Annotated in this window: 109 protein-coding genes, 3 tRNA genes, 5 pseudogenes and 1 other annotated feature (2 of these 118 cut by a window edge); of the genes and pseudogenes, 55 read left to right on the plus strand and 62 right to left on the minus strand. The window is 56.1% G+C overall.

What is annotated here, in order from left to right; genetic code table 11:
- Together kefC and kefF are read right to left on the minus strand one after the other, a co-directional pair.
- Positions 1-579, minus strand: partial view of a glutathione-regulated potassium-efflux system protein KefC gene (gene kefC, locus ACOTX1_RS09825; protein WP_003856433.1) — the start only. Its footprint begins 1287 nt before the window's first position; 579 of the gene's 1866 nt are visible here — the first part of the coding sequence; it begins with the start codon at positions 577-579; the stop codon falls past the left edge of the window.
- Positions 572-1102 carry a glutathione-regulated potassium-efflux system oxidoreductase KefF gene (gene kefF / locus ACOTX1_RS09830; RefSeq protein ID WP_023315373.1) on the minus strand — a complete coding sequence of 177 codons (531 nt, stop codon included), beginning with the start codon at positions 1100-1102 and terminating at the stop codon, positions 572-574. The genes kefC and kefF overlap by 8 nt, the downstream gene beginning before the upstream one ends.
- Before the next feature lie 374 nt (positions 1103-1476).
- On the opposite strand from kefF, the gene ACOTX1_RS09835 reads away from it, so the two are divergent.
- Entirely contained in the window at positions 1477-4470 is a 2994-nt protein-coding gene (locus ACOTX1_RS09835; protein ID WP_421766822.1) for an autotransporter outer membrane beta-barrel domain-containing protein, read from the plus strand.
- 48 nt (positions 4471-4518) lie between these two features.
- On the opposite strand, the gene ACOTX1_RS09840 is transcribed toward ACOTX1_RS09835, so the two are convergent.
- The 10 genes and pseudogenes from ACOTX1_RS09840 to ACOTX1_RS09885 form a co-directional block, all read right to left on the minus strand.
- On the minus strand, positions 4519-4752 hold the full coding sequence (locus tag ACOTX1_RS09840; RefSeq protein ID WP_003856439.1) for a YgdI/YgdR family lipoprotein: 234 nt from the start codon (positions 4750-4752) through the stop codon (positions 4519-4521).
- Between the two features lie 140 nt (positions 4753-4892).
- Positions 4893-8117 (minus strand): carbamoyl-phosphate synthase large subunit, encoded by a 3225-nt coding sequence (carB, locus tag ACOTX1_RS09845; protein ID WP_023315370.1) that lies wholly within the window; start codon positions 8115-8117, stop codon positions 4893-4895.
- 18 nt (positions 8118-8135) lie between these two features.
- Complete coding sequence (gene carA / locus ACOTX1_RS09850) at positions 8136-9284, minus strand: glutamine-hydrolyzing carbamoyl-phosphate synthase small subunit (protein ID WP_023315369.1); 1149 nt, start codon at positions 9282-9284, stop codon at positions 8136-8138.
- 454 nt (positions 9285-9738) lie between these two features.
- Positions 9739-10560, minus strand: coding sequence for a 4-hydroxy-tetrahydrodipicolinate reductase (gene dapB / locus ACOTX1_RS09855; protein WP_023315368.1), 822 nt, complete (start codon positions 10558-10560; stop codon positions 9739-9741).
- 205 nt (positions 10561-10765) lie between these two features.
- Positions 10766-11716: a 4-hydroxy-3-methylbut-2-enyl diphosphate reductase gene (gene ispH, locus ACOTX1_RS09860; protein ID WP_003856448.1), complete on the minus strand. Its 951-nt coding sequence runs from the start codon at positions 11714-11716 to the stop codon at positions 10766-10768.
- 1 nt (position 11717) lies between these two features.
- The gene (gene fkpB, locus ACOTX1_RS09865) at positions 11718-12167 is read right to left on the minus strand and encodes an FKBP-type peptidyl-prolyl cis-trans isomerase (protein WP_003856450.1); all 450 of its coding nucleotides are present in this window, start codon (positions 12165-12167) and stop codon (positions 11718-11720) included.
- Between the two features lie 116 nt (positions 12168-12283).
- The gene (gene lspA, locus ACOTX1_RS09870; protein WP_003856452.1) at positions 12284-12784 is read right to left on the minus strand and encodes a signal peptidase II; all 501 of its coding nucleotides are present in this window, start codon (positions 12782-12784) and stop codon (positions 12284-12286) included.
- Positions 12784-15600, minus strand: coding sequence for an isoleucine--tRNA ligase (gene ileS / locus ACOTX1_RS09875; RefSeq protein ID WP_023315367.1), 2817 nt, complete (start codon positions 15598-15600; stop codon positions 12784-12786). Before ileS ends, lspA begins: the two co-directional genes overlap by 1 nt.
- 45 nt (positions 15601-15645) lie before the next feature.
- Complete coding sequence (gene ribF, locus ACOTX1_RS09880; protein WP_003856456.1) at positions 15646-16572, minus strand: bifunctional riboflavin kinase/FAD synthetase; 927 nt, start codon at positions 16570-16572, stop codon at positions 15646-15648.
- A 7-nt stretch (positions 16573-16579) separates the two neighbouring features.
- Positions 16580-16785 (minus strand): annotated as a pseudogene (locus ACOTX1_RS09885) (DUF2575 domain-containing protein); the annotation flags it as partial.
- 115 nt (positions 16786-16900) lie between these two features.
- Here ACOTX1_RS09885 and rpsT point away from each other — a divergent pair.
- A complete protein-coding gene (gene rpsT / locus ACOTX1_RS09890) occupies positions 16901-17164 on the plus strand; it encodes a 30S ribosomal protein S20 (RefSeq protein WP_003856458.1) in 264 nt (87 codons plus the stop codon).
- 58 nt (positions 17165-17222) lie between these two features.
- Here the strand turns inward: rpsT and nhaR are convergent, their stop codons facing one another.
- The 4 genes from nhaR to dnaK form a co-directional block, all read right to left on the minus strand.
- Positions 17223-18122: a transcriptional activator NhaR gene (gene nhaR / locus ACOTX1_RS09895; RefSeq protein ID WP_003856462.1), complete on the minus strand. Its 900-nt coding sequence runs from the start codon at positions 18120-18122 to the stop codon at positions 17223-17225.
- Positions 18123-18180: 58 nt separating this feature from the next.
- Positions 18181-19356 carry a Na+/H+ antiporter NhaA gene (gene nhaA / locus ACOTX1_RS09900; RefSeq protein WP_023315366.1) on the minus strand — a complete coding sequence of 392 codons (1176 nt, stop codon included), beginning with the start codon at positions 19354-19356 and terminating at the stop codon, positions 18181-18183.
- A gap of 173 nt (positions 19357-19529) precedes the next feature.
- Positions 19530-20675, minus strand: coding sequence for a molecular chaperone DnaJ (dnaJ, locus tag ACOTX1_RS09905; protein ID WP_008502040.1), 1146 nt, complete (start codon positions 20673-20675; stop codon positions 19530-19532).
- 87 nt (positions 20676-20762) lie between these two features.
- Entirely contained in the window at positions 20763-22676 is a 1914-nt protein-coding gene (dnaK, locus tag ACOTX1_RS09910) for a molecular chaperone DnaK (RefSeq protein WP_003856470.1), read from the minus strand.
- A gap of 295 nt (positions 22677-22971) precedes the next feature.
- On the opposite strand from dnaK, the gene satP reads away from it, so the two are divergent.
- A complete protein-coding gene (gene satP / locus ACOTX1_RS09915; protein WP_023315365.1) occupies positions 22972-23538 on the plus strand; it encodes an acetate uptake transporter in 567 nt (188 codons plus the stop codon).
- Here satP and ACOTX1_RS09920 read toward each other — a convergent pair.
- The 3 genes from ACOTX1_RS09920 to tal all read right to left on the minus strand — a co-directional run bounded on the left by ACOTX1_RS09920 (position 23515) and on the right by tal (position 26611).
- Positions 23515-24837, minus strand: coding sequence for an MFS transporter (locus tag ACOTX1_RS09920; protein ID WP_421766823.1), 1323 nt, complete (start codon positions 24835-24837; stop codon positions 23515-23517). The two genes, satP and ACOTX1_RS09920, sit on opposite strands and share 24 nt — an antisense overlap.
- A gap of 122 nt (positions 24838-24959) precedes the next feature.
- Entirely contained in the window at positions 24960-25547 is a 588-nt protein-coding gene (gene mog, locus ACOTX1_RS09925) for a molybdopterin adenylyltransferase (RefSeq protein ID WP_003856479.1), read from the minus strand.
- Positions 25548-25657: 110 nt separating this feature from the next.
- The gene (gene tal / locus ACOTX1_RS09930; protein ID WP_003856481.1) at positions 25658-26611 is read right to left on the minus strand and encodes a transaldolase; all 954 of its coding nucleotides are present in this window, start codon (positions 26609-26611) and stop codon (positions 25658-25660) included.
- 262 nt (positions 26612-26873) lie between these two features.
- Between tal and ACOTX1_RS09935 the strand changes: the two genes are divergently transcribed.
- Together ACOTX1_RS09935 and yaaA are read left to right on the plus strand one after the other, a co-directional pair.
- Complete coding sequence (locus ACOTX1_RS09935) at positions 26874-28307, plus strand: alanine/glycine:cation symporter family protein (protein ID WP_023315364.1); 1434 nt, start codon at positions 26874-26876, stop codon at positions 28305-28307.
- Positions 28308-28373: 66 nt separating this feature from the next.
- Complete coding sequence (gene yaaA / locus ACOTX1_RS09940) at positions 28374-29147, plus strand: peroxide stress protein YaaA (protein ID WP_022650381.1); 774 nt, start codon at positions 28374-28376, stop codon at positions 29145-29147.
- Positions 29148-29178: 31 nt separating this feature from the next.
- Here the strand turns inward: yaaA and ACOTX1_RS09945 are convergent, their stop codons facing one another.
- The 7 genes from ACOTX1_RS09945 to yjjY form a co-directional block, all read right to left on the minus strand.
- Positions 29179-29466, minus strand: a complete 288-nt coding sequence (locus ACOTX1_RS09945; protein ID WP_003856489.1) for a DUF2502 domain-containing protein — start codon at positions 29464-29466, stop codon at positions 29179-29181.
- Between the two features lie 246 nt (positions 29467-29712).
- A complete protein-coding gene (thrC, locus tag ACOTX1_RS09950; RefSeq protein WP_003856490.1) occupies positions 29713-30999 on the minus strand; it encodes a threonine synthase in 1287 nt (428 codons plus the stop codon).
- A 3-nt stretch (positions 31000-31002) separates the two neighbouring features.
- The gene (gene thrB, locus ACOTX1_RS09955) at positions 31003-31932 is read right to left on the minus strand and encodes a homoserine kinase (RefSeq protein WP_003856492.1); all 930 of its coding nucleotides are present in this window, start codon (positions 31930-31932) and stop codon (positions 31003-31005) included.
- A 1-nt stretch (position 31933) separates the two neighbouring features.
- Positions 31934-34396, minus strand: coding sequence for a bifunctional aspartate kinase/homoserine dehydrogenase I (gene thrA, locus ACOTX1_RS09960; protein WP_003856494.1), 2463 nt, complete (start codon positions 34394-34396; stop codon positions 31934-31936).
- 24 nt (positions 34397-34420) lie between these two features.
- Positions 34421-34538: a sequence feature (Thr leader region), on the minus strand.
- Positions 34477-34545, minus strand: coding sequence for a thr operon leader peptide (gene thrL / locus ACOTX1_RS09965; protein ID WP_015572623.1), 69 nt, complete (start codon positions 34543-34545; stop codon positions 34477-34479). Its footprint overlaps the feature before it by 62 nt.
- Positions 34546-34756: 211 nt before the next feature.
- Positions 34757-35443, minus strand: coding sequence for a tRNA/rRNA methyltransferase (locus tag ACOTX1_RS09970; RefSeq protein ID WP_003856496.1), 687 nt, complete (start codon positions 35441-35443; stop codon positions 34757-34759).
- Positions 35444-35842: 399 nt separating this feature from the next.
- Positions 35843-35983: a protein YjjY gene (gene yjjY / locus ACOTX1_RS09975; protein WP_001541509.1), complete on the minus strand. Its 141-nt coding sequence runs from the start codon at positions 35981-35983 to the stop codon at positions 35843-35845.
- A 95-nt stretch (positions 35984-36078) separates the two neighbouring features.
- On the opposite strand from yjjY, the gene arcA reads away from it, so the two are divergent.
- Positions 36079-36795, plus strand: a complete 717-nt coding sequence (gene arcA / locus ACOTX1_RS09980; protein WP_003856501.1) for a two-component system response regulator ArcA — start codon at positions 36079-36081, stop codon at positions 36793-36795.
- 49 nt (positions 36796-36844) lie between these two features.
- Here arcA and creA read toward each other — a convergent pair whose 3' ends face one another.
- Positions 36845-37315 (minus strand): protein CreA, encoded by a 471-nt coding sequence (creA, locus tag ACOTX1_RS09985; protein WP_003856503.1) that lies wholly within the window; start codon positions 37313-37315, stop codon positions 36845-36847.
- A gap of 215 nt (positions 37316-37530) precedes the next feature.
- On the opposite strand from creA, the gene robA reads away from it, so the two are divergent.
- Positions 37531-38400: an MDR efflux pump AcrAB transcriptional activator RobA gene (robA, locus tag ACOTX1_RS09990; RefSeq protein ID WP_003856504.1), complete on the plus strand. Its 870-nt coding sequence runs from the start codon at positions 37531-37533 to the stop codon at positions 38398-38400.
- Here the strand turns inward: robA and gpmB are convergent.
- Positions 38397-39044, minus strand: coding sequence for a 2,3-diphosphoglycerate-dependent phosphoglycerate mutase GpmB (gene gpmB, locus ACOTX1_RS09995; protein WP_006810187.1), 648 nt, complete (start codon positions 39042-39044; stop codon positions 38397-38399). The genes robA and gpmB overlap by 4 nt on opposite strands.
- Before the next feature lie 48 nt (positions 39045-39092).
- Between gpmB and yjjX the strand changes: the two genes are divergently transcribed.
- Positions 39093-39608, plus strand: a complete 516-nt coding sequence (gene yjjX / locus ACOTX1_RS10000; RefSeq protein ID WP_023315362.1) for an inosine/xanthosine triphosphatase — start codon at positions 39093-39095, stop codon at positions 39606-39608.
- A 27-nt stretch (positions 39609-39635) separates the two neighbouring features.
- Here the strand turns inward: yjjX and trpR are convergent, their stop codons facing one another.
- Both trpR and sltY read right to left on the minus strand, forming a co-directional pair.
- Positions 39636-39965: a trp operon repressor gene (gene trpR, locus ACOTX1_RS10005; RefSeq protein ID WP_023315361.1), complete on the minus strand. Its 330-nt coding sequence runs from the start codon at positions 39963-39965 to the stop codon at positions 39636-39638.
- 55 nt (positions 39966-40020) lie between these two features.
- Entirely contained in the window at positions 40021-41958 is a 1938-nt protein-coding gene (sltY, locus tag ACOTX1_RS10010; RefSeq protein WP_023315360.1) for a murein transglycosylase, read from the minus strand.
- A gap of 226 nt (positions 41959-42184) precedes the next feature.
- Here sltY and ettA point away from each other — a divergent pair, with 226 nt between their 5' ends.
- Positions 42185-43852 (plus strand): energy-dependent translational throttle protein EttA, encoded by a 1668-nt coding sequence (gene ettA / locus ACOTX1_RS10015; RefSeq protein WP_003856515.1) that lies wholly within the window; start codon positions 42185-42187, stop codon positions 43850-43852.
- A gap of 91 nt (positions 43853-43943) precedes the next feature.
- Here the strand turns inward: ettA and ACOTX1_RS10020 are convergent, their stop codons facing one another.
- Positions 43944-44843, minus strand: coding sequence for a LysR family transcriptional regulator (locus tag ACOTX1_RS10020; RefSeq protein WP_022650376.1), 900 nt, complete (start codon positions 44841-44843; stop codon positions 43944-43946).
- 108 nt (positions 44844-44951) lie between these two features.
- On the opposite strand from ACOTX1_RS10020, the gene ACOTX1_RS10025 reads away from it, so the two are divergent.
- Positions 44952-45953, plus strand: a complete 1002-nt coding sequence (locus ACOTX1_RS10025; RefSeq protein WP_022650375.1) for a zinc-binding alcohol dehydrogenase family protein — start codon at positions 44952-44954, stop codon at positions 45951-45953.
- A 97-nt stretch (positions 45954-46050) separates the two neighbouring features.
- Here the strand turns inward: ACOTX1_RS10025 and nadR are convergent, their stop codons facing one another.
- From nadR to serB, 3 genes are read right to left on the minus strand one after another with little or no spacing between them, the layout of a single operon-like run.
- Positions 46051-47283, minus strand: a complete 1233-nt coding sequence (gene nadR, locus ACOTX1_RS10030) for a multifunctional transcriptional regulator/nicotinamide-nucleotide adenylyltransferase/ribosylnicotinamide kinase NadR (protein WP_003856522.1) — start codon at positions 47281-47283, stop codon at positions 46051-46053.
- A gap of 35 nt (positions 47284-47318) precedes the next feature.
- On the minus strand, positions 47319-48704 hold the full coding sequence (radA, locus tag ACOTX1_RS10035; RefSeq protein WP_003856523.1) for a DNA repair protein RadA: 1386 nt from the start codon (positions 48702-48704) through the stop codon (positions 47319-47321).
- Between the two features lie 11 nt (positions 48705-48715).
- A complete protein-coding gene (serB, locus tag ACOTX1_RS10040; RefSeq protein WP_023315359.1) occupies positions 48716-49684 on the minus strand; it encodes a phosphoserine phosphatase in 969 nt (322 codons plus the stop codon).
- A gap of 117 nt (positions 49685-49801) precedes the next feature.
- Between serB and ACOTX1_RS10045 the strand changes: the two genes are divergently transcribed.
- The 7 genes and pseudogenes from ACOTX1_RS10045 to ACOTX1_RS10075 all read left to right on the plus strand — a co-directional run.
- Positions 49802-50446 (plus strand): YtjB family periplasmic protein, encoded by a 645-nt coding sequence (locus ACOTX1_RS10045; RefSeq protein WP_003856526.1) that lies wholly within the window; start codon positions 49802-49804, stop codon positions 50444-50446.
- A gap of 39 nt (positions 50447-50485) precedes the next feature.
- On the plus strand, positions 50486-51502 hold the full coding sequence (lplA, locus tag ACOTX1_RS10050; protein WP_023315358.1) for a lipoate--protein ligase LplA: 1017 nt from the start codon (positions 50486-50488) through the stop codon (positions 51500-51502).
- Positions 51503-51740: 238 nt separating this feature from the next.
- A pseudogene (locus ACOTX1_RS10055) lies at positions 51741-52427 on the plus strand (DUF1120 domain-containing protein).
- Positions 52428-52484: 57 nt separating this feature from the next.
- Complete coding sequence (locus ACOTX1_RS10060; RefSeq protein ID WP_023315355.1) at positions 52485-53174, plus strand: DUF1120 domain-containing protein; 690 nt, start codon at positions 52485-52487, stop codon at positions 53172-53174.
- A 77-nt stretch (positions 53175-53251) separates the two neighbouring features.
- Positions 53252-53485, plus strand: a complete 234-nt coding sequence (locus tag ACOTX1_RS10065; RefSeq protein ID WP_023315354.1) for a hypothetical protein — start codon at positions 53252-53254, stop codon at positions 53483-53485.
- A gap of 59 nt (positions 53486-53544) precedes the next feature.
- A pseudogene (locus ACOTX1_RS10070) lies at positions 53545-53883 on the plus strand (FimD/PapC C-terminal domain-containing protein); the annotation flags it as partial.
- A gap of 86 nt (positions 53884-53969) precedes the next feature.
- A pseudogene (locus ACOTX1_RS10075) lies at positions 53970-54068 on the plus strand (hypothetical protein); the annotation flags it as partial.
- Between the two features lie 40 nt (positions 54069-54108).
- Here the strand turns inward: ACOTX1_RS10075 and deoD are convergent.
- The 4 genes from deoD to deoC all read right to left on the minus strand — a co-directional run bounded on the left by deoD (position 54109) and on the right by deoC (position 58432).
- Positions 54109-54828: a purine-nucleoside phosphorylase gene (gene deoD, locus ACOTX1_RS10080; RefSeq protein ID WP_003856538.1), complete on the minus strand. Its 720-nt coding sequence runs from the start codon at positions 54826-54828 to the stop codon at positions 54109-54111.
- 125 nt (positions 54829-54953) lie between these two features.
- The gene (gene deoB / locus ACOTX1_RS10085) at positions 54954-56177 is read right to left on the minus strand and encodes a phosphopentomutase (protein WP_003856540.1); all 1224 of its coding nucleotides are present in this window, start codon (positions 56175-56177) and stop codon (positions 54954-54956) included.
- 53 nt (positions 56178-56230) lie between these two features.
- Positions 56231-57553, minus strand: coding sequence for a thymidine phosphorylase (deoA, locus tag ACOTX1_RS10090; RefSeq protein ID WP_023315352.1), 1323 nt, complete (start codon positions 57551-57553; stop codon positions 56231-56233).
- A gap of 99 nt (positions 57554-57652) precedes the next feature.
- Positions 57653-58432 carry a deoxyribose-phosphate aldolase gene (deoC, locus tag ACOTX1_RS10095; RefSeq protein ID WP_003856543.1) on the minus strand — a complete coding sequence of 260 codons (780 nt, stop codon included), beginning with the start codon at positions 58430-58432 and terminating at the stop codon, positions 57653-57655.
- A 262-nt stretch (positions 58433-58694) separates the two neighbouring features.
- On the opposite strand from deoC, the gene ACOTX1_RS10100 reads away from it, so the two are divergent.
- Together ACOTX1_RS10100 and ACOTX1_RS10105 are read left to right on the plus strand one after the other, a co-directional pair.
- The gene (locus ACOTX1_RS10100; RefSeq protein ID WP_023315351.1) at positions 58695-60230 is read left to right on the plus strand and encodes a YjjI family glycine radical enzyme; all 1536 of its coding nucleotides are present in this window, start codon (positions 58695-58697) and stop codon (positions 60228-60230) included.
- The gene (locus ACOTX1_RS10105) at positions 60205-61065 is read left to right on the plus strand and encodes a YjjW family glycine radical enzyme activase (RefSeq protein WP_023315350.1); all 861 of its coding nucleotides are present in this window, start codon (positions 60205-60207) and stop codon (positions 61063-61065) included. The genes ACOTX1_RS10100 and ACOTX1_RS10105 overlap by 26 nt, the downstream gene beginning before the upstream one ends.
- Here ACOTX1_RS10105 and ACOTX1_RS10110 read toward each other — a convergent pair.
- The 8 genes from ACOTX1_RS10110 to ACOTX1_RS10145 all read right to left on the minus strand — a co-directional run bounded on the left by ACOTX1_RS10110 (position 61060) and on the right by ACOTX1_RS10145 (position 67426).
- A complete protein-coding gene (locus ACOTX1_RS10110; protein WP_003856548.1) occupies positions 61060-61842 on the minus strand; it encodes a metal-dependent hydrolase in 783 nt (260 codons plus the stop codon). The two genes, ACOTX1_RS10105 and ACOTX1_RS10110, sit on opposite strands and share 6 nt — an antisense overlap.
- Positions 61839-62891 carry a patatin-like phospholipase family protein gene (locus ACOTX1_RS10115; RefSeq protein WP_003856550.1) on the minus strand — a complete coding sequence of 351 codons (1053 nt, stop codon included), beginning with the start codon at positions 62889-62891 and terminating at the stop codon, positions 61839-61841. Before ACOTX1_RS10115 ends, ACOTX1_RS10110 begins: the two co-directional genes overlap by 4 nt.
- 122 nt (positions 62892-63013) lie before the next feature.
- Entirely contained in the window at positions 63014-63175 is a 162-nt protein-coding gene (locus tag ACOTX1_RS10120) for a DUF1328 domain-containing protein (protein WP_003856556.1), read from the minus strand.
- A gap of 124 nt (positions 63176-63299) precedes the next feature.
- Entirely contained in the window at positions 63300-63917 is a 618-nt protein-coding gene (gene osmY / locus ACOTX1_RS10125; protein WP_003856559.1) for a molecular chaperone OsmY, read from the minus strand.
- A gap of 304 nt (positions 63918-64221) precedes the next feature.
- Positions 64222-65811 (minus strand): peptide chain release factor 3, encoded by a 1590-nt coding sequence (prfC, locus tag ACOTX1_RS10130; protein ID WP_003856562.1) that lies wholly within the window; start codon positions 65809-65811, stop codon positions 64222-64224.
- A gap of 92 nt (positions 65812-65903) precedes the next feature.
- A complete protein-coding gene (gene yjjG, locus ACOTX1_RS10135) occupies positions 65904-66581 on the minus strand; it encodes a pyrimidine 5'-nucleotidase (protein ID WP_003856564.1) in 678 nt (225 codons plus the stop codon).
- A gap of 19 nt (positions 66582-66600) precedes the next feature.
- Positions 66601-67044, minus strand: a complete 444-nt coding sequence (rimI, locus tag ACOTX1_RS10140) for a ribosomal protein S18-alanine N-acetyltransferase (protein WP_003856565.1) — start codon at positions 67042-67044, stop codon at positions 66601-66603.
- Positions 67013-67426, minus strand: a complete 414-nt coding sequence (locus ACOTX1_RS10145) for a DNA polymerase III subunit psi (RefSeq protein WP_003856566.1) — start codon at positions 67424-67426, stop codon at positions 67013-67015. The genes rimI and ACOTX1_RS10145 overlap by 32 nt, the downstream gene beginning before the upstream one ends.
- Positions 67427-67528: 102 nt before the next feature.
- Between ACOTX1_RS10145 and rsmC the strand changes: the two genes are divergently transcribed.
- From rsmC to ACOTX1_RS10165, 4 genes are all read left to right on the plus strand, one after another.
- Positions 67529-68557 carry a 16S rRNA (guanine(1207)-N(2))-methyltransferase RsmC gene (rsmC, locus tag ACOTX1_RS10150; protein WP_023315349.1) on the plus strand — a complete coding sequence of 343 codons (1029 nt, stop codon included), beginning with the start codon at positions 67529-67531 and terminating at the stop codon, positions 68555-68557.
- 145 nt (positions 68558-68702) lie between these two features.
- Positions 68703-68789: transfer RNA gene (locus tag ACOTX1_RS10155), tRNA-Leu, on the plus strand.
- A gap of 28 nt (positions 68790-68817) precedes the next feature.
- Positions 68818-68903: transfer RNA gene (locus ACOTX1_RS10160), tRNA-Leu, on the plus strand.
- Positions 68904-68935: 32 nt separating this feature from the next.
- Positions 68936-69022: transfer RNA gene (locus ACOTX1_RS10165), tRNA-Leu, on the plus strand.
- Positions 69023-69064: 42 nt separating this feature from the next.
- Here ACOTX1_RS10165 and ACOTX1_RS10170 read toward each other — a convergent pair.
- Positions 69065-69334: a DUF1435 domain-containing protein gene (locus ACOTX1_RS10170; RefSeq protein ID WP_032628028.1), complete on the minus strand. Its 270-nt coding sequence runs from the start codon at positions 69332-69334 to the stop codon at positions 69065-69067.
- Positions 69335-69550: 216 nt separating this feature from the next.
- On the opposite strand from ACOTX1_RS10170, the gene ACOTX1_RS10175 reads away from it, so the two are divergent.
- Positions 69551-70615: a GGDEF domain-containing protein gene (locus ACOTX1_RS10175; RefSeq protein WP_003856569.1), complete on the plus strand. Its 1065-nt coding sequence runs from the start codon at positions 69551-69553 to the stop codon at positions 70613-70615.
- Between the two features lie 95 nt (positions 70616-70710).
- Positions 70711-71499, plus strand: coding sequence for a siderophore-iron reductase FhuF (gene fhuF / locus ACOTX1_RS10180; protein ID WP_003856570.1), 789 nt, complete (start codon positions 70711-70713; stop codon positions 71497-71499).
- 77 nt (positions 71500-71576) lie between these two features.
- Here the strand turns inward: fhuF and ACOTX1_RS10185 are convergent, their stop codons facing one another.
- A complete protein-coding gene (locus tag ACOTX1_RS10185) occupies positions 71577-72923 on the minus strand; it encodes a PTS sugar transporter subunit IIC (RefSeq protein ID WP_023315348.1) in 1347 nt (448 codons plus the stop codon).
- 328 nt (positions 72924-73251) lie between these two features.
- On the opposite strand from ACOTX1_RS10185, the gene ACOTX1_RS10190 reads away from it, so the two are divergent.
- Positions 73252-73710: a YbaK/EbsC family protein gene (locus ACOTX1_RS10190; RefSeq protein WP_003856572.1), complete on the plus strand. Its 459-nt coding sequence runs from the start codon at positions 73252-73254 to the stop codon at positions 73708-73710.
- A gap of 37 nt (positions 73711-73747) precedes the next feature.
- Here the strand turns inward: ACOTX1_RS10190 and bglJ are convergent, their stop codons facing one another.
- Together bglJ and ACOTX1_RS10200 are read right to left on the minus strand one after the other, a co-directional pair.
- A complete protein-coding gene (gene bglJ / locus ACOTX1_RS10195) occupies positions 73748-74380 on the minus strand; it encodes a DNA-binding transcriptional activator BglJ (protein ID WP_003856573.1) in 633 nt (210 codons plus the stop codon).
- Entirely contained in the window at positions 74377-75114 is a 738-nt protein-coding gene (locus ACOTX1_RS10200) for a helix-turn-helix transcriptional regulator (RefSeq protein ID WP_003856574.1), read from the minus strand. The genes bglJ and ACOTX1_RS10200 overlap by 4 nt, the downstream gene beginning before the upstream one ends.
- 390 nt (positions 75115-75504) lie before the next feature.
- Between ACOTX1_RS10200 and ACOTX1_RS10205 the strand changes: the two genes are divergently transcribed.
- From ACOTX1_RS10205 to ACOTX1_RS10245, 9 genes and pseudogenes are all read left to right on the plus strand, one after another.
- Positions 75505-76281, plus strand: coding sequence for a threonine/serine ThrE exporter family protein (locus tag ACOTX1_RS10205; RefSeq protein WP_023315347.1), 777 nt, complete (start codon positions 75505-75507; stop codon positions 76279-76281).
- Complete coding sequence (locus ACOTX1_RS10210; RefSeq protein ID WP_003856576.1) at positions 76272-76745, plus strand: threonine/serine exporter; 474 nt, start codon at positions 76272-76274, stop codon at positions 76743-76745. Before ACOTX1_RS10205 ends, ACOTX1_RS10210 begins: the two co-directional genes overlap by 10 nt.
- Positions 76746-76789: 44 nt before the next feature.
- Positions 76790-77242: a MarR family winged helix-turn-helix transcriptional regulator gene (locus tag ACOTX1_RS10215; RefSeq protein WP_032608457.1), complete on the plus strand. Its 453-nt coding sequence runs from the start codon at positions 76790-76792 to the stop codon at positions 77240-77242.
- Between the two features lie 83 nt (positions 77243-77325).
- On the plus strand, positions 77326-77754 hold the full coding sequence (locus ACOTX1_RS10220) for an organic hydroperoxide resistance protein (RefSeq protein WP_003856578.1): 429 nt from the start codon (positions 77326-77328) through the stop codon (positions 77752-77754).
- Positions 77755-77878: 124 nt separating this feature from the next.
- Positions 77879-78424 (plus strand): primosomal protein DnaT, encoded by a 546-nt coding sequence (dnaT, locus tag ACOTX1_RS10225; RefSeq protein ID WP_003856579.1) that lies wholly within the window; start codon positions 77879-77881, stop codon positions 78422-78424.
- On the plus strand, positions 78421-79158 hold the full coding sequence (gene dnaC, locus ACOTX1_RS10230; RefSeq protein WP_003856580.1) for a DNA replication protein DnaC: 738 nt from the start codon (positions 78421-78423) through the stop codon (positions 79156-79158). Before dnaT ends, dnaC begins: the two co-directional genes overlap by 4 nt.
- 84 nt (positions 79159-79242) lie before the next feature.
- Positions 79243-79725 carry a DUF2501 domain-containing protein gene (locus ACOTX1_RS10235; protein WP_023315346.1) on the plus strand — a complete coding sequence of 161 codons (483 nt, stop codon included), beginning with the start codon at positions 79243-79245 and terminating at the stop codon, positions 79723-79725.
- 271 nt (positions 79726-79996) lie between these two features.
- Positions 79997-82288, plus strand: a complete 2292-nt coding sequence (opgB, locus tag ACOTX1_RS10240) for a phosphatidylglycerol--membrane-oligosaccharide glycerophosphotransferase (RefSeq protein ID WP_023315345.1) — start codon at positions 79997-79999, stop codon at positions 82286-82288.
- Positions 82288-82796 (plus strand): annotated as a pseudogene (locus ACOTX1_RS10245) (GNAT family N-acetyltransferase). Before opgB ends, ACOTX1_RS10245 begins: the two are co-directional and overlap by 1 nt.
- A 92-nt stretch (positions 82797-82888) precedes the next feature.
- On the opposite strand, the gene tsr reads toward ACOTX1_RS10245, so the two are convergent.
- Together tsr and hpaR are read right to left on the minus strand one after the other, a co-directional pair.
- Positions 82889-84553, minus strand: coding sequence for a methyl-accepting chemotaxis protein (tsr, locus tag ACOTX1_RS10250; protein ID WP_003856589.1), 1665 nt, complete (start codon positions 84551-84553; stop codon positions 82889-82891).
- A gap of 83 nt (positions 84554-84636) precedes the next feature.
- The gene (gene hpaR / locus ACOTX1_RS10255; protein WP_023315342.1) at positions 84637-85077 is read right to left on the minus strand and encodes a homoprotocatechuate degradation operon regulator HpaR; all 441 of its coding nucleotides are present in this window, start codon (positions 85075-85077) and stop codon (positions 84637-84639) included.
- Between the two features lie 268 nt (positions 85078-85345).
- Between hpaR and hpaG the strand changes: the two genes are divergently transcribed.
- The 14 genes from hpaG to yjiA all read left to right on the plus strand — a co-directional run bounded on the left by hpaG (position 85346) and on the right by yjiA (position 99550).
- The gene (hpaG, locus tag ACOTX1_RS10260; RefSeq protein WP_023315341.1) at positions 85346-86623 is read left to right on the plus strand and encodes a 4-hydroxyphenylacetate degradation bifunctional isomerase/decarboxylase; all 1278 of its coding nucleotides are present in this window, start codon (positions 85346-85348) and stop codon (positions 86621-86623) included.
- A complete protein-coding gene (gene hpaE, locus ACOTX1_RS10265; RefSeq protein ID WP_023315340.1) occupies positions 86620-88086 on the plus strand; it encodes a 5-carboxymethyl-2-hydroxymuconate semialdehyde dehydrogenase in 1467 nt (488 codons plus the stop codon). Before hpaG ends, hpaE begins: the two co-directional genes overlap by 4 nt.
- Before the next feature lie 2 nt (positions 88087-88088).
- Positions 88089-88940, plus strand: a complete 852-nt coding sequence (gene hpaD, locus ACOTX1_RS10270) for a 3,4-dihydroxyphenylacetate 2,3-dioxygenase (protein WP_003856598.1) — start codon at positions 88089-88091, stop codon at positions 88938-88940.
- 9 nt (positions 88941-88949) lie between these two features.
- Positions 88950-89330 carry a 5-carboxymethyl-2-hydroxymuconate Delta-isomerase gene (locus ACOTX1_RS10275; RefSeq protein WP_003856599.1) on the plus strand — a complete coding sequence of 127 codons (381 nt, stop codon included), beginning with the start codon at positions 88950-88952 and terminating at the stop codon, positions 89328-89330.
- A 65-nt stretch (positions 89331-89395) separates the two neighbouring features.
- Positions 89396-90199: a 2-oxo-hept-4-ene-1,7-dioate hydratase gene (gene hpaH, locus ACOTX1_RS10280; RefSeq protein WP_003856601.1), complete on the plus strand. Its 804-nt coding sequence runs from the start codon at positions 89396-89398 to the stop codon at positions 90197-90199.
- A gap of 10 nt (positions 90200-90209) precedes the next feature.
- Positions 90210-91004 (plus strand): 4-hydroxy-2-oxoheptanedioate aldolase, encoded by a 795-nt coding sequence (hpaI, locus tag ACOTX1_RS10285; RefSeq protein ID WP_023315339.1) that lies wholly within the window; start codon positions 90210-90212, stop codon positions 91002-91004.
- 21 nt (positions 91005-91025) lie between these two features.
- Positions 91026-92369, plus strand: a complete 1344-nt coding sequence (hpaX, locus tag ACOTX1_RS10290; protein WP_003856603.1) for a 4-hydroxyphenylacetate permease — start codon at positions 91026-91028, stop codon at positions 92367-92369.
- A 9-nt stretch (positions 92370-92378) separates the two neighbouring features.
- Positions 92379-93305, plus strand: coding sequence for a 4-hydroxyphenylacetate catabolism regulatory protein HpaA (gene hpaA / locus ACOTX1_RS10295; protein WP_263522038.1), 927 nt, complete (start codon positions 92379-92381; stop codon positions 93303-93305).
- Positions 93306-93476: 171 nt separating this feature from the next.
- The gene (hpaB, locus tag ACOTX1_RS10300; protein WP_023315337.1) at positions 93477-95039 is read left to right on the plus strand and encodes a 4-hydroxyphenylacetate 3-monooxygenase, oxygenase component; all 1563 of its coding nucleotides are present in this window, start codon (positions 93477-93479) and stop codon (positions 95037-95039) included.
- 17 nt (positions 95040-95056) lie between these two features.
- Complete coding sequence (locus ACOTX1_RS10305; protein WP_003856606.1) at positions 95057-95566, plus strand: 4-hydroxyphenylacetate 3-monooxygenase reductase subunit; 510 nt, start codon at positions 95057-95059, stop codon at positions 95564-95566.
- A 120-nt stretch (positions 95567-95686) separates the two neighbouring features.
- A complete protein-coding gene (locus ACOTX1_RS10310; RefSeq protein ID WP_023315336.1) occupies positions 95687-95944 on the plus strand; it encodes an HTH domain-containing protein in 258 nt (85 codons plus the stop codon).
- 219 nt (positions 95945-96163) lie between these two features.
- Positions 96164-98317, plus strand: coding sequence for a carbon starvation CstA family protein (locus ACOTX1_RS10315; RefSeq protein ID WP_023315335.1), 2154 nt, complete (start codon positions 96164-96166; stop codon positions 98315-98317).
- A 65-nt stretch (positions 98318-98382) separates the two neighbouring features.
- Complete coding sequence (locus ACOTX1_RS10320) at positions 98383-98586, plus strand: YbdD/YjiX family protein (protein WP_003856610.1); 204 nt, start codon at positions 98383-98385, stop codon at positions 98584-98586.
- Between the two features lie 10 nt (positions 98587-98596).
- Positions 98597-99550: a GTPase gene (gene yjiA / locus ACOTX1_RS10325; RefSeq protein ID WP_003856612.1), complete on the plus strand. Its 954-nt coding sequence runs from the start codon at positions 98597-98599 to the stop codon at positions 99548-99550.
- 56 nt (positions 99551-99606) lie between these two features.
- Here yjiA and ACOTX1_RS10330 read toward each other — a convergent pair whose 3' ends face one another.
- Positions 99607-100965: an esterase-like activity of phytase family protein gene (locus ACOTX1_RS10330; protein ID WP_023315334.1), complete on the minus strand. Its 1359-nt coding sequence runs from the start codon at positions 100963-100965 to the stop codon at positions 99607-99609.
- A 411-nt stretch (positions 100966-101376) separates the two neighbouring features.
- Between ACOTX1_RS10330 and ACOTX1_RS10335 the strand changes: the two genes are divergently transcribed.
- Positions 101377-101922, plus strand: a complete 546-nt coding sequence (locus ACOTX1_RS10335) for a YfaZ family outer membrane protein (RefSeq protein ID WP_003856615.1) — start codon at positions 101377-101379, stop codon at positions 101920-101922.
- Between the two features lie 52 nt (positions 101923-101974).
- Here ACOTX1_RS10335 and ACOTX1_RS10340 read toward each other — a convergent pair whose 3' ends face one another.
- Positions 101975-103345, minus strand: a complete 1371-nt coding sequence (locus ACOTX1_RS10340; protein WP_023315333.1) for an NAD-dependent succinate-semialdehyde dehydrogenase — start codon at positions 103343-103345, stop codon at positions 101975-101977.
- A 150-nt stretch (positions 103346-103495) separates the two neighbouring features.
- Between ACOTX1_RS10340 and ACOTX1_RS10345 the strand changes: the two genes are divergently transcribed.
- From ACOTX1_RS10345 to ACOTX1_RS10355, 3 genes are read left to right on the plus strand one after another with little or no spacing between them, the layout of a single operon-like run.
- Positions 103496-104239 (plus strand): AraC family transcriptional regulator, encoded by a 744-nt coding sequence (locus tag ACOTX1_RS10345; RefSeq protein ID WP_023315332.1) that lies wholly within the window; start codon positions 103496-103498, stop codon positions 104237-104239.
- 48 nt (positions 104240-104287) lie between these two features.
- Positions 104288-104941, plus strand: a complete 654-nt coding sequence (locus ACOTX1_RS10350; protein ID WP_023315331.1) for a LysE family translocator — start codon at positions 104288-104290, stop codon at positions 104939-104941.
- A 3-nt stretch (positions 104942-104944) separates the two neighbouring features.
- A complete protein-coding gene (locus ACOTX1_RS10355) occupies positions 104945-106216 on the plus strand; it encodes a DUF445 domain-containing protein (protein ID WP_023315330.1) in 1272 nt (423 codons plus the stop codon).
- Here the strand turns inward: ACOTX1_RS10355 and ACOTX1_RS10360 are convergent.
- From ACOTX1_RS10360 to ACOTX1_RS10390, 7 genes are all read right to left on the minus strand, one after another.
- Positions 106213-107289, minus strand: coding sequence for a DUF2955 domain-containing protein (locus ACOTX1_RS10360; RefSeq protein ID WP_023315329.1), 1077 nt, complete (start codon positions 107287-107289; stop codon positions 106213-106215). The two genes, ACOTX1_RS10355 and ACOTX1_RS10360, sit on opposite strands and share 4 nt — an antisense overlap.
- Positions 107279-108346, minus strand: coding sequence for an HlyD family secretion protein (locus ACOTX1_RS10365; RefSeq protein WP_086527941.1), 1068 nt, complete (start codon positions 108344-108346; stop codon positions 107279-107281). Before ACOTX1_RS10365 ends, ACOTX1_RS10360 begins: the two co-directional genes overlap by 11 nt.
- Positions 108343-108813: a MarR family winged helix-turn-helix transcriptional regulator gene (locus ACOTX1_RS10370; protein WP_003863089.1), complete on the minus strand. Its 471-nt coding sequence runs from the start codon at positions 108811-108813 to the stop codon at positions 108343-108345. The genes ACOTX1_RS10365 and ACOTX1_RS10370 overlap by 4 nt, the downstream gene beginning before the upstream one ends.
- A gap of 149 nt (positions 108814-108962) precedes the next feature.
- Positions 108963-109658, minus strand: a complete 696-nt coding sequence (locus tag ACOTX1_RS10375) for an ArsR/SmtB family transcription factor (protein WP_032608444.1) — start codon at positions 109656-109658, stop codon at positions 108963-108965.
- Positions 109633-110028 carry an amino acid-binding ACT protein gene (locus tag ACOTX1_RS10380; RefSeq protein ID WP_022650340.1) on the minus strand — a complete coding sequence of 132 codons (396 nt, stop codon included), beginning with the start codon at positions 110026-110028 and terminating at the stop codon, positions 109633-109635. Before ACOTX1_RS10380 ends, ACOTX1_RS10375 begins: the two co-directional genes overlap by 26 nt.
- A complete protein-coding gene (locus ACOTX1_RS10385; RefSeq protein ID WP_023315328.1) occupies positions 110021-110344 on the minus strand; it encodes an antibiotic biosynthesis monooxygenase family protein in 324 nt (107 codons plus the stop codon). The genes ACOTX1_RS10380 and ACOTX1_RS10385 overlap by 8 nt, the downstream gene beginning before the upstream one ends.
- Positions 110345-110419: 75 nt before the next feature.
- A complete protein-coding gene (locus tag ACOTX1_RS10390; RefSeq protein WP_023315327.1) occupies positions 110420-111835 on the minus strand; it encodes an aldehyde dehydrogenase family protein in 1416 nt (471 codons plus the stop codon).
- A gap of 100 nt (positions 111836-111935) precedes the next feature.
- Here ACOTX1_RS10390 and ACOTX1_RS10395 point away from each other — a divergent pair, with 100 nt between their 5' ends.
- Positions 111936-112838 (plus strand): LysR family transcriptional regulator, encoded by a 903-nt coding sequence (locus ACOTX1_RS10395; protein WP_023315326.1) that lies wholly within the window; start codon positions 111936-111938, stop codon positions 112836-112838.
- On the opposite strand, the gene ACOTX1_RS10400 is transcribed toward ACOTX1_RS10395, so the two are convergent.
- Positions 112825-113304 (minus strand): carboxymuconolactone decarboxylase family protein, encoded by a 480-nt coding sequence (locus ACOTX1_RS10400; RefSeq protein WP_003863077.1) that lies wholly within the window; start codon positions 113302-113304, stop codon positions 112825-112827. The genes ACOTX1_RS10395 and ACOTX1_RS10400 overlap by 14 nt on opposite strands.
- 102 nt (positions 113305-113406) lie before the next feature.
- Here ACOTX1_RS10400 and ACOTX1_RS10405 point away from each other — a divergent pair, with 102 nt between their 5' ends.
- On the plus strand, positions 113407-113742 hold the 5' portion of the coding sequence (locus tag ACOTX1_RS10405) for a PLP-dependent aminotransferase family protein (protein ID WP_023315325.1). It continues 1053 nt past the right edge of the window; 336 of the gene's 1389 nt are visible here — the first part of the coding sequence; it begins with the start codon at positions 113407-113409; its stop codon lies off the right edge, out of view.

Here is a 113742-nt window from a genome sequence, read left to right on the forward strand (position 1 = left end):
CGCCAGCGCACCAACAACCTTCAGCGCTGATAAGGCAAATGCCCCCAGCGTCGTTGATGCGCCGCTGGTTGCCAGCAGCGGGATCATCGCCACCAGCGGGATGGCGGCAATATCCTGGAACAACAGTACGGAGAAGGTGCTGCGCCCCATTTGCGACACCGTCAGGTTACGCTCGTTCATAGCCTGCATGGCAATAGCCGTCGAGGAGAGCGCCAGCGTCATGCCGATCAACTCCGCGACTTTCCACTCCATCCCGAGCAGAATGCAGAACCCGCCCAACAGCAGACCGCAGGCCAGCATTTGCAGAGCGCCTCCGCCAAACACCGAGGCGCGCAGTTTCCACAGCCGCTGCGGATCCAGCTCCAGGCCAATCACGAACAGCATAAGCACCACGCCGATCTCCGCAAAATGCAGGATCGACTCGGCATCCGTCACCAGCCGAAAGCCCCAGGGGCCAATTACACACCCGGCAATCAGATAGCCGAGCACCGAGCCCAGCCCCAGACGAACCGCCACGGGCACAATTAATGCCGCCGCGCCAAGATAAATCAGCGCCTGTATCAGCGTATGGCTATCCATTGTGCGTCTCCTGCCACTCAAGTAAGCGTTGTTTGTAGTGACGAGCCTGCGCCTGCAAGGTTTCATCGTCGCAGACAAAGGTACAGTACATCGCAAAAGGCGGAAGCCAGTTCAGACCGCAGTAAAGGGCAGTAGCCTGGAGCGGCTGCGCCAGCACGTCAAATCCGGGGAAGGCGCCAATCTCAAAATGGCTTTCCCCCCCGCCGGTGGTAACAGCCCACATCAGGCTTTTGCCATGAAGCGCGTTGCCGTTGTGTCCGTATGCCCAACCGTGGGAGAAAACTTTGTCGATCCACAATTTCAGCAGCGGAGGGGTGCTATACCACTGCATCGGATGCTGCCAGACGATCAGATCGGCACGAGAGAGCGCCTCCTGTTCGGCGGCGACATCGATATTAAAATCAGGATAGAGTTGATAGAGGGAACGTATCTCTACGTTTTCGAGCGTCCTTGCCTGCTCAAGCATCCGCTTATTCGCATGCGAATGCTGCGGATAGGGGTGCGCATAAATTATCAGAACCATGAATATGCCTGTCTTCTGCTTTTCTTGTAGCAATGAGTGTAGACAGTTCCCCCCCCAACTGAAAGAGGCTAACGACCGCTTCAAAGTAAATCGCAAGGATTGGCAGCCTTTGTCGCCATACAAACGCGACTGACGCGAAAGAAGGAGCACCACGCTAGCGACGAATTAACCCTGCAAAATGATTATGCAGACTCATATTTTTAACGAATATTTTTAGATTATCTTAAGTCATATTTTAATAAATCAACCTGTACATAACTCATTGAAAAAATAATAATTTTATGCTTTTTTGTTTTGAGCTCAACCTTAAAGATAGTCAATATACGTTTGACACACGTTATCTGATGTTCCTTCTCACTCAAATGGATGTGTACATGAGCAAAAAACTCTTCAAATTAAATAATACAACCAAAACTCTAGGGAAGATATTTCCTGCTTTGTTGATATGCATCCCCGCGGTTGCATTTTCTGCAATCATTGATCAATCAACCTCTGTCCCTCAAGATTTTTCAGCCGATGCTGAATATGTTATTAATAAAGACGTGACGATATCCTCCGCGGGTAGTGAAGCGGCGGTGTCTGTCACTGGGTTTACTACCACTACTACCACTAATTATGGCAATATTTCTGGCACGGGAAATGGCCTGGATATTAATACTGGTGAACAGCGCATTTTAATTAATAATGACATCGGTGCAACCATTTCCTCCACCACCGCGAATGCTGTTAATATTCAGTCAATGCTCGGTGATTTTAATAACAGTGGAAATATTATCGGTGCGGAAAATGGCATGTTTGTCGGCGAAAACTCTTCCGCAGTAAACATTATCAATACCAGCACCGGAATGATAAAAGGAAAAACGGGTCTAAGTACTCGGTATGGTATTGGCATTAATAACAGTGGCGCAATTATCGGTACAAATGGTGATGCTATTACGGCAACTAATGGCAACACCAAGCTTACTAACAATGCCCTTGTGCAGGGAACCGAGAACGGTATCAATGTAAAAGATACTGCAAAATTGGATATCAAGAATAGCGGAACGATTAGTGGTAATACAGCCGCTATAATGTTTGCCAGCAATAAAAATAACACGCTGGTGCTTGATACGGGTTCCGTCCTTGTCGGTGACGTTATTTCCACCAATTCCACGGGAAACAACCTCACTCTGATCGGCACCGGTACAGAAGACAGCAATTTTGTGGGTCTGAATGAAGGGGACGGTTTTGCCAGCGTCACAATGAACGGCGAAAACTGGGCGCTGTCGGGCGATATTGACATTATTGGCTCTGGCGACTCCTTGATGATAGACAAGGGCGCGTTAACCCTGGCGGGCGAAGTATCCAACACCGGTAATACGCGGGTGGCCAAAGACGCCTCGCTGCAACTGGGCGATGGCGAAAAAACTGCGACGCTCAGCGGTGGGATCACCAACAACGGTACCGTCATTTTCAATCAGGGTAGCGATTTCACTTTCGCCACCGACATGACCGGTAGCGGTAACGTCGAAAAAGTAGACTCCAACACCCTGACCCTGACGGGCAAAAATAGCTACACAGGGGATACGGTTCTGCACGGCGGCACCACGCTGGTCTCCACCGGCGCAACGCTCGGCGTCAAGGGCAGTAACGCCACTGTTACCGTTGAAAATGGCGCGACCTTTGCCACCGCAGGCGAAGTGAACAACAACATCGCGGTTCTTAGCGGCGGTACGCTGGCGGCATGGAATGCCGTCCAGGGTAACTCCACGCTCAGCGCTTCCGGCGTCGATACCATCAACGGCAACGTGACTAATGGTGGTACGCTGTTACTCAGTGCGGCTGATAATAGCGTCGGCAATAATTTTACGATTAATGGCGACTACACCGGCTCTGACGGTAGCCAGATTGTGATGAACAGCACCCTGGGTGAAGATAATTCACCAACTGACCACCTCACTATTACGGGCAGCAGCTTCGGTCAGTCCGGCGTCAGCATTACCAACATTGGCGGCGCAGGCGCGCAAACCATTAACGGTATGGAAATTGTCAGCATCGGCGGCAGTTCCGAAGCCCAACTGACGCTGGCAAAACCGGTCGTCGCAGGCGCCTGGGAATATAACCTCTACCAGCACAGTGACGGCAACTGGTATCTGGAATCAAAGGCGACGCCTTCTGATGATCCTTCTGACGACACCGATGACAGTGGAAATACCGATGATGGCGGCAACACCGATAACGGCGGCAACACCGATAACGGCGGTAACACCGACAACGGCGGTAACACCGACAACGGCGGTAACACTGACAACGGCGGCAACACCGATAACGGCGGTAACACTGACAACGGCGGCAACACCGACAACGGCGGTAACACCGACAACGGCGGTAACACTGACAACGGCGGCAACACCGACAACGGCGGTAGCACTGACAACGGCGGTAACAATGCGCCGGAAGTCATGGCGCCTGAAGTGGGTGCTTACTTAGGCAACTACCTTGCCGCACAGGGCATGTTCCTGCATAAACGTGACGATCGCGACCAGATCACCTTCCGCAATGAAGACGACCTGAACACCTGGATGTACGTTAAGGGTCGCTATCACGAGAACGATGCGGGTGGCGATAAAGTCAGCTATGACACCACCACGACCGTACTACAAGTCGGCAGCGATTTCATGAGCAAACCAATGGATAACGGTATCCTGCGTGCTGGCGGGATGTTCGGTGCAGGCCAGGCGAAGACCCACTCTGATGCGAAGCACAACGTGCGTGACGCTCAGGGTAAGGTTGATGGTTTCAATGTTGGGCTTTACGCCACCTGGCAGGAAGATCAGAAATTACGTCTGGGCAGCTACGTTGATACCTGGGCCGCATACAGCTGGTACAACAACAAAGTCACCAGCAACCGCAACGACGAAGACTACGATAGCGAAGGTTTCGCCGCGTCTGTTGAAGTCGGCCACGCGTGGGTTATCCAGTCAGAAAATGAACGTACCTGGAAGATCGAGCCGCAGGCGCAGGTGATATACAGCTATCTCGATCAGGAAAATCATACCGATCGCGACGGCGTACGCGTCACTACCCTGGACAACGACAGCGTCTTTGGTCGTCTCGGCGTTAAAGCAAGCTACTTCCAGCAGAAGGACGTCAAGGCCTGGCAGCCGTACGTCGCGGTTAACTGGTTGAAAGGTGCTGGTCAAAACGATCTGGCATTCAACAACGAGACCGTCAGCAACGATACGCCGGAAGATCGTGGTCAGTTAGAGCTGGGCGTAACCGGCAACCTGAACGAAACCACGACAATCTCCCTGCGAGCCAGCAGCGAATGGGGTGAAAACAGCTATGCCGCATACGGCGGTCATATTTTGCTAAACCATCGCTGGTAATCGATCATTCTGAAGCAAAAAAGCAGTGGCATGTGCCACTGCTTTTTTTTAGTTATCCAGCTCACCCATTGATTTAACCTGGTCACGGTTAATCTGTTCAGTTTGACCGGTTTCGGCGTTTTTGTACGATACCAGACCGGTATCGTCATCCACCTGCGGTTTCCCGTCAGTAACAATCGTTTTGCCATCGGTGGTTTTTACGGCCTGATTGGACGAACAGCCCGCCACGGTGAACATTGCGGTGGCAGCCAGAACGGAAGCGATCAGTAATTTATTTTGCATGGTGTATTCCCCTGCTCTCAGTTGAATTTTCGTTATCGACCTAACCATTTTAGGCTAACTGACTGAAAGCGGATGAAAAAGCAGAAGGTTCTTAAGATGGGAAAATTGCCCGGTAACCGAACGGTACCGGGCAAGGGGGGTTACTTGCTAATCTGCGCGTGCATTTCCTGCACCGAAATCACCTTCTCGGTGGCATCCGCATTCAGCGCCATCGCTGTTGCGAAACCGCCGTTCAGGGTGGTGTCGTAGTGCACTTTGTATTGCAGCGCGCTGCGGCGAATCAGCTTGGAGTCTTCAATCGCCTGGCGTCCTGCGGTGGTGTTGATGATGTAGGTATATTCGCCATTCTTGATACGATCCTGAATGTGCGGACGACCTTCATGCACTTTGTTCACCAGACGCGGGTTGATACCCGCTTCACCCAACACAATCGCCGTACCGTGAGTGGCGTCCAGCTCGAAGCCCTGTTTCAGCAGCTTGGCGGCCAGGTCAACCACGCGCTCTTTATCGCCTTCGCGAACGGAGAGCAGCGCACGGCCAGATTTTCTCATGGTGGAGCTACTGCCCAGCTGCGCTTTCGCAAACGCTTCTGCGAAGGTGCGGCCCACGCCCATTACTTCCCCGGTAGAGCGCATCTCTGGCCCTAACAGCGGGTCAACGCCCGGGAATTTGTTGAACGGCAGCACTACCTCTTTCACCGAGTAGTACGGCGGGATGATTTCTTTCGTGACGCCCTGCTGAGCCAGCGTCTGGCCAGCCATCACGCGCGCCGCCACTTTCGCCAGCGGAATACCGGTCGCTTTAGAGACAAACGGTACGGTACGCGCCGCACGCGGGTTGACTTCAATCAGATAGACTTCGTTGTCTTTTACCGCGAACTGAACGTTCATCAGGCCGCGAACCTGAAGCTCGAAGGCCAGCTTCTGCACCTGCTGGCGCATCACGTCCTGAATCTCCTGGCTCAGGGTGTACGCTGGCAGAGAACAGGCGGAGTCACCCGAGTGCACGCCCGCCTGCTCGATGTGCTCCATGATGCCGCCAATCAGCACCATTTCGCCGTCGCAGATGGCATCCACGTCGACTTCAACCGCGTCGTCGAGGAAGCGGTCGAGCAGCACTGGCGCATCGTTGGAAACGCTCACCGCCGTCTGGAAGTAGCGACGCAGGTCCGCTTCGTCGTAGACGATTTCCATCGCGCGGCCGCCCAGTACGTAGGATGGACGCACCACCAGCGGGTAGCCGATCTCTTTCGCTTTCTCAACGGCCATTTCAATCGCGGTCACGGTGGCGTTCGCCGGCTGTTTCAGCTTGAGACGGTCAACCGCCTGCTGGAAACGCTCGCGGTCTTCCGCACGGTCAATCGCATCCGGGCTGGTGCCGATAACCGGTACACCTGCAGCTTCCAGCGCGCGCGCCAGCTTCAGCGGAGTCTGGCCGCCGTACTGCACGATCACGCCTTTTGGCTTCTCGATGCGCACGATTTCCAGCACATCTTCCAGCGTCACCGGCTCGAAGTAGAGGCGGTCAGAGGTGTCGTAGTCGGTGGAGACGGTTTCCGGGTTACAGTTGACCATGATGGTCTCGTAACCGTCTTCACGCAGCGCCAGCGAGGCGTGTACGCAGCAGTAGTCGAACTCGATGCCCTGGCCGATACGGTTTGGACCGCCGCCCAGCACCATAATCTTGTCGCGGTCAACTGACGGATTCGCTTCGCACTCGTCTTCATAGGTGGAGTACATGTACGCGGTGTCGGTAGAAAACTCTGCCGCACAGGTGTCGACGCGCTTGTAAACCGGGTGCAGGTCATACTGGTCGCGCAGCTTGCGGATCTCCGCTTCGCGCACGCCCGCCAGCTTAGCCAGACGCGCGTCGGCGAAGCCTTTACGCTTCAGCATGCGCAGGAAGTCTGCGTCCAGGCCGTTGATGCCCAGCTCAGCCACTTTCTCTTCCAGACGCACCAGCTCTTCAATCTGTACCAGGAACCAGCGGTCGATGTTGGTCAGGTTGAACACGCCGTCGACGGACAGGCCGGCACGGAAGGCGTCGGCGATGTACCAGATGCGCTCCGCACCCGCGTCTTTCAGCTCGCGGCGGATTTTGGTCAGCGCTTCAGGGTCGTCCAGGCTCACTTTCGGGTCAAAGCCGGTCGCGCCCACTTCGAGGCCGCGCAGCGCTTTCTGCAGGGATTCCTGCTGCGTGCGGCCAATCGCCATCACTTCACCGACGGATTTCATCTGGGTGGTCAGGCGGTCGTTGGCGCCGGCAAATTTCTCGAAGTTGAAGCGTGGAATTTTAGTCACAACGTAGTCGATGGACGGCTCGAAGGACGCAGGGGTGCGGCCACCGGTGATGTCGTTCATCAGCTCGTCGAGGGTATAACCCACCGCCAGTTTCGCCGCCACTTTCGCAATCGGGAAGCCGGTCGCTTTAGAGGCCAGCGCGGAGGAACGGGACACGCGCGGGTTCATTTCGATAACAATCAGACGGCCGGTTTTCGGATTCACGGAGAACTGCACGTTAGAACCGCCGGTTTCCACGCCGATTTCACGCAGTACCGCCATCGAGGCGTTACGCATGATTTGGTACTCTTTGTCGGTCAGCGTCTGAGCTGGCGCAACGGTGATAGAGTCGCCGGTGTGGATCCCCATCGCGTCGAAGTTTTCGATGGAGCAGACGATGATGCAGTTGTCGTTTTTATCACGCACCACTTCCATCTCGTACTCTTTCCAGCCAATCAGCGATTCATCAATCAGCAGCTCTTTGGTTGGGGAGAGATCCAGGCCGCGCTCACAAATCTCTTCAAACTCTTCGCGGTTGTAGGCAATGCCGCCGCCGGTGCCGCCCATGGTGAACGATGGACGGATGATGCACGGATAGCCCACTTCAGCCGCAACGGCCAGCGCTTCTTCCATATTGTGCGCGATACCGGAACGCGCGGTATCAAGGCCAATTTTTTTCATTGCCACGTCGAAGCGGCGACGGTCTTCTGCTTTATCAATCGCGTCGGCGGTCGCACCGATCATGGTCACGCCGAACTCTTCCAGCACGCCCTGACGCTCCAGCTCCAGCGCACAGTTCAGCGCCGTCTGGCCGCCCATGGTCGGCAGCACCGCGTCCGGACGCTCTTTCTCGATAATTTTGCGTACCACTTCCCAGTGAATTGGCTCGATGTAGGTCGCATCCGCCATTTCCGGGTCGGTCATGATGGTGGCCGGGTTAGAGTTCACCAGAATGACGCGGTAACCCTCTTCACGCAGGGCTTTACACGCCTGCGCGCCAGAGTAGTCAAATTCACAGGCCTGGCCGATGACAATCGGGCCAGCGCCAAGGATCAGGATGCTTTTTATGTCTGTACGTTTTGGCATGGTCTTCTCAGCTCCTGATTATTTAGCGATCTTACGGTATTGCTCAATAAGTTCGATGAAGTGATCGAACAGCGGCGCGGCGTCGTGCGGGCCCGGGCTCGCTTCCGGGTGGCCCTGGAAGCTGAACGCTGGCTTATCGGTACGATGGATACCCTGCAAGGTACCATCGAACAGCGACTTATGGGTCACGCGCAGGTTAGCCGGCATCGTCGCTTCATCGACGGCGAAGCCGTGGTTTTGTGCGGTGATCATCACCGTGTTGTTATCGATATCTTTCACCGGGTGGTTACCACCGTGGTGGCCGAACTTCATCTTGACGGTGTTCGCACCGCTCGCCAGCGCCAGCAGCTGATGGCCGAGGCAGATGCCGAATACCGGGATATCGGTTTCCAGGAAGGACTTGATGGCAGCGATGGCATAATCGCACGGCGCCGGGTCGCCAGGGCCGTTAGAGAGGAAGATGCCGTCCGGGTTCATCTTCAGAACATCTTCCGCAGACGTTTGTGCCGGGACGACCGTCAGGCGGCAGCCACGGTCAACCAGCATACGCAGGATGTTGCGCTTGGCGCCAAAATCGTAGGCCACCACGTGGAACGGCAGCTCGCTTTCCGGTTTCGCTTCCGGCAGGTCGCCTTCCAGCGTCCAGCTACCCTGCGTCCAGCTGTAGGCTTCCGCCGTGGTCACTTCTTTCGCCAGGTCCATACCGTTCAGACCCGGGAAGGCTTTCGCTTTTTCCAGCGCCAGCGTCGCATCGAGGTTATCCCCTGCGATGATACAACCGTTTTGTGCGCCCTTCTCGCGCAGCAGACGCGTCAGCTTACGGGTATCGATATCGGCAATCGCCACAATGTTATGGCGCTTCAGGTAAGAAGAGAGGTCTTCGGTGTTGCGGAAGTTGCTGGCAATCAGCGGCAGGTCGCGAATGACCAGGCCTTGCGCATGTACCTGAGAGGATTCTTCGTCAGCCGCATTGGTGCCGACATTGCCGATATGAGGATAAGTAAGAGTAACGATTTGGCGAGAATAGGAAGGATCAGTGAGGATTTCTTGATAACCGGTCATTGAAGTATTGAAAACGACTTCCCCAACCGCCGAACCCGTTGCCCCTATGGCCCGACCGATAAACTGGGTTCCGTCTTCCAGAACCAATAGCGCTGACTTAATCAAAACACCCTCCAGAGAATATTCACTCACTTTATTTGCATATTAATTCATAACCATGTCATGGATCAATGCAAATGTGTTGCCAGCGGATTTTTGGCAAACGGCGGCATTCTGGGGATTTGCCATGTAAAAGTCAACTTAAAACGGGAGTTTTGTTTATTCTTTTGCAAGCCTGGCATCTGGAATGGGATTTAATGGGCAAAAAGATCAGGTAAATCATTCCGGAAAACGCTTGCGCGGCAGGTTTGTTAGAATTTTAGGGAGGTGGATGACAAAAAGTGGACCATATGGTCAAAATTTACATATATTTCACAGAAAAATGGCATATCAATAAGCTTTATACCGCCTAAGCGTTATTTTTAATCTAAAACGGATAAAATAAGAGGGCAATAAATTATTGCCCCATGCAATCAAGTAATTACGACTGCAATAACCACATCACGATGGGTAATATCGCTTACAAATTATTGAGATCAAGCACATCTCGCATATCAAAAAGACCCTTTTCCTTCGCGTTAATCCACAAAGCGGCGCGAACTGCACCATTCGCAAACGTCATGCGGCTTGACGCTTTGTGGGTAATCTCAACACGTTCGCCAATATCGGCGAACATCGCCGTATGTTCACCGACGATATCGCCTGCACGAACGGTTGCGAAACCAATTGTCCCGGGCACGCGTTCGCCGGTATGTCCTTCACGGGTATAGACCGCGCACTCTTTTAAATCTTTATCAAGTGCATGAGCAATCGCTTCGCCCATCGCCAGCGCCGTGCCTGATGGAGCATCAACTTTATAGCGGTGGTGTGCTTCAACAATCTCAATGTCGGTATAATTGCCCATTACCTTCGCTGCCTTTTCCAGCAGTTTCAGCATGACGTTAACGCCGACGCTAAAGTTCGCAGCGAAGACAATCGCAATGTCGGTGGCTGCGTCCTGAATGGCCTGTTTACCGGCATCATCGAAACCAGTGGTACCAATCACCATCCCTTTACCGTGCTGACGGCAAAACGCCAGATGAGCCAGCGTGCCTTCCGGACGGGTAAAGTCGATGAACACATCAAAGTCTTCTTTCACTGCCTCAAGGCTGCTCTGTACGGTTACGCCTGTCTTGCCCGCGCCCGCCAGTTCGCCTGCATCGGCTCCCAGCAGGGATGAACCCTCACGCTCCAGCGCCGCGCCGAGTGCCACGCCATCCATCTGTAGTGCCGCCTGAATCAGCTGGCGACCCATACGTCCACCCGCGCCCGCAATAGCAACGCGGATCTGTGCATCATGCATAGTTATTCTCTTACGTTAAAATGATGTAAACCGTTTTCAGATTAACCAGCCTTGGCAAAGCCTGCCAACTGAAAACACCGATAATTAGAATTTAACGTGAAACCGACTTAAATATCAGTAAAAGACATGATTTTGTCGTCACGATAAAGTTTGGGGCAAAAAAAAGGCCAGCACAGGAGGTGCTGGCCTTTCATCAGATAAAGAACTATTCCACTTCTCGCGCGTCAATACGCAACTCTTTCGGCACTTCAAAGACAATGTTCTCTTCGCGGCCTTCCAGCGGCACCGCTTCGCCACCGCCCAGCTCTTGCAAGCGGGCAATGACGTTCTGCACCAGAATATCCGGCGCTGAAGCGCCTGCGGTAACACCGACGCAGACCGCGTTTTTCACCCACGCTTCCTGAATGTCCGTTGCGTCGTCGATTAAAAACGCCGCTTTCCCCATACGCTGCGCCAGTTCGGCCAGACGGTTAGAGTTAGAGGAGTTTTTCGAGCCGACCACCAGCACCACGTCCGCCTGTTCAGCCAGCGCGCGCACGGCTTCCTGACGGTTGGTGGTTGCGTAGCAGATATCATCTTTGCGCGGCCCGACGATTTTCGGGAAGCGCTGGCGCAGGGCGTCAATCACGTCTGAGGTGTCGTCCACGGAAAGCGTCGTCTGGGTCATGAACGACAGTCGGGCTTCGTTTTTCACATTCAGCGTAAAGACGTCTTCCGGTGACTCAACCAGATACATGCCCCCTTCCGGGTTGCTGTACTGGCCCATGGTGCCTTCCACTTCCGGGTGACCGGCGTGACCAATCAGAATTGACTCTTCACCTCGACGGCTGGCGCGCGCCACTTCCATATGCACCTTAGTCACTAACGGACAGGTGGCATCGAATACGGTCAGATCGCGGTTTTTCGCCTCGTTGCGTACCGCCTGCGAGACGCCGTGCGCGGAGAAGATGAGAATTGCGCCGTCCGGCACTTCGCTAATCTGCTCGATAAAAATCGCACCGCGCTCGCGCAGGCTGTCGACCACGTAGCGGTTGTGCACCACTTCGTGACGCACGTAAATCGGCGCGCCGTAAATCTCCAGCGCGTTTTCAACAATGCTGATAGCGCGGTCTACACCGGCGCAAAAACCGCGCGGGTTAGCCAACAGGATCTGCATTTCAGGCCTCCAGTGCCGGATCGATCTCCAGCACTTCTACATCAAAATGGACAGTGCGCCCGGCAAGCGGATGGTTGAAGTCAACGGTAATCGAGTCGCCGTTGATTTCGCGGATCACGCCAGGCATTTCGCTGCCGTCCATAGCGGTAAAGAGCATAATTGCCCCGATCTCCGGTTCACCCGCGTCCATAAACTCACGACGGGAGAAGTACTGGATCAGATCCGGGCTTGGCACGCCAAACGCGGCATCCGGCTCCAGCGAAAAGGCTTTTTTCTCACCCTCTTTCAGACCGAGAAGCTGCTGCTCAAGACCTTCAGACAGGGAGGTATCGCCAAGACGAAACAGGGCTGGTTTGCCGTTGTTGCGGGTGGATTCGGCCGTAGAGCCGTCATCCAGCTTCAGCGTAAAGTGAACGAGAACCGCGCTGTTGCTCTGTACGGATTTAGACATGCAAATTGCTCGCTTGTTTTGGGTCACCTGTTGCCCGGTGGCGCTACGCTTACCGGGCCTACGGGGGCCACAAATTCTGTAGGCCGGGATCGCTACGCGTCACCCGGCTGGTTTTGTTACGCCTGCTCTTTCGCTGCCGGTTTAGGCAAGAAGCCTTCCAGCACGATTAACGCCGCACCAACGCATATTGCGCTATCGGCGAGGTTAAAGGTCGCGAAGTGCCAGTCGCCGACGTAGAAGTCGATCATATCGACCACAAAGCCGTGCCACAGGCGGTCAAACAGGTTACCCAGCGCGCCGCCAATGATCAGCGCGTAGGCGATGTTATTCAGCTTTTGCGTGGCCTTCGAGCGGTACATCAGCACCGCCAGCACGACGCAGATACCGATAGCGATACCCGCGAAGAACCAGCGCTGCCAGCCACCGCTGTCGGCAAGGAAACTAAACGCCGCACCGTAGTTGCGGGCGTAGTGCAGGTTAAGCGACGGAAACAGCGGGACCGTATCCCCCAGAGCGAAATTCTGGAGGATCAGGAACTTGCTGCCCAAATCAATAATCAGCACCACCACCACCAGCCACAGCCAGCGCAGTCCTGTTGAACAGAGAGTTTTACTCATCAGGCAAACTTACGTTTTTCGCCGTCACCGGCGACGTTGCTTACACAGCGTCCGCAGATGTCTGCGTGTTCCGCCACCTGACCGACATCGGTAGTGTAATGCCAGCAACGCGGGCATTTCTCACCGTCGGCTTTGCTCAGTGCGACCTTCAGTCCTTTGAGCAGTTCGCTCTGCTGAGCATCAGCAGACGCCTCGGCATAATCCGCGACTTTCGCACCGGAGGTCAACAGGACAAATCGTAATTCATCGCCCAGCGCGGTCAGCTTCGCGGCCAGCTCAGGCTCCGCGTACAGGGTCACCGTCGCTTCCAGAGAGCCACCGACTTTCTTGTCAGCGCGCGCCTGCTCGATAACCTTGTTCACTTCGCCACGCACTTTCAGCAGCTCGTCCCAATAGGCATCGTTCATTGCTTCAGTGCTGGAGAGATCGAACAGACCTTCATACCACTCGCCGGTGAAGACATACTTCTCACGGTCGCCCGGCAGGTAACCCCAGATTTCATCCGCGGTGAAGGACATGATCGGCGCCATCCAGCGCACCAGCGCTTCTGCGATGTGGTACAGCGCAGACTGACAGCTGCGGCGCGCCACGCTGTCCGCTTTCGCGGTGTACTGACGGTCTTTAATGATGTCGAGGTAGAACGAGCCCATCTCGATGGAGCAGAAGCGCATCAGGCGCTGCACCACTTCGTGGAAATCGTAAGACTCATACGCTTTCAGGATATCTTCCTGCGCCGCTTTCGCGCAGCCTACCGCCCAGCGATCGAGCACGACCATCTCTTCTGGCTTCACCATATCTTTTACCGGATCGAACCCGTTCAGGTTCGCCAGCAGGAAGCGCGCGGTGTTACGGATACGACGATAGCTGTCGGCAGCACGCTTCAGGATCTCGTCAGACACCGCCATTTCGCCGGTGTAGTCGGTAGAGGCTACCCACAGACGCAGGATGTCCGCGCCCAGCTTGTTCATTACGTCCTGCGGCGAAACGGTGTTACCGATGGACTTGGACATCTTACGGCCCTGACCATCCACGGTGAAGCCGTGAGTCAGTACCTGACGGTAAGGTGCTTTGCCCTTCATGGCGGTGGAGATCATCAGGGATGACATGAACCAGCCGCGGTGTTGGTCGGAGCCTTCGAGATACATGTCGGCAGCGTGACCGGCGAACTCAGGGCGCACGTCAACCACAGAGGCATGGGTTGAACCGGAGTCGAACCACACGTCCAGGGTATCCGGCACTTTCTCGTAGTTGTCCGCGTCCGCGCCCAGGATGTCGCGGGCGTCGAGATCCCACCACGCCTGAATGCCGTCAACTTCAACGCGTTTCGCCACTTCTTCCATCAGTTCCAGGGTGTTCGGATGCAGTTCCTGCGTCTCTTTGTGCACGAACAGCGACATCGGCACGCCCCAGGTGCGCTGACGGGAGATACACCAGTCAGGACGGTTAGCCACCATGGATTCGATACGCGCCTGGCCCCAGTCCGGGATCCACTGCACGCCTTTGATCTCTTTCAGAGACTGCTCGCGCAGGCCCTTCTGATCCATGCTGACGAACCACTGCGGGGTCGCACGGAAGATGATTGGCGTCTTGTGACGCCAGCAGCACGGATAGCTGTGCTGCATTTTTTCAACGTGCAGCAGCGCGCCGCTGGTGCGCAGCATGTCGACAATAATGTCGTTCGCTTTGAAGACGTTGATGCCGTCCAGCGCCGGGTAGGTGCCAGGCAGGTAAGAGCCGTCCGGCCCAACCGGGTTGGCGATTTCCAGACCGTACTTCAGGCTGATGTTGTAGTCGTCAGGGCCGTGGCCACCGGCGGTATGTACCGCACCGGTACCCGCGTCCAGCGTTACGTGGTCGCCCAGAATCGCCGGAACGTCGAAGTCCAGGAACGGGTGTTTGAAGCGCATCAGTTCCAGCGCGTCGCCTTTTACGGTGCCCAGCACGGTGTAATCGGTGATGTTCGCGCGTTTCAGTACACTTTCGACCAGGTCTTTCGCCAGGATAACCGCACGGTCATCAATCTGCACCAGCGCATACTCAAACTCGCCAGAGAGGGAGATCGCGCGGTTAGCAGGCAGCGTCCACGGGGTGGTTGTCCAGATAACCAGCGAGACTGGACCGCTTACCCCAGGCAGACCAAATTTAGCTTTGATCGCATCCTGATCGACCGCTTCGAACGCCACGTCGATAGAAGGCGAGGTTTTGTCGTAATACTCTACTTCCGCTTCTGCCAGCGCAGAACGGCAGTCCACGCACCAGTGCACCGGCTTCGCGCCTTTGTGCAGGTGACCGTTACCGATGATTTTACCCAGCGCACGGATGATGTTGGCTTCGGTTTTGAAATCCATGGTCAGGTACGGATGCGACCAGTCGCCCAGCACGCCCAGACGGATAAAGTCAGCGCGCTGACCGTCAACCTGGGTGGCAGCGTATTCGCGGCACTTCGCGCGGAATTCTGCGGCGGTGAACTTCTCACCCGGCTTACCGTACTCTTGCTCCACTTTCAGCTCGATTGGCAGACCATGGCAGTCCCAGCCCGGAACGTAAGGCGAGTCATATCCCGCGAGTCCTTTGGACTTCACGATAATGTCTTTCAGAATCTTGTTTACAGAGTGACCAATATGAATGCTGCCATTCGCATATGGAGGGCCATCATGCAGAATGAAGGTTTTTTTGCCTTTTTTGGCTGCACGAATGATGCCGTACAGGTCATCATCGGTCCAACGCGCCAGCATTCCCGGTTCACGCTTGGCGAGATCGCCGCGCATCGGGAACCCTGTTTCCGGCAAATTCAGGGTTGATTTATAGTCACTCATCAGATTCTCGGTTCCGTATTTATCACGTAGGCAGTTAAGCCGGTTCTAAAGCCCAAAAAACTCGCGGGCCGTTAATTCATCTCGCGCGATTTGCGCCTTAAGTTCATCCAGCGAAGCGAATCGCTGTTCATTGCGTATTTTTTTACGCAGTATCACATCTATATGGCGACCATACAGGTCCATTACAACGTCCAGCAGGTGTACTTCTAACTGTTGACGCACACCGGCAACCGTTGGACGTGTGCCAATGTTGGCGACGCCGTAGAAAGGCTTCTCGCCCAGTCCTGCCACTTCCACCGCATAGACCCCTTTAACCGGGGAGACCTGACGACGCAGCGGTATATTCGCCGTCGGGAAACCTATCGTGCGGCCCAGCGCATCGCCATGGACCACGCGACCTGAAATCGTGAACGGGTGACCCAGCAGCGTTTCTGCCGTGTCCAGTTCATCGTTCGCCAGCGCCTGACGTACCGCCGTGCTGCTGACGCGCACGCCGCCCTCGCAGAAGGTCATTGTACTGGTGACGTCAAACCCGTACTCCAGGCCAGCCTTCTGTAATAACAAGAAATCGCCCTGACGACCAGCGCCAAAGCGGAAATCATCGCCCACGGCGAGAAACTGCACGCCAAGCTGCCTGACCAACAGGTCGCTGACAAAATTTTGTGCGGTCAGCGCGGCAAAACGACGGTCGAACCGTACACACAGGACGTAGTCCACCCCTGACTCCGCCAGGTAGCGTAACTTCTCACGCAGACGCGTCAGCCGCGCGGGGGATTTCTCGCCTGCAAACAGCTCCAGCGGCTGAGGCTCGAAAATCATCACCACGACGGGCAGGCCTCGCGCCTCGCCTTCTTTACGCAATCCCTGCAACAGCGCCTGATGCCCACGATGCACGCCGTCGAAATTACCAATGGTCAGCACGCACCCGTGCGGGGCTTGACTGAGATTATGTATGCCGCGTATCAGCTTCATGACTGGCTCAAAACAGTGAAAATCGCCAAAGTATACCTTGTACAGCGGTTAAGGTTAACCGGCGATTGTTCACGCTAAACAGAAAGCCGTATGATTTCATCACGCTGACCTTTCACAGCAAAAAAATCTGCCCGCCAACTGCGATTTTTACGCCGAAAAGCTGTATTCACGAACGACAAGCTGGTAGAATCCTGCGCCATCACTACGTAACGTAGCGTCGCCACATTAACGGCGCTTATTTGCACAAATCCATTGACAAAAGAAGGTATAGAGGGCATATTCCTCGGCCTTTGAATTGTCCACATAGATCATATTTGGGAGTTGGACCTTGGCTAATATCAAATCAGCTAAGAAACGTGCCGTTCAGTCTGAAAAGGCTCGTAAGCACAATGCAAGCCGTCGCTCTATGATGCGTACTTTCATCAAGAAAGTATACGCAGCAATCGAAGCTGGCGACAAAGCTGCAGCGCAGAACGCATTTAACGAAATGCAACCAATCGTGGATCGTCAGGCTGCTAAAGGTCTGATCCACAAAAACAAAGCAGCGCGTCATAAAGCAAACCTGACCGCGCAGATCAACAAACTGGCTTAATCGCCACATGTTGTTGCTTGTTTGAAAGAACCCGCTTAACGCGGGTTTTTTTATGCCTTCAGATTGCCGGCGGCGTAAACAGCGCCGAGTAGTCCCGGTTGCAGATTCGCTGCACCGCCGGATGCTGAATCATCCTTTCGGCGAATATGGCGTGATACTCTTCCATCACGTTATCCACCCTGCCAATCTCGGTAATCTTGTCGTCTGAATAGAGATCGTGCGCATACAGCGTCGGGGCAACGAAGATAGCGTTGTGCGCCTCGCCAAAGGCTTTCATCAGCGCCGCATCGTCGAACTCACCGAGAATTTCTACGTTTAGCCCCTGCGAGTTAAACCAGTTCAGCAGCTTACGTCCGAGCATGGACCGCCTCCCCGGAACCAGCAAGCGGCGCTCTTCCAGGCAAGCCGGAAACGGTTTTTCCGGCGGTGGATTGATGCACCAGAAACTGACACCGCATTCGCCAATTTTCACCGAGAACAAGCCTTCCTGCTGCGTGGAATCGATAGGACAATCCGAAATAATCATATCCAGCTTATGCTGGCTCAGCTGTTCCAGCAGCATCTCGTGAGTGGACTCAAAGCAGCGTAAATGTATCTGTTCATCTTCCACCACCGCCGCATCCAGCACACCGCTTACCAGCCGTTTGGACAACGCATCCGCCACGCCCACGTCAAAGAGCAGGTTCGACTCTTTGCGATAGTTAACGATATCCAGCATCTCCTGGCTCAGGGTGAACATCTTGTCCGCATAGCGGAATACCAGTTCACCCAGCTCGCTCGGCTCAATGCCACGCCCTTTCCGCTTAAAAAGCTTTCCCTGCAAGCGCTCTTCCAGGGCTTTGATTTGCCCGGTGATAGTCTGTGGCGTCAGGTAGAGCGCCTCTGCGGCACCCACGACCGAGCCCTGCTTGTAGACATGCCAGAAGTAATAGAGATGGTTATAGTTCAAATGAGACATCACGTTTTCACTCCCTGATAGTTTATCGGGAGAAGGCTTCCCTTCTCCCGGTTTCCTGTTATGTCTGGACAGCCTGTCCGGACAACTTCACCTTCAACAAGGTGTAACCCATAACCGCGGCCAGGAACGACCCGATAAGAATGCCGAGTTTCGCCCAGACGATAAGCTCAGGCGCGCTTGCGCCAAACGCCAGCGTCGAGATAAAGATCGACATGGTGAATCCAATACCGCACAGCACGCCAACGGCCATAATCTGGCTAAAGGTGGTTCCGTTTGGCAATGACGCCAGCTTCAGCTTCAGCGCCAGCCAGCAGAACAGGCTGATGCCCAGCGGCTTACCAATAAACAGACCGGCGATGATACCCAGCGGCAGCACAGAGGTGAGTCCGTCCAGGGTAACCCCGGCCAGGGAAACACCCGCGTTGGCAAACGCAAACAGCGGCAGGATCATAAAACCCACCCACGGATGAAGCACATGCTCCAGCTGTCTGGCAGGCGATTTGCCGTCCTGTTCCTTCAGCGGAATAAAGAAGCCAACGATGACGCCCGCCAGCGTGGCATGCACGCCAGACTTCAGCACCGCCGTCCACAGCACCATCCCCACCAGAATATAAATCCCCGTGCGTCGAACGTTGAAGACGTTCAGCAACGCCAGCACCGCAATAGCCACGGCCGCCACGCTCAGCGACAGAACGGACAGATCGCTGGTGTAGAACAGCGCGATAATCACAATAGCGCCAAGATCATCGATAATCGCCAGCGCCATCAGGAAAATTTTCAGTGCTACCGGGACGCGGCTACCGAGCAATGCTAGGACCCCGAGCGCAAACGCGATATCCGTTGCGGCCGGGATCGCCCAGCCGTCACGAGCAACCGGATCCTGCCACGCAAATGCGAGAAAGAGCAACGCCGGAACGATCATCCCGCCAATCGCCGCGATCACCGGAAACGCCGCACGCTGACGGCTGGCAAGCGAACCGCTCACCAGCTCACGTTTAACTTCCAGGCCCACCAGCAGGAAGAACACCGCCATCAGCGCATCGTTGATCCACAGCAGCATGTTCTTATTAATTTCCAGCGCCCCGACCTTCAGCTCGACGGGCGTTTCCAGAAATGCGTGATAGAGATCGCGTGTCATGCCCATATTGGCGAGCAGCATGGCGGCCGCAGCAGCAATAATCAGGATGACGCCGCCGGATGCCTCACTGCTAAAGAAACGGTGTAGTAATTTCACGTTTAAACTCTCTTTTACAACAATACCTCGGTAAAACCATAATATCAGCGCAAACAGATCGGTAAAAACAGATTAATATTGGTTATAGATTCAGTTTAACCGAGGTATAACGCTATAAAGCAAAAAGCCCGGAATCGCTTCCGGGCTTTAAATGATAGTAACCAGCTGGCGGGTTAGCGGGTTAAATCGTCGAAGAATTTTTTGACGCCATCGAAGAAGCTTTTGGAGCGCGGGCTGTTTTTCTCACCTGTCGGGCCGCCAAAGCTTTCCTGAAGCTCTTTCAGCAGCTGTTTCTGCTTATCGTTCAGGCCGACCGGCGTTTCCACGACCACGCGGCATAACAGGTCACCCTGCGCGCCACCGCGAACGGATTTAACGCCTTTGCCGCGCATGCGGAACAGTTTCCCGGTCTGGGTTTCGCCAGGGATTTTCAGGTTAACGCGACCGTCCAGCGTCGGCACTTCGATTTCGCCGCCCAGCGCCGCCATCGCAAAGTTGATCGGCACTTCACAGTACAGGTTGTTACCTTCACGCTCGAAGATGGCGTGCTGCTTCACCTGAACCTGAACGTACAGATCGCCTGCCGGTGCGCCGTGCTCGCCGGCTTCACCCTCACCTGCCAGACGGATGCGGTCGCCCGTATCGACGCCTGCCGGGATCTTAACGGACAGCGTTTTGGTTTTCTCCACGCGACCGTGACCATGACATTTGGTGCACGGATCTTTAATCAGCGTACCGCGACCATGACAGTGCGGACAGGCCTGCTGCACCGCGAAGAAGCCCTGGCGCATCTGCACCTGACCGGAACCGTGACAGGTTGGGCAGGTCTGTGGCTGAGTCCCCGCTTTCGCACCGCTGCCGTGGCAAACGTCACACTCTTCCAGCGTCGGAATACGGATCTCTTTGGTGACGCCGCGAACCGCTTCTTCCAGCGTCAGGTCCATGTTGTAGCGCAGGTCTGCGCCGCGCGCCGCGCGCTGACGGCCACGCCCGCCACCGAAGATATCGCCAAATACATCACCAAAGATATCGCTGAAATCAGCGCCGCCGCCGAAGCCGCCGCCACCAAATCCACCGCCGCCCATGCCGCCCTGTTCAAAGGCCGCGTGACCATATTGATCATAGGCCGCACGTTTTTGTGCATCGGTCAGGACTTCGTAGGCTTCTTTAATCTCTTTAAATTTGGCTTCAGCCTCTTTGTCACCCTGATTACGGTCAGGGTGGAATTTCATGGCCAGGCGCTTATACGCCTTTTTGATTTCACGCTCTTCCGCAGTTTTCGGAACGCCTAAAATCTCGTAATAGTCTTGCTTTGCCATTGGTTTTTTTAAGCCCCTTAACATGCGAGCACGGGCGTGGAGAATTCTCCTACGCCCGTGCCGATTACTTACCCTGCATCAGGGCGATTATTTTTTGTCTTTCACTTCTTCGAACTCAGCGTCGACAACATCGTCGTCTTTCGCGTTGTTCGCCGAAGCATCAGCGCCCGCCTGCTGCTGTGCGTGCTGCTGCTGAGCGATTTCCATCAGCTTCTGAGAAACCTGTGCCAGCTCCTGCATCTTCGCTTCGATGTCCGCTTTGTCTTCGCCTTTCAGAGACGTTTCCAGCGCGCTCAGTGCAGTTTCGATTGCAGTTTTGTCTTCCGCTGGCAGTTTATCGCCCGCTTCTTCAACCTGCTTACGGGTGCTGTGCAGCAGATGGTCACCCTGGTTACGGGTCTGAACCAGCTCTTCAAACTTACGGTCGGATTCCGCGTTAGCTTCGGCATCACGAACCATTTTTTCGATTTCCGCTTCGTTCAGGCCAGAAGATGCCTTGATGGTAATCTTCTGCTCTTTACCGCTGTTTTTGTCTTTCGCAGACACGTGCAGGATACCGTCAGCATCGATGTCGAAGGTGACTTCGATCTGTGGCATGCCGCGTGGTGCCGGGTTAATACCGTCCAGGTTGAACTGACCCAGAGATTTGTTATCCGCCGCGCGCTTACGCTCACCCTGAATCACATGGATGGTTACCGCAGACTGGTTGTCTTCAGCGGTAGAGAACACCTGGCTGTGTTTCGTCGGGATAGTGGTGTTTTTGTTGATGAGCGGGGTCATCACGCCACCCATGGTTTCGATACCCAGAGACAGCGGGGTAACGTCCAGCAGCAGTACGTCTTTCACTTCACCGGTCAGTACACCACCCTGAACCGCAGCACCGATAGCAACCGCTTCGTCCGGGTTCACGTCTTTACGTGGCTCTTTACCAAAGAATTCAGCCACTTTCTTCTGAACCATTGGCATACGAGTCTGACCACCTACCAGGATAACGTCCTGAATGTCAGACACGGACAGGCCAGCGTCCTGCAATGCAACTTTCAGTGGCTCGATAGAACGGTTCACGAGGTCTTCTACCAGGCTTTCCAGTTTCGCACGGGTCACTTTGATATTCATGTGTTTTGGACCGGTCGCGTCTGCGGTGATGTACGGCAGGTTCACGTCGGTCTGCTGAGCGGAAGACAGCTCGATCTTCGCTTTCTCAGCGGCTTCTTTCAGGCGCTGCATAGCCAGCGGGTCGTTACGCAGGTCAATGCCCTGATCTTTCTTGAACTCGTCAACGAGGTAGTTGATCAGACGGGTATCGAAGTCTTCACCACCCAGGTGGGTATCACCGTTGGTTGCCAGAACTTCGAAGGTTTTTTCGCCGTCAACATCGTCGATTTCGATAATAGAAATATCGAAGGTACCACCACCCAGGTCGTAAACCGCGATAGTACGGTTGCCAACTTCTTTATCCAGACCGTAAGCCAGTGCTGCTGCGGTTGGTTCGTTGATGATACGTTTTACTTCCAGGCCTGCGATACGGCCAGCATCTTTGGTTGCCTGACGCTGAGCATCGTTGAAGTAAGCAGGTACGGTGATAACAGCTTCAGTTACCGGTTCACCCAGGTAATCTTCCGCAGTTTTCTTCATTTTCTTCAGCACTTCAGCAGAGATCTGCGGAGGTGCAGTTTTGGTGCCTTTCACATCAAGCCATGCATCGCCGTTATCGGCTGCGATGATTTTGTAAGGCATGATGGAAACGTCACGCTGAACTTCTTCGTCCTGGAAGCGGCGGCCAATCAGGCGTTTGATCGCAAACAGGGTGTTTTGCGGGTTTGTCACTGCCTGACGTTTAGCCGGCTGACCAACCAGAGTTTCACCATCCTGGGTATAAGCAATGATAGAAGGCGTGGTGCGATCGCCCTCGGCGTTCTCCAGCACACGTGCAGTAGTGCCATCCATAATCGCTACACAAGAGTTGGTAGTACCCAGGTCGATACCAATAATTTTACCCATCTAAACGTCTCCACTAAAAATTCAGTCAACATGTGGTTGTGTACCTGTAATAAGGGCAGAACGTGCTTTTTCAACTGCCCAGATTTGATTTTTTTCAGGTCCACACACTGCGGTTGCTTACAAGATGGGGTCACAACGGCATCCATCAAGGGGGAAGGATAAAAAATTTTTTAATTTCACCCCGATGAGATCATAGACGGCGTCGATGCCGCCCATTATGATGCCGCGCCCCGTCAGGGAGAACTGGCGCGGGTTTAACCATTTCACCATATTAATGATGATTTTTTGAGGACTTATGGGCAACACTAAGTTGGCTAATCCGGCTCCGCTGGGCCTGATGGGTTTTGGCATGACCACCATTCTGCTGAACCTGCACAATATCGGGATGTTCCCGATGGACGGCATTATCCTGGCGATGGGCATTTTTTACGGCGGTATCGCACAAATCTTTGCGGGCCTGCTGGAATATAAGAAAGGCAACACCTTCGGCTTAACCGCCTTTACCTCTTACGGTTCTTTCTGGCTGACTCTGGTCGCGATTCTGCTGATGCCTAAAATGGGCCTGGCGGAGGCGGCAAACGCCCATTTCCTGGGCGTGTACCTGGGACTGTGGGGCGTGTTCACCCTGTTCATGTTCTTTGGCACCCTCGAGGCGAACCGCGCGCTGCAATTCGTCTTCCTGAGCCTGACCGTCCTGTTCGCCCTGCTGGCCATCGGTCACCTGGCGGATAACGAAGGCATCGTTCACGTTGCCGGCTGGGTCGGTCTGGTTTGCGGCGCAAGCGCAATCTACCTGGCCATGGGTGAAGTGCTGAACGAGCAGTTCGACCGCACCATTCTACCGATTGGTGAAAAACACTGATCCCTCTGTCGTGCCCGCGTAGCGGGCACGACGTCCCTCTGACTGGCGAAGCCACATCCCCAATACCAGCCCCATCAGCGATAACGCCAGCACGTACCACGCAGGTGCAAGGGGCGACAGCCCCATCAACACCGTCACCACAATCGGGGTCAGCCCGCCGAAAATGGCATACGAGACGTTATAAGAGAAAGAGATTCCGGTGAAGCGTACCTCCGGCGGAAAGGCGCGGACCATCACGTACGGTACGGCGCCAACGACGCCCACACACAGCCCGACGACACCGTACAGCAGGAACAGCTGTTCAGGATGGGTGCCCGCAAGATGATAGAATGCCCAGCTCGACGCGGCCAGCAGCAGGCTGCCGACAATAAAGGTCACGCTGGCGCCGAAACGATCCGCCGCCAGCCCGGCGGCCAGACAGCCAAAGCAGAGCATAATTGTCGCGATACTGTTCGCCTGTAACGTCACGGCAGGCGCAAAACCGTACTGTTTTTGCAGCCAGACCGGCGACATCAAAATGACCACCACGATACCCGCAGACAGCAGCCAGGTCAGAAGCATCGACACGACTACCGCTTTTTTATGCCGCACTACTACGGTTTTCACCGGCAGTTCTTGCGCCAGCGCCTTCCGCTGCTGCATTTCCAGAAATATTGGCGTCTCCTGCAACCAGCGTCGCAGGTACATTGCCACCAGCCCAAACGCCCCGCCCAGCAGGAACGGTATACGCCAGCCCCAGTCGTGAACGGCCTGTTGTGTCATGCTGGTATTGATGATGGTTGCAACTACGGAGCCAAGCAGGATCCCGATCGTCAGCCCCGCGGTCAGCGTTCCGCACGCAATGCCGATGCGGCGCACCGGGACGTGCTCAGCGACAAACACCCACGCGCCAGGCACTTCCCCGCCGATGGCCGCGCCCTGGAGAATACGCATCAGCAGCAGCAATAACGGGGCGATAATGCCCATCGACTCATAGGTAGGCAAAAGGCCAATCGCCAGCGTCGGCACGGCCATAAGCAGGATGCTGAGGGTAAACATCTTCTTGCGCCCAACCAGATCGCCAAAGTGCGCCATGACAATGCCGCCCAGCGGACGCGCCAGATACCCGGCAGCGAAAATGCCGAAGGTTTGCACCTGACGCAGCCATTCCGGTATATCCGCCGGGAAAAACAGCGCCCCCACAACGGCGGCGAAGAAGACAAAGATGATGAAATCGTAAAACTCCAGCGCGCCGCCCAGGGCAGCGAGCGTGAGGGTTTTGTAGTCCTGTCGATTCAGAGGTCGGGTATTATGTGACATAGCGAACCATTGTGCATGTGTTGTGGATTATTTTTTACAGCAATCGTAAAGAAAAAATTACTATATCGTAAATCCATTTACACGCTACTGCGGCTGGCGCTTATGTCACATTTTAATCATTTTCAGGAGATTGTTTCGCGGCGAGCGCTTTTAGGGCGAAATGCTGCTACCACGTTGCCGTCAGTTTCCACGTACGGACCGTCAAGCAGTTGTATACAATACGGTACACTTGCAAAGATACCGTGGACGATAACGCTTCCGTCCTCGGCTTTTACCCCTTCCAGCGTCTCTTTTATCGACTTCGGCTGCCCCGGCAGGTTCAGGATCAGCGCCTGTTTGCGGATCACCCCGACCTGACGGGAAAGAATGGCCGTCGGGACAAAGTGTAGACTGATCTGGCGCATCTGTTCACCGAAGCCCGGCATTTCACGATCGGCGATAGCCAGCGTCGCGTCCGGTGTCACATCGCGGCGCGCGGGGCCGGTGCCGCCCGTCGTCAGCACAAGGTGGCAGCTCATCTCATCCACCAGCTCACACAGGGTTTGCTCAATGATCGGCTGCTCATCCGGGATCAGGCGAGTCTGGATCTCAAACGGGGTAGTGAGCGCGCTGCCCAGCCACGCTTCCAGAGCAGGGATGCCTTTATCCTGATAAACACCGCTGGAGGCGCGGTCAGAGATCGACACTAAGCCGATGCGTAAGGTATTCATATCCATTCCATTCAAAAAGTACTGATTAAAGGGAATGATACACGCAGAGAGAAAATTCAGACAGAGGCGGGGGAAAGAGGCGTGACCGGGAGCCCGGTCACGCAGAATGATTACAGCAGGTCGCCGATCATTTTTTCCAGTTTTTCCTGGTCAATAGCAAACTTACGGATACCGTCTGCCAGTTTATCTACGGCCATTGGATCCTGGTTGTGCTGCCACAGGAACTCGGACTCGGTGATGCGCTCAGGGCGCGCTTTCACTTCGCCAGTGTAAGACAGTTTACGCTCGATAGCACCTTCGCTTTCTGCCAGCTCTTTCAGCAGCGCAGGGGCGATGGTCAGGCGGTCACAGCCAGCCAGCTCGATGATTTCGCCGACGTTACGGAAGCTTGCGCCCATAACAACGGTCTCATAGCCGTGCTGTTTGTAGTATTCGTAGATTTCAGTCACAGAAATCACGCCTGGATCTTCAGACGCCGCGTACTCTTTCTTGTCGGTGTTGGCTTTGTACCAGTCCAGAATACGGCCCACGAACGGAGAAATCAGGTATACGCCAGCTTCGGCACATGCACGCGCCTGTGCGAAGGAGAACAGCAGAGTCAGGTTACAGTTGATGCCTTCTTTTTCCAGCTGCTCAGCGGCGCGGATGCCCTGCCAGGTAGAGGCCAGTTTAATCAGGATACGGTCGTTGCTGATGCCCGCATCGTTGTACAGTTTGATCAGGCGTTTTGCTTTGGCGATAGAGGCTTCGGTGTCGTAGGACAGGCGAGCATCAACTTCGGTAGAGATACGGCCAGGAACGAGCTTCAGGATTTCCAGACCGATGTTCACTGCCAGTTTGTCAGTGGCATCCACAACCTGCTGCGCGCGGTCATTGCTCTGTGCTTTTGCCCAAGTCACCGCCTCGTCGATCAGTTTGCGATACTCAGGGATCTGCGCGGCGTTAAGGATCAGAGAAGGGTTGGTTGTGGCATCCTGCGGCTGGTACAGCTTCATTGCCGCGATATCTCCGGTGTCAGCGACGACAGTGGTGAACTGACGAAGGGAGGTCAATTTATCCGTCATGATAGTGTTTCTCTTTTAACGTGCCCTGGATAATTCACACTACCGACAGCTTGCCAGCAGCGGAAAAATGACAGGTTTACTTGTTAGGGGGATGTAACCGGTCTGCCCTGATGATAACACGAGTGAGAGGCAGCGCAACCGCAGACAGTGCGCTTAGGCAGAGTATGATAAACTCAGAATATTAACAGACTGCTAAGTAACAGCATGCACAATCAGTGGTAGCGCTTACATATTCACTTTGGCATCAACAAGAGGGACGTTAGTGCCTGATTTCTTTTTCTTTATCAACGAAGTCCTCTGGGGTTCGATCATGATATACCTGCTTTCAGGAGCAGGTATCTGGTTTACGTGGCGCAGCGGTCTGATTCAGTTTCGCTATATCCGCAAATTTGGCAGAAGTCTGAAAAACAGCGTCACCCCACAGCCGGGCGGCCTGACCTCGTTTCAGGCGCTCTGTACTAGCCTTGCCGCGCGCGTCGGCAGCGGTAACCTGGCCGGTGTCGCGCTGGCGATCGGCGCGGGCGGTCCGGGCGCGGTATTCTGGATGTGGGTGACGGCGATTATCGGTATGGCCACCTCCTTTGCTGAATGCTCGCTTGCGCAACTCTACAAAGAAAAAGACGGCAAAGGTCAGTTTCGCGGCGGTCCCGCCTGGTATATGGCTCGCGGGTTGGGAATGCGCTGGATGGGCGTTCTGTTCTCGATCTTTTTGCTGATTGCCTATGGCCTTATTTTCAATACCGTTCAGGCAAATTCCGTCGCCCACGCGCTGCGCTTTGCCTTTAATTGTCCGGAGTGGCTGACGGGCGGCGCGCTTGCCCTTCTCACCCTGCTGACCATTGTGACCGGGCTAAAAGGGGTTGCCCGCCTGATGCAGTGGCTGGTTCCGCTGATGGCGCTGCTGTGGGTGTCAACCAGCCTGATGGTATGCGCGATACATATTGACGAGGTGCCGAACGTCATCGTCACCATTTTCCAAAGCGCGTTCGGCTGGCGCGAAGCGGCTTCAGGCGCGTTGGGTTACACCCTTAGCCAGGCTCTCACTGCGGGTTTTCAGCGGGGTATGTTCTCCAACGAAGCGGGAATGGGCTCCACGCCGAATGCCGCCGCAGCGGCCGCATCCTGGCCCCCGCATCCCGCCGCGCAGGGCATTGTACAGATGATTGGCGTCTTCACAGACACCATTGTTATCTGCTCCGCCAGCGCGATGATCATGCTGCTGGCCGGTGCCGCTGAGCAACCGTCCGGTAGTACGGCAGGCATTCATTGGGTACAACAGGCGCTGGTCTCCCTCGTCGGCGGCTGGGGCGCGGGCCTTGTCGCACTTGTCGTGGGACTTTTTGCCTTTAGTTCCATTGCGGTGAACTATATCTATGCCGAAAACAACCTTATCTTCCTGAAAGTCAATTCGCGTCTGACCCGCAACGTCCTTCGCGCGGGTGTGCTGGGAATGGTTTTCGTCGGCTCCCTGCTCAGTATGCCGTTGGTCTGGCAAATAGCGGACGTCATCATGGCGCTGATGGCCATCACGAACCTGACGGCCATTTTGCTGCTTTCACCGGTTGTGGCGCTGATCGCGCGCGATTATCTGCGTCAGCGCAAGCTCGGCGTACAGCCCGTCTTTGACGCCTCACGCTATCCCGAAATCGAGTCACAAATTGCCCCTGGCACCTGGGATGATTTGCCGCGGCAATAACAGCTATCGATCAATTCAGGGCGATTTTTTGTTAAAGTCGCTCTAAATTTCCTGCAAGGACTGGATATGCTGATTCTGATTTCACCTGCCAAAACGCTCGACTACCAGAGCCCGCTCGCCACTGAGCGTTATACCCAGCCGGAATTGCTGGACTACTCGCAACAGTTGATCCACGAAGCGCGTAAGCTTTCGGCTCCGCAAATCGCTTCGCTGATGAGCATCAGCGATAAACTTGCCGACCTGAACGCCACCCGTTTTCATGAGTGGCAGCCTGACTTCACGCCCGCCAACGCCCGCCAGGCGCTGTTGGCCTTCAAAGGTGACGTCTACACTGGCCTGCAAGCAGAAACGTTTAGCGAAGCCGATTTCGATTTTGCCCAGCAGCATCTGCGCATGTTATCCGGCCTGTACGGGGTGCTGCGCCCGCTGGATCTGATGCAGCCGTATCGTCTGGAGATGGGTATCCGCCTGGAAAACGCTAAAGGTAAAGATCTGTACCAGTTCTGGGGCGATGTCATTACCGACAAGCTTAACGCGGCGCTGCAAGCCCAGGGGGACAACGTGGTGATCAACCTGGCCTCCGATGAGTACTTCAAATCGGTGAAACCGAAAAAGCTGGATGCGGACATTATCAAGCCGGTATTCCTCGACGAGAAAAACGGCAAATTTAAAGTAATCAGCTTCTACGCCAAAAAAGCGCGCGGTCTGATGAGCCGCTTCATCATTCAAAACCGCCTGACGAAGCCAGAGCAGCTCACCGGCTTTAACAGTGAAGGGTATTTCTTCGACGAGGCATCGTCAGGAAAAAACGAGCTGGTGTTTAAGCGTCACGAGCAATAAAAGACAACCCCGCCAGCTGGCGGGGTTTATGTTAATGGTGCTTCCGGTCCGGGCCCGGGCGGCGCTCGTCATGACGGTGGTGATCGTCACGATCGCGATGTTCATCGTGCGGACGCCAGTGGTTATCGCGCCAGTCATAGTGTGCTTTCCACCAGTCATGGTCGCGCCAGCGGCCGCCATCCCAGTAGTGCCCGTTATTATCCCGATCGCCAATTTGCAGTTTTACCGCGGGCACGAGGGTGATCTCAGCTGCCTGCACCGCCATGGGAGCGACCAGCATCAGTGAAAGCGCGATAAGTGCAGGTTTCAGGGTAGACATAGGTGACTCCTTATTCTTCTTGCCCAACGTGGGCCGATGTAAGGAGAGTACGTGATGGGAACGGGGGATGTTATTCTCTGCAATCCTAAACGCTAAGTGACCGCATTTATTGGGAATTTCTGCTTTTTTCCTGCTGTTTTTCTCCTTAATTTCTCCATAAAAAAGCCGGGTGGCGCTGCGCTTACCCGGCCTACGTTCTGAGCCGTTGTAGGCCCGGTAAGGCGTAGCCGCCACCGGGCAACAAACTTACGCTCGGGTCATCATCAGCTTACGCAGCGCGGCAAAGTCTGCGGGCAGCTCATGAGACAGCAGCGGCAGGTCGGCACGCTCGGCCAGCTCTTTTGGCAGCGGCAGCGTTTCCCCCAGGATCGCTTCCACGCTCTCTTTGAACTTGGCCGGATGGGCGGTGCCGAGGAACAGGCCATACTCACCCGGTTGAAGCTGATCGCGCAGGGCACGATAGGCAATCGCCGCGTGCGGCTCAGAGGTATAGCCCACCGCTTTCAGCTCGCGCATGGTGGCTTTCGTGGTTTCGTCCGTCACCGCTGCGTAACCCAGATCGCCCAGACGCCAGACCTTACGGCGGAACAGCTCTTCCACACGCGGCCAGTTGTTAGGCTGTGACACATCCATCGCATTGGAGAGCGTGGCCTGAGTCGCGTTCGGCGCCCATTTTCCGTCCTTCAGGAAACGCGGCACGGTGTCGTTGGCGTTGGTGGCGGCGATAAAGCGCTTCACCGGCAGGCCGAGTGATTTCGCCAGCAGGCCTGCCGTCAGGTCGCCGAAGTTCCCGCTTGGCACGGAAACCACCAGCTGATTGCGCGCGTCCTGCGGCAACTGCGCCACCGCTTCGAAGTAGTAGCAGATCTGCGCCAGCAGACGGCTGATGTTGATGGAGTTGGCAGAGTTCAGCCCCAGCGCCGCCTTCAGCTCTTCGTCATCGAAGGCTTGCTTCACCAGCGCCTGACAGGCATCGAAATCGCCGTCGATCGCCACGGTTTCAATGTTGCCCCCAAGGGTGCAGAACAGTTTTTCCTGAAGCGGGCTGATTTTGCCTTTCGGATAGAGGATCACCACGCGGACGTTTTTCAGGCCGTAGAACGCATGGGCCACCGCCGCACCGGTATCGCCTGAAGTCGCGGTCAGAATGGTCACCGGTTTGTCGCCGCTGATGTGGGTCAGCATCTGCGCCATAAAACGACCGCCGAAATCTTTGAACGCCAGCGTCGGGCCGTGGAACAGCTCCAGACAGCCAACGTCAGGCTCCACCTGCTTCACCGGCGCCGGGAAAGCAAACGCCGCACGCACGCGCTCTTCCAGCAGCTCCTGTGGGATTTCGTCGCCGATAAACGCAGACAGAATTTTGGTGCTGCGGGTGACAAAGTCCTGCTTCAGCAGTTCATCGATTTCGGTCAGCTGAAATTCCGGCAGGTCGTGGGGGAAGAACAGCCCCTGATTTTTGCCAAGCCCCTGCGTTACCGCCTGCGCAAAGCTGACCTGCTCGTTATGATCTTTAAGGTTGTAGAGTTTCATTCGTTATCCCAGTACTCGTGCGCCAGCCGTGTCCAGACGGCAAATATGAACAAAGCCTTCCTGATTTTGCAGGTAGTGTTTAGAGAGCCAGTCCGCCACGCGCTGCGCGGTGTCTGGCTTGTCGCATAAGGCGAACAGCGTCGGGCCGGAGCCGGAGATGCCGCACGCCTGTGCGCCGATATCCATGGATGCCTGTCGCGCTTCGTTAAAGCCCGGCAGCAGCTTCGTGCGATACGGCTCGGCAATAATGTCTTTCATCAGTTTCGCCGCCAGCTGCGGCTGTCGGGTGTAGCAGGCATGAATAAAGCCCGCCAGATGACGCCCGTGGGCAATACAGTCCTGACGACGATACTGCGCCGGCAGGATCGCACGCGCTTCGGCGGTAGACACTTTAATGCCCGGATAGGCCAGCACCCACAGCCACTCATCAAACCCTGGCACCTGCTGGCTGATGATGCCATTTTCTTCAATCATCAGCTGCATGCCGCCAAGGAAGCACGGCGCCACGTTATCATAATGAATGCTGCCGGAGATGCGCCCTTCCAGCTCGCCCATCAGCGCCAGCAGACGGCTGTTGTTCAGCGGCTTGCCGCAGTGCTCATTCATCGCCACCAGCGCGGCGACCACCGAGCAGGCGCTCGAGCCCAGCCCCGAACCAATCGGCATGCTCTTTTCCAGCGTCATGGCGACCGGCACGTTCTTGCCGATCTCCTGACAGAAGCGTTCCCAGCACTGATAAACAATATTCTCGCGCGGTTCAGACGGCAGCTTACTGGCGAAACGGCCGATGTTATTCAGGCTGAAGCGCTCTGCCGCCTCAACCGTAACCGTATCGCCCAGCAGCGAACCGTCCACCGGCGTTACCGCCGCGCCCAGCACGTCAAATCCGACGCTCATATTGGCGCTGGAAGCCGGGGCATATACTTTAACCATCTTAAACTCCTAACTTCCATGACAGGGTACGCAGCAGATCGGCAAACACGCCTGCCGCAGTCACATCATTCCCTGCGCCATAGCCGCGAAGCACCAGCGGCAGTGGCTGATAATAATGGCTGTAGAACGCCAGAGCGTTCTCGCCGTTTTTCACCTTGTACAGCGGATCGTTGCCATCCACTTCGGCAATCTTCACCCGGCAGACGCCGTCTTCTTCAATGTTGCCAACATAGCGCAATACCTTACCTTCATCACGGGCTTTCGCAACGCGTGCGGCAAAGGCATCGTCAAGCTGAGGTAAATTCGCCATAAAGGCGCTGACGTCACCGCTGTCATCAAATTCTGCTGGCAGCACTGGCTCAATCACGATATCCGAAAGCTCCAGCTCGCGGCCGGTCTCGCGCACCAGGATCAGCAGCTTACGCGCCACGTCCATACCGGAGAGGTCGTCGCGCGGATCCGGCTCGGTGTAGCCCAGCTCGCGCGCGGCGCGGGTGGCTTCCGACAGGCTCATCCCTTCGTCCAGCTTGCCGAAGATAAACGACAGGGAGCCGGAGAGGATGCCGGAGAAACGCTGTAGTTCGTCGCCCGCGTTCAGCAGGTTTTGCAGGTTCTCGATGACCGGCAGGCCCGCGCCCACGTTGGTGTCATACAGAAACTTGCGGCGCGACTTACTCGCCGCCAGACGCAGCTGGTGATAGTAATCCATTGACGAGGTGTTGGCCTTTTTGTTCGGCGTCACCACGTGGAAACCTTCGCGCAGGAAATCCGCGTACTGATCGGCCACCGCCTGGCTGGAGGTACAGTCAACGATCACCGGGTTAAGCAGGTGATATTCTTTCACCAGACGGATCAGGCGGCCCAGGTTAAACGGCTCTTTCGCCTCTTCCAGCTCCGCCTGCCAGTTTTCCAGGTTCAGACCGTGGACGTTAGTCAGCAACGCTTTCGAGTTCGCAATGCCGCAGACGCGCAGATCGATATGTTTCTTCTTAAGCCACTCCTGTTGACGCTTTACCTGCTCCAGCAGCGCGCCGCCGACGCCGCCGACGCCCACCAGGAACAGCTCAATCACCTGGTCGGTGTTGAACAGCATCTGATGCACCACGCGCACGCCGGTAGTGGCGTCATCGTTATCCACGACAACGGAAATGGAACGCTCGGATGAGCCCTGGGCAATCGCCACGATATTGATATTGGCCCGCGCCAGCGCGGCAAAGAATTTGGCGGAGATACCGCGCAGGGTGCGCATACCGTCGCCGACCACCGAGATAATCGCCAGACGCTCCTGAATGGAAAGCGGCTCCAGCAGCTCTTCTTTCAGCTCCAGATAGAACTCTTCTTCCAGCGCGCGACGGGCGCGCAGGCAATCGCCCTGCGGAACGCAGAAGCTGATGCTGTATTCGGAAGAGGACTGCGTGATCAGCACCACGGAGATCCCGTTGCGGGACATAGCGGCAAAGACGCGTGCCGCCATGCCGACCATGCCCTTCATCCCCGGGCCGGAGACGCTGAACATCGCCATGTTATTGAGGTTAGAAATGCCTTTCACCGGCAGGTCATCTTCATCCGCGCTGGCGCCAATCAGCGTGCCCGGCGCCTGCGGATTACCGGTATTCTTAATCAGGCAAGGGATCTGGAACTGGGCAATCGGGGAGATGGTACGCGGGTGAAGAACTTTAGCGCCGAAGTAGGAAAGCTCCATTGCTTCCTGGTACGACATCGACTTCAGCAACCTGGCATCCGGCACCTGGCGCGGATCGCAGGTATAAACGCCGTCGACATCAGTCCAGATCTCACAACAGTCTGCGCGTAAACAGGCCGCCAGCACCGCAGCGGAGTAGTCAGAGCCGTTACGCCCCAGCACCACCAGTTCGCCCTTCTCGTTACCGGCGGTAAAGCCTGCCATCAGGATCATATGGTCAGACGGGATTTTGCTCGCCGCAATACGGCGTGTCGACTCGGCAATGTCGACGGTGGATTCGAGGTAGTGGCCCACAGCCAGCAGTTTTTCAACCGGATCGATGACCGTCACGTGGTGACCGCGCGCTTCCAGCACGCCTGCCATGATGGCGATAGAGAGTTTTTCACCCCGGCAAATCAGCGCCGCGTTGATGCTGTCCGGGCACTGGCCAAGCAGGCTGATACCGTGAAGAACGTGTTTAATCTGGGCAAATTCAAGTTCAACGGTGCTTTTCAGCTGCGCCAGCGGGAAACCAGGCTGGGCGTCGGCCAGCCCCTGAAGCAGATCGGCGAAGATACGCTCGGCGTCGCTGATATTCGGCAGTGCATCCTGACCACCGATGGTTTTTTCAATCATCGCCACCAGGTGGTTCGTGATTTTGGCCGGGGCAGAGAGCACGGTGGCAACCTGCCCCTGCCTGGCGTTGCTTTCCAGGATATCGGCAACACGCAGAAAACGTTCTGCATTTGCCACTGACGTACCGCCGAACTTCAACACTCGCATGGTTCTACCTCATTTCCTTTAGCCGAAAAAAAAGCCCGCACTGTTCAGGTGCGGGCTTTTTTCTGTTTTTCCTGTACGCGTCAGCCCGCATCGTTACCTGTGGTAATGATGATGGTTGTAGTAATGGTGGTGATGCTGATGCGTTTCATGGATGTTGTGTACTCTGTCATTATTATCTGTCTGTGCTCTATTCTTTTAGGGTTAAAGGATCGAGCCCCTTAAGTCAATGAATTTTTAATTTGATCACAATTCGGGACATTCTCACGTCCCGCTGCGGGCAGATTTATTTTCATCGGAATACCCCAGTTGCAACCCCAGACATCAGCAGGATCGGCCATAATAAAAACCTATGGCACTATTTTACTCCGCTAATTTTTTTTCAATATCATGAAGCAATCGGTGCAGCATTGCCGTGTCGCGCTGTTCAAGACGCCCCAGGCGCTGCTGTAACCAGTCCACCATTTTTTGATCGTCAGCGACGCCCAACTGCGCAAGAAGCTTATCTGCACGAACACGCAGTGCCGCCAACTGGTTTTCATCCGAAACTGTCACCGGTGGCTGAGAAATTTGTATTAAGGATGCTAATTGATAGCAATAGACCATCACCGCCTGCCCCAGATTGAGTGACGGATAATCCGCCACCATCGGCGCGCCCGTCAGCACGTCAGCCAGCGCCAGCTCTTCGTTAGTCAGCCCGGAATCTTCTCGCCCAAACACCAGCGCGGCTTTCTCCAGCCACTGGCTTTTCTCTTCCAGCATCGGCACCAGTTCAGCAGGCGTGGCGTAATAGTGAAACTTCGCCCGGCTGCGCGCGGTCGTCGCGACGGTAAATGAAATATCGTGGAGTGCGTCGGCGAGCGTAGCGTAAGTGGTTATATTATCGAGAATATCACCCGAACCGTGCGCCACCCAGCGCGCAGCAGGCTCCAGATGCGCCGTGCTGTCCACAATACGCAAATCGGTAAAACCCATAGTCTTCATGGCACGCGCCGCAGCGCCAATATTTTCAGCTCTTGCTGGTGCCACCAGCACAATCGACAGATGCATTTACGCTCTCTTTTTAATCAGTTAGCAGGTAAAAATGTGATTCAGTTCAACATATTACGCAGCACGAATTTACATTTTTGCAACACAAATCACCGAAATAGCGTTTCATAACAATTAAAAAAAGCTAAACTATTTTGTGGCTGAACAATCAGTTAGAATGTTAACAGAAGACCATTATCCTTATGTTTTGTAATGATAATAACCATATGAATACTCTTTTCTGATTGGATTCGTACCGTTTATCAATCAATGTCCGCAACTAGTTGGTTTATTGAAAAATTGTGACAAAGGCTAGCATTCAGCTACGATGATTTCATCAAACTGTTAACGTGCTACAATTGAACTTGATATATGTCAACGAAGCGTAGTTTTATTGGGTGTCCGGTGTCACTTAGCCTGTTATGTTGCTGTTAAAATGGTTAGGATGACAGCCGTTTTTGACACTGTCGGGTCCAAAGGGAAAGTACCCACGACCAAGCTAATGATGTTGTTGACGTTGATGGAAAGTGCATCAAGAACGCAATTACGTACTTTAGTCACGTTAAGCCGATCATGTTAATTTGCGACATGCATCAGGCAGGTCAGGGACTTTTGTACTTCCTGTTTCGATTTAGTTGGCAATTTAGGTAGCAAACATGCAGACCCCGCACATTCTTATCGTTGAAGACGAGTTGGTAACACGCAACACGTTAAAGAGCATTTTCGAAGCAGAAGGCTACGATGTCTTTGAAGCGACCGATGGCGCAGAGATGCATCAGATCCTTTCTGAAAATGATATCAACCTGGTGATTATGGATATCAACCTGCCGGGCAAAAACGGGCTTCTTCTGGCGCGCGAACTGCGTGAACAGGCGAACGTCGCGTTGATGTTCCTGACAGGCCGTGACAACGAGGTTGATAAAATTCTTGGTCTGGAAATCGGCGCGGATGACTACATCACCAAGCCGTTCAACCCTCGCGAGTTAACCATTCGTGCACGCAACCTGCTGTCCCGCACCATGAATCTGGGTACGGTCAGTGAAGAGCGTCGTAGCGTCGACAGCTACAAATTCAACGGCTGGGAACTTGATATCAACAGCCGTTCGCTGATTAGCCCGAACGGTGAGCAGTACAAACTGCCGCGCAGTGAATTCCGCGCGATGCTGCACTTCTGCGAGAACCCGGGCAAGATTCAGTCTCGTGCAGAACTGCTGAAGAAAATGACCGGTCGTGAGTTGAAGCCACACGATCGTACCGTTGACGTAACCATCCGTCGTATTCGTAAACATTTCGAATCTACGCCTGATACGCCGGAAATCATCGCCACGATCCATGGTGAAGGCTATCGTTTCTGCGGTGACCTCCAGGAGTAATCCTCACATCACGCAGTAAAGAACGGCGCATTTGCGCCGTTTTTTTTTATTAATGCCACGGCATAATCGGCACCGCGCTAATCGCGTTTTTCGGTGAGCCTTCCACGACTTTGTCCGAGTAGGCCAGATAAGCCAGGGTGTTACGCTTCGCATCATAAAAACGGACCACCTGTAGCTTTTTGAACACCAGCGAGGTCCGTTTCTGGAATACAACGTCGCCCTGCGCTTTGCCGTTTTTAATTTTGTCACTCAATTCCACCGGTCCAACCTGCTGGCAGGAGATGGCCGCGTCAGACGTGTCTTCAGCCAGCCCCAGGCCGCCTTTAATCCCGCCGGTCTTCGCCCGGCTGACATAGCAGGTGACGTTTTTAACGTCCGGATCGTCAAACGCCTCCACCACAATTTTGTGGTCCGGCCCAAACATTTTAAACACGGTATCCACGGAGCCAATTTGCTCCGCCTGCGCCACGCGCCCTGCCATCAGCGCCAGTGCTGCAAAGACTAAAACCTTGTATTTCATATTGTTACCATTCATAAAAAATTACGCTGAGCGATTATTCAACAGGTTAGATAAAAATGTAGCAAGATCACAGGATTAGAATATATCCGCACATAAATCACCATAAAAAGCATTTATGCGCAAAAAAAACACTGAATGCTAAAACGTCAAAAAATGCTATTATCCGCTAACCTGTAAACAGGCACCTGCGGCAGTTTTAAGGATGAGGATAGTATATGGATCAGGCTGGAATTATTCGCGACCTGCTCACCTGGCTGGAAGGTCATCTCGACCAGCCATTGTCACTGGATAATGTGGCGGCAAAAGCAGGCTATTCCAAGTGGCATCTGCAAAGGATGTTCAAGGATGTCACCGGTCATGCTATCGGTGCCTATATTCGCGCACGTCGTTTATCAAAGTCTGCTGTTGCGTTGCGCCTGACCGCGCGACCAATCCTTGATATTGCTCTGCAATATCGTTTCGATTCACAGCAAACTTTCACCCGCGCCTTTAAAAAGCAGTTCTCGTTAACGCCAGCGCTTTATCGCCGCTCGCCGGACTGGAGCTCCTTTGGTATGCGTCCGCCGCTGCGTCTGGGCGAGTTTGCGATGCCAAAATATGAAATCATCACCCTGCCAGAAACGCACCTGGTCGGCACCACGCAGAGCTACTCCTGTTCCCTTGAGCAGATCTCCGAGTTCCGCCATCAGATGCGCGTTCAGTTCTGGCGCGAATTTTTAAGCCATGCTCCGGCGATCCCGCCGATTCTGTATGGTTTGAACGAAACGCATCCAAGCCAGGAAAAAGATGACGAGCAGGAGGTGTTCTATACCACGGCGCTGACGCCTGATATGGCGAACGGTTACATTCATGGCTCGAAGCCTGTCGTGCTGGAAGGCGGCGAGTATGTGATGTTCTCATACGAAGGTTTAGGAACGGGCGTTCAGGAGTTCATCCTGACCGTTTACGGGACCTGCATGCCGATGCTGAATCTGAATCGCCGTAAAGGTCAGGACATTGAGCGCTACTATCCGGCGCAAGATGCTAAACCGGAAGAAGGCCCTATCAATCTGCGTATGGAATTCCTGATTCCGGTACGTCGTTAACGCTGCAATTCGTCCAGTGCAGGGGCATCAAGATGCGAAATGTCCCCTGCCATCTCAACCACCCACCCCGATGCCAGCCAGGCACTTTCCTGATAGTCGATACGGGAAATGGAACAGTTGCGCAGACGCAAACGGCGTTCGGCGTAAGCCGGCAGTCCCAGAATGGTGCTCACCAGACAACCCAGCGCGATACCGTGGCTCACCAGCAGCGGTCGGCTACCTGCCGGGAGTTTCAGGCACTCGGCCAGCGCGGCATGCATGCGCACGCTCAGCTCCTGCATGGATTCACCCTCAGGGATGCGACCATCTTCAGTGCCGTTCACCAGCGTGCGGCGCCAGCCTTCTTCGGTTTCCGTCAGCGTATCGATAGGACGTTTTTCCAGCACGCCCATATCCAGCTCGCGCAGACGCGGTTCGAGGGTCACGTCGCAGCCACAGGCATCGGCGATGATGCGTGCCGTCTGCTGTGTGCGGCCTAAATCACTGGAGATGACGTGAGTGATGCCCAGCGTTCTGGCGCGCTCCGCCACCTGCCACGCTTGCTGCACACCTTTGTCGGTGAGAGGACTGTCTGACTGGCCTTGAATACGTCGCTCGGCGTTCCACTGCGTTTCACCGTGGCGAACAAGGTATACCTGTAACATGCTTTTTTTCCGTTATACTGCGATGAATTTTTTAAATCGAGCTTAATTATGCACCATGTTGTCTCTGCTACCACCAATCCTGCCAAAATTCAGGCAATTCTAAGGGCATTTGACGAGATCTTCGGCGAAGGATCCTGCCATATTGACGCCGTCGGCGTCGAGAGCGGTGTGCCGGAACAGCCGTTTGGCAGCGAGGAAACACGCGCTGGCGCACGAAATCGCGTGGCGAATGCAAAAGCCGCCGCGCCAGACGCTGACTTCTGGGTCGCGATTGAAGCTGGTATCGACGAAGGAGCGACCTTCAGCTGGGTTGTCATCGAAAGCCGCGAGCAGCGCGGCGAAGCGCGTTCTGCCACGCTGCCGCTGCCGGAGGTCATACTGGAGAAAGTCCGCGCGGGTGAGGCGCTGGGTCCGGTAATGTCGCACTACACCGGCATTGATGATATTGGTCGTAAAGAGGGGGCGATTGGCGTCTTTACCGCGGGCAAGCTCACCCGTTCGAGCGTTTACCACCAGGCCGTAATTCTGGCGTTAAGTCCGTTCCATAACGCGATTTATCGTTAAGTCTGTAGGCCGGATAAGGCGAAGCCGTCATCCGGCGTTTTTCAGCAATACCGCTTCCAGCCACTGACGCAGTTCAACCGGCGCCGACTTCAGGCTGTTTGAACCACGGGTAATGGTCGCGATGCCCGCGCCCAGCTCGTTTTTCAGCTCGCGCTGGCTCATTTCGCCGCGCAGCAGTTCCTCAATAATGCGTACCCGCGTGCCCAGCGCTTCGCGTTCATCGGGCGTCAGCATCAGCTGTAGCAACGGTAAATGCAGATCTTTGTCGTAAGACTGGCGGAGCAACTCCACAAAACGAAGCCACTCCTGATGACGTTGTTCGGCCATTGCCGAGGAATACTGGGAATGCTGGGTCATGTTATGCTGCCTCTTGTACTCTTTAGCGAGTACAGCATAACACAACCCACGCCGATCAGTAACGTCTCTGCCACTCGGCATCGCTCATCAGGGTATCTTTCTGCCCCATGAAGTAGCGATAGTAGGCGTCATAGGCCAGCACGTTCTTCACATAGCCGCGCGTTTCCGAGAACGGAATGCTCTCGACAAACGCCACGGCGTCGATACGCCCTGCGCTGTTACCAAGCCATGTCCGCACGCGGCCTGGCCCGGCGTTGTACGCCGCTGACGCGAAGATACGGTTATTACCGAACTGCTGATAGACGTACTGCAAGTAGCTGGTACCGATGTTGATGTTGGTCTCCGGATCCAGCAGCTGGGACGGGCTGCTGTAGCCTGGAATATTAAACATCTTCACCGTGTGCGTCGCGGTGCCCGGCATAATCTGCATCAGGCCGCTGGCACCCACTGGTGAACGCACTTTCGGGTTCCAGGCGCTCTCCTGACGGGCAATGGCCATCGCGTAGCTTTGCGGAATATCTTTGCCGCTGGTGTAGCGATCGAACAGATCCTTATAAGCCAGCGGGAAACGCTCTTCGAGATGATCCCAGAGTTTGCCGGCGATCGTCGCCTGCACGCTCAGATCCCACCAGCGATTATCAAACGCATAGCGGGCAAGCTGCGCTTTCTCTTCAGTGGTACGGCTGGTGACCAGATTCGCCCATTCGCTGCGCGCGGTATTATCCAGATTCCAGTACATCAGCTCGCGCACGCGCGCCATTTCCGGCCCCTGCGTCAGCGCCGGGTTCGCGTTGGCTGGCGCTTTGTCGATCTTCAGGGTGTACTCCTCGCCCAGACGCTGCGCCGCCGCCATCGGGTAGAATCCGCGCTGCTGCATCAGGGAGTGGAGGATCTCTTTGGCTTCATCGTCACGACCACGTTCCAGCAGCAGGTCTGCCTGCCAGTAACGCCATTCATCTTTCTCTTTGGCATCCATCGGCAGACGCGCCAGCCAGGTATTGAGGCCACGACGATCGCCCGTTCCCAGCGCCATGCGCACGCGACGCTCCACCAGCGAGACAGAGTTTGAACGCATCACCGCATCATCACGCCAGCGCGCCTGTTCGTCGGTGACATCTGTTCCCATCAGTCGCCATGCCACGATATCGCGCAGCTCCTGAGTTTGATCGTCATTAAGCTGCTGGGCCTGCACCAGCTGCGGGATCATCAGCCTGGCGTTTTCCACATCATCACGCGCCACGCTGGCAAAGGCCACCGCCGCCATCTGGCGGGTAAAATCGGTCGCGCCGGTGGTACGCGCAAACGTCAGGACGGTGTTCGGATCGTTTGCCAGGCCGATAACGGCAGAAGCAATGGTCTGATAATCCGCCGGCATTTGCCCCGCCAGCACGGTGACCAGCCGCGTGTTCCCGGCCTTCATCGCCAGGCGAATACGTTCGAGGTAGGAGAGCGGATCCTGCTGCCCCGACGCGCGCCAGGCGCTGAAAAGCGGATCGCAGGCGTTGGGCTGACTTTTGCCCGTCAGCCACAGCTCTTTTGCGCCGGCCCACGCTTCTTCCTGCTGGCCGGTAGCCCATTTCGCATAATAGTAATTACACTGCGCTTCCGTCGCGCCCGGTTTATCCGGGCTGAAAGCCAGCAGGCCGCGCCAGTCTTCGCGACGGGCCAGCTCGTTCACAAACCGGGACTTCAGGGTACGCGCAGGCGGCAGGGTCGGGTTCGCCTGAATGAAATTATTCACGGTGACGGTCGGTTGATTCATGAGATCGTCCGTGATCTGGCGATACTCCAGATACGGATACAGCGGATAATCCTTGAGCGTCGGCATCAGCGCCTGCACGGTATCCATCTGCTTGTTGTCCCATGCCTGCTTAATCTGGGCATAGCGGCTACGTTGTTCATCCAGTGAATCGGCATGCACCGCCTGGCTTACCGCCATTACGCATACGCTGGCAGCCAGCAGACGCCAGACCACCCGTTTGGCTTTTTCCACAAGCTCTTCCTCATTGTTTTTCGTCAGTTGCAGCGTCTTGCCACGTCAAAGTTACATCAACTTATGCTAACCAGGCATCCCACAACGCGCCACGTCATGGACACTTTTTTACCTTTCTTGCGCGTTTTAACACTCCCGACGTTCCTGGCTGGGATTAGGGCGTGAAAAAGGCTACACTTCGAGGCTGAAATTCATTCTCATCACGATAAAAGAGGCGAAGTCCAACGTGGCTCAATTCGTTTATACCATGCATCGTGTCGGCAAAGTTGTCCCGCCGAAACGTCATATTCTTAAAAATATCTCGCTGAGCTTCTTCCCGGGCGCAAAAATCGGTGTTCTGGGTCTCAACGGTGCCGGTAAGTCCACCCTGCTGCGCATCATGGCCGGCATCGATACAGACATCGAAGGTGAAGCCCGTCCGCAGCCTGGCATTAAGATCGGCTACCTGCCGCAGGAACCTCAGCTGAACCCGGAGCACACAGTGCGTGAATCCGTTGAAGAAGCGGTATCCGAGGTGGTTAACGCCCTGAAAGGTCTGGATGAAGTGTATGCCAAATACGCCGAGCCGGATGCGGACTTCGACAAACTGGCCGCTCAGCAGGGCAAATATGAGGAAATTATCCAGGCGCACGATGGTCACAACCTGAACGTGCAGCTGGAGCGCGCGGCTGATGCCCTGCGTCTGCCAGACTGGGATGCGAAAATCGCAAACCTGTCCGGTGGTGAACGCCGCCGTGTGGCGCTGTGCCGCCTGCTGCTGGAAAAACCAGACATGCTGCTGCTCGACGAACCGACCAACCACCTGGATGCCGAATCCGTGGCGTGGCTGGAGCGCTTCCTGCATGACTTCGAAGGCACCGTGGTAGCGATTACCCACGACCGTTACTTCCTCGACAACGTTGCGGGCTGGATCCTGGAGCTGGACCGCGGCGAAGGTATTCCGTGGGAAGGCAACTACTCCTCCTGGCTGGAGCAGAAAGACCAGCGTCTGGCGCAGGAAGCGTCTCAGGAAGCCGCCCGCCGTAAGTCTATTGAGAAAGAGCTGGAGTGGGTGCGTCAGGGCGCGAAAGGCCGTCAGTCTAAGGGCAAAGCCCGTCTGGCACGCTTCGAAGAGCTGAACAACACCGAATACCAGAAACGTAACGAAACCAACGAACTGTTTATTCCACCTGGAGCTCGTCTGGGGGATAAAGTGGTTGAAGTGACTAACCTGCGTAAGTCCTACGGCGACCGCGTGCTGATCGACGATCTGACCTTCTCCGTTCCGAAAGGCGCTATCGTCGGCATCATCGGTCCGAACGGCGCGGGTAAATCCACCCTGTTCCGCATGATGTCTGGTCAGGAACAGCCTGACAGCGGCTCTATCACCCTGGGTGAGACCGTGAAGCTGGCCTCCGTTGACCAGTTCCGCGACGCGATGGACAACAGCAAAACCGTGTGGGAAGAAGTCTCCGGCGGTCTGGATATCATGCGTATCGGCAACACCGAGATGCCAAGCCGCGCCTATGTTGGCCGCTTTAACTTCAAGGGCACCGACCAGGGCAAACGCGTGGGCGAGCTGTCCGGCGGTGAGCGCGGTCGTCTGCACCTGGCAAAACTGCTCCAGGTTGGCGGCAACGTTCTGCTGCTCGATGAACCCACCAACGACCTGGACATCGAAACCCTGCGCGCACTGGAAAACGCCCTGCTGGAGTTCCCGGGCTGCGCGATGGTTATCTCGCACGACCGCTGGTTCCTGGACCGTATCGCGACCCACATCCTGGACTACCAGGACGAAGGTAAGGTGGAGTTCTTCGAAGGTAACTTCACCGAATACGAAGAGTACAAGAAACGCACGCTGGGCGCAGACGCGCTGGAGCCGAAGCGTATTAAGTACAAGCGTATTGCGAAATAAAAGCAAAACGGCAACTTCGGTTGCCGTTTTTTATGTTTGTTCCCTCTCCCCATGGGAGAGGGCCAGGGTGAGGGCATCAGGCCGCACAAAATCACCCGCCCACGTAATACCGCTTCACCTCATCAAACTGCATCGCAAAGTCGATATAGCTCATCAGCGCAGGCGAATTGAGCTTACGGCTCGGGTAGGCCAGCCAGAGATCGTTTCCCTCAACGCTCCACGCCGACAGCACCTTCACCAGCGCGCCCTTTTCGATCTTATCTTCCAGCAGGAATGCGGGTAACAGCGTGATCCCCGCCCCGGCAATGGCGCATTCCCTGGCGTACACCAGATTATCCGTCATATGAGCGTTATCCGGCAGGTAGCGGTAATCCTCATTCTCGCTTCGCAGAAGCCACTCCGACCATGCCCGGTGCGTAATGCAGCGATGCTCCACCAGCTGTCGGGGATGAATTAACGGCTCCCGGCGTGCCAGGTAGTCGGGCGAGGCCAGCATGTAGCGCGGACAGTGCCCAATCATGCGGCCAATCAGGGAAGAATCCTGCGGTTTGCCGGTGCGCAGCGCCACGTCAAAGCCAGACTCGACCAGATCCACCACGTCGTCTGAGATCGACACATCCAGTGACACGTCCGGATAGCGAAGCTGGAACTCGGCATTCATATGCGCCAGCAGCGTCGCGCCAATTCCTGCCGGACAGGTGATCCGCAGCCGCCCGCTGGGGTTTTCTCGCAGCCGCTGAATGGCATACTCCGCGCGCTCGCTGGCCGCCAGCATCTCGCGACAGTGCACCAGATAGTGCTCGCCCGCAAACGTCAGGCTTATTCTGCGCGTCGTGCGATTCAACAGACGGATCCCCACCTGCTGCTCCAGCTGGCTAATACGCTGGCTGACGCTGGATTTTGGCAGTTCCGCCTTCTGCGCCGCCGCGGTAAAGCTGCCCATCTCGGCCACCAGCGCAAACAGTGCCATATCCTGAAGCTGTTTAAACATGATTGTTCACTCTGTACGAACGCTGAGTTCTGGATTGTCCATCTTATCATGCGGCTGACCACTTAATAGACTAGCCTCAACAAAACGAATGCCATTGAGGAGCACACCATGTCAGTGAAAGCCATTGCCGTTAACCCAGAAAATCCCTCCACCTTCGTTGAAATCACCCCGCCGATGCCGCAGCCCGGCGAACACGATCTGCTGGTGGAGGTGAAAGCCGTCTCCGTAAACCCGGTGGACACCAAGGTACATGCAGGCATTGCTAAAAGCGGGCTGAAGGAGCCGCGCATTCTCGGGTGGGATGCCAGCGGGATCGTAAAAGCCGTTGGGGCTGGCGTCACCGGATTCAAACCGGGTGACGAAGTGTGGTACGCGGGGGATATCACCCGACCGGGCAGCAATACCACACATCAGCTGATCGATGCGCGCATTGTCGGGCACAAGCCTGCAAGCCTTGACTGGGCCGCCGCGGCTGCACTGCCGCTGACGGCGCTCACCGCGTGGGAAGGCCTGTTTGAACGGCTGAAGATTCAGGATGCCGACGCAGATAAAACGCTGCTGATTATTGGCGGCGCGGGCGGGGTGGGATCGCTGGCGATCCCGTTTGCGAAGCACAACAGCAAGGTAAAGGTGATCGCAACGGCGTCCCGTGAAGATTCCGCCCGGTGGTGCCGCGATCGCGGTGCAGATGTGGTGGTGAACTACCGCGATCTGAAAGGCGAACTGGCGAAGCACGGGCTGACCTTTGTGGATTACATTTTCATCCTCAACGACACCGACGGGCACTGGGATGCGGTCAGCGACCTGATTGCACCGCAGGGGCATATCTGTTCCATCGTTGAGAATGAACATCCGCTGAACCAGGACAAGCTGAAGTCCAAATCCGCCGCGCTGCACTGGGAATTTATGTACACCCGCAGCATGTATCAGACGGCGGATATGGCGCGTCAGGGAGAGATCCTGGACGAAGTCGCGAAGCTGGTGGATAACGGCGTAGTGGAAAGTTCGCTCAGCGAAACGCTGCACGGGCTAAGCGTGGAAAGCATTACCGAAGCGCACCGCAAGGTGCTGGAGGGGCATATGCGTGGGAAGGTGGTGGTTGAGTATTGAGTGGACTGATTCCCTTACCCTGGCCCTCTCCTAAAGGGAGAGGGAGATTAAAGTCCCCTCTCCCTTTGGGAGAGGGTTAGGGTGAGGGATAAATCTTTTACCCCTGCTCCCCCATCATCTCCTTCACCAGCTCGACGCAGCGCAGGAAACGGGTGTCGTAGTCCGACTCTTCCACATGGACAAACTCAACGTTGTTCTCGTTAAGCATCTCTACCAGCATGGTCTGGAACTCACGCCTGTCCACGGAGCTGCCCAGGCTGCGCATGCCGTCGGCCACCCATGGGGTGTTGTTTTCCAGCAGGATCACCAGGTCAAAACGGTATTCGTCAATCAGCGCCTGCACAAACGGGTGCTCGCGCCCCTCGTACTTTTTGCAGAACGCCTGCGTGGTGACGAAATCGGTATCAATAAAGGCGACTTTATTGGCGTATTTCACCGCGAAATCAATGTACTGGGCATGACCGAGCGCGATTTTATCGTAGTCGGAATACTGCAACGCCATCTCGTCGCCGCCAAGGTGTGAAAAGACATAATCGCGGCCATACTCCCACGCGCTGGTGGTGTTGAAGATGTTCGCCAGCTTATTGACCAGCGTCGATTTCCCGCTCGACTCACCGCCGAGGATCGCCACCGTACGCACGAAGAACGGCTTCACCTCGGTCGGGATGTAGTCCCAGTAACGGAACGGGTTCTCGCGGATCTGCGCCCCGCTGATGTTCATGAAGGTGCGTTTAGGATCGATCAGCACCGTCTCGATGCCCAGATGCTCGCGGAACTGCGGCGCGTCGGACTCTTCAGAGGTGTAGATCCAGTTAGGCGCAATGCCCTTCTCTTCCATAAACGCTTTGATGCCGTTGCTCCACACGTCCCAGCCGTGCGGATACGGCTCCATGCCCTCTTCGTTAAAGGCATGAATACGAATATTTTTCTGATATTTAAAGGTCTGAAGCAGCCAGCGCAGGCGGTCCGGCACGGTGGGCTGCTGCGACATGGCGCTGTCTTCAAACAGCTGGCGATCGCGGGTTTCATCATAACCCATGATGATATGCAGCTCGTCGACCTGGCTACAGGCGCGCTGGATCAGATAGATATGCCCGGTATGCAGCGGGTAGAACTTACCGAACACCACGCCAATGTTCTTTTGCATCCGCGGAAATTCAAGCCCCAGAAAACGGTGCAGCGCTTCCAGCTTCTGCGCGCTGGGGCTTTTGATTTTGGCGTTCAGCAGTTGGCTCAGGTAGCCCTTGGTCATGCCGCTGGCGTCCGCCACCTGCTGCAACGTGCAGCCCTTCTGGCGGATAGCGGTCTTGATGTAGTCAAATGATGACATAAATTACGGTGCCTCCTGCAAAATCGAATACGTAATTATAAGTCGTCAAAGACATTTAACGCATCTGCGAGTTTTTTAACGCCAAAAACCTGCATCCCTTCCGGAATTTTTTTCGGCACGTTGGCGGCCGGAACAATCGCGCGGCGGAAGCCATGTTTTGCCGCTTCGGAGATACGCTCCTGACCGCTCGGCACCGGGCGGATCTCGCCGGCCAGCCCTACCTCACCAAATACCACCAGATCCTGCGGCAACGGTCTGTCGCGCAGGCTGGAGACCATTGCCAGCAGCAGCGCCAGGTCCGCGCTGGTTTCCGTAACCTTCACCCCACCAACCACATTGACGAACACATCCTGATCCGCCATTTGCAGACCGCCGTGACGGTGCAGCACCGCCAGCAGGATCGCCAGGCGGTTCTGTTCCAGACCGACCGCCACGCGCCGCGGGTTGCCCATCATTGAGTGATCCACCAGCGCCTGAATTTCAACCAGCAGCGGACGCGTTCCTTCCCACAGCACCATCACCGAACTCCCGGACGTGATCTCGTCGCCACGGCTCAGGAAGATGGCCGACGGGTTGCTGACTTCGCGAAGCCCCTGCTCGGTCATGGCAAACACGCCAAGTTCATTCACCGCGCCGAAGCGGTTTTTATGGCTGCGCAGGGTACGAAAACGGGAATCCGCATCGCCATCGAGCATTACCGAGCAGTCGATACAGTGTTCAAGCACTTTCGGTCCCGCCAGCGAGCCGTCTTTGGTCACATGACCAACCATCACAATCGCCACGCCGCGCGTTTTGGCAAAGCGCGTCAGGTAGGCCGCGGTTTCACGCACCTGCGCCACGCTTCCCGGTGACGACTGAATGTCAGCCATATGCATCACCTGAATGGAGTCGATCACCATCAGCTTCGGCTGCTCTTCTTCGGCGATCATGCAGATCTGCTCGATGCTGGTTTCCGACAGCATATTCAGATTGCCGGTCGGCAGGCCGAGGCGGTGCGCGCGCATCGCCACCTGCTGGAGTGATTCTTCCCCCGTGACGTACAGGGTTTTCATCTGTTCGGCGAGCTTGCAGAGCGTTTGCAGCAGCAGGGTCGATTTACCCGCGCCCGGGTTACCGCCGATGAGTATAGCGCTGCCCGGCACTACGCCACCGCCGAGCACGCGGTCAAATTCTTTGAATCCGGTTGAGAAGCGCGGCAGCGCCTCAAGGCTGATATCCGAAAGTTTTTGTACCTTCGACACGCCTGCATTGCCCGCATAGCCGCTCAGCCGTTCATTGCGGGCCACGCTCGGCGAAGCCGCCACACCACGCACTTCGGTGATGGTGTTCCAGGCATGACAGGCGCTGCATTGCCCCTGCCAGCGCGGATAATCCGCACCACATTCATTACAGACAAATGCGCGTTTTGGAGCTTTCGCCACGGTTTACCTCGTTATTTTTGATTAATGCTGCCGGAGAGAATACAGAACACCCCCATCAGATCAGCATGACGGATAGTGACTTCCGTCTTTTCATTCACTTTCGGTTTGGCATGGTAGGCAATACCCAGCCCGGCAACTTTGATCATCGGCAGATCGTTCGCGCCATCGCCGATGGCGACGGTCTGCTCGACCGGGATGGCATATTTCTCTGCCAGACGCGTCAGCGTATTGGCTTTGTACTGCGCATCCACGATGTCGCCGATGACCTGTCCGGTGAGTTTGCCGTCCATGATCTCCAGCTCGTTTGCCACCACGGTGGTCAGACGCAGCTTGTCACGCAGGTAGTCGGCAAAGAAGGTGAACCCGCCGGAGGCAATCGCCACTTTCCAGCCGAGCGTCTCCAGCTTGAGTACCAGCTGCGTAAGCCCAGGCATCAGGGGCAGTTCATCGCGCACCTGACGCAAAATGTTAGCATCGGCCCCCTTCAGGGTCGCCACGCGCTGTCTCAGGCTGGCGGTGAAATCCAGCTCGCCGCGCATCGCGCGCTCGGTGACTTCCGCCACCAGCTCTCCGCTGCCCGCCAGTTTAGCAATCTCGTCAATACACTCGATCTGAATGGCGGTGGAGTCCATGTCCATTACCAGCAGGCCGGGCGTTTTCAGGTGCGGAATTTTGCCGAGGGGAGCAACGTCCAGCCCGGCGTCGTGCGCCAGACGCGTGGCGCACTGCGTCAGGGAACCCGCCAGGCGAATGACCTGATAATCTTCCACACACCAGGCCGCAACGATGACCATCGCTGCGCCCAGTTTGGTTTGATACTGGGTGAGGCGTTGCTTATCCAGGCCGCGTCCGTACAGCAGCCAGCCGCTACGGCCAGCGTGGTAATCGAGAGGCATCACCTCATCGCCACTTAAAGAGAGCGGCAATCCTGGCCATAAAGAGACATCCGTTGGCAGGTCGCACCAGGTAATGTTCGGCATTGAAGCTCCTGTAATTTCGTTCGCGCCGGAAGGTTCCAGAGGGAAAATAACGCATGAGGCTACCCTGTAACCATCACTTCTGGCAACATTAAGCCGTAAATTTTAAGCAGGTGGAATATGGCTCGCGCAAAACTGAAATTCCGGCTTCATCGCGCCGTGATTGTCCTGATCTGTCTCGCACTATTAGTGGCGCTGATGCAGGGGGCATCCTGGTTTAGCCAGAATCACCAACGACAGCGTAACCCGCAGTTTGAGGAGCTGGCCCGGACGCTGGCGCGCCAGGTGACGCTCAACGTTGCGCCGTCTATGCGCACCGAAACGCCGGATGATAAGCGAATAGCCCTGGTATTGCGCCAGCTTACGGAAAACAGCCGCATTCTGGATGCGGGCGTGTACGATGAACAGGGCGACCTGATTGCCCGCGCGGGTGAGCATGTCGACGTGCGCGACAGGCTGGCGCTGGATGGCAAAAAAGCCGGTGGTTATTTCAACCAACAAATCGTCGAACCCATTCAGGGCAAAAATGGTCCGCTCGGCTATTTACGTCTGACACTCGACACCCACACCCTGCCAACCGAAGCCAAACAGGTAGATAACACCACCAATATTTTGCGCCTGATGCTGCTGCTCTCACTGGCGATTGGCGTGGTACTGGCACGTACGTTGCTCCAGGGCAAGCGCACCCGCTGGCAGCAGTCGCCGTTCCTGTTAACCGCCAGCAAGTCGGTTCCCGAAGAGGAAGAGAGCGAGAAGAAAGAATAGTGATAAAGTAGGCGGATGATTCGGAAAAGGAACTCTGCCATGTCGACGTTACGCCTGCTAATCTCTGACTCTTACGATCCCTGGTTTAACCTGGCGGTAGAAGAGTGCATCTTCCGCCAGATGCCTGCCACCCAGCGCGTCCTGTTTCTCTGGCGCAACGCTGATACGGTCGTTATTGGCCGCGCGCAAAATCCGTGGAAAGAGTGTAACACCCGCCGTATGGAAGAGGACAACGTCCGCCTGGCGCGCCGCAGCAGCGGCGGCGGTGCGGTATTCCACGATCTGGGCAATACCTGCTTTACCTTTATGGCGAGCAAGCCGGAATACGACAAAACCATCTCGACCTCCATTGTGCTTAATGCGCTCAATTCGCTCGGCGTGACGGCTGAAGCCTCGGGACGTAACGATCTGGTGGTCAAAACGCCCGATGGCGACCGCAAGGTATCCGGCTCTGCCTATCGCGAAACGATGGATCGGGGATTCCACCACGGCACATTATTGCTGAATGCCGATCTGAGCCGTCTGGCTAACTACCTTAATCCAGATAAGAAAAAGTTACAGGCTAAGGGTATTACCTCCGTGCGCGGGCGCGTGGCGAATCTGGTGGAACTGCTGCCCGGGATTACTCATGAGCAGATTTGCGATGCGATCCGTGAAGCCTTCTTCGAACATTACGGTGAGCGGGTAGAAGCTGAAGTGATCTCCCCTGACAAAACACCGGACCTGCCCAACTTCGCGGAAACCTTTGCGCGCCAGAGCAGCTGGGAGTGGAACTTCGGCCAGGCACCGGCCTTTTCACACCTGCTGGACGAACGGTTTACCTGGGGCGGCGTGGAACTGCACTTTGACGTGGAGAAGGGCCATATTACCCGCACGCAGGTCTTTACGGATAGTCTCAATCCTGCACCGCTGGAGGCGCTGGCCGCACGTTTACAGGGCTGTCTGTACCATGCAGACAGTCTGCAACAGGCGTGCGAAGCGCTGTGGGTGGATTTCCCGGACCACGAGCGGGAGCTACGGGATCTCTCCCAATGGATCGCTGGCGCGGTGCGTTAATAAAAACAAATAAGGGAAGTGAATACGCTTCCCTTATTCCTGAAAATTAACACACGTATATAAATAAACAGGGAACATACACAAAATATATATTTATAGCTTATATATTAAGGGGAATTACATTCAAAAATTAACACTCCTTAATGTAAAGTTAACTTTTCCTCTAGAATAATAGACAGCAAGAAATAGTTTTTCTATTTCTTCTCCACACGTCTGTTTCGAACGTTAAGGATTAACGATGAAAAAAATCATTATTGCAACCGCTGTTGCAATGACCCTCTCTGCGACTGCACATGCCGAATCTACTGCGGTATTAAAATTAAAAGGCGTATTAACCAACAACGCCTGTACCCCAACGCTGAGCGATGGCGCTGTCGTTGATTTCGGCACTAAATATATCAGCTCGCTCTCCGCAACGGCAGATAACCAGCTGGGTTATAAAGATATTTCTCTGACTATCAACTGCTCTGCCGCAACGAAAGTAGCGTGGTCCATTACCGATGATCACGCAGATTCAATGAAGAAAATGACCATCGATAACGCCACTTTCGCGGGCGATCAGGCATGGAGTTCAACTAACCAGTACGGCGTAGGTAAAACGGCTGGCGGCGTCAATATCGGCGCTTACTCCGTGGGTATGAATTCGAATGTAACCGTAGATGGAAACGTCTAAGCATTAGGTTATTCTGCGATAGCAGATGATCCAATGTGGTTACTTGCGAATACGGGTTCGCAGCTCGTCACTCATAGTGACGGTTCTATCCAGTATAGCGCACTAAATAGCAGTGATCGGACGTTGGTTCCCTTTATGAATGCCGTATTCCCGCTGCGCGTTGCGCTGGCGGTGCAGAAAACTGACACCCTGGCGATTACCGACGATACCCCGATCGACGGCCAGGCCACCATCACTTTGCATTATCTGTAACTGGCTCATTTCGCTTGTGAACTGAGCGTGATGGCCTGCATTTGTTAAGGAACAACAATGAAAAAGATTTTAGTTGCCACTGCCGTTGCGCTGGCCCTCTCCGCGACTGCCGCTAACGCCGCCTCTACCGCCGTACTGAAAGTGACCGGTTTACTCTCCGTTGCCGCCTGCACCCCGCAGTTAAGCGGCGGCGGCGAGGTGGATTATGGTCTTATCCACCTGGCGGATCTTTCCGCGACCAGCGTTAACCAGTTGGGTCAGAAAGATATCTCCCTGACCATCACCTGCCCGGTAGCCACTAAAGCTGGCTGGACCATCAGCGATGACCGCGCAGACACCCATCCGGGTGCTTCTGTGATCACCATTAACACCGCAGACGCGGCGGGCGGCAACGTTTCCGACACCACCCAGTCCTACGGCGTGGGCAAAACCGCGCGCGGCGTGAAAATTGGCGCTTACTCCATCTTTGCTGATGTGGCGAACGTCACCGCCGACGGCGTGAAATCAGACGTTATCTCCGGTACCGTGGACAGCCCGTCCTGGCAGAAAACCGCTACCGGTATCATCAAAAACGCCAACATGGAAATGATGACCGTGGCCGCTTCCGGCACCACTGCGCCGCTGCCTTTCACGACCGCAGTATTTCCGCTGAAAACCTCCCTGGCGATTCAGAATACCGCGGCCCTCGCGATTACCGATGATACCAACCTGGATGGTCAGGCCACGATTACCGTTAAATATCTCTGATTATCAACCCGATAAAGTGTGAACTATGCCTCCTCTTAACAGAGGAGGTATTTTGTCAGGTTAAAGGATTAATCTTGATGTCAGTTAAAACCACGATCGCTCAGTGCGTCATTGCCGCACCGTTATTATTCTCTGCTCTCTTTGCTCAGGCGTATGCCGCCGGAATGGTGCCAGAAACCACGCTGCTGGTTATTGAAGAGTCGACTCACAGCGGCACCATGAACGTAAAAAATACCGACACCTTCCCGGCCCTGATCTATACCATCATTGTCGATCTTCCTGACGATACAGGCGTGACGTTAAACGCGTGACCCTTGAGGCTATCCCGCCGAAAAACACCGATAAACATATGTGGATCGGCTTTAACCTGAGTCAGGATCTGCCCAACGGCATCAAGAACATTTCTGTCGCCCATACAGCCTTCAGGGAGCTGGATTTCAAAGTACTGAATACCCGTCGCGTAATGCTCGAAGTGAAACGTGCAGACGGCTCGTGACTGTCAAAAGGGACCAGTATCGTGGATGAGAAAAACAACTACCTGGTCAGCGCGGTGGACAGCGGGCGCGTTTTTGTCACTGATATGTCCAATAGCCTGGCACTTTATGCCGTTGACGATAATATGCAGCGCATCTGCCGCATCGATTAATCCCTGAGTGAGACTCAGGACAAAGAATCGTTTTATGAAACTGCTAAAGGAGTCTGTAAATGAAACACCTGGGTAAACATTTACTGATGACTTTTTCGCTAATGGCTACGCTTTTTACGCCTGCCTCATGGTCCGCCGATGAGTGCCTGCTCACCCTCACCCCGGTGCTGAGTGACCGCCAGTTTAATTACGTAGGTGATACGGTGACGCTGGAAAGCAATTTGATGTGGGAAGTGTTGACGAAGTAAGCACCATAGGGGGCAAACCTGCCCCCTGAAGAAAACGAAATTACTCTTTATCGCCCAGCAGAACGGATTCCAGCGCGATTTTGATCATGTCGTTGAAGGTGGTCTGACGCTCGGCAGCGGTAGTCTGCTCGTGAGTACGGATATGGTCAGACACGGTGCAAATAGTCAGCGCTTTCGCACCGAATTCAGCCGCCACGCCGTAGATACCGGCCGCTTCCATTTCCACACCCAGAATGCCGTATTTTTCCATCACGTCGAACATGTCGCCTTCTGGCGAGTAGAACAGATCGGCAGAGAACAGGTTGCCCACGCGCGCGTCTACGCCCAGCGCTTTTGCCGCGTCAACCGCGTTACGCACCATGTCAAAGTCAGCAATGGCCGCAAAGTCATGATCTTTAAAGCGAATGCGGTTGACTTTAGAGTCGGTGCACGCGCCCATGCCGATCACCACGTCACGCAGCTTAACGTCCATGCGAACCGCGCCGCAGGAGCCGACACGGATGATTTTCTTCACGCCGAAATCGGTGATCAGCTCTTTGGTGTAGATGGAGCAGGATGGGATACCCATGCCGTGACCCATCACGGAGATTTTGCGGCCTTTATAGGTACCGGTGAAGCCCAGCATGCCGCGCACGTTGTTCACTTCACGCACGTCTTCGAGGAAGGTTTCTGCAATGTGCTTCGCGCGCAGCGGGTCGCCCGGCATCAATACGACGTCAGCGAAATCACCCATTTCTGCATTAATGTGAGGAGTTGCCATCTTCAGTTCCTTTTACATTGTTGTTTTTTCCGGGTGGCGGCTGCGCCTTACCCGGCCTACATTCTGTTTTCCCTCTCCCTGTGGGAGAGGGTCGGGGTGAGGGCATCAGGCCTCACCCAATCCGTTTAGAACATAGCCTTGCCATATTCCATGTCAGACGTACCAAAGTATTTCGCAATCGTCTGGCCGATGTCCGCGAAGGTTTCACGGTGACCCAGCGAGCCCGGTTTGACTTTCGGGCCGTACACCAGCACCGGAATGTGCTCACGGGTGTGGTCGGTACCGGTCCAGGTCGGGTCACAGCCATGGTCAGCGGTCAGGATCAGAATGTCATCTTCTCCCACCAGCTCCATCAGCTCTGGCAGACGGCGGTCAAACAGCTCCAGACCCGCAGCATAACCGGCGACGTCGCGACGGTGGCCCCAGGAGGAGTCGAAGTCCACGAAGTTGGTGAAGACAATGGTCTTATCGCCCGCTTCTTTCATCTCTTTGATGGTGGCGTCGAACAGCGCATCCAGACCGGTCGCTTTGACCTTTTTGGTAATGCCGCAGTTGGCGTAAATGTCCGCGATTTTACCCACGGAAACCACGTGACCGTCTTTCTCGTCGACGAGTTTTTGCAGCACGGTCGGCGCCGGTGGCTCCACAGCCAGATCGTGACGGTTGCCGGTACGCTGGAAGTTACCCGCTTTGTCGCCGATAAACGGACGCGCGATAACGCGGCCAATGTTGTAGCCGCCTTCGGTCAGCTCTTCACGGGCGATTTCGCACAACTCGTACAGTTTATCCAGGCCAAACGTCTCTTCATGGCAGGCGATCTGGAACACGGAGTCAGCAGAGGTATAGAAAATCGGCTTGCCGGTTTTCATGTGCTCTTCGCCGAGCTGGTCCAGAATCACGGTACCGGAAGAGTGGCAGTTACCGAGGTAGCCCGGCAGGTTGGCGCGCTTCACCAGCTTATCAAGCAGCTCTTGCGGAAAGCTGTTCTCGTGATCGGAGAAGTAACCCCAGTCGAACAGCACCGGCACGCCGGCGATTTCCCAGTGGCCGGACGGAGTATCTTTACCGGAAGAGAGCTCGTGCGCCCACGCGTAGGCGCCCACCACTTCCGCGTTACCGTCCATACCGGCTGCGATCTTACCGGTAGAGCCTTCATGCGCTTTTACCAGCCCCAGACGGGTCAGGTTTGGCAGGTTCAGAGGGCCTTTACGACCGTTGTCCGCTTCGCCTTTTGCACAGGCTTCCGCGATGTGACCCAGGGTATCGGAACCCACGTCACCAAATCGTTCTGCATCTTCGGTTGCGCCGATGCCGAATGAGTCCAGCACCATAATAAATGCACGTTTCATAATTGTTCTCCGTACTTAGTGCTTCATAAAAATGCGATCAGATCAGTATACCGCTATTCAGTGATACGACGATAGACCGTCGGTGTGGTTTCCGGTGCTTTATCGTCAAGAGATATTGCCGCCTTCACCGCTTTCGCCGCGTCCTGCCAGCTGGCTTCATCTTTCGCGTGGATCACCGCCAGCGGACGTTGGCCGTCAACGCTGTCGCCCAGACGGGCCATATCGGTAAAGCCGACGCTGTAATCAATGGTGTCCGATGCCTGACGACGACCGCCGCCCATAGACACGACAGCCATGCCGAGCGCGCGGGTATCCATAGCCGAGACAAAGCCTTCGCTGTCCGCATAGACCGCTTTGCTGAGCATCGCGGTGGGCAGGTATTTCGCGTAGTTTTCCACGAAGTCGGTCGGGCCTTTCTGCGCCGCCACCATCCGACCAAAGATCTCCGCCGCTTTGCCGTTGTCCAGCACCGCCTGAAGCTTCGCGCGCGCGTCAGCGTCGTCTTTGGCCAGCTTGCCGGAGATTAACATCTCAACGCACAGCGCCATGGTGACATCGAACAGGCGCGGGTTACGGTATTCGCCTGTGAGGAACTGCACAGCCTCGCGGACTTCAACCGCGTTACCGGCGCTGGAGGCCAGCACCTGGTTCATGTCCGTCAGCAGTGCGGTGGTGCGCACGCCCGCGCCGTTGGAAACGCCAACGATCGCTTCGGCCAGCGCCTCAGAGAGTTCATAGGTCGGCATAAACGCGCCGCTGCCCACTTTCACATCCATCACCAGCGCATCCAGACCTTCCGCCAGTTTTTTGGCAAGGATAGAGGCGGTGATCAGCGGGATGGAGTCTACGGTCGCGGTAATGTCACGCGTCGCGTAGAAACGCTTGTCAGCCGGAGCAAGAGAGCTGGTCTGGCCGATAATCGCCACGCCAACGTCTTTAATAATGTCGCGGAAGCGGTTGTCATCCGGGAAGATATCGAAGCCCGGAATGGCTTCCAGTTTGTCGAGCGTACCGCCGGTGTGGCCCAGGCCGCGCCCGGAAATCATCGGGATGTAACCCCCGCAGGCTGCCACCATCGGGCCAAGCATCAGGGAGGTCACGTCGCCCACGCCGCCGGTGGAGTGTTTGTCCACAATCGGGCCGTTGAGGTTGAGGCTTTTCCAGTCCAGAACGGTTCCTGAATCTCGCATCGCCATGGTCAGCGACACGCGCTCAGGCATCGACATATCGTGGAAGAAAATGGTCATCGCCAGAGCCGCAATCTGCCCTTCAGAGATGGTATTATCACGAATGCCGTTGATAAAAAAGCGGATTTCTTTGTCGCTTAATGCATGACCATCACGTTTTTTACGAATAATTTCTTGTGCGAGAAACACGGTAACCTCCATGCGGAATCGGGTGAATGGCGGCGGGTATGTTGACCCGCCCCACGATCCTGTAGGCCGGGTTAGCGTAGCGCCACCCGGCAATTCAACTTAGTAGCTGCTTGCGCTCTTACCGTCGCCGTGACCCAGCGCTTTCAGCAGGCTGGCCAGCAGGCTGGACGCGCCGAAGCGGTAGTGGCGGGAGTCCGCCCAGTCGGCGCCGAACAGCTCGTCGGCAATCGCCAGGAACTGCTGCGCGTCTTCTGCGGTACGCACGCCGCCTGCCGGTTTGAAGCCAACGGTTTTGGACACGCCCATATCACGGATGACTTCCATCATGATGCGTGCGCTTTCCGGGGTAGCGTTGACCGGCACTTTACCGGTAGAGGTTTTAATGAAATCCGCGCCCGCTTTGATGGAGATTTCAGACGCCTTACGAATCAGCGCCTCTTCTTTCAGCTCGCCGGTTTCAATGATCACTTTAAGCAGCACGTTTGCCGCCGCACACGCGTCTTTACAGGCTTTCACCAGGTCAAAACCGACCTGCTCGTTGCCGGCGATCAGCGCGCGGTACGGGAATACCACGTCAACTTCGTCTGCGCCGTACGCAATCGCTGCGCGGGTTTCTGCCAGCGCGATCTCGATATCGTCATTGCCGTGCGGGAAGTTAGTTACGGTGGCAATGCGCACATCCGGCGTGCCCTGCTCTTTCAGCGTTTTGCGGGCAATCGGGATGAAGCGCGGATAGATACAGACGGCGGCGGTGTTACCCACTGGCGTTTTCGCCTGATGGCACAGGGCGATGACTTTTTCATTGGTGTCGTCATCGTTCAGGGTGGTCAGGTCCATCAGTTTCAACGCGCGCAGGCTGCTTGCAGTTAAATCGGTCATAACATTCTCCAACGGCAGTGCCGTATAAATTTTACCTTGCGGGTCTGTGAGTATTCTAACATTCACCCGCATCCACACTTCGACATTCATCACAGTTAATGAAAACTGTGTGCAAATTTGCATTACTGTAATGAGATCTGCTTCAAATTTTAGTGCGTTAATTGCTGACTAAATCGGCGATATCCCCTTTCTGATCAAAAGCGCCACCAGGCTGGCTTCCTACAATTCGTTCACTATCCGCAGAACAACCAAGGAAGTGAACATGCCCGACGCCCTGCAACAACGTTGCCAGCACATTGTGACCAGCCCGGTGTTAACCCCAGAACAAAAACGTCATTTTCTGGCGCTGGAAGCGGAGAACAATCTGCCCTATCCCGCTCTGCCAGAGGCGGCCCGCGCCGCACTGGACGAGGGATTCATCTGCGACATGTTCGAAGGCCATGCGCCTTACAAACCGCGCTACGTGCTGCCGGACTACGCTAAATTTCTGGCTAACGGCTCAGAATGGCTGGAGCTGGAAGGGGCGAAAGATCTGGATGATGCCCTCTCGCTGCTCACTATCCTTTACCACCACGTTCCGTCCGTCACGTCCATGCCGGTCTATCTGGGCCAGCTCGATGAAATCCTCAGCCCTTATGTTAAAATTCTAACACAGGATAAAATCGATAGCCGAATAAAACGTTTCTGGCGTTACCTGGACAGAACCCTGCCCGATGCGTTTATGCATGCCAATATCGGCCCGGCGGATACGCCTGTCACCCGAGCCATCCTTCGCGCGGATGCAGAACTAAAGCAGGTTGCGCCGAACCTGACCTTTATCTACGACCCGGATGTAACCCCCAGCGATCTGCTGCTGAGCGTGGCGAAAAACATTTGTGAATGTAGTAAGCCGCATATTTCTAATGGCCCGGTGAATGATAGAATTTTCACAAAAGGTCGCTATGGCGTGGTGAGCTGTTACAACTCCCTGCCGCTGGCGGGCGGCGGCAGCACGCTGGTGCGCCTAAACCTGAAAGCGATTGCGGAACACAGCCGCTCACCGGAAGACTTTTTCACCCGTACCCTTCCTCACTACTGCCAGCAACAAATCGCGATCATTAATGCGCGCTGCGATTTTTTATATGAACAATCCGGCTTCTTTGAGAATAGCTTCCTGGTGAAAGAGGGGCTGATTGATGCCGATCGTTTTGTGCCGATGTTTGGCATGTACGGTCTGGCCGAAGCGGTGAACGTGCTGTGCGAGAAAGCAGGCATTACGGGACGTTACGGTAAGAACGAACAGGCCAATGCGCTGGGCTACCGCATCAGTGAACAGCTTGCGGCGTTTGTTGAAAACACGCCGGTGAAACACGGCTGGCAGCACCGCGCGATGCTACATGCGCAGTCGGGGATCAGCTCTGACTCGGGCACCACGCCGGGCGCACGCCTGCCCTACGGCGACGAGCCGGATCCCATCAGCCACCTGCTGGCCGTTGCGCCGCACCACAAGCACTACGCTTCCGGGATCAGCGACATTCTCACCCTGGAGGAAACGGTTAAACGCAATCCTCAGGCTGTGGTGCAGCTGTGCCTGGGGGCGTTCAACGCCGGTATGCGCGAGTTTACCGCCAACGTTGCGGGTAACGATCTCGTGCGCGTTACCGGCTATATGGTGCGGCTCTCCGATCTGGAGAAATACCGGGAGGCCGGCTCGCGCACCAACACCACCTGGCTCGGCGAGGAGGCCGCGCGCAATACCCGTATTCTGGAACGTCAGCCGCGCGTGATAAGTCATGAACAGCAGATGCGCTTTAGTTAGTCAGGTCATACCCTTCTCCTGCGTGGACGGGCCGGGCAGCCGCCTGGCGTTGTTCCTCCAGGGCTGTAACCTGCGCTGCAAAACCTGCCACAACCCGTGGACGATAGGGCGCTGCAACGACTGCGGCGACTGTGTACCCCACTGTCCGCATGATGCGCTGACGATTCAGGCCGGGCGCGTCTGGTGGCAGGAGAGTCACTGTCAGCAGTGCGACACCTGTCTGCACCTGTGTCAGAAGCAGGCGACGCCGATGGCGCAGCGCTATAGCGTCGAGGAGATCCTCTCCCGGGTTCTCACGTGCGCGCCGTTTATTGAGGGCGTGACCGTCAGCGGGGGTGAGGCCACCACGCAGCTGCCGTTTTTGGTTGCGCTTTTCACCGCAATCAAAGCCGATCCGTCCCTGCGCCATCTGACGTGCCTGGTGGACAGCAACGGCCTGTTAAGCGAAACCGGCTGGCAAAAGCTGTTTCCGGTGTTTGACGGCGCGATGGTGGATCTGAAAGCCTGGGGCAATGAACATCACCGTTTTCTGACCGGGCGCGAAAACACGCTGATCAAGCAGAGCATCCGCTGGCTGGCCGATCGTCATCGCCTGACGGAGCTGCGCCTGCTGGTGATCCCCGATCGGTGTGATTATCTGCAACATCTGCCATCGCTGACCGCTTTTATCCACACGTTGGGGAACGTTCCGGTGCGGATCAACGCGTTTCATGCCCATGGGGTTTACGGGGAGGCGGCGCGATGGCGGAGCGCCACGCCGGAGGACATCGAGCCGCTGGCGCAGGCCCTGGAACGGCAGCAGATCACGGTGATCCGCCCGGCCTTTTATCTATAGCGTGATGCCGAAGACCGCACGGGTATTTTCCAGCAGCGCGCTGGCAATCACATCTTCAGGCTCCTGACGCAACTCACACAGCACATCAAAAACGCGCGCCGCCTGCTCCGGACGGTTAGGCTGGCCCTGAAAACCATTCAGCGGCATGTCAGGCGCATCCGTTTCCAGCAGGAGCGAGGTCAGCGGGAGCTGTGCCATCACATCACGGGTTTTGCTGGCACGCGGATAGGTAATGGTGCCACCGACGCCAATTTTATAGCCCAGCTCGATAAAACGCTGCGCCTGCTGAAGGCTTCCAGCGAAACCATGGACCACGCCCCTGCGCGGCACGTCGATGCGCTTCAGGTGCATCGCCAGTTTGTCATGGGTACGTCTGGAGTGGAGGATCACCGGCAGATCGTGGCGCTTTGCCAACCGGAGCTGCGCGTCCAGAATCGTCTGCTGGCGTTCAAACTGCGGATCTTCACGATAGAGATCGAGGCCGATCTCACCGATGGCAACCAGCTTCGTATCCGCATTTTGCAGCGTGGCATCCAGCCTGTCGAGATGGTCATCAAGATGGTGCTCAATAACGATCGGATGCAAACCCAACGCGGCATACAGCGCATCGTGCCCCCGGGCAAGCGCCAGAACTTTGTCGAATCTCGCCGCTTCAATAGCGGGCACAATAATGGCTCTCACACCGGCCTCAGCCGCACGCGCAAGACTGGATGTTTCCTCCCCGCTAAACGGCGGGAAATCAAAGTGGCAATGGGTATCGATAAAGCAGTGCGTCACGCCAGATCCTCGTTATCGAGTAAGCCATCGTTGGCCTGCGGCGCGTCCACCAGCGGCATCGCCACCGCGTCATTGGCCACAACGGCAGGCGGCAAAATGATGCTTTTATGCCGATGAAGAGGCGGTTGCTCGGCCAGCATTTTACCGACGGTCGCCAGGAAGTAACGCCCGCACAGCCGCCCCGTTTTGTAATCCATACGCAACGCAGGCAGCCGACTGCCCAGCGCCATGCTCAACAGCGGTTTAGGCGGATAAATTTCAAAGATGCGCAGCTTGCCCGGTGGTTTTTCAATAAAACGCTGCATCGCGCCGTAGGTGGTTTCATGCTGCTTCGCGATATTCACCAGCGGTTGCAGGCTGCTGTCGCCCAGCCAGCGTTCCATCCGCTTAAACCACTGTGGGGTGTAATACATCTGCGAAGGCACCGTACGGATCACCACAATGGTTTTTGCCCCGCGCCGCGCCGCCTCCTGTACCGGCACCGCGTCGCTGATACCACCGTCAAGATAGCTTATCCCCTCCAGCAACGCGCCGGTGCGGTAGAATCCCGGGATCGCGCTGGACGCGCGGATGATATCCAGCCAGTTCTCTTTCTGCGGCGAAAAGTAACCCGGCGAATAGTCATCGCCACGGCTGGCGCACATCCAGAACTCTTTGCCGGTATCGAACAGTCGTGACGCGGTATCCATGGCCAGCGGCATCTGGCTGGAGGTGGCATCCAGTAACCAGTCGAGATCGATCAGGTTCCCGCCGCGCACGAAGCGTACCGGATTGAAGAATTCTTTCGAGGTGGTATAGCGCATAATCACTTTGCGCGCATAGCCGGGCTGGTTGCAGACATAGGCGGAGAGGTTCTGCGCCCCGGCAGAGGTACCGAAATAGAGATCGAACGGGTTGAATTGCGCGCGCATAAATTCGTCGAGCACGCCGGCGGTAAAAATACCGCGCTGCCCGCCCCCTTCACAGACCAGCGCAAGCTGGCCTGCATGAAACGGTTTTAACGTCAGCGGCGCAATATTGCCGAGCGTAACGGGAATTCGTTGCCCCACCTCTGCCTTCCTGTTTTCATTATTGTGATGAGACACAGTAACGCACTTCCCCGGTGGTTCTCAAACGAGAAAAAGCCAGTCACGAGGACTGGCTTGAGTTTGTTTAGTAAATATTGCGTTTGCTACGGGCGACGTCGACCCGTAAACAGGCTGACCAGGAACAGAATAATACCGACGACGAAGACAATTTTCGCTGCCCATGCCGCGGTACCCGCCAGTCCACCAAAGCCCAATGCGGCGGCAATTAACGCGATAACCAGAAATATAATGCCCCAACGAAACATAAGCCTCTCCTTACCATAGTTAATGTCGGCCGCTAAACGTGAGCGCTCAGGTCACTCACCGGCTTTTCCAGAATCGTTTTTATTTCGCCCACGGTTATAAGCCTTACGGGCGAATGGTACTGCTTTACTTCGTTTTCAGATCGTTTTTGACGCTTTTCACACCATCAATAGCTTTCGCAATTGACTCGGCACGATCGCTCTGTGCCTGATTCTCAACCGTACCGGACAGTTGGACCACACCATCGGTGGTTTCAACTTTCACCATACGGGATGGCACGATGTCGTCAGCTAACAGTTTAGCTTTGATTTCGCTGGTAGTTGCTGCATCTCCGGCATAGCCCTTCACGGACGATTCTTTGCTGTCACGTACGTGCAGTTTGTCGCTGACGGAGCTTACGCCCTCAACACCTTTCGCCACTTTAACGGCTTCTTCAGCCTGGGTCTGGCTTTCAACGAAACCGCTCAGGGTGACAACCTTGTTGTCGGTTTTAACAGAAATATCGGTGCTCTTAATGGAGTCGTGATCCACCAATGCGGCTTTCACTTTTGCTGTGATTGAGCTGTCATCCATGAAATTACCGACTTTATTCATAGAGCTATCGATTTTTTCCCCTGCGGTATTGGCGGAACTTTGCGCTTTATCCATGGTGCTGGATTCCGCCAGAGCAGAACCGCTTACCAGGACACTACCCAACGTTACAGCCAGCAGAGTTTTAGAAATCTTCAGTCTTGTCATATTCATCGATTTATTCCTGTGTTTTGCCCGTTATTTGGGCGACATACTTCCCTAAATCTTGGTTTTATATATTGCGAATTAACACCGGGGCAAAATGGAGAACCAATGGACATGCATTGAACAGTTAATTCATCCACACCCGGTGCTAAACACTGAGTTAAATATAGATCACAATCAGAGGGGTGCATTCAGAATTGGGGAAAAAACGAACGAATAGCGAAAAATTGCGGTGAATTAAGAACATTCCGCAAGGGTTTAATAACACAGGAATTAAAGAAGAGCACGGCGGCTGCCGTGCTCTGAGAGGGAATTAATGCTCGCGCGTTTTGCGGAACTGAACATCAGGATAACGTTCCTGCGTCAGGTTCAGGTTAACCATGGTCGGGGCGATATAGGTCAGGTTATCGCCACCGTCCAGCGCCAGCTGAACTTCGTTCTTACGTTTAAATTCTTCGAATTTCTTCACGTCTGAACATTCAACCCAGCGGGCGGTCGCCACGTTCACCGATTCGTAAATCGCTTCCACGTTGTACTCGCTCTTAAGACGGGCAACCACCACGTCAAACTGGAGCACACCCACCGCGCCCACGATCAGATCGTTGTTAGCAATAGGGCGGAACACCTGTACAGCCCCCTCTTCGGAAAGCTGGACCAGGCCTTTCAGCAGTTGCTTCTGCTTCAGCGGATCGCGCAGGCGAATGCGGCGGAACAGTTCTGGCGCGAAGTTCGGGATACCGGTGAACTTCATCATCTCGCCCTGCGTGAAGGTATCGCCAATCTGAATGGTACCGTGGTTGTGTAAACCAATGATGTCACCCGGATAGGCTTCTTCTACATGCGAACGGTCGCCTGCCATGAAGGTCAGCGCGTCGGAGATCACCACGTCTTTACCGATACGGACCTGACGCAGCTTCATGCCCTTCTCGTACTTACCGGAGACCACGCGCATAAAGGCAACGCGGTCGCGGTGTTTCGGGTCCATGTTGGCCTGAATTTTAAAGACGAAGCCGGAGAACTTCTCTTCCTTTGCTTCTACTTCGCGGGTGTCGGTTTTACGCGGCATTGGCTGCGGGGCCCACTCCACCAGACCGTCGAGCATATGGTCAACGCCAAAGTTGCCGAGGGCGGTACCGAAGAAGACCGGGGTAATTTCACCGCTCAGGAACAGCTCTCGGTCGAACTCGTGCGACGCGCCTTTAACCAGCTCCAGCTCATCGCGCAGCTGCGCGGCCAGCTCTTCACCGACCGCTGCGTCCAGATCCGGGTTGTCCAGACCTTTCACGATGCGCACTTCCTGAATGGTGTGACCCTTACCGGTCTGGTACAGGTAGGTTTCGTCTTTATAGAGGTGGTAAACCCCTTTGAACAGCTTGCCGCAGCCAATCGGCCAGGTGATTGGCGCGCAGGCAATCTTCAGCTCGTTTTCCACTTCATCCATCAGCTCCATCGGATCACGGATGTCACGGTCGAGTTTGTTCATAAAGGTGAGGATCGGCGTATCGCGCAGACGGGTGACTTCCATCAGCTTGCGGGTACGATCTTCAACACCTTTCGCGGCGTCGATCACCATCAGGCAGCAGTCCACCGCCGTCAGGGTACGGTAGGTATCTTCGGAGAAGTCTTCGTGCCCCGGGGTGTCCAGCAGGTTCACCAGACAGTCGTGATACGGGAACTGCATCACGGAGGTGGTAATCGAAATACCACGCTGCTTTTCCATCTCCATCCAGTCGGATTTAGCATGCTGGCTGGAGCCACGGCCTTTAACGGTACCCGCGGTCTGGATCGCCTGTCCGAACAGCAACACCTTCTCGGTGATGGTCGTTTTACCGGCATCCGGGTGCGAGATAATGGCAAAAGTGCGGCGTTTGGCCACCTCTTGCAGATAAGGAGACAACGTCATAATCAATTCTTCTTAGGTAAGCGCGGCAGCAGGCCGCGCATCATGGAATACGAAAAATGCGGCTATTTTACCCATCAACAGGGGGCAGGCAATCATTGTTTACACAGGAGCTGCTCCAGTTCGTTCAATGACGTAACGGTCCAGGTCGGCTCGATGCCTTCCGGCAGCATGCGGCCATGCGCATTCAGCCAGACGGTCGACAGGCCCGATCTCATACCTCCCAGAATATCAGATTCTGCCGTATCCCCCACCATCAGCACGCGATCGCGGTCAGGATTGCCCGCTTGCGCCAACGCATAATCGAAAATACGCGGATCCGGCTTCGGTACGCCCACCTCTTCGGAGATCACCAGCGCGTCGAAATGATCGCGCAGGCCGGTGCGTTCAAGGCGAATCTGCTGAAGCGCGGTAAAGCCGTTGGTAATGATCCCAAGCTTCACCTTCCCTTTCAGCGAATCCAGCAAAGAAACGGCGCCGGGCAGCGGCGCGCAGATATCCGCCATCGCATTCAGGAAGGCCTCGTTCAGCACCCCAGGACTCACGTTTAACCGTTCAGCCCACACGTCAAAACGCTGATGCTGAAGCTGTAACGCGGTGATGGCTCCGTTCTGGTAATCCACCCACAGCGGTTTGTTCACCGCCTGATAGTCCTGAAAATCTTCCGCGGTGAACGTCACGCTATAGTCGAGAAACATCCGCTGTAGGCCGCCGAACGAGTCAAACGTAAACAGCGTTTCGTCGGCATCAAAGAAAATCCAGTCCCATTTCATCGTTACAACCTTATTTTCGTTATCCAATCGGCAGAGCCATGATAATGGCGTCTTCACGTCCCTCTGCGGTGGGGTAGTAGTTACGGCGGATAGTCGCCTCGTTGAAGCCTAAGCTTTCATAGAGCGCGATGGCGGCGACATTGGACGCGCGCACCTCCAGCCACAGGGTGAAAACGTCACGGGTTTCCAGCTCACGAATGAGGTGCTCAAGCAGTTCCCTGCCCAGCCCGCGGCGCTGGTATGCGGGATCGACCGCGATATTAAACAGCGTCGCCTCGTCCAGAACGACCTGCGTGATGGCGAACGCAGCCATCGCACCGTCAACGTCCAGGCGGAGATTTAAATAGCGTTCGCCCTGATTGCTGGCAAACGTCTTTTCGCTCCACGGAAAGGCATGGGCGCGGGTTTCAATCGCGAACGCGGTGGTCAGGTCAGCCGTCGTGAGGGAAGAAATCGTGTTCATATTCGCAAATTTGTTGCCATAGCGCGCTACGCGCTTTTGGGTTGGCTTTCAGTTCGTCCAGCGCTGGAGAACTGATCTGGCTTCCTTCAAGGGGTAGCTCATCCACCGCCCCGATTCGCCAGCTGTTACAGCGGCTGTCAGAGGGAAGCATCGCGACGCTTTCGGGCGCCAGCTGTAATACCTGATCGTGGGTCACCTTCAGGCTGCGAAGGACATCCTCAATCAGGGGCTCGTTCAGGGCAGGCGGCGCTTCTGCCACCATCACCAGGCGGACATGCGCAGGGATGGAGATGGCTATTTCGCCCCGCAACGCCGTCGGGCGACGCAAAGCCCACTGGGTGATGCCCAGTTGCTGCAACTGCCAGTCTCGTCGGGATGTCATAGCGAAAACTCCTGTCTCTCAGGCGCGCAAATATAGCAAATGTGTCGAAACTGCGCCATCTACCTACTATAATCCCCGCCTGAGTTTATTGAGGAACAATTCATGTCTGCATTTACCCCGGCAAGTGAAGTCTTGCTGCGTCACAGTGATGATTTCGAAGAGAGCCGTATTCTGTTTGCCGGAGATATGCAGGATGACCTGCCCGCACGTTTCGACTGTGCTGAAAGCCGTGCCCACACCCAGTACTATCACCACTGGCAGGTGCTGAGCCGCCAGATGGGCGAGCGCGCGCGCTTTAGCCTGGCGGCGGAGCAGAGCGATATTGCTGACTGCGATACGCTCATTTACTACTGGCCGAAAAACAAACCGGAAGCCCAGTTCCAGCTGATGAACCTGCTTTCTCTGCTGCCGGTCGGCTGCGATATTTTTGTTGTCGGTGAAAACCGCAGCGGGGTGCGTAGCGCAGAGCAGATGCTCGAAGCCTGGGCGCCGCTGACGAAAATCGACAGCGCCCGTCGCTGCGGCCTGTACCATGGTCGTCTGGAAAAACAGACCACCTTCGATGCCGACGCCTTCTGGGACGAGTACCAGCTTGACGGCCTGACCATTAAAACCCTGCCGGGCGTGTTCAGCCGTGATGCGCTCGATACGGGCAGTAAGCTGCTGCTGTCCACCCTGACGCCTCATACCAAGGGCAAAGTGCTGGACGTCGGCTGTGGCGCGGGCGTGCTGTCAACGGTTCTCGCCAGTCACTCACCAAAAGTGCGTTTAACCCTGTGTGACGTGAGCGCTCCGGCGGTAGAAGCCAGCCGCGCCACGCTTGCTGCGAATGGCATTCAAGGCGACGTGATTGCCAGCAACGTCTTCTCCGACGTGACCGGTCGCTTTGACATGATCATCTCTAACCCGCCGTTCCACGACGGAATGGAGACCAGCCTTGAAGCGGCGCAAACGCTGATCCGTGGCGCAACCCGTCACCTCAACAGCGGCGGTGAGCTGCGTATTGTGGCGAACGCCTTCCTCGCATACCCGAAAGTACTGGATGAAACCTTTGGCTTCCACGAAGTGATCGCCCAGACGGGTCGCTTTAAGGTCTATCGCACCGTGATGACGCGCCAGGCGAAAAAGTAACCCCCCCGGTCCGGCGATGGCTGACGCTGCCATCGCCCAATTTTGCAGCAATCAAAACAACGTGCGCAATTTTCTGTTGACGTAAAGCTGAAAACATCTAGAATGCGCCTCCGTGGTTACGATACTTTTACAGTGTCGATGGTATGCGAAGGTGGCGGAATTGGTAGACGCGCTAGCTTCAGGTGTTAGTGTCCTTACGGACGTGGGGGTTCAAGTCCCCCCCCTCGCACCATAAATCACGTTGATATTGCTCGCACTGGGCGAAGGTGGCGGAATTGGTAGACGCGCTAGCTTCAGGTGTTAGTGTCCTTAGGATGTGGGGGTTCGAGTCCCCCCCCTCGCACCAACGAGGCGATATCAAACCAGTAAGATGACTGTGCGAAGGTGGCGGAATTGGTAGACGCGCTAGCTTCAGGTGTTAGTGTCCTTACGGACGTGGGGGTTCAAGTCCCCCCCCTCGCACCAATTATCTTACATCCTCTCAGCAGTGCCTCTTCTTTTTCCCTTTTATTTCAAACTCATCAGAATCACCAGCAGTCCACTGATTAGCGCCACGCATGAAGGCAGCAGGACATAATGCCGTAACTGTTTGTGCCAGATCATCGCGGATGTCACCAGCAAGCCTGAAACAATCATTGCTTTCCAGACATCAATGGGGAGATCGGTAAACATCAGCCCACCGATAATGGAACCAGGCAGTAATATTCCCCACCCACTTCCCAGCGCTTTGCTCAACATGGTTTCACCTCTCGCACTGATAATGATAACCAGTATCATATGATAGTAATTATCACTTGTCAGCAGGCGACGTAAGAAATTGCGCCAGCAATTGCTTTCCCATAATGACAGAGAATGTGTAAGGTGATAAATTGCCCACCTGTTAACTTCCGATAAAGTTTTTCTGATAATAAAAATTCAATTTTGTAGCGACCAATATTACACAACAACACCTTGCTCATTGTTTTAATTGAGTTTTAATAAAAACGCACGCATATGACATCACAATCCTGGCTGTCTTTAGTCAACAAGAAATATCAGCTATCTTTACGTTTGTTTTTATTTCTGAACGCCGCATCAGCATTGTTCTCGGTAACAAATCCTCTCTATTCCGTGCGTGTGTTATCAGTCCCGCTCTTTGCCGTACTGACTATCAGCACAGGCTTACTTATCTGGCACTGGAAAAACAGCACGCGAAAAATAAATATCCCTGTTGTTTCAGCTATTTTTGGTCTTTTATGGGCCTGGCAGATCGTCTCTAAATTTCTGTTAATCACGCACGATCACGCGACCTATTTAATGATGGCGCTATTAACAGTGCTTTTTATAGGGTCTCTGGCGTTCGCGAGTAATATTAAAGCCTTTACGTTACATTCATTTCCCGCCTTTATATCCTGCCTGTGGCTTAGCCCGTCCGAAAACTGGCTGAGAATGGCCTATTTTTTCGCGCTGCCGGTGGTCGCCATTGGTATCCATCATGTTCTTCAGCGGCGCAATGACCGTTTCGCCCAGGAGCTGCTTTCCGAACTGCTGGAGGAGCGCGAAACCCTGACCGATCTTAGCATGATGGACCCGCTCACCGGCCTGTATAACCGTCGCGGGCTGCAAAGCCGGCTGGAGAACCTTCCCAGGCCTGACGCTGGCGAGCACTTCGTGCTGCTGATGGATATCGACCACTTCAAAGCCTACAACGACCATTACGGCCATATGATGGGCGATCAGGCCTTGATCAGGGTCTCGGCTGCGATACGCGACGCCGTGCGCTCACGCGATGTTGTCGCCCGGTTTGGCGGGGAAGAATTTATGGTGCTGTTGAGTAACATCCCGCTGGAGCAAGCGCGCCAGACGGCTGAACGCATACGTCAGAAGGTTTACGATCTTAAAATCCCCCATATGTTTAACGAAAGCGTCGCCACTAACGTGACCATCAGCATCGGCATCGCCATGTTCGAAGGTGAAGACGTTGAGGGCGCGCTGGCGAAAGCGGATAAAGCCCTCTATGAAGCCAAGCATATGGGACGTAACAGCATTCTGCTGAGCGAAGAGCTTCATACTGCCTGAAACCGCCTTCACAGCGCCAGGATAAAACGCTTGCGCTTGGTTTTATCTATAGTTAGGATTAGCAATCATTATCATTTAGATTTGTAATCCACACTATGGCGACTCGTACCGCACACATCGTTGAGCCCCTGCTCTGGCGAGCTCCACTCTCCGCCGGGGAAACGACGCTTGCGGATGCCATTCGGGAAAAAATTGCCGTAACGCGCGCTCATCTGCTGGATTTCATCAAACTGGATGAAGCACCGCCGCATCATGCGCTGACGCTGACTGAGTGGCAACGTCCTGCCGAGCTGCGGTCGCTGCTGGCAACCTATTCCGACCATATTTATCGTAACCAACCTACCCTGACGCGGGAAAATAAACCGCTGTTATCCCTCTGGGCACAGTGGTATATCGGGCTGATGGTGCCGCCCGTCATGCTAGCCCTGCTGACCCAGGAAACGATGCTCGATCTCTCGTCGGAACATTTCCATGTTGAATTTCATGAAACCGGGCGCGCTGCCTGTTTCTGGATTGATGTACATGAAGATCCGAGCGCGAGACACCTGTCAGCGCAGGCGCGTATGGAACGGCTGATTACAAGAGCGCTGGTTCCGGTCATTGATGCGCTGGAAGCGACGGGAGAGATTAACGGCAAACTGATCTGGAGTAATACCGGGTATCTTATCCACTGGTATTTAACGGAAATGAAGCCGCTGCTCGGCGACGAGAAAGTGGATGCACTGCGTCAGAGCTGTTTCTTTGCCAGACAGCTATCGGATGGACGGGATAACCCTCTTTACCGCACCGTGGTTCCGCGTGAGGGACTTCTGGTACGTCGTACCTGCTGTCAGCGCTACCGTCTGCCGGACGTCCAGCAGTGCGGCGATTGCACGCTTAAGTAGTCTGGCCCGGCCTGATACCCGCAGTGAGAGAGAACAAACACTAAAAACGGCAACCTGCGTTGCCGTTTTGCTTTTACCTAAGCGACCTGCTCATTTTCCTCTTCTCCATTACGCTGTGCTTCTTCCGCTTCCTGCTGAAGCAACTGTTTCTCGTACACCTTGAAGAACGGGAAATAGATAATCGCGGAAACGCAGGCCAAAACCAGCACCAGAATGGCTGCACGGAAATCCCAGCCCAGCGCCCAGGCGGCACCAACCGGAGCCGGTGCCGTCCACGGCACGACGGAAATCACGCGGCCAATCAGATCAAACTTCATCGCTGCCCATGCCAGCACGGCATTAACCATCGGCGCCAGCAGGAAAGGAATAAAGAACACCGGGTTCATCACAATCGGCGTACCGAAAATTACCGGCTCATTAATATTGAAAATGCTGGGCACCACGCTCAGACGTCCAATAGAGCGCAGGTGCGCGGAGCGGCTACGCAGATAGCAGAACACCAGACCCATCGTCGCCCCCGATCCGCCGATAACGATAAAGAACGTCCAGAAGGCTTCCATAAAGATGTGTGGCAAAGGCTGGCTTGCCGCCAGCGCGGTCTGGTTCGCCCCCAGGTTCGTCAGCCAGAACATTTGCAGCATCCCGGAGACAATCGCCGCGCCGTGGATCCCGGCAAACCACAGCAGGTGGCCAATCAGCACCGCCAGCAGGATCGCAGGCAGCGAGTCAGCCGCAGAGACCAGCGGTTTGAATATCGACATGATGGCCTGTGGGATCAGCATACCGACCTGCGACTGGATCAGCAGACTCAGCGGATAGAGCGTCAGCACCACCACCAGCACCGGGATAAGCAGATCAAACGAGTTTTTGATCATCGGCGGAACCTGGTCTGGCAGGCGGATCCCGATATTGTGTGCTTTCAGGAAACGCATCATCTCAACGCAATAGATCGCCACCAGAATCGCGGTGAAAATACCGGTCCCTCCCAGGCTATCGACCGGCAAAGCGCCTTTGGTTTTAGGGGCGGCGACCAGCAGGAACGCCATCAGCGACAGCATCGCGCACATGAACGGATCCAGCTGATGGGTTTTAACGTAATGTTTGCCCAGGTTGTAGGCAATAGCCGCACAGATATAAAGGGACATCACCCCCATTGTCATATCAAACGGCGTCAGAATTTGGCCTTCAAACTGCTTCGCCATATCCAGCCAGGCGCGAGCAAAACCCCAGGTGGTATCAGGCGAAAAAGGTGGGTAAGCGAACACTAACAGAAACGAGCCCACAATCATAAACGGCATCGCTGAGATAAACCCGTCACGAATAGCCATAACGTGACGCTGGGAAGAGATGCGCCCGGCAATAGGGCTAACATAATTTTCAACGAAGCGGAAAATCAGATTAAATGCAGCATGGTTGGCAGACATAGCAGATCTCCTGTCATACGTTCGTTTCGGACGTTCTCACGTCACACGTTGTTCCATACATCAGCGTCACAACCTTGCCGGATCGTGTACCTGCGGTACTGCTCAAACGGAATGGTTTCATAATTAGCTCTTATTATTAGATACAGGGGAAGTTACACACTCAGTATTAATCTGTGCATCACGCTCTGCAACCGGTTACTGTAACCGGTTTCTGTGAATGTGAAGGCGATCCAGAAATCGCCCCTGACGGATATTTGTTACTTAAGGGATATTTACAGCGACTAAATTCTTATGACAGATTACGCAGGATATTTGTCAGGAGGAATCAATGAGTTTGCAGTCTGTACAACAGTTTTTTGCCGAACACGCTCCGGATATAGAGATCATTGAGCTTAACCAAAGCACAGCGACTGTTGCCCTTGCTGCTGCCGCGCACAACGTTGAACCCGGCCAAATTGCCAAAACGCTGTCACTAAAAATTAAAAATGACGTGATTCTGGTGGTTGCAAAAGGCGATGCGCGTCTGGATAACAAAAAGCTTAAAGAGACATTCGGCGCAAAAGCCCGCATGCTCAGCAGCGATGAGGTAGTCACCCTGACAGGTCATCCTGTTGGCGGCGTCTGCCCTTTCGGACTGGAAAACCCGCTTTCTGTTTACTGTGACATCACATTAAAACAATACGCGGAAGTGTTACCCGCAGCGGGCGCCATCCACAGTGCGGTGCGTATATCGCCCGACAGAATGGCGGAACTGACCGCAGCAAAATGGGTGGATGTGTGCATTTGAACGATGCGCCAGAAGCACTCTGGCGCATCATTTAACGCTAAGAGAATGAAGGAACGGTGAGAGCGGAACGACGAACTTCCCGGGCAGGGAGATGCGCCAGGATATCCGCCGCATCCAGTAATCCCACGTCAGAATTGACGCCCAGCTTTACCATGGCGTTAAACTTATGCGCCCGGATAGTTTTAATATTGCGTTCAAGCTGTGCTGCAATTTCAGGGATCGAAAAACCCGATGACATATAACGCAGAATCGCCCTCTCGGTTGGGCTTAACATACGATTGCTAACACACCAGTGATTGTACATGTTGTCGTTCACCTGATGCGTTTCGCTGAGTAATGTCTTCAGGCCCTCCATTAGCTGCTTTAGCGGAACCGATTTACTGATGATTCCATGCAAGCGAGAAGGCGAAAGATGGCTGACCAGCCTCGCCTCCATTTCGTCAGAGGCCAGCACAATACGCTGGACGTCGCTGTGGGTGAAGGTGAGATCCCGTAAACAGGCAAGACAGTTTCTCCGCTCCTCACGCTCATCAGACAGTGAATAGATAACCGCATAGAATGAGATATCCGAGAGCGCCGCTTTAAAGCTGGCGAATCTGCTAAACAGGTGCACCTGGTAATGGCTCAGGCTGGGCATCGCAAAGAGATGCTTCAACCCCACAGCGCTCATTGAGCAGCTTTCGATGACGGCGATATGTCTTGTTGCAGTGGTCTTTTCCATTCCTCAAACTCTCCATAAGCCGACATTAAACTGAGTTCTCGCATTCCCTGGGTACTGCTTATCCACGCGTACATATCGGCATTACTGCGAAGTGATAAGCGACGCATTGCACTGTTTTTCTGTGCGCTGATCGTTTTATTACTTTTATTCAGTAGTGTGGCAATTTGGTTGATTCCCCAACCTTTACCGAGTAAACGCAACACCTTGCGTTCAGAGTGAGTGAGTGCAATCATTTGCTCACTCTCCTCTTCAATATCGGGCGTTTCCGGTATTAATAACGTCTGGCTTATTCGCTCGGCACGTTCACTGCCCGCGCGAATAGCGTTAATGACGCCTTCAATAGGCTCCATATCTGAAAGCAGCGTGCTTTCCGGACGCATAAGAAGCTCTACTGCAAGCGGATAAAGAGGACGCGAGACAAGGAATATCCAGTGAATATCCCGATACTGATTCATTAATCCATAATACTGCTCAAGCGTGCCGCGAGGATTACGATACTCACCCGAAATATCGGCAATAACGACCCCGGCGCGACGCAACTGAAGTAGCGTCAACTCCTGCATCGAACGGCAGTACGTTATCTCAAAATCGGGAAAATGACGCGACATGACGCCACCTAACCCATTTTGCATAACCGGCACTCTGCTAATCACAACTCCGTGTTTACCATTCAATGGCAACATAGACCCTCCATGTCATGAATTCATTATTTAAGAACGAACTAACCCTACGAGGTTAAACACGTTTGTATTCCTTAGTACAAAACGGCTTAATATTCGTAAACCAGAAGAAATGTCACATGGGTTATGAAACGCCCAATACAGTCTTAATATCGCATAAAGACTACAAGAATTTAATTCTGGTTGTGTGAAAAGATCGAAAATATGAAATTAGAAATACTTAATATATTTTTTTTATAAATTCTCGTCACATATTCATTAAATAAATAAAGATACGGCCTCTTCGCCATGCTGGACACGCAACTGATCGCACAAATGTTGATCTGGCCCAGCGCAAAGGGCCCTGCCCTTTGTGTTAAAAGTAAGCAATCTCTCTTCTCTTCAGGGCGTTTCATGCAGGCAGATCGGTCTACGCAACGTGCTACCACGCGGCTATGTATTCAGTGCGGACTTTTTCTTTTACAACACGGGGCAGAAAGCGCCCTCGTCGAAGAACTTTCCACACGCCTTGGTCTGGCGCTGGGGATGGACAGCGTTGAGAGCTCCATCTCGTCAAATGCCATTGTACTGACCACCATTAAAGACGGACAGTGCCTCACCTCCACTCGTAAAAATCATGACCGCGGCATTAACATGCACGTCGTGACGGAAGTGCAGCACATTGTGATCCTTGCTGAACACAGGCTGCTCGATCTGCGGGAAATAGAGAAACGCTTCAACCAGATCAAACCTCTCCGGTATCCACGCTGGCTGGTTGTGCTGATGGTGGGACTCTCCTGCGCCTGCTTCTGCAAGCTCAACGCGGGCGGATGGGACGGCGCAGTCGTGACCTTCTTTGCCAGCAGCATCGCGATGTATGTCCGCCAGTTGTTGACGCACAGGCAACTGCATCCGCAAATTAACTTCTGCATCACGGCATTTGTGGCGACAACCGTATCCGGCCTGCTTTTGCGCCAGCCTTACTTCGCCAACACGCCTACTGTTGCGATGGCCGCCAGCGTATTGCTGCTGGTGCCGGGTTTTCCCTTAATCAATGCCGTCGCTGATATGTTCAAAGGCCACATCAACACCGGTCTGGCACGCTGGGCGATAGCCAGCCTGCTGACGCTGGCGACCTGTATCGGGGTGGTAATGGCCATGACACTCTGGGGGTTACGCGGATGGGCGTGATCGATTTTCTGCTCGCACTGGCGCAGGACATGCTCCTGGCAGCCCTTCCCGCCGTTGGCTTTGCGATGGTGTTTAACGTCCCGCAACGTGCATTACCCTGGTGTGCGCTGCTGGGTGCCATTGGCCACGGGTCACGTATGATCATGATGACCGCGGGCTTTAATATCGAATGGTCGACGTTTATCGCCTCCATGCTGGTCGGCAGCATCGGTATTCAGTGGTCCCGCTGGTATCTGGCGCATCCGAAGGTGTTCACCGTGGCGGCAGTCATTCCTATGTTCCCGGGTATTTCAGCCTATACGGCGATGATTTCCGCCGTCAAAATCAGCCACTTTGGCTACAGCGAACCGCAGATGATCCTGCTTCTGAGCAACTTCCTTAAAGCCTCGTCGATTGTGGGCGCGCTCTCCATCGGCCTGTCGATCCCCGGCTTATGGCTTTACCGCAAACGTCCACGCGTATAATAAAATAGCTTGCAATTGTATCGCGCACTATCTATATTCATTTCATGGATGCAAAAATGAACGACACCACTAACGCGCTTCTGCTGGATAACCAGCTCTGTTTTGCCCTCTATTCGGCAAATCTGGCGCTTAACAAGCTCTACCGGCAACTGCTGGCGCCGCTTAACCTGACCTACCCGCAATACCTGGTGATGCTGGTGCTGTGGGAGCAGGATGATATTACGGTATCAGACATTGGCGAGCGGCTGTTCCTGGATTCCGCCACGCTGACGCCCCTGCTGAAACGCCTGGAAAGTGCAGGATTAATCTTCCGCCAGCGTTCCCGTCAGGATGAGCGTCAGGTCGCCGTCACCCTGAGCGACGCGGGTCGGGCGCTGCAACAGCAGGCCGTGACGATACCCCACGCCGTGGGCTGTGCAGCGCAGTGTGATACCGACACCATGCTGGCGCTCAAGCACCAGCTCGAACTTTTGCGCCAACAGCTTCATCGCGCGTAAGGCTATACTTTACGCGCCTGATTTTAACTTAATACATCGCGCGCTATTTAATAGTGCATAAAACGTAAGATGAGGAACCTGCCATGTCTTTAGAAAAAGTTGTTTACACTGCCAAAGCCAAAGCAACCGGAGGCCGTGATGGCCGCGCAACGTCTTCCGATGGCGTTCTGGATGTCAAACTGGGTGTCCCCAAAGAGATGGGTGGCATGGGGGGTGAAGTAACCAACCCTGAACAGCTGTTCGCTGCGGGCTACTCCGCCTGCTTCCTGGGCGCAATGAAGTTCGTTGCGGCACGCGACAAATTCGCTCTGCCAAAAGATGCCTTTATTGAAGGTGAAGTGGGGATTGGCCCGCTGCCAACCGGTTTTGGTATCGAAGCGAAGCTGAACATCCACGTTGAAGGGATGGACGCAGCAGAAGCCAAAAAACTGGTGGATGCGGCGCATATTGTCTGTCCGTACTCTAACGCGACGCGCGGCAATATCGACGTGACGCTGAACATCATCGCGTAATCAGCTCCTGTGATTTTAGCCCCGGTAAGCGTAACGCCGCCGGGGAAATCCTCTCCTTTCCTCTCCTCTCTCTGTGCTACCATAACCCTCAATCACGCCCGTAGTAATCAGTTGAGAAAGTGTTATGTCCTCCAGAATCCTGACCACCAGCATTGCTGGCATTGATGCCTTTATGCGCGATCCTCGCGGTGTGTTGACGCACGCCGAAGGCGGCACGCTCGCGGTATTTGCCGACAACGCCCCGGCGTTTTATGCGGTCACGCCGGAACGTCTGGCGCAGCTTCTGGAAATTGAAGCGAAGCTGTCGCGCCCGGCGAGCGATGTCATGCTGGATAATCAGTTTTTTGACGAACCCGCCAGCGCTCCGGTGGCCGTTCCAATGGGGAAATTTCCCATGTACGCCGGTTGGCAGCCGGACGCCGATTTTCAGCGGCAGGCGGCCTTATGGGGAATAGCCCTCGCGCAGCCCGCGACGCCAGAAGAGCTGGCGGCCTTTACCGCTTACTGGCAGGCTGAAGGAAAAGTCTTCCACCATGTTCAGTGGCAGCAAAAGTTCGCGCGCAGTCTGCAAATCAACCGCGCCAGCAACAATGGCCAGCCAAAACGTGATATCAATGCCTTTTCAGAACCGGACAAAAAAATCCCTGATGGATTCCGAGGTGCGAAATGAAAAACGTCGGCGACCTGATGAAACGTTTGCAGAAGATGATGCCCGCCAACGTGAAGCCCGCCTTCACCACCGGTGAAGAGCTGCTGGCGTGGCAAAAAGAGCAGGGTAAAATTCGCGCGGCTGCCCTCGCCCGCGAAAACCGCGCGATGAAAATGCAGCGCACCTTTAACCGCTCTGGCATTCGCCCTCTGCACCAGAACTGCTCCTTCGAGAATTATAAGGTCGAGTCGCAGGGGCAGATGAACGCCCTTAACCAGGCGCGCCAGTATGTGGATGAATTTGACGGCAACATTGCCAGCTTCATCTTTAGCGGAAAACCCGGCACGGGGAAAAATCACCTTGCGGCCGCTATCTGCAACGAGCTGCTGCTGCGCGGGAAGTCAGTGCTGATTATCACCGTGGCCGATATTATGTCCGCCATGAAGGACACCTTCAGCAACCGCGAAACCAGCGAAGAACAGCTGCTGAATGATTTAAGTAATGTGGATTTGCTGGTCATCGACGAGATCGGCGTCCAGACGGAGTCCCGCTACGAAAAAGTGATCATCAACCAGATTGTCGATCGCCGTTCGTCGTCAAAACGCCCAACAGGTATGCTGACGAACCACAATATCGACGAGATGACCCGACTTCTTGGCGAGCGGGTGATGGATCGCATGAAGCTGGGTAACAGCCTGTACGTCATCTTCGACTGGGACAGCTACCGCAGCCGCGTCACCGGCAAAGAGTATTAAGATATTTCCAGGGAGCGCCGGAAGAGCAGAGGTATATACTGAACCCACTTCTGGCCCAAAACGGACCTTGTTGAGTAAATCATTATGAAAAAACAGTTTCTTATCAGCATCCTTACTGGCACCCTGCTGGTGACTGGCGCAGCGCAGGCCGCATCATGGCAGGAGTCGCTCTCCAGCGCAGCAAGTGAGTTAACCAAAGAGAGCGGCTCTTCCCAGGGCGGGCTGTCAGCCTCGTCCCTCACCGGCCTGCTGAGTAACAGCTCCCAAAGCCTGAGCGCCGGAACGATGAACAATGCGGCGGGCATTCTGGAATACTGCGCGAAGCAGAAACTGGCTTCCGTCACCGATACCGAAAACATCAAAAACCAGGTGCTGGGTAAACTGGGTCTGGACACCCAGGAGCAGAAAGCGGACACCAACTATATGGACGGTATTCAGGGCCTGCTGAACGCGCAAAATGGCCAGCAGCTGAACCTCAGCACCCTTGGAAATTCATCTCTGGCGAAACAGGTGAAAACGAAAGCCTGCGATCTGGTGCTGAAACAAGGCGTTAATTTCCTCTCCTGATCGTCTCCCATTTTCTGCCACAACACGCCGGGTTTATTACGTTAGTCTTACACCGCGGCGTGAAGGGCGTTTTTTTATCCCCTGCCACCACCTCAGCCTCCGTATACCACGATGCGACTGTATTCAAAAATCCGATTTTATAAACCAAATCCTAACAACAGCACACTTTCGTGACACTAAAATTGCAGCTAAGCGACATCGCAATTACATTGTATTACCCAAAAAATAAGCAATTAGCCGGCTAAGCGTCCGGCATGATGAGGATCTGCTGTTGTCAGAGTTAATGTCCCTTGTCCTTTTCCTGGCTTCCATCGGCGTTTATGCCTGGAAAGCCGGTCGTCACACCTGGTGGTTTGTGGCCACCCTGGTGGTGCTCGGCATTTTTATTGTTTTAAACATTACGTTATATGCCAGCGATTATTTTACCGGCGACGGTATTAACGACGCGGTGCTCTACACGTTGACCAACAGCCTGACCGGCGCTGGTGTAGGTAAGTATATCCTTCCGGGTCTGGGGCTGGTGGTCGCCCTGGTGGGCATCTTCGCCGCGCTGGCCTGGGTTCTGCGCCGTCGCCGTCACCGTCCGCATCATCATGGCTACAGCCTGCTGGCGCTGTGCCTGGCGCTGGCCTCCGTGGATGCCAGCCCCGCATTCCATCAAATTACCGAGCTGGTAAAATCCCAGTCGCGCGATGGCGACCCGGACTTTGCGGCCTATTACAAAGAACCCTCGAAGAAGATCGACAATCCCAGACTCAACCTGGTCTATATCTACGGCGAAAGTCTGGAGCGCACCTATTTTGATACCGATGCTTTCCCGAACCTGACGCCAGAGCTTGGCGCGCTGAAAAACCAGGGCCTCGACTTCAGCCACACCATGCAGCTCTCTGGCACGGATTACACCATCGCCGGGATGGTGGCCTCCCAGTGCGGCATTCCGCTGTTCGCTCCGTTTGAAGGCAACGCTTCCGCCTCAATGTCGAGCTTCTTCCCGCAGAACATTTGCCTCGGCGATATCCTGAAAAACTCGGGCTATGAAAACTACTTTATGCAGGGCGCTAACCTGCGCTTTGCCGGGAAAGATGTGTTCCTGAAATCCCACGGTTTCGATCACTTGTATGGTTCCGAAGAGCTGAAAACCACGGTGGCCGATCCGGCCTACCGCAACGACTGGGGCTTTTACGACGATACCGTTCTGGATGAAACCTGGAAGAAATTCGAGGAGCTTTCCCGCGCCGGTAAACGCTTCTCGCTGTTTGCGTTGACCGTCGACACGCATCATCCGGATGGTTTTGTCTCACGCACCTGTAAACGTCAGGGCTACGACATTGACGGTAAAAACAACAAGTCGTTCAGCGCCGTGACCTGTAGCCAGGAGCATATCGCGGCGTTAATCGAAAAAATCAAAGCGTCGCCGTATTTCAAAAATACGGTCATCGTCGTCTCATCTGACCATCTGGCGATGAAAAACAGCGCCTGGGATGAGCTGAATAAGCTGGATCGCAGCAACCTGTTCTTTGTGCTGCGCGGCGATAAACCGCAGCAGGAGATCATTGCCGCTAAACGTAACTCGATGGATAACGGCGCTACCGTGCTGGATATTCTGGGTGGCGATAACTTCATTGGACTGGGCCGCAGTACGCTGTCGGGCCAGTCCCTGTCGGAAATCTTCCTCAACATGAAGGAAAAAATCCTCGCCTGGAAGCCGGATATCATTCGTCTGTGGAACTTCCCGAAAGAGATAAAAGACTTCACCATCGATCAGGATAAAAAAATGATCGCGTTCTCCGGCAGCCATTTCCGCCTGCCACTGCTGCTGCGCGTGTCGGATAACCGCGTCGAGCCGCTGCCGGAAAGCGAATACTCCGCGCCACTGCGCTTCCAGCTGGCGGAATTCGCCCCGCGCGATAATTTCGTCTGGGTCGACAAATGCTACAAAATGGGCCAGCTCTGGTCGCAACAGCTGTCGCTGTCCACCGACTGGTGCGTCTCTCAGGGGCAACTCGGCGGCGAGCAGACCGTGCAACACGTTGACAAACCGCAGTGGCAGGGAAAAACCGCGTTTAAAGATACGGTTATTGATACCGCACGCTATCAGCGCAACGTTGACCTGCTGAAAATCGTCGACAACGACATTCGTTATAAAGCAGACAGCTTCATCTTTAATGTTGCCGGCGCGCCGGAAGAGGTGAAGCAGTTCAGCGGTATTTCGCGGCCGGAATCATGGGGGCGCTGGTCTAACGCCCAGTTAGGCGATGAGGTGAAAATTGAATATACCCATCCGCTGCCGGAGAAATTCGATCTGGTGATCACCGCCAGGGCATTTGGTCCCAACGCGAATCGCCCTATACCGGTGCGCGTCGGCGATAAAGAACAGACGCTGACGCTGAGCAATGATGTCACCACCAGCACGCTGCACTTCGATAACCCAACGCGCAGCAATACGCTGGTCATTGTGCCGCCCGATCCGCAGTCCACTAACGAAGGGAATATTCTCGGTCACGCTCCGCGCAAGCTGGGGATCGGCATGGTGGAGATTAAAATTGTGAGCAGCGCTGGCTGATGACGGCGTTCACCCTTCGCCCGACGCGCATCGACGACGTCGCTGCCCTGCCCGCCATCGAACGTGCGGCGGGCAGCGGTTTCGCGACGTTCCTGAGCTGGCCTGGCTGGCAGACAATGAGGTTATTTGTGTTGAAGATCACCTCGGTTACGCCGGACGCGGATTAAGCTGGCTGGCGCTGGCTGACGACAGGCCTGTGGGCTTTATTCTCGCCGAAGCTCATCCATCGTCGCTGTTTATTGTGGAACTGTCGGTTCACCTGGACTGGCAGGGACGAGGTCTCGGACGCCAGTTAATCGCCCGTGCCGCCGCGCATGCCCGCAGTCTGGGGCTGAACTCGCTGACGTTAACGACGTTTCGTGATGTCCCGTGGAATGCGCCCTTCTACAGGCGATTAGGGTTTGAAATGCTGACGACGCTGACGCCGGAACTGCGCCAGAAACGCGAGGAAGAGACGGCGCACGGTTTAGCATATGGTTCCCGCTGCGCCATGCGCCTGCCTCTGTAAGATCGCCCGGTGGCGTTGCGCTTACCGGGCCTACAAAACCCATTTCCGCAGGCCGGGTAAGGCGCAGCCGCCACCCGGCAAAACGCACAGCGTCAGAACGTTTCCCAGTTATCGCCCGCATCTGCGGTCGCCGGTTTACGCGCCACTACCGGAGCGGCAACGCTTTTCGCGGAGGCGAACTCGCGCGCCTTCATCTGTTCCTGCTGAATACGGAACACCGCAACAGCCTGCGTCAGACGGCTCGCCTGCTCTTCCAGTGCCGCGGCCGCCGCCGCAGACTCTTCCACCAGCGAGGCGTTCTGCTGGGTCACGCGATCCATCTCAGCCACCGCCAGCCCAACCTGGTCGATACCGCGGCTCTGCTCGTCAGACGCAGACGCGATTTCGCCCATGATGTCCGTCACGCGCGTTACCGCATTCACGATCTCACCCATGGTTTCACCCGCGCTTTCCACCAGCGTTGAACCAATTTCCACGCGCCCCACGGAGTCTTCAATCAGACTCTTGATCTCACGGGCCGCCTGGGCGCTGCGCTGCGCCAGGTTTCGGACTTCACCTGCAACCACCGCAAAGCCGCGGCCCTGCTCGCCCGCACGCGCCGCTTCTACCGCCGCGTTCAGCGCCAGAATATTGGTCTGGAAGGCAATCCCGTCGATCACGCTGATGATATCGGCGATTTTCTGCGAACTGCCGGCGATATCGCGCATGGTCTGCACCACGTTATCCACCACCTTGCCGCCTTTCTGCGCGGTTTCAGACGCGCTCAGGGCCAGGTTGCTCGCCTGACGGGCGTTCTCGGCGTTCTGCTTCACGGTGGCAGTCAGCTGTTCCATGCTGGCGGCGGTCTCTTCCAGAGAGGCAGCCTGCTGTTCGGTACGGGATGAGAGATCGTTATTGCCCATCGAGATTTCGCTCGCACCGCTGTAAATGGCATTTGCGCCGTTACGCACGTCACCCACGGTACGCACCAGCTCGCCCTGCATGTGGCGCAGGGAGTCAGCCAGTTCCCCCATCTCGTTGGAGCCTTCCACGTCGATGCGCTTCACCAGGTCGCCGCTGGCGATATGACGAATGCTGTCAATCAGACGGTTCAGCGGCGAAATCAGCGCCTGACGAATACCCAGCCAGACGGCAACAATCACCACCAGCACCGCAGCCAGCACGCTAATCAGCACCCAGATAGCCTGGCGGTAAGAACTGTTGCTGTCTTCAACCGCGGTCTGATACAGCGCGTCGTTCTGTTGCAGATAGGTGACGTACTGCTTCTCAAAGCCATCCTGATAGCTCTGGGTCGGCTGGTCGAAGAACTCATTGATCTTGCCCGCCCCCAGCAGCTGGATCAGCTCGGCCAGCGCGCCGTGGTAGATATCGTAATTACGTTTGATTTCCAGTGCCGCAGCGTCGCTCTGACGCGGGTCGCGCGGCAGCGCTTCGTAATCCGCCCAGTTTTTTTCCGCCTGTTTCAGAGACGCAGAGGCAATTTGCATCAGCTCGGCGACGGTTGAGCCGCTACCGATATTGTTCTGATCCATCATATAGCGGATACCCGCGCGGTTCAGAGTGTTACGGGTTTGCAGCAGCGCCACCCAGCTACCGTTCAGGGTGGATTGTTGCTGGCGAATGGTTTGCAGGATGGTGAAATTCTCTTTGTCATGCTTCAGGGCATTGAAGAAAAGACCACCGGATGTGAGTTGTAAAAGGCCAAATATCGCTAAAACCAGCAGTAAGCTGGTGACAATCTTGATACGATTTAACATGTTTTCTCTTTCCTCAGACAGATACAGAATTTTCGGCCTGGAAAGGGAAAACTTTACGAAAATCATCCTGGAATTTAGGGTTTTTACTCTTCGTCCCGCGCGGCAATATGTCGGTTTCCAAGTTCAATAAATTCTTCCAGCAGCGCCGTGAGCTGCGTCATCTTCTCCGCGGTATATTCCGCCTCAATCTGCTGGTACGCCTCTTCCACCTGAGCCTGAGCACGCTGGTACAGCGCGTTGCCTTCTTTCGTCAGCGATACGTACAGCTTGCGCTGGTCATTCACCGGCTTTAAGCGCAGCACCAGACCGTCGCGCTCCATCCGCGTCAGAATGCCGGTCAGGCTTGGGCGCAAAATGCAGGTGCGGAACGCCAGATCGTGAAAATCCATGGAGGGATGCTCGGCCAGCACGCGGACGATACGCCACTGCTGCTCGGTCAGATTATGCCGCTTCACTATCGGGCGGAAGTAGCCCATCGCCGCTTCACGCGCCTGCAACAGCGCGATGGTTAATGAGTCATGCATCACCTTCCCCTTACATCATTAACAAGTAAACAATTTAAAACAGATGCTTTTATAGACAACACGTTGTAACCCAAAAAGTCTAACAGAAACAACGCAATTTTTTTAATCCATTGAATTAAAAGATAATTAACTCATTTATGTAAATTTATTGTTATTCATATCACAAATTATTCACTTCTGATTGCGAAACGAACAGCAAAAGCATAAAACCAGATCATTAACATATTAATGAAATCAAAACCGGACAGCCGGTTTGAGGAGTATGGGAATGAAAGGTACTGTTTTTGCCGTAGCGCTAAACCACCAAAGCCAGCGTGCAGCCTGGGCTGAGGCGTTTGAAAAAGCCCCCTATAACGCGCCGCCAAAAACGGCGGTGTGGTTTATCAAGCCACATAACACCGTTATTCGCGCAGGCGAGCCGATTCCCTTCCCACAGGGAGAAACCGTGTTAAGCGGCGCAACGGTGGCGCTGGTGGTGGGCAAAACCGCCAGCAAAGTCCGCGTTGAAGAGGCGGCGGCGTACATCGCTGGCTACGCGCTGGCCAACGAAATCAGCCTGCCGGAAGAGAGCTTCTACCGTCCGGCGATCAAGGCCAAATGTCGGGATGGATTTTGCCCGCTCGGCGAACCTGTCGCCGTTGATAACGTGGACAACCTGACCATCATCACCGAGATCAACGGTCGCGAAGCGGACCACTGGAACACGGCCGATCTGCACCGCAACGCCGCCGAACTGCTGAGCGCGCTGAGCGAATTTGCCACCCTGAACCCCGGCGATGCGATATTGCTCGGTACCCCACAAAGCCGTGTCGAAATTCGCCCGGGCGATCGGGTACGCATTCTGGCAGAGGGATTTCCGCCGCTGGAAAACCCGGTGGTAGTGGAACGCGACGTTACCATTGCTTCGCGCACGCCGCCGCACGCCACGCTGTTCGCACTCGGCCTGAACTACGCCGATCACGCCAGCGAGCTGGACTTCAAACCGCCTACCGAGCCGCTGGTGTTTATCAAAGCGCCGAACACCTTTAATGACGACAACCAGACCTCGGTGCGCCCAAACAACATTGAATACATGCATTACGAAGCCGAGCTGGTGGTGGTCATCGGTAAAACCGCGCGTAAGGTCAGCGAAGCCGAGGCGATGGACTATGTTGCGGGCTACACGGTGTGCAACGACTACGCCATCCGCGATTATCTCGAAAACTACTATCGCCCAAACCTGCGGGTGAAAAGCCGCGACGGGCTGACCCCCATCAGCCCGAACGTGGTACCAAAAGAAGCCATCCCTGACCCGCACAACCTTCGTCTTCGCACCTACGTTAACGGTGAACTGCGTCAGGAAGGCACCACCGCCGATCTCATTTTCAGCATCCCATTCCTGATTGCGTATCTGAGCGATTTCATGACCCTGCAACCGGGCGACATGATTGCCACCGGCACGCCGAAGGGGCTATCCGACGTGGTACCGGGCGATGAAGTGGTGGTGGAAGTGGAAGGCGTAGGCCGTCTGGTAAACCGAATTGTCAGTGAGGAGACTGCAAAATGAAAAAGATTAACCACTGGATCAACGGAAAAAACGTCGCCGGAAGTGAGTACTTCCAAACCACTAACCCGGCCTCCGGCGAGGTGCTGGCTGAAGTAGCCTCCGGGGGCGAAGCCGAAATCCATCAGGCCGTTGCCGCCGCCAAAGAGGCGTTCCCGAAATGGGCCAACCTGCCGATGAAGGAGCGTGCGCGCCTGATGCGTCGCCTGGGGGATCTGATTGACCAGAACGTGCCGGACATTGCCGCGATGGAGACCGCCGACACCGGCCTGCCGATCCACCAGACCAAAAACGTGCTCATTCCGCGCGCCTCGCACAACTTCGAGTTCTTCGCCGAGGTGTGCCAGCAGATGAACGGCAAAACCTACCCGGTCGACGACAAGATGCTCAACTACACCCTGGTGCAGCCGGTGGGTGTCTGCGCGCTGGTGTCGCCGTGGAACGTGCCGTTTATGACCGCCACCTGGAAGGTCGCGCCCTGTCTCGCGCTGGGTAACACCGCGGTGCTGAAGATGTCTGAACTCTCCCCGCTGACCGCCGACCGTCTGGGCGAGCTGGCCCTCGAAGCGGGCATTCCGGCGGGCGTGCTCAACGTGGTGCAGGGCTATGGCGCCACGGCGGGCGACGCGCTGGTGCGTCATCATGACGTGCGCGCCGTCTCCTTCACCGGCGGCACCGCCACCGGGCGTAACATCATGAAAAACGCCGGGCTGAAGAAGTATTCTATGGAACTGGGCGGCAAATCTCCGGTGCTGATTTTTGAAGACGCGGACATCGAGCGCGCGCTGGACGCCGCCCTGTTCACCATCTTCTCCATCAACGGCGAACGCTGCACCGCCGGCTCGCGCATCTTCATCCAGCAGAGCATCTACCCGGAGTTCGTCAAACGCTTTGCCGAGCGCGCCAACCGCCTGCGCGTGGGCGACCCGACCGATCCGAACACCCAGATTGGCGCGCTCATCAGCCAGCAGCACTGGGAAAAAGTCTCCGGCTATATCCGCCTCGGCATTGAAGAGGGGGCAACCCTGCTGGCGGGCGGCCCGGACAAACCGACCGATCTGCCTGCGCACCTGGAAGGCGGCAACTTCCTGCGCCCGACCGTGCTGGCGGATGTCGATAACCGCATGCGCGTGGCGCAGGAAGAGATCTTCGGGCCGGTGGCCTGCCTGCTGCCGTTTAAGGACGAAGCGGAAGGCCTGCGCCTGGCGAACGACGTGGAGTATGGCCTGGCGTCGTACATCTGGACCCAGGACGTCAGCAAAGTGCTGCGTCTGGCGCGCAACATCGAAGCGGGCATGGTGTTCGTCAACACCCAGAACGTGCGCGACCTGCGCCAGCCGTTTGGCGGCGTGAAGGCCTCCGGCACCGGGCGCGAAGGCGGCGAGTACAGCTTCGAGGTCTTCGCGGAGATGAAGAACGTGTGCATCTCCATGGGCGACCATCCGATTCCAAAGTGGGGGATCTGATCATGGGAAAATTAGCGTTAGCGGCAAAAATCACCCACGTGCCGTCAATGTATCTCTCTGAACTGCCGGGCAAAAACCACGGCTGCCGCCAGGGCGCCATCGATGGGCATAAAGAGATCAGCAAGCGCTGCCGCGAGCTGGGCGTGGATACCATTATCGTCTTCGACACCCACTGGCTGGTGAACAGCGCGTATCACATCAACTGCGCGGACCATTTCTCAGGCGTCTACACCAGCAACGAGCTGCCGCATTTTATTCGCGACATGACCTACGACTACGACGGCAACCCGGAACTCGGCCAGCTGATTGCCGACGAAGCGGTGAAGCTTGGCGTTCGCGCCAAGGCGCACAACATCCCGAGCCTCAAGCTGGAGTACGGCACGCTGGTGCCGATGCGCTACATGAACGCGGATAAGCACTTCAAAGTGGTCTCCATCTCGGCGTTCTGCACGGTTCACGACTTCGCCGACAGCCGCAGGCTGGGCGAGGCCATCATCAGCGCCATCGAAAAATACGACGGCACCGTGGCGGTGCTCGCCAGCGGCTCGCTGTCGCACCGCTTTATCGACGACCAGCGCGCGGAGGAAGGGATGAACAGCTACACCCGCGAGTTTGATCGCCAGATGGACGAGCGCGTGGTGAAGCTGTGGCGCGAGGGGCAGTTCAAGGAGTTTTGCAGCATGCTGCCGGAGTACGCCGACTACTGCTACGGCGAGGGCAACATGCACGACACGGTGATGCTGCTGGGGATGCTCGGCTGGGACAAATACGACGGTAAGGTGGAGTTTCTCACCGAGCTGTTCGCCAGCTCCGGCACCGGCCAGGTCAACGCCGTTTTCCCGCTGCCCGCCTAAGGAGTCGTTATGCCGCACTTTATTGCTGAATGTACCAACAACATCCGCGAGCAGGCCGACCTGCCGGGTCTGTTCGCCAAAGTGAACGAGGCGCTCGCCGCCACGGGGATCTTCCCGCTCGGGGGCATCCGCAGCCGCGCCCACTGGCTGGATACCTGGCAGATGGCCGACGGTAAGCACGATTACGCCTTTGTGCATATGACGCTGAAGATCGGCGCGGGGCGCAGCCTGGAAAGCCGGGAAGAGGTCGGTGAAATGCTGTTTGCGCTGATCAAAACGCACTTCGCAGAGCTAATGGCGGGCCGATATCTGGCGCTCTCGTTCGAGCTGGACGAGCTGCACCCGACGCTTAATTACAAGCAAAACAACGTGCACGCGTTGTTTAAATAACACCGCACGGTCTGTCCCCTCTCCCACAGGGAGAGGGAGAAAACAAATAAAAACAGGATATCGCCATGCTCGACAAACACACCCATACCCTGATCGCCCACCGTCTGCATCAGGCGGAACAATCCCGGGAGCAGATCCGCGCGATCTCGCTGGAGTACCCGGAGATCACCATTGAAGACGCCTACGCCGTCCAGCGCGAATGGGTGAGCCTGAAAATTGCCGAAGGCCGCGTGCTGAAAGGCCACAAGATCGGCCTTACCTCCAAAGCGATGCAGGCCAGCTCGCAGATCAGCGAGCCGGACTACGGCGCGCTGCTGGACGATATGTTCTTCCACGACGGCAGCGACATCCCCGTGGATCGCTTTATCGTCCCGCGCATCGAAGTGGAGCTGGCCTTCGTGCTGGCAAAACCGCTGCGCGGCCCGAACTGCACGATCTTCGACGTCTACAACGCCACGGATTACATCATCCCCGCCCTGGAGCTGATCGACGCCCGCTGCCATAACGTTGACCCGGAAACCCAGCGCCCGCGCAAGGTGTTCGACACCATCTCCGATAACGCCGCCAACGCGGGCGTGATCCTCGGCGGCCGCCCGATTAAACCCGACGAGCTGGATCTGCGCTGGATCTCCGCCCTGCTTTACCGCAACGGCGTGATCGAAGAGACCGGGGTCGCCGCAGGCGTGCTTAACCACCCGGCGAACGGCGTGGCATGGCTGGCGAACAAACTCGCGCCATACGACGTGCAGCTTGAGCCAGGGCAAATCATCCTCGGCGGCTCGTTTACCCGCCCGGTTGCCGCCAGCAGAGGCGACACCTTCCACGTCGACTACGGCAACATGGGCTCCATCAGCTGCCGCTTTGTGTAAGGAGATGACCATGCAAAACGCATTCAAAGCGGCGCTGAAGGCGGGCCGTCCGCAAATCGGGTTATGGCTGGGGCTGACCAGCAGCTACAGCGCTGAGGTACTGGCCGGGGCCGGTTTTGACTGGCTGCTGATCGACGGAGAGCACGCGCCGAACAGCGTGCAAACCATCCTGACTCAGCTCCAGGCCATCGCCCCTTATCCCAGCCAGCCGGTGGTGCGCCCGTCGTGGAACGATCCGGTGCAGATCAAGCAGCTGCTGGACGTGGGGGCGCAAACCCTGCTGGTGCCGATGGTGCAAAACGCCGACGAAGCCCGTCTGGCTGTCAGCGCCACCCGCTACCCGCCTGCCGGCATTCGCGGCGTCGGCAGCGCGCTGGCGCGGGCGTCGCGCTGGAACCGCATCCCGGAGTATCTGCATCAGGCTAACGACGCCATGTGCGTGCTGGTGCAAATCGAAACTCGCGAGGCGCTGAAAAACCTGCCGCAGATCCTGGACGTGGAAGGGGTGGACGGCGTGTTTATCGGCCCTGCGGATCTGAGCGCCGACATGGGCTTCGCCGGTAATCCGCAGCACCCGGAGGTGCAGGCCGCCATAGAGCAGGCGATCGCCCAAATCCTCAGCGCGGGCAAAGCGCCCGGCATCCTGATGGCGAACGAGCAACTGGCAAAACGTTATCTTGAACTCGGCGCGCTGTTTGTCGCGGTCGGCGTGGATACCACCCTGCTCGCCCGCAGCGCCGAAGCGCTGGCGGCCCGCTTTACCGACGTCACCACAGCAGTTGATAACAATAAATCCGTCTACTAAACGTACGATGTGGAGCGCAACATGACGACCTCAACCCTGCATAATAAAGCTGTTGAACATCGCGTTATTAATAAGCTGTTCCGTCGTTTGATCGTGTTTCTTTTTATCCTGTTTGTCTTCTCGTTTCTCGATCGCATCAACATCGGCTTTGCCGGGCTGACGATGGGCAAAGATCTGGGCCTCACGTCGACCATGTTTGGCCTGGCCGCGACCCTGTTTTATGTGACCTACGTGCTGTGCGGGATCCCCAGCAACATCATGCTGGCGAAGATCGGCGCCCGCCGCTGGATCGCCGGGATCATGGTGGTGTGGGGCATCGCCTCTACCTGCACCATGTTCGCCACCAGCCCCGAAACGCTCTACGTCCTGCGCATGCTGGTGGGCATTGCCGAAGCCGGTTTCCTGCCGGGCATTCTGGTCTATCTCACCTGGTGGTTCCCGGCGTATCACCGCGCCCGCGCCAACGCGCTGTTTATGATCGCCATGCCGGTGACCATGATGCTCGGTTCGATCCTCTCCGGGTACATTCTGGCGATGGACGGACTGTGGAACCTTAAGGGCTGGCAGTGGCTGTTCCTGCTGGAGGGGCTGCCGTCGGTGGTGCTCGGCGTGGTGACCTGGTTCTACCTTAACGACACCCCGGATCAGGCCACCTGGCTGGATGATGACGAAAAGCAAGCACTCAAAACGATGATCGCCCGCGAGCAGGAGCTGGCCATTGCGCATGCCGCCACGCCGCGATCGACGCTGCGCGAGGTGCTGACGCCCGCCGTGCTGCTCTACACGCTGGCCTACTTCTGCCTGACGAATACGCTGAGCGCGATCAACATCTGGACGCCGCAGATCCTGCAAAGCTTCAACACCGGCAGCAGCAATATCGTGATTGGCCTGCTGGCGGCGATCCCGCAGTTTTGCACCATCCTCGGGATGATCTGGTGGAGCCGCCGCTCCGACAGGCTGAAAGAGCGAAAAAAGCACACCATCCTGCCGTATCTGTTTGCAGCGGCGGGATGGATGCTGGCCTCGGCGACCGATCACAGTCTGATCCAGCTGCTTGGCATCATCATGGCCTCAACCGGATCGTTTACCGCCATGGCGATATTCTGGACCACGCCGGATCAGGTTATTAGCCTGCAATCCCGCGCGGTGGCGCTGGCGGTGATCAACGCCATCGGCAACGTCGGGTCTGCCGTCAGCCCATTGCTGATAGGTATTTTGCGCGACGCGACCGGCAGCTTCAGCTCGGGACTGTGGTTCGTGGCAGGTCTGCTGGTGGTGGGCGCGCTGGTGCTGACGCGCATTCCGATGACGCGCCGGGAAAGCCTTGAGCGTGAGCCGGACATCGCGGCGCAAAAGATCCACTGAGGAGCCGCTATGTGTCAGAGCCCCATCACCAACATCGATATCAGCAAGGAGTACGACGAAAGTCTGGGCACCGACGATGTGCACTACCAGTCGTTCGCCCGCATGGCGGCCTTTTTTGGCCGCGACATGCAGGCGCACCGCCACGACCAGTATTTTCAGATGCATTTTCTCGACACCGGGCAGATTGAGCTCCAGCTCGACGACCACCGTTACTCGGTGCAGGCGCCGCTGTTTGTGCTGACGCCGCCGTCGGTACCGCATGCGTTTATCACCGAATCCGACAGCGACGGCCACGTGCTGACGGTGCGCGAGGATCTCATCTGGCCGCTGTTAGAAATACTCTACCCCGGTACGCGGGAAGCGTTCGGCCTGCCGGGGATCTGCCTGTCGCTTGCCGACAAGCCTGATGAGCTGGCGGCGCTGAAGCACTACTGGCAGCTGATTGCCCGGGAATCCACGGAACAGCTGCCCGGTCGCGAGCATACGCTGGTCCTGCTGGCGCAGGCCGTTTTTACCCTGCTGCTGCGCAACGCGAAGCTCGACGACCACGCGTCAGGCGGCATGCGAGGTGAGCTGAAGCTGTTTCAGCGCTTTAACCAGCTGACAGATGCTCATTACCACGAGCACTGGACGGTGCCGGAATACGCCAGCGAACTGCATCTCACCGAATCCCGCCTGACCGATATCTGTCGCCGCTTCGCCAACCGCTCGCCGAAACGGCTGATCTTCGACCGCCAGCTGCGGGAAGCCAGACGCCTGCTGCTGTTTTCCGACAGCACAGTGAGCGAAATTGCCTGGCAGCTGGGTTTTAAAGATCCGGCCTATTTCGCCCGTTTTTTTAACCGACTGACGGGGTGCTCACCCAGCGCGTACCGGGCGCAGAAAGTACCGGTATCGCCTGTTCCCCTCACCCCTGCCCTCTCCCAGAGGGAGTAACCGTCCCCTCTCCCAGAGGGAGAGGGTGAGGGAAATCACACTCTGTGATCTCTCGCGAAAAGTACCTGCCGTTGTCCCAATCGTCCCTTCACGTTCCGCCCCTCTCACGCTTCAATTAAACAACAAAAACAAAACATAAATTTAACAACCATCTTCCGATACGAGGTCCCTATGAAGCCTGAAGATTTCCGCGCTGATGCCAAACGTCCGTTAACCGGTGAAGAGTATTTAAAAAGCCTGCAAGATGGCCGTGAGATTTATATCTACGGCGAGCGCGTTAAGGACGTCACTACCCACCCGGCATTTCGCAATGCGGCGGCGTCCATCGCCCAGATGTACGATGCCCTGCACAAGCCAGACATGCAGGATACCCTCTGCTGGGGCACGGACACCGGCAGCGGCGGCTACACCCATAAATTCTTCCGCGTGGCAAAAAGCGCCGACGATCTGCGCCAGCAGCGTGACGCCATCGCCGAGTGGTCGCGCCTGAGCTACGGCTGGATGGGGCGTACGCCTGACTACAAAGCCGCGTTCGGCTGCGCGCTGGGGGCGAACCCTGCCTTCTACGGTCAGTTCGAGCAGAACGCCCGCAACTGGTACACACGTATTCAGGAAACCGGCCTGTACTTTAACCACGCCATCGTCAACCCGCCGATCGACCGCCATAAACCGGCAGACGAGGTGAAAGACGTTTACATCAAGCTGGAGAAAGAGACCGACGCCGGGATCATCGTCAGCGGCGCGAAAGTGGTGGCCACCAACTCCGCCCTGACCCATTACAACATGATCGGCTTCGGCTCTGCGCAGGTGATGGGCGAAAACCCGGACTTCGCGCTGATGTTCGTCGCGCCGATGGATGCCGAAGGGGTGAAGCTGATCTCCCGCGCCTCTTACGAGATGGTGGCAGGGGTGACCGGTTCCCCGTACGACTACCCGCTCTCCAGCCGTTTTGACGAGAACGACGCCATTCTGGTGATGGATCATGTGCTGATCCCGTGGGAAAACGTGCTGATCTACCGCGATTTCGACCGCTGCCGTCGCTGGACGATGGAAGGTGGCTTCGCCCGCATGTACCCGCTTCAGGCCTGCGTGCGTCTGGCTGTGAAGCTCGACTTCATCACCGCTCTGCTGAAGAAGTCGCTGGAGTGTACCGGCACCCTCGAGTTCCGCGGCGTGCAGGCGGATCTCGGCGAAGTGGTGGCGTGGCGCAACATGTTCTGGGCGCTGAGCGACTCCATGTGCTCCGAAGCCACGCCGTGGGTAAACGGCGCGTATCTGCCTGACCACGCGGCGTTACAGACCTACCGCGTGATGGCGCCAATGGCCTATGCGAAGATCAAGAACATCATCGAACGTAACGTGACCTCCGGGCTGATCTACCTGCCGTCCAGCGCGCGGGACCTGAACAACCCGCAGATCGACCAGTATCTGGCGAAGTACGTGCGCGGCTCCAACGGGATGGATCATGTCGAACGCATCAAGATTCTGAAACTGATGTGGGATGCCATCGGCAGCGAGTTTGGCGGACGTCACGAGCTGTACGAAATCAACTACTCCGGTAGCCAGGATGAGATCCGCCTGCAATGCCTGCGTCAGGCGCAAAGCTCCGGCAACATGGACAAGATGATGGCGATGGTTGACCGCTGCATGTCCGAGTACGACCAGCACGGCTGGACCGTACCGCACCTGCACAACAACACTGATATCAACATGCTGGATAAGCTGCTGAAATAACGCAGCGGGAGGTTTCAATGCAATCTGAAGAACGCCTGCGTTTTCGCGACGCGATGGCCAGCCTGTCGGCGGCGGTGAATGTGGTCACCACCGAGGGCGATGCGGGTCGCTGCGGCATTACCGCCACCGCCGTCTGTTCGGTCACGGACACCCCGCCTTCGGTCATGGTCTGCATCAACGCCAACAGCGCCATGAACCCGGTCTTCCAGGGCAACGGCAAACTGTGTGTCAACGTGCTGAACCACGAGCAGGAGATCATGGCCCGCCACTTTGCCGGGATGACCGGCATGGCAATGGAGGAGCGCTTTGCTCTCTCCTGCTGGCAGAAAGGACCGCTGGCGCAGCCGGTGCTGAAAGGCGCTCTGGCAAGCCTGGAAGGCGAGATAACCCAGGTGCAAACCATCGGTACCCATCTGGTCTACCTTGTGGAGATTAAGAACATCATCCTCAGCAGCGAGGGGCACGGCCTGATCTACTTCAAACGCCGTTTCCACCCGGTGATGATGGAGATGGAAGCCGCGGTTTGATCCCGTTGCACAAAAAAACGCTAAGGTTTCCGCAAAGGTGCGCCGTTAACTATCCATAAGATAAATTTTCCGGGGCGGCTGGCGACGTCGTCAGGCGCCCCCTTAACGCTGGAAAGTCTTATGGCCCCTTCACCCCGAAGCCGCTCGGCTGAACGTCTGGTTGACATCATTATTGCCCTGCACCGCAACGGAAGCGTTAATCGCCGCGATCTGATGCAAAAATTTGGCATTACCGAACGCACGGTGTACCGCGATTTGCAGGCGCTTTCCCCGATTATTGAACACGACGGCAAAGGGCGCTATCAGCTGCTGCCTGCGTATCAGACCTGCCGCTGCGTGCACTGCCCTGAAGCGAACGACGAAACCCCGCAGAGGTAGATTATTCTCAGTGATCTCAATCACATATTTTCTTCCACCGTGGGTGAGCCTTAACCACTCACCCTCGCTTTTGACCGCTCACGCATCGCTTTCAACCACTCACCTATTTACCGTGCTTTATACGCGCGAGGATCTGGCACGATCGCTCCAGCATTAATCAATACCTCCTCACAACAAACCCTGACCCTTTTTTCTTTACATAAAAAACCAGGTCTTACTATGGATACTAAAAAACTACTGAAGCACGTGCCCTGGGCCTTACTCGGGATCCTCGGTGCTTTCTGTCTGGCGGTTGTCGCATTACGCCGGGGCGAACACGTCAGCGCCCTGTGGATCGTGGTCGCGTCGGTTTCCGTCTACCTTGTGGCTTATCGCTACTACAGCTTATACATCGCGCAGAAGGTCATGAAGCTCGACCCGACGCGTGCCACCCCGGCGGTCATTAACAATGACGGCCTGAACTACGTGCCAACCAACCGTTACGTGCTGTTTGGTCACCACTTCGCCGCCATTGCAGGCGCGGGTCCGCTGGTCGGCCCGGTACTGGCCGCGCAGATGGGCTACCTGCCGGGTACGCTCTGGCTGCTGGCGGGCGTGGTGCTGGCGGGAGCGGTGCAGGACTTTATGGTGCTGTTTATCTCCTCGCGCCGTAACGGTTCGTCGCTGGGTGAGATGATCAAAGAAGAGATGGGCCGCGTGCCGGGCACCATCGCCCTCTTTGGCTGCTTCCTGATCATGATCATCATCCTCGCGGTGCTGGCGCTGATCGTGGTGAAAGCGCTGGCCGAAAGTCCGTGGGGCGTCTTCACCGTCTGCTCTACCGTACCGATTGCGCTGTTCATGGGCATCTACATGCGCTTCCTGCGCCCTGGCCGCGTTGGCGAGGTGTCGGTCATCGGTATCGTGCTGCTGGTCGCCTCCATCTACTTCGGCGGCGTGATTGCGCACGACCCGTACTGGGGCCCGGCGCTGACCTTTAAAGACACCACCATCACCTTCGCGCTGATCGGTTACGCGTTCATCTCAGCGCTGTTGCCGGTGTGGCTGATTCTGGCTCCGCGCGACTACCTGGCGACCTTCCTGAAAATCGGCGTGATCGTCGGGCTGGCAATCGGGATTGTGATCATCAATCCTGAGCTGAAAATGCCAGCGGTGACACAGTACATTGACGGTACCGGTCCGCTGTGGAAAGGCGCTCTGTTCCCGTTCCTGTTTATCACCATCGCCTGCGGTGCCGTGTCTGGCTTCCACGCGCTGATCGCCTCGGGCACCACGCCGAAGCTGATGGCCAACGAAACCGACGCGCGCTTCATCGGTTACGGCGCGATGCTGATGGAGTCCTTCGTGGCGATCATGGCGCTGGTTGCAGCGTCGATTATCGAGCCAGGTCTGTACTTTGCGATGAACACCCCACCAGCGGGTCTCGGCATCACCATGCCAAACCTGCATGAGATGGGCGGCGAAAATACCGCGCTGATCCTGGCGCAGCTGAAAGACGCCAGCGCACACGCGGCGGCGACCGTCAGCTCCTGGGGCTTCGTAATTTCGCCTGAGCAGATCATGCAGACCGCGAAAGACATCGGCGAACCGTCCGTGCTGAACCGCGCAGGTGGTGCACCGACGCTGGCGGTAGGTATCGCACACGTGTTCCACAAAGTGCTGCCGTGGGCGGACATGGGCTTCTGGTACCACTTCGGTATTCTGTTCGAAGCGCTGTTCATCCTCACCGCGCTGGATGCCGGTACGCGTGCAGGCCGCTTCATGTTGCAGGATCTGCTGGGTAACTTCGTGCCATTCCTGAAGAAAACCGACTCTCTGGTCGCCGGTGTTCTGGGTACCGCGGGCTGCGTAGGCCTGTGGGGTTATCTGCTGTATCAGGGCGTTGTTGACCCGCTGGGCGGCGTTAAGAGCCTGTGGCCACTGTTCGGCATCTCTAACCAGATGCTGGCGGCTGTGGCCCTGGTGCTGGGTACCGTTGTCCTGGTGAAGATGAAACGCACCAAATACATCTGGGTCACCGTGGTGCCTGCGCTGTGGCTGCTGCTCTGCACTACCTGGGCGCTGGGTCTGAAACTGTTCAGCACCAACCCGCAGCTGGAAGGCTTCTTCTTCATGGCTAACCAGTACAAAGAGAAGATTGCCGCAGGCGGCGCGGATCTGACCGCGCAGCAGATTGCCAACATGAACCATATCGTGGTGAACAACTACACCAACGCGGGTCTGAGCATTCTGTTCCTGGTGGTGGTGTACAGCATCATCTTCTACGGCATCAAAACCTGGATGAAAGTGCGTAACGTTGAGGGCCGTACGGACAAAGAAACCCCGTACGTGCCGGTGCCGGAAGGCGGCGTGAAGACCTCCTCACACCATTAATTAAGCATGTTACTGTAGGCCCGGATCGCTGCGCGCCTCCGGGCTTCTTCTATCTGGAACCCTCAATGTTTGGTAACTTAGGCGAAGCAAAAAAATACCTCGGTCAGGCGGCGAAAATGCTGATTGGCATTCCGGACTATGACAACTACGTTGAGCATATGAAGACCAACCATCCGGATAAGCCGTACATGACTTACACTGAATTCTTCCGCGAGCGTCAGGAAGCGCGCTACGGCGGAAGTGGAGAAGGCGGCGTCCGCTGCTGCTAAAGGAGAAAGCATGACCCCGATTGCCGTTACCCTGCTGACCGGTTTTCTCGGCGCCGGTAAAACCACCCTGCTGCGCCACATTCTGAACGAGCAGCACGGCTTCAAAATCGCCGTCATCGAAAACGAATTTGGCGAAGTCTCCGTTGACGATCAGCTGATTGGCGACCGCGCCACCCAGATCAAAACCCTGACCAACGGCTGCATCTGCTGCACCCGCTCTAACGAATTAGAAGACGCCCTGCTGGACCTGCTCGACAGCCGCGATCGCGGTGACATCGTCTTCGACCGTCTGGTGATCGAGTGCACCGGCATGGCCGACCCCGGCCCGATTATTCAGACCTTTTTCTCCCACGAGATCATCTGCCAGCGCTACCTGCTGGACGGTGTCATCGCTCTGGTGGATGCGGTACACGCCGACGAGCAGATGAACCAGTTCACCATCGCCCAGTCTCAGGTGGGCTACGCCGACCGCATCCTGCTGACCAAAACCGACGTGGCAGGTGAAAGCGAAAAACTGCGCGAGCGCCTGACGCGCATCAACTCGCGTGCGCCCATTTATACGGTGACGCACGGCGATATCGATCTCGCTCAGCTGTTCAACACCAACGGCTTTATGCTGGAAGAGAACGTTACCGCGAAACCGCGCTTTCACTTTATGTCCGACAAGCAAAACGACGTGGCGTCGATTGTGGTGGAGCTGGACTACCCGGTAGACATCAGCGAGGTCTCCCGCGTGATGGAAAACCTGCTGCTGTCGTTTGCCGACAAGCTGCTGCGCTATAAAGGGATGCTGTGGATCGACGGCGAGCCGAACCGCCTGCTGTTCCAGGGGGTGCAGCGCCTGTACAGCGCCGACTGGGATCGCCCGTGGGGCGATGAAACGCCGCACAGCGTGATGGTGTTTATTGGAATACAGCTGCCGGAAGAAGAAATTCGGGCAGCGTTTGCGGGGCTGAAAAAGTAAATCGCACCGATCATCCCCTCTCCCCCGCGGGGAGAGGGTTAGGGTGAGGGGGAAACTTATTTCAACGCCTCCGGCAGCGTCACAATCCACAGCTCGCTGTCGGACTCCGGCTTCTTCAGCGGCTTCACGCTGAGCGTGGTTTCCACCGGTTTATCATCCAGCGTCAGCTTGCCTTCCGCGTTCACCCGGTAATCCTTAAGCTTCTTGCCCTCGACCGGGTTTTGCATCGCTACCTTCACGCCAAAATCGTTATCGTTGGCTACCGCCAGCGTTTTGCTGTCAATCAGCGCCAGCCCTTCGGCCTTTTCCTGCTGCCAGCCCAGCGCACGCAGATCGACCACCTGCGTTTTTTCCGCAAGGGTGATGCCGCGCTGCGCCAGCGTTTTCTCATCATCAAATTCCGGGTATTCGCCCGGCTTGTCGAAGGCGGCCAGATCGCTCGCCTTGCTCAGATCCACCCTGTAGATGAGGTTACGCATTGCGTCATTTTTATCCTCACCCTGTTCAATCAGCAGGATGGTGTGGTTATCCAGCCCCACTATGTCGCCGATTTTGGCGTCGCTGTTTTTGCTGTAGGCCGCGCTGTCGACAGGGTAGCCGTATATCGCGGTTTTCCCGGTCGCCGGGTCGAAGCTCACCAGACGGGTAAACAGCGCCTGTTTTTTGCTCTTCCCGTCGATATCCAGCGTGCTTTGCACGGCGGCAATAATACGTCCGTCCGGCATGCGGGTCAGCCCTTCGAAGCCCCGGTTTGCCTGACGCCATTTGATAACATTTGGCAGACCGCCCGCGATGGATTTCTCCCCTTCCGCGGCCTGCGGCCCATGGATCGCGAGGATCTTCCCTTTGCTGTCGACGTTAATCAGGAACGGGCCGTACTCGTCGCACAGCCAGTAGCCGCCTTTGCCGTCCGGCGTGATGCCTTCCGTATCCAGCCCGCGGTTATCGCCTTTCAGTACTTTTAAGGTGTCGCTTAGCGCGACTTCATTGGTGGAACCAATCACACCGCTTTGCAGCGGCAGGCCGTTGATCTCGCCTTTATTGTCATGCAGCGGTCGCGCGTCCACGGCCTCCGCTTTACCGTTTTGCACGCGGATCGTCATCAGCAGCGGGGCGAAATCCGGGGTAACAAAGATTTTGGCATCGTTTTTCCCCATTTTTGGCGAATCCGCGTTAGGACCGCGATCGGTCACGGTCGCAAACGTCAGCGCATCGCCCTGCTTGCCCGTAAACAGCAGACCAGAACCCATCCCCACCGGGAGCCCGTTCGGGAACGCATCGGCAAACGCGCCGCTGTATTTCACATGGGAGCCGTCAGGGAAGCTGACGATATAGCGCTCAGCGGTAGGCTGCGCAGCCAGGCCAGAGAAAGAGAGCGCACAACCGATAAGCACAGGAATAATTTTTCTTTTCATATTGTTAGCATCCAGTAAGTGAAGCCAACAACGTAATGAAGAAACGTGTCAGAAAAATGACATGAAAAGACAGCGGATCGGCAAAGAAATACGTATAGCAATCACCAGAAATGTAAACCTCTGTCTTGATCTGTGACAGCCGAAATACTTTTGGAAATTATTAGAAAATTAATTAATTCACCTCAAACGGCTTTCTTCGCCTCGTTCATTAAACGTTTAGCCAAAAATATAAACTTTCCCTAAACACGAATGGATTGAGGATTGACGATCTGCCATAAAAACATCTCATCAACATTTAAGATTAAAAAAACCAACAAAAACAGCATAAAACTGCGATACCCATCACATTTGCAGTCATAAACATCCCTTGTTAAGGTGCCCTCAGATTAATTTGATGACGAGGAAACACGCATGAAAAAGCTTAACGTTCTCATCCTTTCTGCTCTCACCGCCGTATCGGGCTCCGCACTGGCAATGGGCGGCAGCATTGAGCAGGGTAAAAACTTTACCAATCTGAATGTGGAAATGGGCAAATCAACCTCCGGTCTTTACACCGAAGGTAATTGGCTGAAAAACACCGACGACGGCACCACGACCGGTGGCGTGGGCGCAGGCTACAATTTCGAAGTCGGCCCGGTAATGCTGAACGCAGGCGCTAAGGCCCTCTACGTTGGCCCGAAGAAAGGCGATAACGGCGTGGCGTTCCCGGTCGGCGGCGGTGTGAACGTTGCCCTGACCGACAGCATCAGGGTATTCGGTGAAGGCTACGTTGCGCCAGACGGACTGAACAACAGCGTGAAGAACTACGTTGAAGCTAACGGCGGCGTAAGCTGGACCCCGGTCAAACCGGTTACGCTGAAAGTGGGCTACCGCCACGTGAGCGTTGATGGCAAAGACGGTCGTCCAAACCACACGCTGGTAGACGGCGCTTACTTCGGCGGCGGCGTGAGCTTCTAAGCCACCTGATAGATAAAAAAACCTGCCCTTCGGCAGGTTTTTTATTACTACGTCACTTACGCACCACCACCAGCTTCTGGTTCACAAACTCTTTGATCCCCAGATCCGACAGCTCGCGTCCGTAACCCGAACGTTTTACGCCGCCGAACGGCAGTTCTGCCGCCGTATCGGTGAGCCAGTTGATGTACACCATCCCGGTCTCAATGCGCGACGCCATTTTCTTCGCGCGCTCGATGTTCTGGCTGAACACCGCTCCGCCCAGACCGTAGTGGGAGTCGTTCGCCAGGGTAACCGCCTCGTCGTCGTTTTTCACCACATAAATCTGCGCTACCGGACCAAAGAACTCTTCGAAATACGCCGGGTTATCGCGCGAGATATTGGTCAGGATGGTCGGCTCAAAGAAGCTCCCGTCACGCTGCACCGGCTTGCCGCCATGGTGCAGCTTCGCGCCGTTTTTCACCGCCTCGTTAACCTGCTTAGTTAGCGTCTCCAGCGCGTCTTTGGATGACAAAGGCCCCAGCGTGGTACTTTCGTCCAGCGGATCGCCAATCTTCACCTGCTTAAACGCCTCGGTGAATTTGTTCAGGAAGGCGTCTGCAATCTTTTCATGCAGGATAAAGCGCTTCGCCGCGGTACAGACCTGCCCGGCGTTATTAAGCCGCGCGTTAACGCCGATCTTCACGGCTTTCTCCAGATCCGCATCGTCCAGCACCACGAAGACGTCGTTCCCGCCCAGTTCAAGGGTCGATTTTTTGATGTGTTTCGCAGCCTGTGCCGCAACCACGCTACCCGCTTTTTCTGAACCGGTCAGCGCCGCCCCCTGTACGCGATCGTCGGCGATGATGTTCGCCACCTGTTCGGACGAGATAAACAGGTTGGTCCACGCCCCTTCCGGCGCGCCCGCTTCACGTACCAGCTGTGCAAAGGTTTCTGCACAGTGCGGCACGATGCTGGCATGCTTGGCGATCACCGGGTTGCCCGCTGCCAGGTTTGGCGCCAGAACGCGCATCAGCTGATAGTATGGGAAGTTCCATGGTTCGACGGCCATCAGCACGCCGATGGGGTGATGTTCAACCCATGCTTCCCCGAGTTCAGAGTCATACTTCACCGGGGCCAGGAACTGCTTCGCGTTGTCAGCATAGTAGCGGGCGATTTGCGCGCATAGCTTCACTTCACCGCGGCTTTGTTCGATGAGCTTACCCATCTCCTGACTGGCGATTTTCGCCAGATCCTCCACGCGTTCGTCGATCAGGTCCGCCAGCTTATGCAGCACCGGCAGGCGCTGGCTTATGTCGCCTTTCGCCCATTCGGAGTGATAGAGCGCATCGGCTGCCTTCAGCGCCGCTTCAACGTCTGCGTCAGTGTGAGAGGGATATTCTTTGATGAGCTGGTTCGTGGCAGGATTTACTGTCTGGTAAGCCATATCGAATCTCCTTGTTTTACCGCTTAGGGTATTAAGGGTAGTCAACATGACTGGCTATGGACGTAAAGTTGGGTATATCCGGAAGGTTCTGAGTAAAGCGATGCCATACCGTGGCTGGCGTGGTATAAAAAACCTTCAGAAGGAGTTGCTATGACCGATACCCGCCACATCCGTCAGACCTTTCACCGCGCCTCAGGTCTTGAGCTGCGCAGCACGTGGCAGAGCACGCAGGCCTATAAGCGTCATTGTCACCCGCAGCTCTCCATCGGCGCGATTGTGGAAGGCCAGACCTGCTGCGTCAGTCATGGGAGAGAGTCTATCCTGAACCCCGGCGATCTCATTGTCATCCCGGCTTACGCGCCGCACAGCTGCAATCCCGTCAACGGGCAACCGCGCAGCTACCATATGCTCTATATCGACACCGCTCTTCCTCTGGCGTTCCAGGTGATTCGCGACCCTGCGCTCTTTAAGCGCTACCTTGATGTTGTTGAGACGATGTCACCTGCCTCCGTGGACACGCTACTTTCTGCCCTTCCCCGCTGCGTGGAAAACGCAGACGCGCTTCGCTCTACCAGTCAGCACCTTCAGCAGGCATTTCTTGCCGACCTGGCCGCACCACCTTCGCTTGACGAACTTGCGCAACGATTCTCGCTGCGCAAGGAGACGCTGATCCGCACCTTCCGGCAGGACACCGGCCTGACGCCGGTCAGCTTTCTCAACGTTTCCCGCGTGGAGTACGCCAAAGCGCGGCTGCGTGCCGGAGACGACATTGCCGACGTCGGCTACCAGAGCGGGTTTGCCGACCAGAGCCATTTTCATAAGACCTTTGTGCGCTACACCGCCGCCACACCGCGCCAGTACGCTACGGGCCGATCAATAACAGACAATAAATAGGTTCTGTGTTTTCGTAGTCTGGCCCCAGTTTTGCATTCTGAGGTCGCTATGGAACTATTCTTCCCTTCCGCTTTTCTCGCCCTGGCGCTGGCGCATTTTGTTGCCCTGTTAAGCCCTGGCCCGGATTTCTTCCTGCTGATGGGCTACGCCGCCCGCTACCGACTGCGCGGCAGCGCCGGATTGTGCATCGGGATAGCGGCAGGAAACGGGCTTTACATTTTGCTGGTCATTATAGGATGGAGCGCGCTGCGTCAGTTCGCGTGGCTGTTCACGTTGATTGAATTATCCGGTGCACTGTATTTGCTCTGGATCGGCTCGCATCTTGTACGCAGCCGACCGCAGACGCTGGCGCTAAATGAAACAGATGAGCGCTGCCCTTCGCTGCGTAAGCAGATCCTGCTGGGGCTGGGTTCGGCGTTGTTAAATCCCAAAAACGCGTTGTTCTACCTGGCGCTAATGACGGCGTTACTCGGGCCGCACGTCACGCTGCTTCAGCAGGCGACCTGCGGCGTCTGGATGGTGATGGTAGTACTGGTATGGGATTTTGCGCTGGTATCGCTGATGGGGTTACCGGCGGTTCAGCGAAAGCTCAGCCGTTCGCTCTGGCTGATAGAGCGCACGGCGGGGGTGGTATTGATGGGGTTTGGTGGGTGGGTGCTGTGGCGGTTTTTGCACTTTTCCCCCGTATCCCTCTATCCTTAACCCATGGAAAAGCATACCGAACTCAAACGCGCCAAGCTTCTCGCGCTGTCGCTGCTGCTGATTGCCGTCGCAGCGTTTATCACCACCCTGTTCCTGCCGCAAACCTTCTGGGTGCGCGGCGTAAAGGCCATTGCCGAGGCGGCGATGGTTGGCGCGCTGGCGGACTGGTTTGCCGTTGTCGCGCTTTTCCGCCGGGTGCCCATTCCCTTTATCTCGCGCCATACGGCGATTATCCCGCGCAATAAGGACCGCATCGGCGACAATCTCGGCCAGTTCGTGCAGGAAAAGTTTCTCGATACGCAATCCCTTGTCGATCTTATCCGTCGCTACGAGCCCGCACAGATGATTGGGACCTGGTTCAGCCAGCCCGATAACGCCCGGCGCGTGGGGCAGCATCTGGTGCAGGTGATGGGCGGTTTTCTGGAACTTACCGACGATGGGCGCATCCAGCGCCTGCTCAAACGCGCGGTGCATAAGGCTATCGACAAGGTCGATTTAACCGAGACCAGCGCCGTCATGCTGGAAAGCATGACCAAAAACAACCGTCACCAGGTGCTGCTGGACGCCATCATAAACCGCCTGATTACCCTGATTCAGCGGGAAAGCACGCGGGAATTTATTGCTGACCAGATCGTTCACTGGCTTAAGACCGAGCATCCGCGCAAGGCCATGGTGCTGCCCACCGAGTGGCTGGGCGATCAAAGCGCGGAGATGGTGTCGAACGCGGTGAACACGCTGCTGGACGATATCAGCCACGACCGTACGCACCAGATCCGTCAGGCGTTTGACCGCGCCACGATCAAGTTCATCGACAATCTGAAAAACGATCCGGAGATGACGGCGAAAGCCGAGAATATCAAACACTACCTCAAGAATGATGAGGCCTTTAACCGCTATCTGGGGGAAATGTGGGCTGACCTGCGCCAGTGGCTGAAAAATGACATGCAGAGCGATGATTCCCGCGTGAAGCAGCGTATCGCCAACGCCGGGCTGTGGTTTGGCGAAACGCTGACCAACGACGCCAGCCTGCGGGCGTCGCTGAATGAGCATCTGGAGCAGGCCGCGCACCGCGTGGCGCCGGATTTCGCCGCGTTCCTGACGCGCCATATCAGCGACACGGTGAAAAGCTGGGATGCCAAAGACATGTCACGTCAGATAGAACTCAATATCGGTAAAGATCTTCAGTTCATTCGCGTTAACGGTACCCTGGTGGGCGGTACGATTGGCCTGATCCTGTTTCTGCTCTCGCAGCTACCCGCCGTGCTGGGGCATTAATCCGCTTTTGGCGGCGCGATAACGTAGCGCGTCGCCTCGAAGCGATTCAGGATCAGGTGCACCAGAAAGACCATCGTCAGCGTGACCACCAGCGCGAAGGTAACGGAGGTGATGCGGTATAGATCGCTGAACACCAGGTCGCTGTCCGGGTGCATGTTCTGCCCGAACATAATGCCGATGGTGGTGATACTGGCGAAGCCTACCCCGGCGCCGACCTTCTCCATTACGTGCAGACGCGCGCCAAACGCCAGACCAAGGCCAATCAGCGGCATCATCAGCAGCATATGGCTGCTGTGATCGTAGAGGATAAGCTGGACGACAAGGATATAGAGGCACCCCAGCACCACGCCAACCACGCGCCAGATGGAGCTGATAACCGAGCCGCGATAGTGCATCGGGAACAGGATCAAAATCCCCGCCATCAGCGCCGAAAGCGAATCGCTTAAGTCGCTAATCTGGAACACGACGAAAATCAGCGTCGCCACGGTGCCGGATAGCAGCGACTCGTGGCGCACGCGGGCGTCGTCTTTCTCAATCAGCGGCGGCGGCTTGCGCGGCTCCACGTCCGGCAGCAGGTAGTTCATCAGCGCGCTCAGGCACACCGCCATCACGCTCGCTTCGATGTTAGAGAATAAAAGCGTGTGCCAGTTGGTGGTGGGGTAGCTCATAAAGTTGAGCATCACGCTCTGGCAAACCACGCCCATCGAGCCGAACAGGAACAGCGGCCCCTTACTCATAAAGCGAAAACGCATCACGTACAGGGCAAACACCACCAGCGTCATGATGACCGGCCACTGCGACAGATAGCCGATAATCAACACCATTTCGACGCAGTTCAGCGAGGCGCTGAAGATAAACTGCTTCGCCACGTGGCGATTAAACACCGGTACCAGCGAGAGAAGCATGATCGGGTAGACCACAAAAAACACGCCGTAGCTGGTGTTGTAGAAACTCGAAATACTGAGCGCAATCATCCCGGCAAAGACGATACGCAGGGTCTGGCGAAAGTCGTTTGTCGTATAGACGATGTTGCCGTGCGGGGTAAATACCCGTGCCAGGGTGCTAATAGACATAGTGAAGCAGGCTCACCAGATGGATTTGCATCCCGGAGAAGAATCGCGCAAACGGCCCTTCGCTGTTGTAGAGCTGCACAGTGGCGCGCGCGCCGGTCGGCAGCGGCTTCGGTAAGGCTTCGTCCAGCGCTACGTGAATGCGCATACGCTGGGCATCACGCACCCAGCGGTTGGAGGTTTCCGGTTCAGAAAGTTGACCGTTTACGGCCTCCTGTCCGGCGAGGATCCCCGCGTCGCTGCTGGTAACGTGGGCACGGAAAACGTGCCCCGGGAAGGCGTCAAACACCACGGCAGCGTCGGTCCCCTGATGGGTATGACGCAGGCTCTTCTCGCGGAAATCCGCCACGATATCGATCCGGGTGTTCACCAGCGCCAGCGCAGCCGAACCGGATGAGGCGTAAAAACCGGGGCTTAATTGCAGGTTACTGACCGTGCCGTCCGCCTCGGCGTAGACCTTCGTCCAGCCAAGATTCAGCTCCGCTTCATCCAGCGCGTTACGGTATTTTTGCAGCGTCACGTTACGGTGCTCATCCCGCTCGCCGCGCTGAATGCGCAGGTTATGAATATTCGCCTGGATCGAGCTGACGGACTGCTCGCTGCTCTGCCAGGTGGTACGGACCTTATCCAGATCCGCCTGCGATACGTTCTGCAAGGTGCTCAGTTTCTGGTAGCGGTCGAATGTCACTTTGTCGTTACGCGCGGTCAGCACGGCGGTTTTCAGGCTGGCCTGCGCTGCGGCAATCTGCGCATCCAGCTGATCGTTAGACAGACGCGCCTGTTCCAGCGCGATCTGCGCCGCCTCGACCTTATTGCGAAACGGCGTGGCGTCGAGCTCAAACAGCAGATCGCCTTTCTTAACCTGGCTATTGTTATGGACATGTACCGCCGCCACATACCCGGAGACGCGGGCAGACACCGGGGTCACCACGCGCATCACGGTGGAGTCCGGCGTCAGCGGGATCCAGATATCCGCGACGATAAAGTAAACAAACATCAGCAGGAAAGAGGCAATACTCACCCTTACCCAGCGGGCAAACTTTTGTTCAGGAGTCATTATTTTTCGGTCTTATTATCTTCTTCGCGGATTGTCCGCAAATTGCAGGCGATTTGATTGAGAGTAGCGCTGAAAATATCGATATGTTCCGGCGCGATGTTTTGCGATACGCGCGCCTGGAACGTCTCAATCACCTGAGAGAGCCTTTCAAGAATGGCTTTTCCCTCAGGCGTCAGCGTCAGCAGCCGGATACGCTTGTCATACGGCGAGACGGTGCGCAGCAGGTAGCCCTGCTTTTCCAGCTGTGTCAGCGTGCGCATTAAGGGAGGCAGTTCAATGCCCTGCACTTCCGCCAGCTCGCTGACCGAGACGTTATCCCCGAGTTGATGAAGCTGCATCATCACCGTCCAGCTCGACTGGGTTAACCCGGTGTCGAGAATGGCGTCGTCGATGACTGCGCGCCACTGACGCACGATCATCGCCATCCGCATGCCCATCGGCCTGCGGCTAAACAGATCTTCTTCACTCATGGGGAGCCCTCTCGTAGTACGCCATCACGATAATAGTTATCAGGATAAGTATCAAGAAACGAGAAGTTAAAGCGCAGGAATTGCGAAACGATGTTCTCCCTCTCCCTGTGGGAGAGGGTCGGGGTGAGGGCATCAGCCCGCAGCGGCGTTTAGCGGCTAAAATGCTTCCTGACGGCACTTTTCCCCGAAGCCGTCACCACCACCTCCCGATAACCCGCCACCCGCTGGATCCAGCCTTTGCTTTCCATGTGGATAAGCAGCGCAGCGCCCGCCTCACCGCCAAGATGAAACCGCCGCTCGCTCCAGTCCAGGCAGGCGCAGCAGGCCTTCCGACGCGGATGAGCGCTTAACGGAATACCGAGCGCCAGGAACTGCTCCCGACCATACAGGGTCAATGCGGAACCGTCAGCCTCCAGCCAGCCTTCCGCCTGCATGAAATCATAGATCTGCACCGCCACCGCGCCTGCGAGATGGTCGTAGCAGGTCCGGGCTTCACGCATGGCTTTCGGCGCGCTGGTTTCCGGCGGGGTAATGCGGCTCCACGAAAGCCCCATCATCTGTTCCACCAGCGCCGCCACGTCGTGCCCGGCAAGACGATAATAACGATGCCGCCCTTGCGACAGGCAGGTAATTAGCTGCCCTTCAACCAGCCGGGCAAGATGCCCGCTGGCGGTCGACGGCGCAACGTCTGCCGCCGCACTCAGTTCAGTGGCCGTCCACGCACGCCCGTCCATTAGCGCACAAAGCATCTTCACGCGCGACGGATCGGCCATTGCAGCCGCCACCGCGGCAATCGCCTTTTCCAGCATCGCGCTGTTATCAGAGGGTAAGCTCGTCTTTAACATTCGTCGCCCAGGGTGTGGTGATCTCAGCGGCCAGCTTATCATCATCCGTCAGCAGAATAAGGTGATTCGCATGGTCACTGTACTGAGTCAGGATAGACACGCCGCGTGCCGCCAGCGCCGCCGCTATCTCGCCCAGCTCGCCAGGACGCTCCTGCTTAAGCTTTCTGATCACCGGCTTTCGCAGCGCCTGCACGGTAAACCCGGCGTCGAGCAGCACACGGCGGGCTTTTTCCCCGTCCTCCACCAGGAAATGGGCATCGGTACCGAATACGCCGCCACCCTCAAGCCCCACGCCGTTGCGCCCCAACAGCTGTCCAAAGCGCGCCAGCTCGCCGGGCCCGTCGCGGAAAATCACGTGAACGTCATACATCCGCGTGCCCTCCGGTTTCGGAACTGTATTCCCGCACCAGCTGCGCCACGCGAATACGGTAGAAAGAGAAAATCAACGCCCGTCCTTCGGCCTGCGCCGCCTGATGAAAGACGTTCTGCTTCCAGCGGCGGACGGCCTCTTCATCCCGCCACCAGGAAAGGGAGAGGATTTTGCCGTCGGTCGTCAGGCTCTGGAACCGTTCGATATCGATAAAGCCGTCGATGTCGGCCAGCAAAGGCTTAAGCTCTGCGGCAAGTTGGAGGTAGCGCGCCTGATGGGCAGGCGCGGCTTTGGCTTCGAAAAGGACTGCGATCATGATGGTCTCTCCGCTGTGATGTTGAGGAGAGAATGCAGGATGGAAAAGCACAATGCTTCGGTAAAGAGCGAAGCTTTAGCCCAGAACCGACCTCGGCTCCATAAACGCGCGGATCCCCCACTCGCCCATCTCGCGCCCCACGCCGGAGTGCTTAAACCCGCCAAACGGCGCTTTCGGTTCATGAGCCAGGGTGTTCACCAGCACGCGACCGGAAACAATCTGCTGTGCCACGCGTCGCGCGCGGTCCACATCGCCGCCCAGCACCATCGCGCTCAGGCCGTACTCGGTATCGTTGGCAACGGCAATCGCCTCCGCCTCGTCCTGATAAGGGATTACGCACAGCACCGGGCCGAAAATCTCGTCGCGGGCAATGGTCATCCGATTGTTCACGCCGGCAAACAGCGTCGGACGCACAAACCAGCCGTCCCGCGTGCCTTCCGGTCGCCCTTCGCCGCCCGCCAGCAGGCGCGCCCCTTCTTCGATTCCTTTGCGGATATAGCCCTGCACCCGCAGCCACTGCTTTTCGCTGACCATCGGGCCGACGTCTGTCGTGCTGTTGCGCGGGTCGCCGGATTTCACCGCCGCCACGGCCTGCGCCAGCGCGGTTTCGATCTCCGCCTTGCGCGAGTAAGGCACCAGAATGCGCGTCCCGGCCACGCACGCCTGCCCGCTGTTCATAAACCCGGCCTGGATCACCAGCGGGATCGCCTGCTCGAGATCCACATCATCCAGCAGGATCGTCGGCGATTTACCGCCCAACTCCAGCGTTACGCGCTTAAAGCTTTCCGCCGCGTTGCGCAGGATCGCCTTGCCGGTATTCGTGGAACCGGTGAACGAGATTTTCGCGACGTCCGGATGGCGGCTGAGGGTTTCGCCCACCGTCTCGCCGCGTCCGGTGACGATGTTAAACACGCCCGGCGGCAGCGCGGCGTCGCGCAGCGCTTCGGTGACAATCTGCGTTTGCAGGGCGCTCATTTCGCTCGGCTTGATGACCGCCGTGCAGCCCGCCGCCAGCGCGGCCGCCAGTTTGCCGCAGATAAACCCCGCATCGCTGTTCCACGGCGTAATCAGCCCGGCCACGCCGAGCGGCGTCATCTGCACCGTTGCGGCACCTGCGGAGGTGACAAACTCAAATGCCTCCAGCGCCTCGATGGCCTGAGCAATCACCTCTGCCGGATAGCTTGCCATCCACGCCGAGCGCGAGGCGGGCGCGCCGTACTCTTCAATGACCGCTTCCAGCAGAGCGTCGTGACGAGCGGCCACGGCGGCGTGCATGCGCTTCAGCGCGGCGATGCGTTCCTGCTTTGTGGTCTGCGACCACGCCGGAAACGCCGCTTTCGCCGCCGCGATAGCGCGTTCAGCGTCAACCTCATCCGCCAGGCGAACCTGGCCGATGACCTGCGCCGTCGCCGGATTGTACAAATCAAACCGTTCGGTACCGTGCGGGGTAACAAACTCGCCGTTAATAAAGATCTGTTCGATGGTGTGCATATAAACCTCCTCAGGCTGTGTGAGCCCAGTCTGTCACGGCTTCTCCGTTGCGATAATCCACGCTATGCTGCAAGGGTTGTTTCGATTTTCAGGATAATCTATGCATCGTTCAGGTCTGACAGAGCTGGAAGTGGTGATGGCGGTGGTGCGGCGCGGCAGCTTTCGCGGCGCGGCGCAGGAACTGGGGATGTCCGCCACGGCGGTCAGCAACGCCATCGCCGGGCTGGAGAGCCGCCTTGAGACGCGGCTTTTCAACCGCACCACCCGCAGCGTGGCGCTCACCGACGCCGGACAGCGCTACGTGGCGCGTATCGGCCCGGCGCTACAGGAGATCCGCCTCGCCGGGGAGGAGATCCACAGCGACACCGGGGAACCCGCCGGAACGCTGCGCCTCAACGTGCCGAACCATATCGGCACCCTGTTTCTGGACCAGCTGCTGATCGACTTCATGATCCGCTACCCGAAAATGCGCGTGGAAACGGTGAGCGAAGCGAGGATGATCGACATCGTCGCCGAAGGCTATGACGCGGGGATCCGCCTCGAAGAGTCCGTTCCGCAGGACATGATCGCCGTGCCGCTGACCGGTGAGATCCGCCAGCTGGTGACCGCCACGCCGGACTATTTCGCCCGTCACGGCATACCCGAGACGCCGGACGATCTGCTTTCACATCAGGGGATCGGCATGCGCATGGCCCACGGCGGGATCTACCGCTGGGAGCTGGCGCGTCGGGGGGAAACGTACGCCCTTGCCGTACCACCGCGCTTTGCGACGTCCGATCTTTTTGCCTCGATCCGCGCCGTAAAGGCGGGATTAGGGGTAGGATTTTTGCCGGAACTGTATATTCAGGACGAGCTGAAAAGCGGGGAGCTGGTGAGCGTCTTAAACGACTGGGCGCAGCCGTTTGCCGGGCTGCGCCTGTACTACCCCGGCCATCGCCACGTCCCGCCGGGGTTGCGGGCGCTGGTGGCGATGATCCGCAAGCGCGGGATTATTCCAGGTTAGCCTTGTTCAGCCCGTACGCCGCATCCAGCGAGCCCGGCTCCATGCGGGAGGTAATGCCCAGGCGGTTCCAGGCGTTGATCGCCACGATGGCGAAGTTCAGCTCTGAAATCTCCACGTCCGAGAAGTGCTCCGCCACGCTGCGGTACAGCGCATCGCTCACGCCGTGAACGCCGATTTGGGTCAGCGCTTCGGTGAAGGCCAGCGCCGCTTTTTCACGGGCGCTGAACAGCGGGGACTCGCGCCAGGCCGCCAGATGGTACAGGCGCAGCTCGCGCTCGCCGGCGATTTTCGCCTCTTTTGAGTGCATATCGAGACAGAACGTACAGCCGTTCAGCTGCGACACGCGAATGTCGATCAGGTGCTTCAGCGCCGGATCAATAGAGGTTTTCGCCACTTCCATGCTCAGGGCGGAAAGCGCGTTGGTGAGTGCAGGTGTGGCTTTGTGGTGGTTTACGCGAGTGCTCATTGTCTTTCCTCTTTTTTGTGCGGCATTTGTCATGCGATGAAGCAAATCTACGCCGTTCATGACATAGTAAAAAGATACAAAAATCGTGAAATGAGGTAGGACATGAAGCCGGGCTATCACGAGATTTATTCCCGCTATCGCGACAACATCATGCGCGGCGTGCTGAAGCCGGGCGACAGGGTACCTGCCATCCGCGTGCTGGCGGAAGAGCTGAAGGTGGCGCGCAAAACCGTCGAGACGGCGTATGCCATTCTGACGGGCGAAGGGTATCTGGTGAGCCAGGGCGCGCGCGGGACGCGGGTGAATCCGGATCTTCTGCTGCCCGCGCAAAACGCCCCCACAGAACAAGCGACCGGCACGCTGCCGGCGTCGTTGATTAGCCAACGCGAACGAGCCGGTTTTCTGCGCCCCGGCATTCCCGCGCTCGACAGCTTCCCC

Origin of the sequence: Enterobacter cloacae complex sp. IR5401 (assembly GCF_049238425.1) — a bacterium.
GTDB lineage: Bacteria > Pseudomonadota > Gammaproteobacteria > Enterobacterales > Enterobacteriaceae > Enterobacter > Enterobacter hormaechei_C.

Excerpts from the sequence above, each read along its gene's own strand:
- kefF (WP_023315373.1), bottom strand. The coding sequence starts at position 1,102 with ATGGTTCTGATAATTTATGCGCACCCCTATCCGCAGCATTCGCATGCG.
- ACOTX1_RS09835 (WP_421766822.1), top strand. The coding sequence starts at position 1,477 with ATGAGCAAAAAACTCTTCAAATTAAATAATACAACCAAAACTCTAGGG.
- ACOTX1_RS09840 (WP_003856439.1), bottom strand. The coding sequence starts at position 4,752 with ATGCAAAATAAATTACTGATCGCTTCCGTTCTGGCTGCCACCGCAATG.
- carB (WP_023315370.1), bottom strand. The coding sequence starts at position 8,117 with ATGCCAAAACGTACAGACATAAAAAGCATCCTGATCCTTGGCGCTGGC.
- dapB (WP_023315368.1), bottom strand. The coding sequence starts at position 10,560 with ATGCATGATGCACAGATCCGCGTTGCTATTGCGGGCGCGGGTGGACGT.
- ispH (WP_003856448.1), bottom strand. The coding sequence starts at position 11,716 with ATGCAGATCCTGTTGGCTAACCCGCGCGGTTTTTGCGCCGGTGTAGAC.
- fkpB (WP_003856450.1), bottom strand. The coding sequence starts at position 12,167 with ATGTCTAAATCCGTACAGAGCAACAGCGCGGTTCTCGTTCACTTTACG.
- lspA (WP_003856452.1), bottom strand. The coding sequence starts at position 12,784 with ATGAGTAAAACTCTCTGTTCAACAGGACTGCGCTGGCTGTGGCTGGTG.
- ileS (WP_023315367.1), bottom strand. The coding sequence starts at position 15,600 with ATGAGTGACTATAAATCAACCCTGAATTTGCCGGAAACAGGGTTCCCG.
- ribF (WP_003856456.1), bottom strand. The coding sequence starts at position 16,572 with ATGAAGCTGATACGCGGCATACATAATCTCAGTCAAGCCCCGCACGGG.
- nhaR (WP_003856462.1), bottom strand. The coding sequence starts at position 18,122 with ATGTCTCATTTGAACTATAACCATCTCTATTACTTCTGGCATGTCTAC.
- dnaJ (WP_008502040.1), bottom strand. The coding sequence starts at position 20,675 with ATGGCAAAGCAAGACTATTACGAGATTTTAGGCGTTCCGAAAACTGCG.
- dnaK (WP_003856470.1), bottom strand. The coding sequence starts at position 22,676 with ATGGGTAAAATTATTGGTATCGACCTGGGTACTACCAACTCTTGTGTA.
- satP (WP_023315365.1), top strand. The coding sequence starts at position 22,972 with ATGGGCAACACTAAGTTGGCTAATCCGGCTCCGCTGGGCCTGATGGGT.
- ACOTX1_RS09920 (WP_421766823.1), bottom strand. The coding sequence starts at position 24,837 with ATGTCACATAATACCCGACCTCTGAATCGACAGGACTACAAAACCCTC.
- mog (WP_003856479.1), bottom strand. The coding sequence starts at position 25,547 with ATGAATACCTTACGCATCGGCTTAGTGTCGATCTCTGACCGCGCCTCC.
- tal (WP_003856481.1), bottom strand. The coding sequence starts at position 26,611 with ATGACGGATAAATTGACCTCCCTTCGTCAGTTCACCACTGTCGTCGCT.
- yaaA (WP_022650381.1), top strand. The coding sequence starts at position 28,374 with ATGCTGATTCTGATTTCACCTGCCAAAACGCTCGACTACCAGAGCCCG.
- ACOTX1_RS09945 (WP_003856489.1), bottom strand. The coding sequence starts at position 29,466 with ATGTCTACCCTGAAACCTGCACTTATCGCGCTTTCACTGATGCTGGTC.
- thrC (WP_003856490.1), bottom strand. The coding sequence starts at position 30,999 with ATGAAACTCTACAACCTTAAAGATCATAACGAGCAGGTCAGCTTTGCG.
- thrB (WP_003856492.1), bottom strand. The coding sequence starts at position 31,932 with ATGGTTAAAGTATATGCCCCGGCTTCCAGCGCCAATATGAGCGTCGGA.
- thrA (WP_003856494.1), bottom strand. The coding sequence starts at position 34,396 with ATGCGAGTGTTGAAGTTCGGCGGTACGTCAGTGGCAAATGCAGAACGT.
- ACOTX1_RS09970 (WP_003856496.1), bottom strand. The coding sequence starts at position 35,443 with ATGCATCTGTCGATTGTGCTGGTGGCACCAGCAAGAGCTGAAAATATT.
- arcA (WP_003856501.1), top strand. The coding sequence starts at position 36,079 with ATGCAGACCCCGCACATTCTTATCGTTGAAGACGAGTTGGTAACACGC.
- creA (WP_003856503.1), bottom strand. The coding sequence starts at position 37,315 with ATGAAATACAAGGTTTTAGTCTTTGCAGCACTGGCGCTGATGGCAGGG.
- robA (WP_003856504.1), top strand. The coding sequence starts at position 37,531 with ATGGATCAGGCTGGAATTATTCGCGACCTGCTCACCTGGCTGGAAGGT.
- gpmB (WP_006810187.1), bottom strand. The coding sequence starts at position 39,044 with ATGTTACAGGTATACCTTGTTCGCCACGGTGAAACGCAGTGGAACGCC.
- yjjX (WP_023315362.1), top strand. The coding sequence starts at position 39,093 with ATGCACCATGTTGTCTCTGCTACCACCAATCCTGCCAAAATTCAGGCA.
- trpR (WP_023315361.1), bottom strand. The coding sequence starts at position 39,965 with ATGACCCAGCATTCCCAGTATTCCTCGGCAATGGCCGAACAACGTCAT.
- ACOTX1_RS10020 (WP_022650376.1), bottom strand. The coding sequence starts at position 44,843 with ATGTTTAAACAGCTTCAGGATATGGCACTGTTTGCGCTGGTGGCCGAG.
- ACOTX1_RS10025 (WP_022650375.1), top strand. The coding sequence starts at position 44,952 with ATGTCAGTGAAAGCCATTGCCGTTAACCCAGAAAATCCCTCCACCTTC.
- nadR (WP_003856522.1), bottom strand. The coding sequence starts at position 47,283 with ATGTCATCATTTGACTACATCAAGACCGCTATCCGCCAGAAGGGCTGC.
- serB (WP_023315359.1), bottom strand. The coding sequence starts at position 49,684 with ATGCCGAACATTACCTGGTGCGACCTGCCAACGGATGTCTCTTTATGG.
- ACOTX1_RS10045 (WP_003856526.1), top strand. The coding sequence starts at position 49,802 with ATGGCTCGCGCAAAACTGAAATTCCGGCTTCATCGCGCCGTGATTGTC.
- lplA (WP_023315358.1), top strand. The coding sequence starts at position 50,486 with ATGTCGACGTTACGCCTGCTAATCTCTGACTCTTACGATCCCTGGTTT.
- ACOTX1_RS10060 (WP_023315355.1), top strand. The coding sequence starts at position 52,485 with ATGAAAAAGATTTTAGTTGCCACTGCCGTTGCGCTGGCCCTCTCCGCG.
- ACOTX1_RS10065 (WP_023315354.1), top strand. The coding sequence starts at position 53,252 with ATGTCAGTTAAAACCACGATCGCTCAGTGCGTCATTGCCGCACCGTTA.
- deoD (WP_003856538.1), bottom strand. The coding sequence starts at position 54,828 with ATGGCAACTCCTCACATTAATGCAGAAATGGGTGATTTCGCTGACGTC.
- deoB (WP_003856540.1), bottom strand. The coding sequence starts at position 56,177 with ATGAAACGTGCATTTATTATGGTGCTGGACTCATTCGGCATCGGCGCA.
- deoC (WP_003856543.1), bottom strand. The coding sequence starts at position 58,432 with ATGACCGATTTAACTGCAAGCAGCCTGCGCGCGTTGAAACTGATGGAC.
- ACOTX1_RS10100 (WP_023315351.1), top strand. The coding sequence starts at position 58,695 with ATGCCCGACGCCCTGCAACAACGTTGCCAGCACATTGTGACCAGCCCG.
- ACOTX1_RS10105 (WP_023315350.1), top strand. The coding sequence starts at position 60,205 with ATGAACAGCAGATGCGCTTTAGTTAGTCAGGTCATACCCTTCTCCTGC.
- ACOTX1_RS10120 (WP_003856556.1), bottom strand. The coding sequence starts at position 63,175 with ATGTTTCGTTGGGGCATTATATTTCTGGTTATCGCGTTAATTGCCGCC.
- osmY (WP_003856559.1), bottom strand. The coding sequence starts at position 63,917 with ATGAATATGACAAGACTGAAGATTTCTAAAACTCTGCTGGCTGTAACG.
- prfC (WP_003856562.1), bottom strand. The coding sequence starts at position 65,811 with ATGACGTTGTCTCCTTATCTGCAAGAGGTGGCCAAACGCCGCACTTTT.
- yjjG (WP_003856564.1), bottom strand. The coding sequence starts at position 66,581 with ATGAAATGGGACTGGATTTTCTTTGATGCCGACGAAACGCTGTTTACG.
- rimI (WP_003856565.1), bottom strand. The coding sequence starts at position 67,044 with ATGAACACGATTTCTTCCCTCACGACGGCTGACCTGACCACCGCGTTC.
- ACOTX1_RS10145 (WP_003856566.1), bottom strand. The coding sequence starts at position 67,426 with ATGACATCCCGACGAGACTGGCAGTTGCAGCAACTGGGCATCACCCAG.
- rsmC (WP_023315349.1), top strand. The coding sequence starts at position 67,529 with ATGTCTGCATTTACCCCGGCAAGTGAAGTCTTGCTGCGTCACAGTGAT.
- ACOTX1_RS10170 (WP_032628028.1), bottom strand. The coding sequence starts at position 69,334 with ATGATACTGGTTATCATTATCAGTGCGAGAGGTGAAACCATGTTGAGC.
- ACOTX1_RS10175 (WP_003856569.1), top strand. The coding sequence starts at position 69,551 with ATGACATCACAATCCTGGCTGTCTTTAGTCAACAAGAAATATCAGCTA.
- fhuF (WP_003856570.1), top strand. The coding sequence starts at position 70,711 with ATGGCGACTCGTACCGCACACATCGTTGAGCCCCTGCTCTGGCGAGCT.
- ACOTX1_RS10185 (WP_023315348.1), bottom strand. The coding sequence starts at position 72,923 with ATGTCTGCCAACCATGCTGCATTTAATCTGATTTTCCGCTTCGTTGAA.
- ACOTX1_RS10190 (WP_003856572.1), top strand. The coding sequence starts at position 73,252 with ATGAGTTTGCAGTCTGTACAACAGTTTTTTGCCGAACACGCTCCGGAT.
- bglJ (WP_003856573.1), bottom strand. The coding sequence starts at position 74,380 with ATGAGCGCTGTGGGGTTGAAGCATCTCTTTGCGATGCCCAGCCTGAGC.
- ACOTX1_RS10200 (WP_003856574.1), bottom strand. The coding sequence starts at position 75,114 with ATGTTGCCATTGAATGGTAAACACGGAGTTGTGATTAGCAGAGTGCCG.
- ACOTX1_RS10205 (WP_023315347.1), top strand. The coding sequence starts at position 75,505 with ATGCAGGCAGATCGGTCTACGCAACGTGCTACCACGCGGCTATGTATT.
- ACOTX1_RS10210 (WP_003856576.1), top strand. The coding sequence starts at position 76,272 with ATGGGCGTGATCGATTTTCTGCTCGCACTGGCGCAGGACATGCTCCTG.
- ACOTX1_RS10215 (WP_032608457.1), top strand. The coding sequence starts at position 76,790 with ATGGATGCAAAAATGAACGACACCACTAACGCGCTTCTGCTGGATAAC.
- ACOTX1_RS10220 (WP_003856578.1), top strand. The coding sequence starts at position 77,326 with ATGTCTTTAGAAAAAGTTGTTTACACTGCCAAAGCCAAAGCAACCGGA.
- dnaT (WP_003856579.1), top strand. The coding sequence starts at position 77,879 with ATGTCCTCCAGAATCCTGACCACCAGCATTGCTGGCATTGATGCCTTT.
- dnaC (WP_003856580.1), top strand. The coding sequence starts at position 78,421 with ATGAAAAACGTCGGCGACCTGATGAAACGTTTGCAGAAGATGATGCCC.
- ACOTX1_RS10235 (WP_023315346.1), top strand. The coding sequence starts at position 79,243 with ATGAAAAAACAGTTTCTTATCAGCATCCTTACTGGCACCCTGCTGGTG.
- tsr (WP_003856589.1), bottom strand. The coding sequence starts at position 84,553 with ATGTTAAATCGTATCAAGATTGTCACCAGCTTACTGCTGGTTTTAGCG.
- hpaR (WP_023315342.1), bottom strand. The coding sequence starts at position 85,077 with ATGCATGACTCATTAACCATCGCGCTGTTGCAGGCGCGTGAAGCGGCG.
- hpaG (WP_023315341.1), top strand. The coding sequence starts at position 85,346 with ATGAAAGGTACTGTTTTTGCCGTAGCGCTAAACCACCAAAGCCAGCGT.
- hpaE (WP_023315340.1), top strand. The coding sequence starts at position 86,620 with ATGAAAAAGATTAACCACTGGATCAACGGAAAAAACGTCGCCGGAAGT.
- hpaD (WP_003856598.1), top strand. The coding sequence starts at position 88,089 with ATGGGAAAATTAGCGTTAGCGGCAAAAATCACCCACGTGCCGTCAATG.
- ACOTX1_RS10275 (WP_003856599.1), top strand. The coding sequence starts at position 88,950 with ATGCCGCACTTTATTGCTGAATGTACCAACAACATCCGCGAGCAGGCC.
- hpaH (WP_003856601.1), top strand. The coding sequence starts at position 89,396 with ATGCTCGACAAACACACCCATACCCTGATCGCCCACCGTCTGCATCAG.
- hpaI (WP_023315339.1), top strand. The coding sequence starts at position 90,210 with ATGCAAAACGCATTCAAAGCGGCGCTGAAGGCGGGCCGTCCGCAAATC.
- hpaX (WP_003856603.1), top strand. The coding sequence starts at position 91,026 with ATGACGACCTCAACCCTGCATAATAAAGCTGTTGAACATCGCGTTATT.
- hpaA (WP_263522038.1), top strand. The coding sequence starts at position 92,379 with ATGTGTCAGAGCCCCATCACCAACATCGATATCAGCAAGGAGTACGAC.
- hpaB (WP_023315337.1), top strand. The coding sequence starts at position 93,477 with ATGAAGCCTGAAGATTTCCGCGCTGATGCCAAACGTCCGTTAACCGGT.
- ACOTX1_RS10305 (WP_003856606.1), top strand. The coding sequence starts at position 95,057 with ATGCAATCTGAAGAACGCCTGCGTTTTCGCGACGCGATGGCCAGCCTG.
- ACOTX1_RS10310 (WP_023315336.1), top strand. The coding sequence starts at position 95,687 with ATGGCCCCTTCACCCCGAAGCCGCTCGGCTGAACGTCTGGTTGACATC.
- ACOTX1_RS10315 (WP_023315335.1), top strand. The coding sequence starts at position 96,164 with ATGGATACTAAAAAACTACTGAAGCACGTGCCCTGGGCCTTACTCGGG.
- ACOTX1_RS10320 (WP_003856610.1), top strand. The coding sequence starts at position 98,383 with ATGTTTGGTAACTTAGGCGAAGCAAAAAAATACCTCGGTCAGGCGGCG.
- yjiA (WP_003856612.1), top strand. The coding sequence starts at position 98,597 with ATGACCCCGATTGCCGTTACCCTGCTGACCGGTTTTCTCGGCGCCGGT.
- ACOTX1_RS10330 (WP_023315334.1), bottom strand. The coding sequence starts at position 100,965 with ATGAAAAGAAAAATTATTCCTGTGCTTATCGGTTGTGCGCTCTCTTTC.
- ACOTX1_RS10335 (WP_003856615.1), top strand. The coding sequence starts at position 101,377 with ATGAAAAAGCTTAACGTTCTCATCCTTTCTGCTCTCACCGCCGTATCG.
- ACOTX1_RS10340 (WP_023315333.1), bottom strand. The coding sequence starts at position 103,345 with ATGGCTTACCAGACAGTAAATCCTGCCACGAACCAGCTCATCAAAGAA.
- ACOTX1_RS10345 (WP_023315332.1), top strand. The coding sequence starts at position 103,496 with ATGACCGATACCCGCCACATCCGTCAGACCTTTCACCGCGCCTCAGGT.
- ACOTX1_RS10350 (WP_023315331.1), top strand. The coding sequence starts at position 104,288 with ATGGAACTATTCTTCCCTTCCGCTTTTCTCGCCCTGGCGCTGGCGCAT.
- ACOTX1_RS10355 (WP_023315330.1), top strand. The coding sequence starts at position 104,945 with ATGGAAAAGCATACCGAACTCAAACGCGCCAAGCTTCTCGCGCTGTCG.
- ACOTX1_RS10360 (WP_023315329.1), bottom strand. The coding sequence starts at position 107,289 with ATGTCTATTAGCACCCTGGCACGGGTATTTACCCCGCACGGCAACATC.
- ACOTX1_RS10370 (WP_003863089.1), bottom strand. The coding sequence starts at position 108,813 with ATGAGTGAAGAAGATCTGTTTAGCCGCAGGCCGATGGGCATGCGGATG.
- ACOTX1_RS10375 (WP_032608444.1), bottom strand. The coding sequence starts at position 109,658 with ATGTTAAAGACGAGCTTACCCTCTGATAACAGCGCGATGCTGGAAAAG.
- ACOTX1_RS10380 (WP_022650340.1), bottom strand. The coding sequence starts at position 110,028 with ATGTATGACGTTCACGTGATTTTCCGCGACGGGCCCGGCGAGCTGGCG.
- ACOTX1_RS10385 (WP_023315328.1), bottom strand. The coding sequence starts at position 110,344 with ATGATCGCAGTCCTTTTCGAAGCCAAAGCCGCGCCTGCCCATCAGGCG.
- ACOTX1_RS10390 (WP_023315327.1), bottom strand. The coding sequence starts at position 111,835 with ATGCACACCATCGAACAGATCTTTATTAACGGCGAGTTTGTTACCCCG.
- ACOTX1_RS10395 (WP_023315326.1), top strand. The coding sequence starts at position 111,936 with ATGCATCGTTCAGGTCTGACAGAGCTGGAAGTGGTGATGGCGGTGGTG.
- ACOTX1_RS10400 (WP_003863077.1), bottom strand. The coding sequence starts at position 113,304 with ATGAGCACTCGCGTAAACCACCACAAAGCCACACCTGCACTCACCAAC.